Below are 112,665 nucleotides of genomic sequence, written 5' to 3'. Positions count from 1 at the left end.
TAGCCCTTCTTGAAGAGCCAGTCTGGATTGAAGGGGTAGAGAACTCTTATTACCGTCTCAACCCTCTCGCTTCTCTCGAAGCGAACGTGCTTTTTCTTGAGGTAGTTCTCAACCACTTCAACGTTTGCTTTGAGCTGATTAACCCTTATGCTCGTCGGGAGAGTTTCATTTAATGCCCTAAGGAGTTCTTCCGCCTCCTCATGTAGCAAGGCCCTCATCCTCGCAATGAACCACTCTGGGAAGAGGTATTCCCACTTCAGTCTTTTTTCTTCGCTGTCAAGCTTTGGTATGTAGTTGATGAGCTTTGGAAAAAGTTCGTAGTAATAATAGCCAACGTAAGGGTGAGTTCTTTTTGAGAGGAACTTAGCCAAGCCTTTGAGGTGCTGAATGGTTTTCTCGTTTGGGTTTCTAAAAACTGCAACCTCAATGGCTACCCTTAAAGTGGCCCTCAGCCAGGGATCAAGAATGAGAGGAGAAACTCCGACAAGCTCTTCAGCTATTTCGTCTATCAACCCTAAGCGCCTCTGGATAGAGTAGAAAATCCCGGTAAGTTTTGAATTTTCCCACCCTTCTATTTTGTACTTTGTGAAGGCCTTTCTTTTTGCCTGCTGGCTGGGCTTTACCTCTTCTCCGAGCTTAAGAGCGTCTATCAGGGCATAAAGTTGTCTATCGCTTAGCTTTAGCTTTTTCATCTCAATCCCTCTCAAAGCGGTAGATGTCCACTAAAATCCTTTCAAGTCTTTTTCGATGGAAGAAAAACTGAGCTGGGATCTCAAAGGTGAAGGTTAAGCGGTGGGTGATTTTGAAGCCGTTATCTTTGACAAAAGCTTCAATAAATCTCCTAACTTCTTCTTTAGCAAGATGGATGGAGTAGACTACATCACTTATGTCAAAGGCTTTGAGGAGAAAAGGCCTGTCCGCTTTTGGGTTTTGACTACCGAAAGGAGGGTTCATTATCACGGTATCAACTTTAACGTTGAAATCCTCTACAGATGCCTCTACGAACTCGATGTTGTTGATATTTAGTACTCTCGCATTCTCCATCGCTATCTTCAAGGCTTTTTTATCCTTTTCAACTGCATAAACCTTTTTAGCTCCCATCAGGCTTGCCCCAATGCTTAAAACCCCAGTGCCTGCTCCAAGATCGGCTATTGTTTTTCCCCCAATGTCCCCCATCGAATAGGCTAACCAGATCAGCTCAGCGGCAACATTTCCTGGGGTTCTGTATTGCTCAAGCTCTGGTTTGGGTTCTTCGAAACCTCTCAAATTTGATAGGATAATTGCAAGGTGCTTTTTCTTCATTCTACCACCTATGAGCTTGCAATATAGTGGAAAAGTTCTTCCCAGGTCATGTTGAACTCAAGTCCCTCTATACCGAACATTGTCCCTGCCGTGGTTAATATAAACATTACCACAATAACTCCCAAGAGGAATCCGAACTCTGCTGTAAGGGCAACAACGAGAGCTTCCCTCAAATTCAGCTTCAGCAACTTTAAAACTGCAAAAAGCACCAATGCTCCCAAGGAGAGGTCTACTCCTAAGGAAACCCCAACGCCCACAATGGATAATGTCAAGATCGAATAGCTTTTCAGCTCTTTGTATGTAAAAACCTCTAAGGCCGTTTTCAGGAAGAGGTAGTAAAGAACTACAAGGAGGATGTAAATGGTCATATCTACAAGTTGCATGAGAGAAAATTAGAGATAGGGCTTATAAAGACTTTGGAAGCTTGAGGCCTATTCCCATGGGTTCGTCCCAATCTCTTTTGCCCCCTATGATCTCATCGAACTCATAATCTTCTCTCAGTCCGAGCAGAATCTCAAGTTCTCTCGGAGTAAGCACTGGCTTTCTCCAGCTATCGACATCGTCTATAGGCACTCTAGGACAGGCAACCACCACGTATGCATCAAAGTCAAAACCTTCCAAAGCTTGATAGCTTATATGATTCATAACTATCAGCTGGGCCTCTTTTCCATGCTCTCTTAGTAGTTCTACTATTTTTCTGGCCTCTCCAAGTCTTAGTTGACCTTTCTTGGTGCTTGTTATTACTCCAAACTTCTTTGCATCGTAGGCTTTAGCTATCTGTGCCCACCGTTTTCTTATCCACCTCTCCGCCTCTTTATTTACCCACATCGCATCGCCGCTGTAGGGGTTTATTGCTAAAGTTGGCTTTTTTGTGGCCAAAGCGACGCCAATGGGGTGGAAGTAGCCAGCTCCAATAAAAAGAATACCATCAGCTTCCACTTTTGCCGCGGAGAAGTTGCATCCTAAAACCTGACCGGGGAAGGAGACCCTGCCATCCCCCCTACCCACTTTCACCTCGAGTCCCTCATTCTCAAGGAACTCTTTTGCTTTGTTCAAGTCCTTTATGTGCTGAACTGTCGTAACCAAGGCTATTCTTTTTCCAAGCTTTTTTATCTCAGGCATGTTTTTTGATAACGCTTTGATTACATCTACTTTTGCAAAGGCGGGAATGAAGATTGTTGGAACTTCGAGATTGAGCATCATATATGAATGTCCGAGATGAATTAGGGCGTCACATCCAAGCATCTTTGCCTCTCTATCGGCCGGATCACAGGCACCGTAATTAATGTCTCCACTTATTAAGCTCTCTATTCCGTTTTCTTCAAGAAACTCTGCTAAAAACTGTGCCTCTCTCTTGAGACCTTCTGGAGTTTGGATCAAAACCCTCTTTGCATCTAGCTCCCTCAACTTTTCCAAAACCTCTCTCTCGTGAAGTTCGTACATGGGTTCACCATTCCCTTCAAAAACGAAATTCTTTTAAATGTTTAGTCCCAACAATACCTCGAACTTCGAGGTATGGTGATGAAGATGAGAAAGATAATAGTGCTCTTGGTATTCCTAATTATTGGCACTTCTCTTGTCTCAGCTGAGAAACCTTATGATAAAGCCGCAGAGGCAACTTTTGAAGCATTAAAAAGTGGTGATTACTCTATTTTGCAGCCTTACCTCGATGATGCAATGAAAGTCGCATTTAATGAGGAGAAGTTCAGAGCATTTAGAGATGACCTGATCTCAAAATATGGGGAACTTAAGAGATATGCCTTTGTTAAAGAAGGCAAATCTTCTGGCTTCATCCTTGGCTATTATACCTTCGAATTTGAGAAGGCAAATGTCACCCTGAGGCTGGTCTTTAGGGAGGTGAATGGTGAATACTTACTTTCCGGCATCTGGATTGATGAGGTAAACTCAAAGGAAACTGGCATTCCAGTAGGGGTTGCGATATTCTTTCCAATCCTAGGAGGATTTTTAGCTTTATTTACATTCTACATACTGGGCTTTAGGAAGATAGGCGTTGCAGAGATAATTTTAGGTATAATACTAGTTGCAATAACCCTTGGCATTCAGCCCCTAATACAGAATGCTCCCTTTTTGGCAGTGGGCATAAGGTCGAACTCAGAGATAATTGCTAAAGGGACAATTTTCGTGGTTTTTGCCTCAATATGGCTTGGTTTTGTTGCTGGATTTTTCCAGGAGAGTTTGAAATATGGGCTTTCGAAAGGTAAGTATCTTAATGAGGCCCTTTTCATTGGCATTGGTTTCGGGCTTGGGGAGGCAATATTAGTTCCCGCTTTACAAGCTATTCAGCTCGCTACAGTGGGAGGAGTTACACCGAAGCTTACAACCGCTCTTGTTTCCATGCTTGAACGCTACTTGGCTACTCTTTTCCATGCCGGAACAACTGTGGTTTTAGCTTATTCATACAAGAATGGTTTCGGGAAGAAAGCCCTGCTGGAGTTGAGTGCTATTCATGGCATAATAGATACCTTTGCAGCCTATTATCAATTCCGCCCCTCTCCAGTAGTTTTGGTCATAACATACGCGCTTCTCTTAACAGTTTCACTTCTCCTACTCCGTTATGGGTTGCCAAAAGTGAAGGAGGAGAGGGAGGAAGATAGGATTGTTTGGTGATCCAAAGAAAAAGGCTTTGGAAAAATTCAGGAAGGAGATCAGGACGGGGATATATGCTTATCTGGTGCTCTCCCTATTAGAAAAAGAGAAAACCCACGGTTATTCGTTGAGAAAAACCCTTGAAGACCTCAGCAATGGAAAATTTGTGCCAAGCGAAAGTACTCTCTACGGGATTCTTAAAACCCTTGAGAAGTATAAGCTTATACGGGGGGAGTGGATGGAAGTCGGAGGGAGGGCAAGAAAATATTACGAAATAACCCAAACAGGGAAAGAAGTTCTTGAAGAGCTGAAAGAAGAGATTGAGCTACTGAGGGAGGTGCTCGAAAATAATCTTTGAATTTTGCTTCATAAAATCCCTTTTAAATATTTTCTGGCTATTTTTGTTGGTGGGTCGAAATGCTGAGAAAACTCATTAATCAATGGAAAGCAAAATGTCCCTTTGTTAGGGCAATAGAAAAATGGCGCCTTGAGAGAAAGAAAAACAAATTTGAAGTAAGGAAAAGGGTCAGCTAGTCGATCCTTTCATCACCCTTCAGCGACGGGTTTGTTCATCACAGCATCTTTTTCACTTCTTCTACGGTATTCTCTAGGGGAACCGTTCTCTGCTCTCCACTTTCCATGTTCCTTATTGTAACTTTTCCTTCAGCTAGGTCTCTCTTTCCGAGGATTATCACAACCTTTGCCCCTATGCTGTTGGCGTAGTCAAGAGCTTTGCTCAGCTTCCTTCCTTGAATATCATACTCTGCCCGTATCTTTGCTTTCCTCAGCATCTGCGTTACCTCTATGGCTTTTTTCTTTATCTCAAGTTCCTTTCCTATGTAGGCAACAAAGACATTGCTTCCGACTTTAAACTCTGGCAGAAGTCCTTTGCTCTCTAAGATTGGGATTAGCCTCTCTATCCCAATTGCAAAACCTGTTGCTGGGGTTGGCTTCCCTCCAAAAACCTCAATCAAGTTATCATACCTTCCCCCACCGCCTATCGACCCTATACCGAGGTCATTCTCTGCTATTGCCTCAAAGACTATGCTAGTGTAGTAGTCAAACCCTCGGGCTATCCCAAAGTCTATCAACGCATAGTTCTCAACACCATAGGCTTTTAACAGTTCAAAAAGCTCTTCAATCTTTTTCAACTCTTCCTTTGCAACTTCGCTTGTAAAGAGCTCATAAGACCTCGATAGAACATCATCGGGCTTGCCCTTCAGTTCTATTAGGGCAAAAATCTTTTCTATATCCTTTTCACGAAGTCCGAATTCTTTGAGACTCTTTATAAATTCCTCTCGCGTCATTTTGTCCTTTTTATCAATCAGCCTCATAAGTCCAATATCGTCTTTCACTCCAAGCATCTTTGCAAATTCATCTAAAAGGACTCTATCTCCTATGTTAACCGTGAATTCCCTTAAGCCAGTGTTTAGATAGCTCTCTATGAGAAGGGCAATAACCTCGGCATCAGCTTCTATGTTTGGAGACCCAATGAGCTCGACTCCCGCCTGCCAGAACTCTCTCAACCTTCCGCTTTGTGGCTCCTCATAACGGAACATGTTTGCTATATAGTACCATCTTATTGGTTTTGGTGCAGTTTGGAAAGAGTTCACGAAAAGTCTTGCAACGCTCGAAGTTAAATCTGGCCTGAGAGAAATATTCCGCCCTCCTTTGTCTTCAAAGGCATATAACTGTTCGACAACTTCTTCTCCACTCCTCAATTCAAAAAGCCTTGTGTACTCAAAGGTTGGTGTGAGTATCTCCTTAAATCCATAAGCTTCAAAAACTTCCCTTATTTTCTCAAATACGTACCTTCTTTTTGCCATATCCTCTGGAAGTAAGTCTCTCGTTCCTTTAACACGCTGAATTCTGTTCATCTCTCCCACCTACCAATTGAAATAAAAGGAAAGTTAAAAAGTTGTTGATGCCATGAGCTTTAGAAATATTCCTCCAACACCTTCCACCATCATTTGGGCCCCAATAGCCATGGTAAAGAGACCAATTATTCTGATAAACACACCGAGCGTTGTTTTGCTTATATTTTCGACTGCGTAGAGGGTAACCAGCATTATGAGGGCTGTGGTTAATATGGCTATTATAATAGCCAAAGCAGAAACTTCTATGCCGTACTCTGCTGTTAGTGTTATTGCGGTAGTTATAGCGGCGGGACCTGCTATTAGAGGTGTAGCAACCGGAACTGCAGCTAGGGCTAGGATATTCTTCTCTTTCTTGAGTGTCACCATTCCACCGCCTTCAAGGGCTTCAAGACCTATCTTGAAGAGCACAAAGCCTCCTGCAACTCTCAGAGCATTTAGATCAATATGAAATATATCTTGGAGTATTATCTTTCCGGCCAAGGCAAATAGAATTAGGAGAAGGAATCCTATTAGGTTGGCTCTCACTATGAGCTGTTTTATGTCCTCTATGTGAAAGTCTTCCCTAAGTAGGCTAACCAGAAGTATTTTATCGCTTGGGTCAATCATGATTATCATAAGCAATGCGGAACTGAGAACTTCAGTCATCATATGCCTCGAAAGGTTTTCAAGAGATGTTGTTTATAAAGTTATGCAATGATGAAACCGGCACTGGATGAATGATGATTAACGCTCGGTTGTCTGAGCATCACAGAAAGATTTATAAACCACTTCAAGATGAGTAGTGATTGAGGGCTGGGCTGTTGGGTCCCGCGGTAGCCTAGCCTGGGAGTGGCGGCGGACTGTAGATCCGCAGGTCCCCGGTTCAAATCCGGGCCGCGGGACCACCAAAGTTCTACAATCTTTGATTTGCTTGATATTCTGAAGTTCAATTCTCAAAAGCTCTACATCCTGCAGTATCTCTTTTAGGCTCTGTTCAATATAGTTAATGCGTTCCTCAAGGGTATCTAAACCTTCTAGTCTTGCCTCAATAAACTCTATTCTCTTCTGTAGCTCTACTATTTTATCTTTCAGTTCTTCCATTCTTCTCCCCCTAAGTATTTTTTCCTTCTCTTATTCAATTTTTCTCTAAGCGGAAGATGTATAAGGAGAATATGCAATCTATAATCATGGGAACAAAGATAATCGCGATAGTCCTAGTTCTTCTTTCCATGATTAGCGGGTGTGTCTCCTACCCTAAGATATCACATACCCCCACCGAAACCTGCCGGAAGGCCGATTATTACTTCCTAGACTCTGCCATAGAATGCTTAATAACCCCGGAAGAAGTAGGAGCACTTCTACCGATTGCAAATGATCTGAAAGAGGGAGAAATAAGAGAAGATATATGGAAAATTCTTGAGTGGGAGGAAAGTAAGATAAAATACGATTTTGAGAAAGCGAACCTTCCGCCTGCAAAGGTAACCACGTATCCGACTGGGAAAGTGGAAATAAGTGGAGGTTCAAAGATCCAAAGCCCTTCAGAAACTGTGAATCTTGGAAAAGGAATATGCACGGATTACACAATTCTAACACTTGCCATGTTGTTTGCAATGAACTACACTGAAGCTTATGCCCTTGAAATAAATTTTGAAAACAGTGAGACGGGCCATGCAGCAGCTTTAGTAAAGATCAACGAAAGGTTCTTTGTTCTAGATCAGAAACCTCCTGTCATGGACTTGGGGAGTTACTACGTTCACTGGAAGAAGGTTGAGGGAAAGACGATCTCAAATGCTACTCTCTATCGGGTTCTTTGGAACAACGGAGCAAATGTAGAGAAAATTGGGGTTCTCTATCCATCAGACTTCCTAAGAGATGATTATGCTTTCACGAGTTTTGATGCCAACCGGCTGGCATTTGGGATCATGGAGAGAATAGAAAGCGAATTTCCAGCTTTAAAGGGAGATGAAAGCCTTAAATCTGATGAGAAAAGGCTTGTTGGATATTCGTCTGGAAAGAGATGGGTGATGACTTTTCCAAATTTTGCCGTGTATTACAATCCAGAGTTCCACGAGCAGTTTGTGGACTACATCTATTCTAGCTTAAAAGATGTTGCCGAAGTTCAGGCAGATCTGGGGGATTATAGCTATTTCTGGGTCAATGTGGAAGCCAAAGGTGATGACCTTAGGATAGAGCTTGTTTTGGCGAGGAGATAATCAAAAATCTTTTAACCTCTGAAATCAAGTTAAACTATGGTGTTTAAAATGAAGACTTTCCTTACAGAACAGCAGATCCGAATACTGCGTTTGAGGGCGAAGGGATTAAAACAGAGCGAAATAGCTGAAATTTTGGGCACGAGTAGAGCAAACATAAGTATTCTCGAAAAGCGTGCATTGGAGAAAATCGAAAAAGCCAAAAATACTCTCCTGCTTTGGGAACAGATAAACTCTAAAGTTGCCATTGAAGTTAAAAAAGGAGAGGACATATTTAGGGTTCCAGACAAGCTTTTCGAAAAAGCTGATGAAGTTGGGATAAAAGTCCCATACACAACCGCGGAAATCATAGCCTTCCTTGTTGACAACGCCCCAATAGAAGATAGAATAGCAAAAAAGGACTTTGTTCTATTTTTAGACACCCAGGATAGGCTTAAGGTGAGTGAGCATCTACTGGAGGAGCTTGAGGAGATAGGGAAGGATTAAGGAAGTGAAGACACCGTTTAGTGCCATTGCAAGCCCGCTGACTGCCCCTGAAAGTTCATCATCAAGGATTATTCTTGCAGTTCCCAATCCATGAGAAGTAACTCCCATCGCGAGCCCCCTGGCTACTCTATCCTTTATTTTGAAAGCATTCAGCATCTCGATTCCAATGGCGTTCCCAAATATTCCCGTTAGTATGACTAGAACCGCTGTTAAAGCTGGTATCCCCCCAATTTTCTCACTAACCCCAATGGCTATCGCCGTTGTAATGCTCTTGGGAGCGATGCTTAGAAGAATTCTCTCATCCCCTCCTAAAAGCTTCGCACCATAAAATGCGCTTAAAATTGCCAATGTTCCACCGAAGATTATCCCTGCGAATATCTGCTTTGAGTACTCTTTTATTATCTCCCTTTGCTTATATAGGGGAATTGCCAAGCTCACTACTGCCGGGCCTAGAAAGAAGCTTAAAATCTTCGCACTCTCCATGTAGGTCTCGTACCTAATCCCGGTCAGATGTAAGGTCAATGCTATTGTAATTATGGAGAGCATGACGGGATTTAAGTAGAATGCTTTTTTCTTTTCATAAAGCTTTGAAAAGAGGTAAAAAACTGCAATGGTTAAAAAAATTCCAAGAGAGTTCATCTTTCATCACCTCTTAAAAGTTCAACGAACTTGGCCGTTAAAATTAACGTCAGGGCAAAGCTTATGATCAAAGCTCCAAAAATTGGAACTGCTTGGCTTTTTATAAGCCCCCAGTAGGAGATAACTCCAACTCCTGGAGGGATAAACATCACACTCATATTTCTTATGAAGAACTCTGCCTCTTTTTCAACGTCTTCTAGCTTTATAACGTTAAATAAGAGTGCGGAAGTTAGAAGAATCATCCCAATAACGTTACCTGGGATTGGAAGGTCAAATAATTCGCTCAGGATTTCTCCAATAAATAAAAAACCGAATATTATGGTGAGCCCCTTGTACATAGGCATCAAAAAAACTAGGGATTGAAAAGATAAAAAACTAACTAATCACTCAAAGATCGCTATTGCTTCTATTTCTACCTTGACTCCCTTTGGAAGTTTTGCTACCTCCACTACTGCCCTAGCTGGCTTTGAGTGTCCGAAGTATTCTTCATACACTTTGTTGAACTCTTCAAAGTCTTTTATGTCCTCTAAGTAAACGTTGACTTTTACCACATCATCTACCGTTGCCCCTGCCGCTTCTAGGATTGCTATTAGGTTCTCTATCGCCTGTCTTGCCTGCTCCTTTATGTCTCCTTTAACAAGTTCTCCTGTTTCTGGATTTATGGGAATTTGTCCTGAAATGAAGAGTATCTTGTCTGGGTTTTCGACTAGGATTGCCTGGCTGTATGGTCCTATTGGTTTTGGGGCATTCTCAGTATAGATTACACTCCTCTTCACCATCTTCAACACCTCCAAATTTTATTATAGAATTGTTATTAAAAACTTTTCGGAAAAAGAAGAGAGAATCAGCGAAGCGAAGAGTCCTCATCGTTCCCCTCGGGTGTCCTCGGCTTCATCATCTCCTAACGTCCTCAAACCTTCTCGAGGTACTTTTCAAGAGACTTTGATGGGATGTCAATTGAAAGCCCCATCTTCTGCAGGGCGGTTCTTAAGGCATAGACTCTTGCATGTTCTGCGAATTCTTTTGGTGCGTAATGTTCTATCGGGATGTGGAGGAGTTTATCTACGACCGTTTTTATCTCGCTCTCACTTTTAGCCTTTTTGATGTCTCCAAACCATTGTTCTATCCCCTTCAGATTTATCTCCGCATATACTGGAATCTTTGAGACAGTTGTCTCATTTATGCTTGCTAAGATCCTTGCAACATCTGCCATTGGGGTTTTATCGTCTATTATAAGCCTTTTCACGACTATCCAGCTTCCATGTTTAGCCGTGAAGTTTACATGCTCATCATGGTATATGAGTGTGGTTCTCAGGTCTGTTATAGGATCTTCTGGGTAACTAACGGAAAACTTCTTTGAGAGTGCTTCCCTTGTTAGCAGTGCTTTTGCAACATCCAGAAGGAGTTTTTTGAGCTTTTTGTCCTCTTCGAATATCATTGGGTTTAGTTTTCTTGATGTTCCGGGAGACTTTAAGGTTTTTAAGACCTCCCATACTTCTTTCTTTCCTATTTCCTCGGCTAGGCTCATTATTCCAGCAACGTTCATAACTTCTGTTAGATATTCGGGGATCTTCAGAGTGACAGTATTTGAAACACTTGCGAGGAAGTGTGCTATCTCATGATTTTCCATTGCTAACAACTTGTCCCCAACTTTCCAGTTTTTGTGGTTTGCCGTGAAAGCTATGTGATCTTCAATTCTCATTTTCATCACCCCGTATCTTTTTGGATTCTTATTATTTTAGCTTTTCTAAACTTGTCGATCCTCTTTAAAAAAAGTTTATAAGCTCACTCAAGCAACCGTAGTTTGAGAGAGGTGAGGTATTTTGAGCGAGGAGATTAATAGCATTGAAAAAGAGCGCTCCTATGGTGAAAAACTTGAATTGGGGATTGATTTTCAAACTACTGAGGAAATTAAAGTTCCTGAAAAGTTAATAGATCAAGTCATCGGTCAAGATCATGCTGTTGAAGTGATAAAAACTGCAGCGAAGCAAAAAAGGCACGTATTGTTGATAGGTGAGCCGGGTACAGGTAAATCCATGCTAGGTCAGGCCATGGCAGAACTCCTTCCAACTGAAAATCTCGAGGATATCCTAGTCTTTCCAAACCCGGAAGACGAGAATATGCCCAAGATAAAGACAGTACCGGCATGCCAAGGAAGACAGATAGTAGAGCGCTATAGACAAAAGGCAAAGGAGCAAGAAAACATAAAGTCATACCTGTTACTTTTTGTGCTTTTTGTGGTTATGCTTGCAGTGCTTATGGATCGCTCAGCTCAGACCTTGCTCTTCGGAGTCTTCGTGCTTATTGTGTCATTAATGGCCATATCTAACATGAGGCTTAGGAATCAGGCTTTGGTGCCAAAACTTCTCGTTGACAATTGTGGAAGAAGAAAAGCCCCCTTTGTGGATGCAACCGGAGCTCATGCTGGAGCTCTGCTTGGAGATGTTAGACACGACCCGTTTCAGTGCTTTAGTGGAAAGGAGAGCGTCATTATCAGAGAAAACGGCAAGGTAAAAGCCCTAAGGCTCGGGGACTTCGTTGAGGAGGCCCTAAAGAATCCTTCTGGTGAGGGAACGGATGGGGAAGTTAGGATCATCTACCACGACTTCAGGGACAAGAACGTCGAGGTGCTCACGAAAGACGGCTTTACGAAACTCCTCTACGCCAACAAGAGAATAGGGAAGCAAAGGCAGAGGCGCGTGGTGAACCTTGAAAAGGACTACTGGTTCGCACTCACACCTGAGCACAAAGTTTACACTAAAGACGGCCTCAAGGAGGCTGGTGAGATAGGGAAAGATGACGAGCCCATCCAAGTGCCGGTTGTAGTCCTTGATGAGTTCTCGATAGCGAGAACATATGGGGAGGAGGAAAAGCTCAGGGACTACATCCGCTGGAGGGAATACCGCAAGAGGACTGGCCACGGCTACGAGAGGGCCTCAAAGGAGCTTGACATAAAGGCGAGCACGCTTCGCTGGTGGGAGAGTGGAGCAAAGCCGAAGTCCCTGAAAATGGCCGAGGCCCTCAAAGGACTTAATCTGCTCCCGCTCACAAGCGAAGACAAGAGGCTTGAAAAGATCGCCCTACTCATGGGAGTACTTTTCAGCGACGGCAACATAGACAGGAACCTCAACACCTTGAGCTTCATCTCCAGCGAAAGGGAAGCCATTGAAAAGTTAGTCGTGACTCTCAAAGAGCTATTCGGTGAGTTCAGCTATGAGATCAAGGAGAACCGCGAGGCAAAGGGAAGGAGCATCCTCTTCAGGACCTGGGACAGGAGGGTTATCAGGTTCTTCGTCGCCCTCGGTGCCCCGGTCGGGAACAAGACGGAAATAAAACTGGAACTCCCTTGGTGGGTCAGGCTCAAGCCTTCCCTCTTCTTGGCGTTCTTCGACGGCCTCTACAGCGGGGACGGTAGCGTTCCGAGGTTTGCTTTGTACAAGGAGGGTATAAAGTTCAACGGGAGCCTCGAAATTGCACAGCTAACTGACAAGCCCGAAAAGAAGATACCCTTCTTTGAGGAGATTGCCTGGTACCTTGGTCTCTTCGGCATCGAGGCTAAGGTAAGGGTTGACGAAGCTAGGGGTAAGTACAAGGTTAGGCTGATCTTATCCCAGTCAATAGACAACGTCCTGACGTTCCTCGAATTCGTGCCGATAAGTCTCTCGCCTGCAAAGAGGGCTAAGTTCCTGGAGGAGGTTAAGAAGTACCTTGAGAGAGCAGGGGAGTCAAGACACGCTAACAGGCTCGATGAGTTAAATGAGCGGTTAGAGAAGATACTGAAGATGGAGAGAAGAACCTTCATTGAGACTTGGGCGGAAGTAGATGTAACCTACAACCTTACCACTGAGAGGAGCAACCTGCTCGCCAACGGCCTCTTTGTCAAGAACTCCGGTGGCCTTGGCACTCCAGCTCACGAAAGAGTAGAGCCGGGAATGATTCACAGGGCACATAAAGGCGTGCTCTTCATAGATGAGATAGCCACCCTTAGCTTGAAGATGCAGCAAAGTCTGCTCACCGCTATGCAGGAGAAGAAGATGCCCATAACGGGACAAAGCGAGCTATCGAGTGGTGCCATGGTGAGAACAGAGCCGGTGCCGTGTGATTTCATTTTGGTTGCTGCAGGAAACCTAGATACGGTTGATAAGATGCACCCTGCTTTGCGTTCCAGAATAAGAGGGTATGGTTATGAGGTCTATATGAGAACCACAATGCCCGATACCCTTGAAAACAGAAGAAAGCTCGTACGTTTTGTTGCTCAAGAGGTTGTGAAGGATGGTAAGATACCTCATTTCACCAAGGATGCCGTTGAGGAAATAATTAGAGAAGCCCAAAAAAGAGCGGGCAGAAAGGGTCACCTAACTTTGAGACTTAGAGACCTTGGAGGTATAATAAGGGCTGCAGGAGATATAGCGATTAGAGAAGGGGCTAAATACGTTACAAGAGAACACGTACTAAAGGCATTACAGCTCGCCAAGCCCCTTGAAAAGCAGTTAGCGGATTGGTACATAGAGAGAAAGAAGGAGTACCAAGTTATCAAGAGCGAGGGTGGAGAAATAGGAAGGGTGAATGGCCTTGCAGTTATAGGAGAGCAGAGCGGTATTGTGTTGCCCATTGAGGCTGTAGTCGCTCCAGCGGCAAGCAAGGAGGAAGGTAAGATAATCGTAACGGGTAAGCTTGGAGAGATAGCAAAGGAAGCCGTTCAAAACGTTTCGGCCATAATAAAGCGTTACAAGGGAGAAGACATAAGCAGATATGACATTCACGTTCAGTTCCTTCAAACATATGAGGGCGTTGAAGGTGATAGCGCAAGCATAAGCGTTGCAACGGCAGTTATTTCAGCCCTTGAAGAAGTTCCCGTAAAGCAGAGCGTTGCCATGACTGGTTCACTGAGTGTTAGAGGAGAAGTTTTGCCCGTTGGTGGAGTTACACCAAAAATAGAGGCGGCAATTGAAGCGGGAATAAAACAAGTTATAATTCCAAAAGCAAATGAGAAAGATGTCTTCTTAAGCCCAGACAAAGCCGAGAAGATCGAGATAATCCCGGTTGAGACAATTGATGAAGTGCTCCAGATAGCACTTGAGGACTCAGAAAAGAAAGATGACCTAATAAGAAGGATTAGGGGAGCATTGCCCCTCTCTTAATCTTCAAGAAGCTCTGAAAGCCCTGCACATTCTATTATCTTTTTTGCTATTTCCTTGCCCATCTCGATGTCGGTGAGTTCTTTTACTATTACTTTTCCGCTGGGATATATGCTCGTTTCGTAGCCGTCTATTACTGCTATCGCCATCATTTTGGGAATAACGCTTTTCACTTGATAACCTTTCCCTTTTAGGCACTCTGCAGTCTTTTTTAAATCAACGGTTACCTCTTTATCCCATGAATAGGGCTGAACTATTACTCCCTTCATGGTTGTGCACGGTTTTGAGATGATCATATTACCACCGGTTTCTATTTTTGGGAGGATGCTTTTATGGCTTTCTACCCAACCTTGGCCATTGAAAAAGTTAAAAGCCAAATGTAGAATTTAGATCATGCTGCTTGAGATACTCCTGGCTATAGTCCTTATCTGGGATGGATATTTTTTCATTAATTACCTCCTTAGTCTTTTGAAGCCATATAAAACTCGGAGATGGGCTCCTTTTGTAAGCATATTGGTCCCTGCCTATAATGAAGGTAGGACCATTGCTGATTCTATAAAATCAGCTCTCTCTCAAGACTACCCGGATTTTGAGGTTATTGTGATTGACGACGGTAGCGAAGATGACACATTTGAGAAGGCTATCTCTCTGAAAGACGCAAAGGTGAAGGTTTTTAGGAAAGCTCATGAGGGAAAGGCAAAGGCCCTTAACTTTGGGCTCTCGAAGGCGAAGGGGGAGATAATAGTTACCATCGATGCAGACTCTGTTTTATCCTCAAACGCATTGAAATCTCTAGTGGAGAGGTTTTACTCTCCAGAGGTTGTGGGGGTAGGGGGACAGGTAAGGGTTTTGGGAAAGTCTTTTTTGGAGAGGGCTCAAGACGTTGAGCATCTCAGGATTGCCATGTTTAGACGAGCTAAGGAGCTTGAAGATCTAAGTGTTGCTCCTGGCCCTCTCTCGGCGTTTAGAAGGAGAGCTTTAGAGCAAATTGGGGGTTTTATTGAGAGTGAGGTTGAGGACTATGCAACAACAAAAGAGCTCAAGAAACTTGGAAAAATTCTCTATGCCCCAAAGGCAAAGGCCTACACGAGAATGCCAAAAACACTTCCAGAACTCTGGAGGCAGAGGAAAAGGTGGTTTTTGGGTGATTTAAAGCATCTTGGAGGAGGGTTAGAAAAGGAGCTCTTTTTCCTTCTCTTGGGAGACTTTATTGCCCTTCTTGATATAGTAGTTCCACTTATGCTGTTCTTAACTGGAAACTTTGATCTGCTCTTGCTGTTCTTGAGCTATGAGGTACTGACAATCCTTATACCTACGGTTGTTGAGGGTGGATCCCTTTTGAATGCCCTTCTATTTCCGATGTTTCTATGGTTCTGGGCGGTCTTTTATCTGTCTCTTCATATATATGGGTATTCCCACAGATTGTTGGACACTTTAAAATGAGCCAGAAAAATTAGTGGAGATCTCCTTAGGTTTTTAAAGTCAAATCCTGAATTTCCTGTGGTGAGGAAAAATGGACTTCAAATTTGAGATAAAAGCGCGAGATGCTGCGGGAAGAATAGGAAAAATTGAAGTTAATGGAAAAAAGCTCGAGACTCCAGCGATAATGCCGGTTGTAAATCCCAAACAGCTTATAGTGACTCCTAAAGAGCTCAAAGAGATGGGCTTTGACATTATAATTACAAACTCCTATATAATCTACAAAGATGAAGAACTCAGAGAGACGGCCCTTGAAAAAGGCATTCACGGGCTTTTGGAGTATGACGGTATAGTGGAAGTTGATTCTGGAAGTTTCCAGCTTATGAGGTATGGGGGAATAGATATTACCAATAGAGAAATCATAGAGTTCCAGCATAAGATAGGCGTTGATATAGGAACCTTTCTTGACATCCCGACAGTTCCAGATGCCCCAAGGGAGAAAGCAGAGGAAGACCTCAAGATAACACTTGAGAGGGCAAAGGAGGCTGAGGCCATAAAAAGCATACCCATGAATGCCACCGTTCAAGGATCAACGTATCTTGACTTGAGAACCTATGCGGCCAAGAGACTAAGTGAGATGAACTTTGAGATACACCCGATTGGTGCCGTTGTTCCGTTAATGGAGAGCTACCGCTATAGGGAGCTGGTCGATGTTGTAATAGCCTCAAAGCTCGGACTTAGACCAGATAGACCGGTTCATCTTTTTGGCGCTGGACATCCTATGGTATTTGCTCTGGCAGTTGCAATGGGAATAGATCTCTTTGATTCAGCGAGCTATGCTCTCTATGCAAAAGATGACCGCTATATGACGCCTGAAGGGACTAAAAGACTTGAGGAGCTTGGGTATTTTCCCTGTTCGTGTCCTGTTTGCTCTAGGTATACCCCTCAAGAGCTTCGAGAAATGCCAAAGGAAGAAAGGACAAGGTTACTTGCTCTTCACAACCTATGGGTCATTAGGGAGGAGCTCAACAGGGTGAAGCAGGCAATAAGAGAGGGGGCACTCTGGGAGCTTGTGGACGAGCGCTCACGGTCTCATCCAAAAATGTTTGCCGCATATAAAAGGTTACTTGAGTATAAGGATTATCTCGAGGAGAACGAGCCAATAACAAAAGCCTCGGCCTTCTTTAAGGTTAGTGAGGAGATCATGAAAACTCCCGTGGTACTGAGGGCTAAGAGCAGGGCTGAGAGAATTAGGCAGAAGTTTCCCGAAACAGTTAGACATCCCCTTTTCGGTGAAATTCCCAAGTATCTAGGCCTAACGTTCCCATTTGCCCAGAGCGAGGGAGAGGAGGACTTTACCATAGAGAAGCCTTCAAAGGAAGAAGCGAAGCTTTACGTTCAGGCTGTTGCTGAATATCAGTTTGGTGAAAGAGCTGGTGAAGCATTTAAGGATGTTTTTGTGGAGCTCTCAAGAAAGACAGGCATGCCAAGGCAGATAAAATTCAAAGGTAAACACATAGCTACTTTCAGGGCTGAAGATGGCCTTTTAACCCTTGGAATTGAAGGTGCCAGAAGGCTCCACGAGGTTCTCCCATATCCGAGGATGAGAGTTGTTGTTAATGAAGACGCAGAGCCCTTTGCAAGAAAGGGGAAGAACATTTTTGCGAAGTTTGTGATTGATGCTGATGAGAACATAAGGCCCTATGATGAGGTTCTTGTAGTCAACAAAAACGACGAGCTTTTGGCAACCGGCCAAACTCTCTTAAACGGCAGGGAGCTTAAGGTATTTCAACAAGGGCTTGCGGTAAAAGTTAGAAGGGGAGTTGGGTGATCATTCGAGAGGTGATCTTCCGTATTTTATGAAAACTCTCAGTTCTTTATCTTTCTTTTTCAGGTAGTTCATGAGGGCTTCGAGTTCTACTTTGAAGGCTTTCTGTTCAATCTTAACCCCTTCATGAGCTCTCTGGAGTGGTCTTATATAGCCGTTGCTTTCATGCCACAGCAATTTTGCTATCAGCTCATCGTTAATTGGAGTATTAGACTGAAGTAGATATATGATGCCCCCCTTCATTGTCCTTATATATGCAGAGGGAACTCCACTTTCTATAAACCTCTGGACGGTGGGGAAGTATTTTCTTAAAGCCCTTGGCAAACGATGGGCTATTTTCTTCTTTTCTCCAGTAGCTTCTGGATCGTATATTACACAGTAGCCAGGAAGCTCTTCTCCTTGTGTTTTGGCGAGGTATGCATCAATAAATGGAACATCAAGGAGATCTATGCCGAACTTTGACGTGATTTTTCTGTTGTAGAAGCTTTTTGCTAGGTATACTAACTCTCTTTGAAGAAGCTTTTCGAGGGAATAGAGATACTCCAAGTAGCCCAAGACAACATGGATTGTATTTCTTGCCTCTTCAAGGGTTAACGTCTTTGGCTCACTGTATTCCTCTAGTTCTTCGGCGATTTTTATTATCTCGCTTTTGGGAACCTCGGCTTTTAGGGCATCCCTCAGCTTCTTCAGGGCACCGTCGTAGCTTACAATCTCTTTGCCTTCCATTGCTTTGTAGAACTCCGAATACTCCTCTATAACCTCATCTGTAAGTATAACCTCCTCGTAAATCTCTCTCTTCTCGGTGAGACGCTTATTTAAGTCGAGGTAGTGTTCATCGAGTCTTTCCACAAAGTCCCTGATGAGCTCTTCAAGCGTGTTTTTTCCAAGGGTATCAACAAGGGTCGTGATTCCCCTAACGCTCTCAGGATAAACGGGAGGTCTTGTTAATGAGCCGGTGAGCGTTCCGTCCATCAAAATCATGTGCTCTTCATTCCCTACTAGAGCTCCGAGCTTGTTTTCTAGTGTTTCCATCTGAAGTCTTATGATCTGATCAGATATTCCATGATTGTAGATCATCGAATTTGTGTAAACCAAGCGAGCACTCTTACCGTTTCCAAAGGCAAAAGAAGCTACCGTATAGATTATTGTTCCGCTCAATCTGGCCTTTCCTTGGCTTCCATCAATTGCGTAAACCTTGCTCTCTCTTTTTTCAGGAAGAGGTCTCCAATCTACCTTACCCTTTAAAGCTCCTTCAGCTTCTTTGAGCTCGTTTTTAAGCATTTGGAGGATTTTGTCTGCTTGATCCTTGGAAATAAGACGGTACATTCACCCCACCTCAACCTCCTCCACTCTCGAAACACCGTTTTCAAGTCTGACTCTCACCACTCTATCTGCAGCATCTTTCAGCTCCTCGTCGTGGGAAACTATTATCACCTGCGGAATTCTTCTTAAATAGCGTTCCATGATATCTACGAGCCTCCTTCTCCTTTCTTCATCGAGATAGGGGGTCGGCTCATCCATTATGAGAAGGGGGATCTCTCCTGCAAGGTAAAGGGACAAAGCTAATCTAAATGCCAGACCAAGGGCTATTCTCTCACCACCGCTCAGGAAGGATAATTCTCTCTCCTTCCCGTCGTATATAACCCCAAGAACAACCTTGTTCTCTTTTGCCTTCACACTTATTCCTGAGTATTTCTCCTCCGTGAGCTCTTCAAATATCTCACTCGCGTATTCACCAACTTTTGCAAGTGCATCTTCCTTAAGGATGTTCTTAAATCTCCTGACCTTTTCCCTAAGCTCCTGAACTCTTTCTCTGGCTTTCCTTAGTTCTTCGAGTTCTTTTTTCTTATTCTTGACATTGTCTCTCTCTTTCTGAAGGCTCTCTAAGTTTTTGCTCAGTTCCTCTTTTCTCTCTTCTAAGCTTTTGAGCTCGGTTTCTGCCCTTGTTAGGGCTTCTCTCTTCTCAATGTGCTCTTTTTTAAGCTTGTCATGTTCTTCTTTGTTATACTCTCTCTCGAGCTTTGCAATTCTTTCCATTACCGATGACAACTCTTTCTCAAGCTGTTTCCTTTGATCTTCTAGAGCTCTCAATTCTTTTTCTTCTTCGTGGAGACGTTTTTTCTCTTTCTCAAGCCCATCTTTGGCGTCTAGGAGTCCCAAGTATTCTTCATAGATAGGCCTCAGCTTTTCAAGCTCTGCCTTAAGATCCTCTTCATTTTCAAAGCCGAGCTCTTTAAGTTTCTTCTTGCATTCTTGAAGTTCTTTTTTAGCATTTTCTATTTTTTCCTCTATGTTTTTCTTCGTTTTTTCTAACACTGGCTTCTTTTTGAGCTCTTCTAAGATGCCGTTAAGTTTGCCCTCAAGCTGGTTCTTCTCTTTCGAGAGCTTTTCGTATTCTTTGGCCTCTTTTTCGAGCTCCCTTATGTTGAACTGAGCTAGCTTTTCCTCATTTTCTTTTATTTGTTTTAATATCTCTTCGTTTGCTATTATGGCGCTTTCATTTTTCAAAGTTTTTTCAATTCTTGTGAGCTCTGCCCTGAGTTCTTTCTCCTCTTTTTCTAACTCTTTCAGCCTTGCCATGTATGTTTTGATCTCCATTCTGTAGCTTTTGATAAGCTCTTCTCTGTGTTCGTCTGTAAGTTCGGAGCCGCAGACAGGACATTTCCCTTTGGCTTTCATGAGCTCCGATATTGCCTTGTCTTTCTCCCCGGAAAGACTCCTGAGCTTTCCTTTTTCTTCTCCAATCTGCTCAAGCTTCTCCCGGATTTCTTCTTTTCTTTTCTTTGCCTTTTCTATTTTGTCTTTGAGGATTTTAATATCCTCCTCACTGAGGGACAATCTCTTCCTTAGCTCCTCCACTGTTTTTTTAATTCTCATGACTTCTTCATACTGTTCTGCATGTTGCTTTAAATTCTCGAGCCTTTCTGTTATTTCCTCTATCTTTTCTTTGATATCTTTCAGCTCTTCTTCCTTCTGCATGAGCTCCTTGAGTCTCTCTTCTATTTGAGAGAGCCTTCCTTCATAGCCTCTAAGCTCTTTTTCGATCCTTGATTTTATTTCGCTGTATTCTTTCTGAAACTTTTCAAGCTCTATGTACCTCTCTGCTTGGGGCTTGACTTTTTCAAGCTTCTCAACTTTCTTTTTCAGTTCTTCTATCTTCTCCTTCCTCTCGTTTGTTGACTTAATTAAGGAGCTTATCCTTGTCTTTACCCTTTCGAGGTTCTTTTCAATTTCACTTTTTTCCTCTTTCACTTTGTTGAGTTGTTCCAACAGCTCGTCAAGTTCAGAAAGTCTCTTTTCTACTCTCTCGGTTTCCTCTCTCAGCTTTGGAATCTTTGGTGTAAGATCGTTTATTTGTTTTATAGCCTCACTTAGGCTTCTTCTGGTTTCCTCTATCATCTCATCTATGTTCCTCATTGCTGTAAGGTATTCTTCAATTGCGCTGATTTTTGAATCTATGGCCTTTCTAACTTCAAGAAGGTTGTTGTAGGCATTCTCATATCTGTCCAAACCCAAAACTTTTCTTACGACCTTTTCTCTGCTTTCATCACTTTCTAAAATCGCGTCAATTTCCCCCTGTCTTATGTATATGGCATTCACAAAGATGTCGTATGGGATTAGTTTTTCCATCCATCTTCTCACGGACTGCTGACTCGCTTCGGTTGCATAATGCCATCCATTGCCCTCTTGATACTTAACGAAAGCTATGCCCCTAGTTATGTTTCTGTGGAGCTGGTACTTCACGTTGTCCTTCTCAAAAAATATTGTTATCTCAGTGCTTTTTCCATTTACCCTAAGGATATCTTCCTTCTTGAGATCCTTGGGCTTCATAGGCCAATAAAGGCCCACAAGTATCGCGTCAAGAAGGGAACTTTTTCCAGAACCGTTTTGCCCTATTATAAGATTTATTCCCGGTGTAAACGTTACCTTTGTGAACTCATGTGAGCGAAAATCTCTCACGATTATCTTTTCAATCATCATTTTCTCTCACCCTTTCAGCCAGGATAATAAATCTGATTTCTTCTTGGGTGGCTCTTTTTGTTTTCTGCTTTTTCCTTCGGCTTCGGGCTTGGGCTTTTCTTTTCTTGCTTTTTCCTCAGCCTTTTTCTCCTCTTTTACGGGTATAGGCTCTTTTTCTGGAGCAAAACCTTTTAAAAGAAGCTCTATGACCTCTTCAGATGCTTCAAATTCCTTTTCACCAACAAGCTCTAGTACCTTGAGTTCCAGAGGAGTGAAGAACCCTTTTACGTTCGCCGTATTCCCAGCCCTTATGGAAGGCCTCTTGAACTTCGTTCTTATGTGGAGGTATTTAACGTTGAAGATCTCATATAGAAAAGATACATCAAAGGGTTTTTCCCATTCGATATCTACTCTTAAAAAGGCCTCTTTTGGAATTTTTGCACTTAGCTTTTTGAGCTCCTTTTTTACAATTGTCTCCTCAGCTTTAATCTTAACGTCATAAAAGGGCCTAACATCAAGCTTCACAAACTTCGGCTTAAAGTCCTCCACTATTAGAAAGCCCTTGTCTTCTCCAGCCTGGGGAACGAAAGCATCTCCCCTCCATCGGTATCTCATTTCGTAGTCTCCAAAATCCCATCTTTCTAAGGAGCCTGGATAAGCCACCACACCTAGACCCTTATTGCTCTGCCACCTTTTGTGTATATGCCCCATTGCGTAGTAAAGAAACCCCTCTGGCAGGTCTTCGAGGGTTATTTCAAAGTAATCTCTCTGCGTTTCAAGTCTTAGGCTATCCATCATTTCTTTTATTCCCTGATGAAGCATAAGTATTGCATCCCCACTTGGCTTAAAATAATCACTCAACTTGTTCCTTTCGAACCATGCAGCACTCATAAACTTCATTCCATAAATCTCCAGGCTTTTGTTGCCTTTTTCAAAGACCCCTTTGACAATTAGCTTACCATCAACTTTCTCTGTGGTTTGATACTTGTTTTCTTTTTTCTCCTCGCTGAAGCCAAGGACGTACATCAATCCTAGGGACTCTAAGAGAGTGTAAGCGGAAATTCTTTTTTGGGTTCTGTCATGGTTTCCCTCAATCGCAAAAACCGGAATATTCTCTTTTTTTGGAATTGAGAGGATATCTATGACTTCTTTTATTGTTTGCGGGCTTGGATTGCTCCGGTGAAAGAGGTCTCCCGCAATCAGTATAAAATCCACTTTTTCTTTAATTGCCTCTTTTATTGCGGTCTCGAAAGCTCTTCTAAACTCCTCGGCTCTATAAGGCAGTCTGTACTGCTCAAACCCAAGATGCACATCGGCAATATGGGCGAACTTAAAGGTCATATTCTATCCCCTCATTTTCATAAGTTTGCCGAATCTCTTCCTCTTTCTCTTCCTCTTCTGCTCTTTTACGCCACCTTGATACAATCCCTATGTCCTCTCCTCCATAATCGCCGCCCCTTTCTTTGAAGTTGTATATCTTTACCAGAGCTGGAAGAGCTATTGCCTGACCAACTATTACAGCCTCTCCTTTTCCGAGAGATGCTATATCGGCTAGTAAATCACTGCTCAGCTGCTCGCTTGCCTTTAGAACGTAGTCTTGGTCTTTTGGATTTACAATCTTTAGAATTATCTTGGTGTTTGTCTGGCTTAAGACGTCCTCATTAAGCTTGTTTGGTCTTTGAGACACTATTCCAAGTCCAACCCCGAATTTTCTTCCTTCTCTAGCAATTCTGCTCAAAATCCTTACAGCATCGTTGTGTTCTCCTTGTGGGGCAAAGATGTGTGCCTCCTCCACTACCATGAGTATCGGCTCGGCAAGTGCCCTGCTTTTATCTTCAATGCTCTTCATAATATCTCTAAGCTCTTTAATTTCCTCCTGGAGTTTGGACGTTTTTGCCGTTTTGCTTTCTCTTAGTTCATCTTCTATGCGTTCAAGTTTCTTTCTAGCTTTTTCATAGTCTACCCTCGCCTCGAATATTCCTTGGAGCAGTTTTCCAACAACAACCTTCATTTGACCTTCGTCTAAAGGCCCGAGATCAATAACATTTGCTTTTCCTGGCTCAATTTGGGATATGAGATCTTCACTAGTTAATAAGCTTCCATAATTCCTTAGGAATCTCCTAAGCCTCAAAACAACTCCTCTTAACGTCTCTACTCTATCTGATTTGAGTTCTTCCGTGAAATAGCCCTTCTTCCCTTCGTCCCAATACCTTGCTTCTTTATTTCTGATCCAGTCGTTTATTGTCTCCATGAGCTTTTCAATAAGCTCCCTCCCACCCAGGTTTGGATTTTCATATTTGATTGTTTCCCAGGCTTTAGCTAGGAACTCCCTCTGTATAGTGGCGTTTTTTGCGACCTCTATCAGATCTGCCAGCTCCTCACTATCCATTTCTTCAGGCCTTATTTTGGCCTCTATTATCTTGACATACTTTTCCCCTGTGTTGGGGAGCTTTAGCTTTACGTAATCCCCGTGGGGGTCTAGAACAACCACCGTCCCCCTGAGCTTTTCGACAATCTGGCTTATCATTACTGCAACGGTGTTCGACTTACCTGCTCCTGTAACAGCTAAAACGGCAAAATGCCTTGATACAAGCTCATCAGCGTTCAAATAAATTGGCACGCTCTCCCTCAGAAGAAGCGTTCCAACCTCTATGTATCCCTCTCCAGGGTTATATATTGCCTTGAGAACCTCGTCGCTTAGCCTATAAACGGTTCTTCCATTGGGAATTGGAACCCTATTTGGTAAAACTTCAACCTTCTTGCCATTGAAGTTGAGCTTGCCTAGTACCCTTACAGTTGCGATGACTTCCTCATTGTCCTCAATACTTTCTCCATACTGCTCTAAATCGAGCTGAAGCGACTGGTATGTGCTTTTTCCGCTTATGAGAAGCCAATTTATGTTTTGAAGTTTTCTGATTGTGCCAATAACCCATTCCCCGTTTCTGTTCTGAGCAACAACGAACTCTCCAAACTGTAAATTTACACCTGGATGAGCGGAAAAATCATAACCGATGACACTTGCCTCACCTTTAACTATACCCACGGCATCCTCCGCTATCCTCATTGTACCACCTTCATTTAATCAATTAACTCCGAGCTGGTTATAAACTTAATCTTAATCTTCGGCAGTATGGTAAGAAAAGACACAGATGGGAGATCAGACAGGAATCCGGTCATCATCTTGCCCTCAGGATCGGAAGCGCTCATCACTTCTTTTTAACCTACTCCCTAACTCTTTTAAAACTTTCCAAAAACTATTTTAGCCCCCAAGTATAATCACTCTCGGTGATACAAATGCAGGCTAGCGAGTTAAGAAAGCTCGTTATGTATGAAATCTTCCCAAGAAACCACACAGAAGAGGGGACTCTAAGGGCATTGGCTGAAGATCTGGAGAGAATAAAGTCCCTTGGTGTGGACTTTGTTTGGTTAATGCCTATATACCCTATAGGAGAAGAAAGTAAAAAGGGCTTTCTCGGCTCTCCGTACGCTATAAGAGATTACCGAGCAATAAACCCCGAACTGGGTACATTTGAAGACTTTAAAAGACTCGTGGAAAGGGCTCATGGGCTTGGGCTTAGGGTTATGATAGACATCGTATACAATCACACCTCACGAGACTCTAGACTTTTGGAGGAACATCCTGAATGGTTTTATACCGTTGAAGGAAAGCCTTCAAGAAAGGTTCCAGATTGGAGCGATGTCTACGACCTTGATTACTCTAATAGAGAGCTCTGGGAGTACCAGATAGAAACCTTGAAGTTTTGGGCTAAGTACGTAGATGGGTTTAGGTGTGATGTTGCCCCTCTCGTGCCCTTAGAATTCTGGGAGAAAGCTAAAAAAGAAGTTGCCAAGGTTAATCCTAATCTCATCTGGCTAGCTGAGACGGTACACCCTTCTTTTGTCAAGTGGTTACGGGAGAGAGGATTTAGGGCTCACTCGGATGTTGAGATGCATCGAGTGTTTGAGATTACTTATGATTACGATGGAAGGGAGATGCTGGAAAGATATCTGCGAAGAGAAAGAAGTCTGTCAAGCTATATTGATTATCTCTATGTTCAGGATACTTTGTATCCCGCAGATTATGTTAAGCTTAGATTTCTGGAGAATCATGATTTACCAAGGGCAGCTGAGATATTTAGGGATGAACTTCGTCTAAAGAACTGGACGGCCTTTATGTTCATGCTAAAGGGGGCCGTATTGATATACGCGGGACAGGAGTATGCTATTGAAAAGCAACCAAGTCTATTTGAAAAGGATCCTATCCCCTGGGAAAAGGGAGATAGGAGCTTTTCAGCTTTCATCAGGAGACTGATTGAAATCAAAAAATCAATCGATTGCAACACTCAAAGGGTGTACCTGGCAAAGGATGGAGTTGCGGTTGTGGAATGCAAAAATGTAGTTGGTATTTTTAATCTGGAGGGCAAAATTGGAGAGATAGAGGTTGAAGTTGAGGGAAGAGATCTTTTGAGCGGGAAGAAAGTTGAAAGTAAAGCCGGGAAGCTGGATGTTTCCTTTGAACCCATGATAATTTGTCTTTGATCTTTCCCCTTTAAAGATCAATAAGATTAAAAACCATCGAGCGAATATCCTAATATGAGCCTGTCTTCAAGAGATGTCCCTTTCCCAAGAAAGATTCCCCTTAGCCTTGTCAATATTAGGCCTGCTACCCTCTTTGACCTGAGTGAGGTTATGCGCATTGAAAGACAGTCTTTTAGGGAGCAATACCCGAGAGGCCTGTTTCTGATGTTCCTTGAAGCAAATCCAGAGACCTTTCTCGTTGCAGAATATAACGGGAGGATAGTGGGCTATGTAATGGGTTATCTGAGACCTGATATGGAGGGCCATATAATGAGTATAGCCGTTGATCCCCTTTATAGGGGGAATGGAATAGGCAAAGCCCTAATGGAGGTTGTTATAGACAGGTTAATAAAACGAGGTGCTAGGTATATAGGACTTGAGGTTAGAGTCAGCAACGAGAGAGCGATAAAGCTCTACGAAAAGCTGGGCTTTAAGAAGATGAAAATCATAAAAGGATACTACTCTGATGGTGAGGATGCCTACTACATGGTTCTCACACCAGATGCTTGGGGTGGCAGGAGTTGAGCGGGTTTAAATTTTACCTAAGTGGGGATAGGGTTTTTAGCACAATGGAGAGTGCCATAAACAAGCTCTACAATAAGAGGCATTATGGGGAAGTTGTAAACGGTAAGCTCTTTCTCTCCCTCATTGAAGCCGTATACCTTTTGGACAAAGGGTGGATTGAAGTTTTTGATGGTGAGAAAGAGCTTAGCCTTGAGGAGCTTTTTGAAATTGGAAAGAAAAAAGATGAGCAGTTTGATTTAAAGTTCTTGGTTTACAAGGATCTCAGGGATAGGGGCTATACTGTAAAGACTGCCCTCAAGTATGGCTCCCACTTTAGGGTGTACCGGAAAGGAATGGAAGAGCATTCGGACTGGCTGATCTGGGTTGTAAGTGAGAGTCAGAAAATGCATCCAAACGACTTAACCGCTAGGGTCAGGGTTGCTCATGGAGTTAGAAAAAAGATGGTTCTTGCTGTTGTGGACGAGGACAATGATGTGGTTTATTACCAAGTAGGCAGAATAAAATTTTAATCCGCTTTTATCTCCCCGAATTCCCTTTTTAGGAGGTTTACATGCCTTTTTTCAACAGCACTTTCATCTAAGGGAACCAAGATTATTGTGTTGTTGAGCAACGCATAATCGTTCAATGCTGCTAGGAACTTAAAAACCGGTTCAAACCCGTTCTCTATCATAAGATATTCGATTCCATCTAGTAGAATTACCTTTGGAGTGTTCCCTGACTTCATGAAGTCCACCAATGTCTGTAGGAGAAACTCAAGCCTCAGTGGGTGTATATTGTCCTTCCCATCTATTTTTGTGAGCCATAACATTGGGGTTTGCTCAAGCTTTAACTTTTCCTTGAGGACGTGCCTTGGTGTTCTAGAAACAACAAGTCCTGCCCTTCCTTTCAACAGATCCATGAACAGTAAGTTGCAATCTCTTGTTTTGCATAAATGCACCCCAGGGGCAAATTTTTCTTCTTTACCTTCTATCTCTATCACTGGAGAGAGTTTGTATTTTGATATGAGATTCTTTAACAGGGTTATCCATCCGAGAAGAATGAAGAGAAGTGCGAATACTATTAGGCCATTCCCCGCCGTGTTTAAGAGCATTCTCTCTGAAGGGTTCAGAAAGAGAATTCCACTGTCATATAGGTCGATAAACATGAAGACAAATTTTGATAATGCCGCCATCACAAACCCCGTTATCGTAAAGTCATAGAATCTTCTAAGTGTGGGATACCTAGCTATGAACCTCCTCCTGTATTTTATCCCACTGATTGCTAAGCTTACCAGCAATAGCAAGACGGTCAGTGAGAGGGTTGCAGTTATAGCGCTCATCCCCTCTCACCTCCAGAAATTAATGAGCATATGGATTTAAATACCTTTCGTTAGAAAAAGTTCAAAAAAGAAAGTGAAAAAGTCACTTCAAAAATCCTGTCTTCTTTCCGAGATCCTCAAAGGCGTCAATTACATACTGCAGATCCTCTTTTGTATGGGCTGCAGAAGGCTCTAATCTTATTCTAGCCGTACCGAGTGGGACAGTTGGATAGACAATTGCCTGTGCAAAGATGTTGTATTCATCGTAGAGTCTTCTTGAGAACTCTTGGGCTAGCTTTTCGTCATAAAGCATTACTGGTGTAATTGGGTGTTTTGTGTTCCCTAAGTCATAACCTAGGTCTCTAAGCCCCTTTTGGAGGAAGTGAGTGTTATCCCAGAGCTTCTTAACGAGCTCATCGCTCTTTTGAAGAATCTCAACTGCTGCTATTGCGGCAGCAACATCGGGTGGATTGAGTGCTGAGGAGAACAGGAATGGTCTTCCTCTTTGCTTTAGATACTCAATTGCTTCCTCTGGTCCCGCAACATAACCTCCGATGACACCGAAGGCTTTACTCAGCGTTCCCATCTCGAAGTCCACTCTATCGTGGAGCTTGAAGTGATCCACTATACCCCTTCCGTGTTCCCCTAAAACACCTTCACCGTGGGCATCGTCAACGTATACCATTGCATCGTACTGCTCTGCCAGTTCAACGATCTCTGGGAGGGGGGCAAGGTCACCGTCCATGCTGAACACACCATCTGTGACGATAAGCTTCTTTTTCTTGTCCTTTACTTCCTCAAGCTTCTTCTTGAGGTCTTCCATGTCAAGGTGCTTGTAGATAACCTTTGGTGCACCGCTTAACCTCATGCCATCTATAATGCTTGCGTGGTTTAATTCTTCGCTAACAAAAACTCCATCCTCGCCCTTCTTTATGAGAGCACTTATTGCTCCAAGGTTTGCATTGTAGCCGCTCTGGAAGAGGATGGCGGCTTCTCTCTTTTTGAACTTTGCCAGCTTTTCTTCAAGCTCCACATGGAGTTCCATTGTTCCGGCAATAGTTCTTACGGCTCCAGCTCCAACACCATAGTCAAGAATAGCCCTTATGGCTGCTTCCTTAATTTTTGGATGTGCTGCCAAACCAAGATAGTTGTTGGAGCACATGTTCAAAACTTTCTTTCCGTCAACAACCACCCAAGGACCTTGGGCGCTCTGAAGAACTCTAATTCTTACATAGAGGCCTTTCTCTTTGAGTTCATTAAGTTCCTCGGTAATCCAGTCAAGCTTTCCCATACGTATCACCAAGTAGAATATTGGTATTTCTCACCTATAAAATTTTTTCATGCACCTCAACAGACAATAGGCTGGACAACAATCTCCTTTTGATGAAGTTTTGGGAATCCTTTGAAGGGCTCCAAAGAATTTAAATATTCTCGTGATTATAAAGTGTTTAGGTCACGATAATAGGTGGTTGCAATGGTTGAAGAAGTAAAAGAGGTTAAGGAAGTTAAGATTCTTGAAAAACCGTGGGTTGAGAAGTATAGGCCTGAGAGGCTTGACGACATTGTAGGGCAAGATCACATAGTAAAGAGGCTCAAGCACTATGTTAGGACAGGTTCAATGCCGCATCTTTTATTTGCAGGGCCGCCTGGTACGGGGAAAACGACCAGTGCGCTGGCTTTAGCGCGAGAACTCTTTGGAGAGAACTGGAGGCATAATTTCCTCGAGCTAAATGCCTCCGTCTCCAAAGACACGCCGATACTGGTGAGAATCAACGGAAGAATCCTCAGGACCACTTTTGCCGAGCTGGACAGGCTTTACTTCGACGAAAGCGACGGCGATGTCTCCTACAAAGATGCCTCGAACCTCGAAGTACTCACCGTTGACGAGAGCTACCGTGTCAGATGGGCGAAGGTTAGGAAAATAATCCGCCACCGCGTTCCGGTCATACTTCGCGTCCACCTTGAGGGCGGTGGAAAGCTTGAACTGACCGGCAACCACTCGGTTATGGTGCTCACGGAGAACGGGCTTGAAACGGTGAAGGCAAGCGAGCTGAGCGAGGGGTCTATCGTTCTAAGCTTCACGGCGAACTTGGAGGGCTTCCTCGACGTCCTAGACATGAGAGAATATGGAATCAAGGAGAGCGCGAGAACGAGAACCTTTGAGGCGCTTCCGGTTGGTGAGGAGCTATCCTACATGCTCGGCCTATACGCGGCCGAGGGGGCAGTTGGCTTTAAGGGGAACACTTCAGGTCAGATCATCTACACCCTCGGGAGCCACGAGAGGGAGCTGATAAACCGCGTCAGGGAGTTCGCCGAGGGGCTGGGCGTCAGCCTCTACGAGAACTACACCTCCTCAGGCTTTGACCGCTCAAAGAAGAGCGCATACCAGATCAGGTTCCTGAGCACCCAGCTGGCCAAGTTCTTTGACGAGAACTTCTACGATGGCAACGGAAGGAGGGCAGAGAACAAGAGGATTCCCGGCTTTGTGTTTGAGTTCCCGGTTCACGAGAGGATAGCCTTCCTCAGGGGACTCGCCGACGGCGACGGAACCGGGGAGTGGGGCGGAGTTGTAAGGATCTCCTCGGTTTCAAGGGATTTGCTCATAGACACGGTCTGGCTGGCGAGGATTTCCGGAATTGAGGCGAGCGTCTTTGACAGAGAGGCGAGGCTTATCTGGAAGGGTGGCATGAAGTGGAGCAAGGCAGAGCTCCTCCCAGCTGAGCCGGTAGTTAAGATGCTAAAGTCCATAGAGCACGCCATAGACGGAAACTGGCGCTATGAACTGAGGCACCAGCTCTACGAGGGCAAGAAGCGCGTGAGAAAGGAGACCCTGAAGAAAATCCTCCCAATGGTGGATGAGACAAGGCTTGACACCAGAGGCAAGAAAGTCCTTGAAACGCTGAAGAAGTTAGCGGGCACTGACCTCCACGCATTGGTGGTTAAAAAGGTCGAGCTTGTTGAGTACAACGACTTCGTATATGATGTAAGTGTTCCGGGCAACGAGATGTTCTTCGCTGGTGAGATACCGGTTCTCCTCCACAACTCGGACGAGCGCGGCATAAACGTCATTCGTGAGAAAGTAAAGGAGTTTGCAAGAACGAAGCCGATAGGCGGCGCGAGCTTCAAGATAATCTTTCTTGACGAGGCGGACGCTCTGACCCAGGACGCCCAGCAAGCATTAAGAAGAACAATGGAGATGTTTTCGAGCAACGTAAGATTTATCTTATCCTGTAACTATTCGTCAAAGATCATCGAGCCGATCCAGTCAAGATGCGCCATATTCCGCTTTAGGCCGTTAAAAGACGAGGACATTGCAAAGAGGTTAAAATACATAGCTGAAAACGAAGGGCTTGAGCTAACCGAGGAAGGCCTTCAAGCCATACTATATGTTGCAGAAGGGGACTTGAGAAGAGCCATAAACGTTCTTCAAGCCGCAGCTGCATTAGATACAAGAATAACTGATGAGAATGTCTTTCTTGTTGCCAGCAGAGCTAGGCCAGAAGACGTTAGGGAAATGATGCTCCTAGCTTTAGAAGGCAATTTCCTCAAAGCTAGAGACAAGCTTAGGGAGATACTCCTAAAGCAAGGATTAAGCGGAGAAGATGTTTTGATCCAGATGCACAAAGAGGTGTTCAATCTTCCAATAAGTGAACCGAAGAAGGTTGCCTTGGCGGATAAAATTGGAGAATACAACTTCAGGCTTGTTGAGGGAGCCAATGAAATGATTCAGCTTGAAGCTCTCTTGGCTCAGTTTACACTGCTTGGCAAGGATTAGGTGAGTTCAGATGCTACCATGGGTTGAAAAGTACAGACCAAAAAGGCTTGTGGAGATAGTAAATCAGGAAAAGGCATTGGAAAAAGTTAGAGCATGGATTGAAAGCTGGTTTCATGGAACTCCCAAGAAAAAAGCCCTCCTCCTTGCAGGTCCTCCGGGTAGCGGAAAGACCACGACCGTTTATGCTCTAGCTAATGAGTATAAGTTTGAGGTAATTGAGCTCAACGCAAGTGATGAGAGAACCTATGGGAAGATAGAGCGCTACCTCAATGCGGCCTATACAATGGACGTATTTGGAAGGAGGAGGAAGTTGATCTTTCTTGATGAAGCCGATAACATAGAGCCTTCGGGAGCAAAGGAGATAGCAAAGCTCATAGACAAGGCCAGGAATCCTATAATAATGTCTGCCAACAGATACTGGGAAGTACCATTGGAGATAAGGAACAAAGCGGAAATAGTGGAGTACAAGCGTTTGAGCCAGAGGGATATTTTAAAAGCTCTCTTTAGGATTGTAAAAGCGGAGGGTATTTTTGTTCCTAAGGAGGTCCTGCAGGAAATTGCAAAAAGGGCTAGGGGAGACTTAAGAGCAGCGATAAATGACCTCCAAAATCTCGTAAGTGGCGGTGTTGAGGATGCCGAGCTTGTTCTGGCATACAGGGATGTTGAGAAGTCGATTTTTGAAGCTCTGGGTATGATATTTGCCACAGATAATGCAAAAAGGGCAAAAATGGCTCTCATGAACCTTGACAACACCCCAGACGAAGTTCTCCTCTGGATTGAAGAAAACATCCCCTATGTATACTACAAACCGGAGGATATTGCGAGAGCGTATGAGGCTATAAGCAGAGCTGATATATACCTCGGAAGAGCAACAAGAACAGGGAACTACGGTTTATGGAAGTATGCAATAGACATGATGACTGCTGGAGTTGCTGTTTCGGGGGTAAAGAAAAAGGGATTTATGCGCTTTTATCCTCCAAAAACTCTTAAAATGCTCAGGGATACTAAGGAAGAACGCTCTATCAGGGATTCCATAGTGAAGAAGATAATGAAGGAGATGCACATGAGCAAACTTGAGGCTATTGAAACAATGCAGATATTCAAAGCCATATTTGCTAACAACCCGGATGTTGCAGCTCATATAGCAGTTTTTCTCGACTTAGGGGATAAGGAGATTGAGCTCCTTACTGAGGATAAAGAAAAGGCGGCAAAGATCAAAGGGAAGATGCTGGCCATTCATAGAAAGTTGAAGGAAACGAAAACGGAGCTTGAAATAAGAATTGAAACAATTGAAGCTGAGACTATTGACGAGGAGGAAATCACTGAAGAAGAGTCAGAGGAAGAGGAAATTGAAGAGGCTGAAGAAATTGGAGAAGAAATAGAGGAAAGAAAAGAAGTTGAAGAAAAGCCTAAGGAAAAGAAAGAGAAGAAAGGCAAACAGGCTACTCTCTTTGACTTCCTGAAGAAGTGATTAGAGAAGCTCAACATCTGCACAGACCTTAAAGACATGGGGTTTGTAGTCGGAAACTTTCTTTATCTCTACCTTGCATTCTTTTCCGAGCTCTTTACACTCACTGATGATTCTCTCTTTAAAGTCCTCTATTTTGCTTTCGTGAACAAAATCATAGTAATGAACCCAGTTTTTAGCTTTTTCAAGTGCCAGTCTGAGGGCATCAACACCTTTTGGGGTTGGACTTATAACCCTATCAAAAGTCCCAAGCTTTGGAACAACATCAAATACATCTCCCTTGATGATCTCTATGCTACCCTTGAGTTTATCCCTGTTTAACTGAATGTTTTCAATGCCGAGCTTTATGGCATCTTCGTTTAACTCTACGGCTGTTATTTTAGCGTTTTTGTATCTTGCAATCACGAGGGCATATGGTAGAATTCCAGCAAACATCAAGAGAACTCTCTCCCCATCTTTTACAAGTTGAGCCAACCTGTACCTCTCTCCTTTCATTCTGGGGTTGAAGAAGGCTTTGCTTAGGTCAACTTTAATTTTTACACCATTCTCTTTGTGCACTGTTGTGAGCCTCTTTTCTCCCCATATTATTGAGTAGTCCCTTATCCTGAAGACACCTCTGTGGAATCCTTTCTTCGCTATCACCTTTAGAAATGGATGCACCTTAAGCAATGCCTCAACTATCTCCTTTTCTCTGTGCTCTATTTCCGGCGGGATTTGAATTACCGCTATGTCCCCTACGACATCGTAACGCCTGAGAAAGTTTAGCTCCTCTTTAGTAAACTTGTCCTTTAAGATGCTCTCAAGGTTTTTGTAAATTTGTCTTTCCGGTCTGAGAGGGAGCTCAATATCCACAACCTCAAATCCAAGATTTTTGGCTTTCTCTGGGTCTGTTATAGGAAAAAGAATGTTTTCTTCTTCTCTTCTTGGTCTTCTCTTTCCATCATAAATCCCCACTCGCTTAAGAATCCTCTTTGCCTCTTCTGCTTCACTCTTCTTTACCCTCACCGCTGGCATGATCCTCTCCCTCTAGCAGTGCCGCAAACAATTTTTGGGAAATCTCCTTAATGAGCTCCTCTTCCCTCTTTTCCTGAAACTCTTTCAAGAGTGTTGTCTCTTGAGTTTTGTCTAGGACGTTTGGAGGCAAATATAAGATTAGCATTGACTCGTTGGAGATTACGTAATCCTTTAACGAGAACAAAAACTTTGCAACGGAAGAAAAGTCGTTGTAGAGGATTAGATACTCAATTCCCTCGAAATACACAACTGCCTTTCCACCTTTTTCTCTCAAGAACCTTAAAATAGCATCTTGAATAACGTGGAGCTTTGTAGGATCTCCTGCGCCTTCTTTCTCTAATCTGCTCAGCCATATAAACTTATCTGGCTCCAGCTGGTATTTTTTTATCCATAACTCCTTTTGAGCCCTACTCACAACAAGGAGTCCGTTTGAATGTCTCGACAAAAATGTCAGAGCATGGGGGCTTGCCGGCTTTTTAAACACATATGCCCCAGTTATTGGTGAAAGCGATATTTTTTCTGGGTATTTTCTTGGTTTTACTTCCTGGGGACTTAGAGCATTGAGATAGTAGAGAACGGACGAAACCAAAATTATGTAAGAGAGGGTGTAGAAAATTGCCATTACAAACCATAACTGCATTTCAGTTAGAGAATCGATCACAACCCCAAGTGAGCCCGCGGTGAAAAGGGAAGCGGAAATTAAAAAGTTCCTAGCTAAGTTTTTCCCAGGTTCCTCGATGTTTTTGTAGTAATGAAACGCTCTTATGCTGAGGGCTATTCCTATTGCTGTAAGACCTGAACCTGTTAGGACTCCAAAGAGATTCATGTACATTGCTTCTCCCTCTAGGTTAGAGTACTCTAAGGCATTATTTAAATACTTTTCATTTCCAATAGGGTTCTCGCATTAGAATAGCCCTTTTAAAAATTTCGATAAGCTCCTCATCGGAGGCGTTGTTCCTTATTGGAGTTAGGATATCTACGAGGTCATCCCTTCTCAGGAGGCAGGTCTTTAGATGGCCCGTTGAAGTGAGCCTTATCCTAGTGCAGTTTGCACAGAATATTGTGTTGTGCATTGACCTAACGACTTCAACCTCGGCGATGCCGTAGTCTGTGGGAATAAAGTATTTCTTTCTCCTGTGCATTCGTCTTTCCTTTACATCCACCGCGATCTCCTCAAATTTCTCTTCCAGAGGTTTTAGCGGATAAAAATACTTTTTGAAAAACCATGAGTCCTCCATCTCCCTTGGGACTTCGATTTCAATTAGCTGAAGAATGGTGTTTTTTCGGGCAGCGTAGTTTATCATATCCCATATTTCCCCATCGTTGAGACCTTTCATGACAACCATGTTAAGCTTAACTGGATAGAAGAGCTTGACGGCTTTCTCGATTCCTTCAAGAACCTGAGGAAGCACGTCAAATCCAGTAATTGCTTTATATTTTTTCCTGTCAAGAGTATCGAGACTTATGTTTACCCTATCGAGTCCAGCTTCTTTTAATGGCTCTGCCAGTAGCTTCATTGTTGTTCCGTTGGTGGTCATAGATAGATCTTCAACGTAAGGCCGTATTCTCCTCACTATCTCAACGATATCTTTTCTAATAGTCGGTTCCCCTCCGGTTAACTTGACCTTTTTTATGCCAAGCTGGGACGCTATTCTGACTATCCTTTCTATTTCTTCTGGTTTCATCCCTTGGAAGCTGAGGGTTTGCCCCTCTCTGTGGCAGTAGAAGCAGTTTAAGTTGCACTCATTTGTGAGAGAAATTCTCAGATTTGTCACCGGTCTTCCAAAGCGATCCACTAAAACCATGCGCTCCCCTCTATTACTTAAAACATCATTGCTTTAAAAAAAGATTTTGGGTAAACAATTATGTTAACCACAAAAGCTGCGAAAAGTAAAAGAACAATGAGGGAGTATATAATGTAGGGGATGAAGGTGGACACAAATAAAATTCGTGAACTTGTTAAAGAGGCTGAGGTTCTCCACAAAGAGTTCCAAAAGGGCTTTCTTCGTGTATACTCCCTTTCATCATCATGGGAGTTTGAAGAGTTAAAAGACCTGCTGTCCGAGCTTTATGGCATCATTGAGAAAAAATTTGATGTAGCGTCTCAAATAGGAAAGGCGTCTTCTCTTCTTGGGGGAGACTTTGAGCAGCTCGCAAAAGAGCTTCAAAAAAACGAGCATCAAATGAAATTTCGATTAGAGGAACTCCTTCTTTTAGTTGAGAATCCGAAAATGAGCTTCACTGAAAAAGCCAAAATAAATGCATCCCTCCAGAGGTTGTTGCAGTATTATAGGGTATATGATTACTCAATCACCCAAACAATTCAAAAGCTAACTGGAGAACTTGAGGGGCTTATATTTATAAGTGAGGAGAGGAAACTACCACCGGCCAACATTGTTGACAAAATAAAAAAGATAGAAAATTTGGATGAGAAACTTGAGCTCTTAATCTCATTCATCTACTACCTCTACACCAACCCCTCATGGGTTCATAAAGTTGAAGAAGCCTTAAGGGACTGGCATTCAAAGGGACTGCTGTGGGTTGAGGTGAGAAACGTAGAAAAGAACAGCGGTGTTGAGAGAGAACATGCCGCTAAAATCCTCGAAGGCTTAACGCTCATTGGTGTTGTGGAAAAACGGGAAAGAGGTGGTGAATATGTCTACAAACTCAGAGGTTTCGGTGAGGATTAGAGGAATATACAGCACGGCTTTGACAAAGTTGCTCCTCGATGAAGGCTTTAAGATAAGCCAGCCGAGTCAGAAGATCGCTGAAAGACTGGGCATTGAAAAGGTCTACGATGAGTTCGATGTGGATATTCAAGACAAAAAAGACTCCCATGGTGTGGTGTTGGTTGGAGAAAAAGTTGAAGAAGTTAAGAAGGTTTTTGAGGAGAAGTTTTTAGACGTTTTCTTTAGAAAAATGCCCTACCAGCTTTATGGAATATATAAAGGAATCGTTATCAAAAAGGACGAAAGATATGTGTATGTGGACATAGGGAATGCAATTGGAACTTTGCTAATAGAAGAGTTTCCAGATGCTGTTGAAGGGGACGAGGTGCTTGTTCAGGTCAAGAAAAACAACCTCCTTCCTCATTTGAGTGTCTTACTCACTATACCAGGGGACTATGCAGTGCTTATTCCAAAACCCGTTGGAACCCAGAGACATGTGAAAATATCAAGGAAGATTAGGGATCAATCAGAGAGAGAAAGGCTTAGAATACTTGGATTGAGTGTCGATCTTGGAGAATGGGGGGTTTTGTGGAGAACGGCAGCTGCGTATAAAGATTGGAATCTCCTACGGGATGAGCTAATAAAGCTTTCAAAGATCGCTGAAAAGCTGAAAGAGGCTGAAAAATACTCTGCTCCTGCCCAAATAGTTGAGGGTAGAGACATCTATGAGGTTGAATTTGGCGGTGCGGCAAAGGCAAAGCTTGACGACATAAGAAATACGGTAGTCCCTACGATAGAAGGACATCACAAGTTTAAGGCATACGATCCCGAGTTTGGCTTTGCCGTTGAAATTGGGGAGGGAATTCTAAGCAAGATCCCCTCTCAGAGAAAAAAGGTTAGTGAAGGCTTTTTGGAGGCATTAATCAACAATAAGGGGCCAAAGCAGGGATGGCTTTTTAGGTTTGAGCACGTTAAGCCAGACGGTCAAGTAATCAAAATAGGCCCAGGAGAAGTGGTTGAGGTTTCTCTAAATCCCCTAAAGCTGAAGGTAAGAAGGAATCTAAAACCCGGTAGATTCTATGATGGCTTGGACTTACCAATAGAAGCTGGGGATTATGCAATAACTGAGATTGAAGAAGGAAAATGGTGGTTTAAGCACAGCTATTATGATAGAGATGGCAACCTAAAGGGAGAATACTACAACATCTGCACCCCAGTTGAAATATATCCAGATAGGGCAAGATACGTTGATTTAGAGGTCGATATCGTGAAGTGGCCCGATGGAAAGAAGGAGATTGTAGACAAGGATGAGCTCAGGAGGCACTATGAGGATGGAGTTATAAGTGAGAAGCTGTACAAGGCTATAGTAAGGCTGACTCAGGAGCTTTTTGAGAAGATTTAGCTTTTTCCACATCTTCTATTCCTTTATCCGTTATTCTAAAGTAAACAATGCCTCCCTCTGGCTTAAATCTGTGCCTCTCTAAAACTGCAATTCTAAAGCCATCCCTTAGCTTTTCTAATCTGAGGATGTCTTTACACTTATATCCCAGGGTATGCTCGGCTATCGGCTTTAGGAGGTTGTGCTTTGAGTCGAAATAGACTTGGTTTACAACAATAACTCCCAGATTGTATTTTCTTGCAAGCCAAAGCAAAATCTGGAGTTGCTTTCCGAGATCAGCAGTAACTGCACTTTTGTTTTCCTCTATTCTGTAATGATTGGTTATTGAGTCCACAACAATCAGGGAGAATTTTTCATTTACGATCTTTTTAAGACCTGATATAGTTTTTTTCTGCTCTTTGAAGTCAAACGGTTCGAACACGAGAAATTTCTGGAGGATTTTTTCTTTGTCGAGTCCTCTTGTCTCGGCCATAGTTGCTAATCTCTCGGGGGAAAATCCTCCTTCAGTATCTATATAAGCCACTTTTCCGTTATTTAAAAGGCCCACCTGCATTGCTAGGGTAGTCTTCCCGGTAGCAAATGCACCATATATCTGAGTCAATACTCCCTTGCCTATTCCTCCACCTAGCAATTCGTCTAAGCTCTTACTGCCGGTGGTTAGCATTATCCACACCGCTATACTTCAAGGGGCTTTCCAACTTCCGGGACTTTTACTAGAACCCATATTCTCCTCTCTCTGAGCTCTTTAATGAGCTCTTCCACACTCCCCTCACTGTAAACGCCGTAGTGCATTGGTATTACTACTTTCGGCCTAATTACTTCAACTATGTTTGCTGCCTCTCTCACGTTTGCAGTTGACCTTCCGCTTATTGGAACGAAAAGGATATCTATCTTGCCCCGGAAATTCTTGAAAATCGGGCTGTAATATGTATCTCCCGGATGAAAAATTGTCTTTTGCTCATTGGATATAATGTATCCTACTGGGTACTGGCTTGATGGATGTTCTACAAATATTGCCTTTACCCTAACCCCGTTCCCGAGCTCTATCTCTTGTCCCCCTTCTATTTCCATGACTTTGGTTATTCCATCACTTATTGCCATTAGATAAACAGGTTTTGGCCCTATTACGGTAGCCTCTCTAAGTCTCGCCAGAAGAGGTGTTTTGCCGTAGTGGTCTATGTGTTCATGGGTAACCAGTATGTAATCGATGCCATCTATGGCATCGTCGTTGACATATTCATAGGGGTCTATCAGAATTTTCACGCCATTTATTTCAATCCAAAAACACGCATGACCATACCAGATAATCTTCATAGGCGTAGCCTCCGAGAATAATAGATTGAAACTCCACTTAAATCTTTCCCATCAAACGTTGGTTTTATAAAGGGATTATCATTATTTCGATTTGGAGGAATATGAAAGGGCTAATAGTCAAAGAACCATTTGCTTCTTGGATCGTGGAAGGAAAGAAGATATGGGAGATTAGAAAGAGCTCTACCAAGATTAGGGGAGAAGTTTACATTATAAACAGGGGTTTTGCAATAGGAAAAGCTGAACTTGTAGATGTGCTCGGCCCCTTTACACCTGAGGAATTAAAAGCTCATAAAGAAAAGCATAGGGTGGGGTATGAGTTCTTAAAGGAATATTCAAACGGTAAGAGACTTTACGCGTGGGTTTTCAAAAACCCGGTGAAGTTTGAAAAGCCATTGGAAGTTATAATGCCAAAAGGTGCTCAAATATGGGTTAATATCAGGGGGTTCAAGGAGTGAGGAGGTACTTTTTTCTACCTCTGACTTTGCCTTTCTTAATTCTCCTGATTTTCCTAGTACCTGTCCTCTTCATACTCTTTGCGGGTACAATAACGCTGGCATTTCAAAAGTTGGGACTTCCTCTTCCGGTTGCTTTTACGCTGTTCTGGGCATCTTTAATAGGAAGCTTCATTAACATTCCGGTTAAAGAAATTAGAACCTACGGGCCAATTGTTAGAGTCGCTAAAGTGTCGTTTTTTGGCATTACCTATCCAGTTCCGTACGTTGACTGGGGTGAGCAAAAAACAATAGTTAGTGTTAACGTTGGCGGTGCCCTTGTTCCTCTTAGTGTGGTTCTCTACGAGATATTGAGGCTTATGATCCTTGAACAAAATGATCTTTTGATTAGAGTGGCGATCGCTGTTTTTGTCTCAACGATCATTAGCAAGGCCTTTTCAAGACCGGTGAAAGGATTAGGCATAGCAATTCCAACTTTTGTGCCTCCATTAGTCGCTGCTCTCCTTGCTCTTACTATAGGGGCTCCAAATAGACCCTTGGTGGCATATACAAGCGGTACGATGGGCGTCCTCATAGGGGCTGATTTGCTAAACTGGAACAAGCTCAAAGATCTCGGGGCTCCGATGGTTAGCATAGGTGGTGCTGGGACCTTTGATGGTATTTTTCTTGCTGGAATCATTGCAGTTTTGTTAGTATGAAAAAGATATTAAAAGCTAAACCTATTTTCTCTGAGGTGGTTGTGATGAAAGTAGTGTTGGGGAGTGGAGCTTACCACATGGCTGAAGAAATCAAGATGAAAGTGAATAAGCACAACAAAGAAGTTTTGGATGTTGAGATAAAGAAGTTCCCCGATGGAGAAAAGTATGTGAGAGTTCTTGGGGAGGGGAAAGAAGCTATTGTTGTTCAGTCCACGTTTAACCCTCAAGATGAACATCTTATTGAGCTCCTTCTCTTGGGAGATGCACTTAGGGAGAAAGGATTTGAGCATCTTAAGGCGGTGGTACCATATCTGGCTTATTCAAGACAGGATAGGGTTACTAAAGAAGGAGAACCGATAAGCGTTAGGGCAATTATGAAGGCGCTTGGTCTCTATTACGACGAACTCTATGTTTTTGATATTCATAATCCAAAAACTTTGAAATATTTCTCTGGGAAGGCAGTTAATTTAAGCCCTGCAAGAGCCATAGCCGAGTACTTTGGAGAAAAACTTGGTGAAGGATTGGTTCTGGCTCCGGATAAAGGGGCATTGGATAGAGCAAAAGCTGTTGCAGAGCTTCTCGATGTGGAGTTTAGCTACTTCGAAAAGAAACGTATCTCCCCAACTGAAGTCCAGATGACCCCAGTAGAAGTTGATGTAAAAGGGAGAAATGTGCTTATAGTCGATGACATTATAAGCACTGGGGGCACAATGGTGAAAGCAGCTGCTATACTTAGAGAAATGGGTGCTGGAAAAATATTCGTCGTCGCAACTCACGGAGTCTTTGCCGAAGGGGCGATTGAGAGGGTTAGCAAAGCAGTTGATGAACTTGCTGTGACCAATACTATCCCTACTCCAGTTTCAAAAATAAGCTTGGTAGAGGATATTTTAACACTTTAAAAGCCCTTTGATGTCCTATTTTCATTTGTTTTGAGGAGTTCTGTTTGCCTTCATTATTTTTGGTTTTGAGTGAAGTTCAAACACATGCTTAATGGGGAATGTTTTAACCATATAAGTGTTTAAAATTAGGACATAGCAAACTCTTTTTTAACAGCTTCTTTACTAAAAATACGGCTTCTCAAAGCTTTGCAAAAATTTTTCATTGTGGGGGTCTCGGGCTATAGGGTGGAGCGCCCGAATAAGGGTGCCCAAAGCCCAGGCATAAAACGGCGGCGTCGAGGGGAGTGGGTGCAAAGCACCCAACAATGAACCCCGCCCTCCAGCCTTGGGCACAACGAAGTGCGCTCCCGAGGAAACCCGAAAGGGGACCCCTCGGGGGTAAGGCAGGCCCAACACCCCGACCAAACCCCGGATGGGTTTTATGGTACTCCCCTTTGAGGGGAGTCCCACCGGCCGTACTCCTAATAGCAATTCCGGTTGATCCTGCCGGAGGCCACTGCTATCGGGGTCCGACTAAGCCATGCGAGTCACGGGGGTGTCCCTCTGGGACACCACCGGCGGACGGCTCAGTAACACGTCGGTAACCTACCCTCGGGAGGGGGATAACCCCGGGAAACTGGGGCTAATCCCCCATAGGCCTGAGGTACTGGAAGGTCCTCAGGCCGAAAGGGGCTTTTGCCCGCCCGAGGATGGGCCGGCGGCCGATTAGGTAGTTGGTGGGGTAACGGCCCACCAAGCCGAAGATCGGTACGGGCTGTGAGAGCAGGAGCCCGGAGATGGACACTGAGACACGGGTCCAGGCCCTACGGGGCGCAGCAGGCGCGAAACCTCCGCAATGCGGGAAACCGCGACGGGGGGACCCCGAGTGCCGTGGCATCGCCACGGCTTTTCCGGAGTGTAAAAAGCTCCGGGAATAAGGGCTGGGCAAGGCCGGTGGCAGCCGCCGCGGTAATACCGGCGGCCCGAGTGGTGGCCGCTATTATTGGGCCTAAAGCGTCCGTAGCCGGGCCCGTAAGTCCCTGGCGAAATCCCACGGCTCAACCGTGGGGCTTGCTGGGGATACTGCGGGCCTTGGGACCGGGAGAGGCGGGGGGTACCCCTGGGGTAGGGGTGAAATCCTATAATCCCAGGGGGACCGCCAGTGGCGAAGGCGCCCCGCTGGAACGGGTCCGACGGTGAGGGACGAAGGCCAGGGGAGCAAACCGGATTAGATACCCGGGTAGTCCTGGCTGTAAAGGATGCGGGCTAGGTGTCGGGCGAGCTTCGAGCTCGCCCGGTGCCGTAGGGAAGCCGTTAAGCCCGCCGCCTGGGGAGTACGGCCGCAAGGCTGAAACTTAAAGGAATTGGCGGGGGAGCACTACAAGGGGTGGAGCGTGCGGTTTAATTGGATTCAACGCCGGGAACCTCACCGGGGGCGACGGCAGGATGAAGGCCAGGCTGAAGGTCTTGCCGGACACGCCGAGAGGAGGTGCATGGCCGCCGTCAGCTCGTACCGTGAGGCGTCCACTTAAGTGTGGTAACGAGCGAGACCCGCGCCCCCAGTTGCCAGCCCTTCCCGCTGGGAAGGGGGCACTCTGGGGGGACTGCCGGCGATAAGCCGGAGGAAGGAGCGGGCGACGGTAGGTCAGTATGCCCCGAAACCCCCGGGCTACACGCGCGCTACAATGGGCGGGACAATGGGATCCGACCCCGAAAGGGGAAGGGAATCCCCTAAACCCGCCCCCAGTTCGGATCGCGGGCTGCAACTCGCCCGCGTGAAGCTGGAATCCCTAGTACCCGCGTGTCATCATCGCGCGGCGAATACGTCCCTGCTCCTTGCACACACCGCCCGTCACTCCACCCGAGCGGGGTCTGGATGAGGCTCCGTCCTCTGGGCGGGGTCGAGTCCGGGCTCCGTGAGGGGGGAGAAGTCGTAACAAGGTAGCCGTAGGGGAACCTACGGCTCGATCACCTCCTATCGCCGGAAACCCATCCGGGGGGCTTAAGGGGTGTTGGGCCTGCCTTTTTCGTGGGCCGGTAGCTCAGCCTGGGAGAGCGCCGGCTTTGCAAGCCGGAGGCCCCGGGTTCAAATCCCGGCCGGTCCACCACGAAGAGGTGCACATCCCGAGCAACGCTCGGGGTGGAAGGGTCCTAGGCCCCGAACTAGGGGGGTCACGATGAGGACCGTGCATAGGTGGATTTGGCCCAAAAAATGTCCAGCCTCCAAGTAGGGGGTAAGAAACCTAAGCCGCCTGGTGGATGGCTCGGCTCGGGGCGCCGACGAAGGGCGTGGCAAGCTGCGATAAGCCCCGGTGAGGCGCAGGCAGCCGTCGAGCCGGGGATTCCCGAATGGGACTTCCTGCGGCTTTGCCGCACTCCCACCAGGGAGGGGGAACGCGGGGAATTGAAACATCTTAGTACCCGCAGGAAAAGAAAGCAAAAGCGATGCCGTGAGTAGGGGCGACCGAAAGCGGCACAGGGCAAACTGAACCCTGAGTGGAAACACTCAGGGGATGTGGTGTAGTAGGGCCCTGCGCTGGAGCCTCTCGGGTGAAGCCGAAGTCCGCTGGAACGCGGCGCCGAAGAGGGTGATAGCCCCGTAGGCGTAAGCCCGAAGGCTCCTGCAGGGTTCCTGAGTACCGTCGGTCGGATATCCGGCGGGAAGCTGGGAGGCATCGGCTCCCAACCCTAAATACGTCCCGAGACCGATAGCGAACTAGTACCGTGAGGGAAAGCTGAAAAGCACCCCGGGAGGGGGGTGAAAAGAGCCTGAAACCAGGCGGCGATAGGTGGGTGCGGCCCGAAAGGAATGAGTCTTCCCGAAGGAAATCCCGGCGACGGGAGAGTACGAGGGAAGAGGACCGGGGTTGCACCGTCCGTCTTGAAACACGGGGCAGGGAGTTCACGGCCGTGGCGAGGTTAAGGGGAGAAATCCCCGGAGCCGTAGGGAAACCGACAGGTCCGCAGGCGCTTCGCCGAGGGACGGGGTGTGAAAGCGCCCGGAGTCACGGCCGTGAGACCCGAAACCGGTCGATCTAGCCCGGGGCAGGGTGAAGTCCCTCAACAGAGGGATGGAGGCCCGATAGGGGTGCTGACGTGCAATTCGCTCCCGTGACCCCGGGCTAGGGGTGAAAGGCCAATCGAGGCCGGAGATAGCTGGTTCCCGCCGAATTATCCCGCAGGATAGCCTCCCCGGAGGCAGGTAGTGGGGTAGAGCACTGATTGGGTGTGCAGGGGGCGAAAGCCTCCGGCACCCTGTCAAACTCCGAACCCACTACCGCCGTAGATGGGGGGAGTAGGGTGGCGGTGTAAGCCGTCCACCGAGAGGGGAACAACCCAGACCGGGGTTAAGGCCCCAAAGTGCCGGCTAAGTATTACTCCAAAGGGTGTCCCTGGCCTTAGACAGCGGGGAGGTAGGCTTAGAAGCAGCCATCCTTTAAAGAGTGCGTAACAGCTCACCCGTCGAGGTCAGGGGCCCCGAAAATGGACGGGGTTCAAGCCGGCCGCCGAGACCCCGGCGCACGGACCGATTGGTCCGTGATCGGGTAGGCGGGCGTCCCGGTGGGGTAGAAGCCGGGCCGTAAGGTCCGGTGGACCCGTCGGGATTGCGGATCCTGCCGGGAGTAGCAGCATAGCCGGGTGAGAATCCCGGCCGCCGTAGGGGCCAGGGTTCCACGGCAATGTTCGTCAGCCGTGGGTTAGTCGGTCCTAAGCCAGCCCGTAACTCGGTGCTGGCGAAAGGGAAACGGGTTTATATTCCCGTACCGCGGTGGTAGGTGCGGCAACGCAAGCCCGAGGGGTGACGCCTCGGGGTAGGCGGACCGGTCCACAAGGCCGGCTAAGCGTATAAGCCCGGGGAGTGCCGTAATGGCGAGAACCGGGTGAAAGCGCGAATGGCCTCCCGTAAGGGGGGTTCCGCCGATCCCTGGGGCCCGTGAAAAGCCCCTCGGGAACGATCCACCGCGTCCGTACCGAGAACCGACACTGGTGCCCCTGGGTGAGAAGCCTAAGGCGTGTCGGGGGAAACCCAGCCGAGGGAACTCGGCAAATTGGCCCCGTAACTTCGGGAGAAGGGGTGCCTGCGGTTGTGTAAACCGCAGGTCGCAGTGACTAGGGGGGCCCGACTGTTTAATAAAAACACAGGTCCCAGCTAGCCCGAAAGGGTTTGTACTGGGGCCGACGCCTGCCCAGTGCCGGTACGTGAAGCCCGGGTCCAACCGGGTGAAGCGCCGGTAAACGGCGGGGGTAACTATAACCCTCTTAAGGTAGCGAAATTCCTTGTCGGTTAAATGCCGACCTGCATGAATGGCGTAACGAGGTCCCCACTGTCCCCGGCTGGGGCCCGGCGAAACCACTGCCTGGCGCATATGCCAGGGACCCCCGGTGGGAAGCGAAGACCCCATGGAGCTTTACTGCAGCCTGCCGTTGCCATACGGCGGGGGGTGCGCAGCGTAGGCGGGAGGCGTCGAAGCCCGGTCTCCGGGCCGGGTGGAGCCGCCCATGAGACACCGCCCACCCTCTGCCGTATGGCTAACCCGCGAAAGCGGGGACAGCGGTAGGTGGGCAGTTTGGCTGGGGCGGCACGCCTCCGAAAAGGTATCGGGGGCGCCCTAAGGTCGGCTCAGGCGGGTCAGGAATCCGCCGTAGAGTGCAAGGGCAAAAGCCGGCCTGACTGGACCCGTAACAGAGGCGGGTCCAGCCGCGAAAGCGTGGCCTAGCGAACCCCAGTGCCTCCCCGGTGGGGGCCTGGGATGACAGAAAAGCTACCCTGGGGATAACAGAGTCGTCTCGGGCGAGAGCCCATATCGACCCCGAGGCTTGCTACCTCGCTGTCGGCTCTTCCCATCCTGGCCCTGCAGCAGGGGCCAAGGGTGGGGGTGTTCACCCATTAAAGGGGAACGTGAGCTGGGTTTAGACCGTCGTGAGACAGGTCGGATGCTATCTACCGGGGGTGCTGGCCGCCTGAGGGGAAGGCGCCCTTAGTACGAGAGGAACAGGGTGCCGCGGCCTCTGGTCTACCGGTTGTCCTACAGGGCATAGCCGGGCAGCTACGCCGCGTCCGATAAGGCCTGAAGGCATCTAAGGCCGAAGCGGTCCCCGAAAATAGGCGGCCACTCCCTGGCGCAGGGGGTCGGGTGACCGGCCCGTTGCCAGGGACGAGGGCACCCGCAGAAGACGGGTTTGATGGAGCGGGGATGTAAGCGGGAAGGGAAACCGACCCGTTTAGTCTGCCGCTCCCAATAGCCCGAGGTTCTTACCCCCGAAAGGAGGCTGGGCATTTGATAGGCCAAATCCACCTATGCACGGTCCTTGAAATAACATATCCCTGCTTTTCTGAACATCGATAAATTCAAAAATTGTATTTCTCGAGTTTTTCTGGTGATTGTAATGAAATTGATAGTACTTGATTTAGATGGTACATTGTGGGACCATTACGATGCTTCTAGACTTGTCCCTCCCTTTACGAGGAGGGGAAATGAGATAATAGACGCATACGGAAATAAGTTGAGGCTGTTTGACGGTGTCTTGGAGTTTTTGGAATGGGCAAGAGACAGGTTTCTTCTAAGCATTGCAAGTTGGAACATTGAGGAGCTTGTTAGGCCAATTCTGGAGGGGTTTGGCATTTGGGAGTATTTTGTCTTTCCAAAAATAGAATACCACCCAGACAAAGCAGATATGATACTTCGAACATTAGAGCAGATTGAGATGAGAGGATACAAAATATCGGAAGTTATTTATGTTGATGATAGAACAATTCACCTTGAGGATGTAAAAAAGATGATTCCAAACCTTAGGTTTATACACATGTGGGTTGATGTAAAGAGCTTTGAGGAGCTTAGAGAACTCCTAGAAAGTTTATAATGGTGGTATAAATGGAGCTTTTGGTTGTAACTGACAGAAAAATAAACTATGATGGTTCAGCAATAAAAAGCCACTGGGCTTACAGGAACTTTGGAGTTTTGGGGAATTCTATAGTGGTTTTTAGGGGCAAATGTGATGTAAAAGTTGAAGAAATGATTGATATCGAAGATCTCCGGCAGAAAAAGGAAATCAAAAGCGATGATATGGTTCACTACATAATAGAGGTTTTTGAGTATCCCAATGTTCTTCTGGCATCTGCTCTCCAAAAGCTCTTTATAGCAAAGCTTTGCGAGCTATTAGGGGAGTACGGCATAAAAACTTTCAGGAAAGGTGACGACATCTACGTAAACGGCAGGAAGCTCAGTATTTCAATAGCAACGGTTTCACCGGTTAGCATAAAGATACACATTGGGATAAACGTTGAGGCAAAAGGAATTCCGAAGGGAGTCAATGCAATTGGGCTTAAAGAGCTTGGAATTCTTGATGTTTCAGATTTCATGGAAAAGAGCGGAAAAGCCTTGGCTGAAGAGTTTACCAAAGTGAAGAAAGACAGCCTTAAAGTTAGGTGGGCTGAATAGTTAGACTACCGGGTAAAGAAAAGCGGCCACCAATGGAACAGCTAAGTTGTCATCCAGGAATCTCTGATATTCTGCCAAAGTTAATATCAAGCTCCATATTAGCTTTATTGTAAAGGATTTTTCCGGAAGAACTGCAAACGCTATTAAAAACGCTGTTACGAAGTACCCGAGGCTACCGCTCCAATGTTTTTTGAGTTTTACATTGTATCCATTTTTTCTGAAGTAATAGAACCTCAAAATGCCTGTAATACCATCACTTATCGCCATAACCAACAATACTGCAGTGGCGTATTCTCTTGGGAGAAAAACAACCACAAAAGAAGCAGAAAATGCAAAAAACACCTCACCATAATTTCTATTTATTTGATACCAGGAGAGCTCTTTTCTCTTTATGTGGGTTATTAACTGGGCCAGTGCGAAGGCAAAAGCTGCAATAGCGAAGATTTCTCTTGGAATTTTTCCAGTGTAATAAAACACTATCGCAGGTGTAATGCTGAAGTGGATTATCTTTCTATTGACCCAAGCATATTCTTCTCCGACCTTCTTTGTAACTCCTATTGAGAGTATAATAATGCTAGCTGCAATGCCGGCATAAAGTAACCATGCAGGGAACATTGATTTCACCAACAGGAAATTAAATGTTGAGGAAACTAATATATCTTTTGTCCAGTTTCGGTGATTTTTTGAACGTTGAAGACTTTTGGCATCCCCTGGCCAAAGCTTAAAAAGTGTCATCCCATACTTACCTGCAGGTGAGGAGAATGGTTCATTGGGCTGACTACATGGCTGAAAAGATCATCAAAGAGAGAGGAGACAAAGAGGAGTACGTGGTAGAAAGCGGAATAACGCCGAGTGGTTACGTTCATATAGGAAACTTTAGGGAGCTTTTCACAGCTTATATTGTGGGACATGCACTGAGGGACAAAGGAAAAAAAGTTAGGCACATTCACATGTGGGATGATTACGATCGCTTTAGAAAGGTGCCAAAAAACGTCCCCAGAGAGTGGACTGAATACTTAACGATGCCTGTCAGTGAGGTTCCAGATCCATGGGGGTGTCACGACAGCTATGCGGATCATTTTATGGATCTCTTTGAAGAAGAAGTGGAAAAGCTTGGGATTGAGGTCGATTTTCTAAGAGCGAGCAGACTCTACAAAAGCGGAGAATATGCAAACGAAATCCGGTTGGCCCTCGAGAAGAGAGAAATGATAATGGAAATTTTAAACAAATTTAGAGATATGGCAAAACAGCCTCATTTGCCCGATGACTGGCAGCCAGTACAGATTTACTGTCCAAAATGTAGGAAGGAAGCTGACTTTGTTGAATGGGACGGAGAGTGGAAGGTTTTCTATAAGTGTCCACACTGCGGGGCTGAGGGCGAAAGCGATATCCGCGAGGGCAACGTCAAACTAAGGTGGCGTGTTGATTGGCCTATGCGCTGGGCCCACTTCAAGGTTGACTTTGAACCAGCTGGGAAGGACCATCTCGCCGCTGGGGGCTCCTACGACACCGGACGGGAGATAGTGGAGAAGGTCTTCGGTTGGAAGGCTCCGATAGACCTCATGTACGAATTCGTCGGAATCAAAGGACAGAAGGGCAAGATGAGCGGGAGTAAAGGGAACGTTATCCTCCTGAGCGACCTCTATGAAGTTCTTGAGCCCGGTGTTATAAGGTTCATCTATGCAAGGCATAGACCGAATAAGGAAATCAAGATTGATTTGGGTTTAGGTCTGTTGAATCTTTACGACGAATTTGACAGGGTTGAGAGATTGTACTTTGGATTAGAGGAATTTAAAAACCCTGAAGAAGCTGAAGAGCTTAAAAGAACGTATGAACTTTCAATGCCTTCTCTGCCGAGCCGTTTGATTGCTCAGGCTCCGTTTAGATTTCTCGTAATCCTTGTTCAAATGCCCCACCTAAACGAGGAAAAGATAGTGGAGATACTTAAAGAGCAGGGCCATGTTCCGGCAGAACTGAACAAGGAGGATTTAGATAGGATTCGGCTCAGAATACGCCTCGCTAAGAACTGGGTCGAAAAGTATGCTCCCGATGAGGTTAAATTTGAGATTCAGGAAAAAGTTCCACAAGTTGAAGTAAGTGAAGAAATAAGAGAGGCCCTCATGGAAGTTGCAGAGTGGCTTGAGAGAAGAGAGAAATTCACGGTTGATGAGTTGAGCTCAGTTATATTCAACGCCGCCAAAAAGAGAAACATCCCAAGCAAGAAGTACTTCAAAGTTCTTTATAACCTCTTCATAGGAAAAGACAGAGGACCGAGACTTGCACCATTCTTGGCATCGCTTGATAGGGAATTCGTCATAAAGAGGCTTAAGCTTGAGGGCTGATTTTTATTTTTTATATACCTCTAGGTATGATACGTCGTCAAGTTTAACGCTTTCTACAGGAGTGAAATAGAGTTTTGCAAGCAACTCTACGGCAGTTTTCCCCCATATTGCAAATCTCACCCTAAAAGAATCTTTCTCGCTCTTGTACTCTATCACGGCAGTTTTTTCCTCTTCGTCAATTATTACCTTGCTTATCCAGTACTCCTCCCCGACTATGGTTCCCATTTGGATTCTTGGAAGAAGCTCCCTCATGTCCACAAAATTTATCAGAAACAGCCCATCTTTTTTAAGGACTCTTTTAACCTCTTTAAAGACTTCATTAAGTTCTTTAGGTGAGAAGTGGACAGTTGTATTTCCGAGAAATAGAACGTAATCGAAGGTTTCACCTTCAAAGGGCAGCCTTCTTGCGTCCCCAACTATAAATTCCACCTTGGAGTTTTTTTCTTTTGCATAATCTCTGGCTTTTTTAATCATTCCTTCATCGATATCAACGCCAACAACTTCAAAGCCGTACTCTTCAAGAAGAAAGGAGAATCCTCCGACACCACATGCTAAGTCCAAAACTTTTCCTTTTCGCTTCATAAATCTGAGCAGATAAGGTTCGAGCTCTTCTATCCTCCGTTGGTATTCCCTCGAGTCTATCTGAGTGTAGGCCTTAAATGCTCGGTAATACTCTTTAAAGCTCATGTTAGGGAATGAGGTGAGTTACCAAATAAACCTTCCGCCAGATTTTTAACCCCTCCACCTTAATTTTCTTGGTGGTGAAGTGTGGAGTTCAATCTGATAATAGCGGGAGTCGGAGGACAGGGAGGGTTAACACTCTCAAGAATCATCGGAAATGCCGCAATGAAGGAGGGATACAATGTTAGAATAGGAGAAACCCTTGGGATGAGCCAGCGCTACGGTAGTGTGCTTAGTTATCTCCGATTTGGGGAGGAAGTTTATTCCCCTCTTATTGAGGAAGGGGAAGCGGATTTAATGCTTGCTCTTGAACCGGCTGAAGCTCTTAGGAACGCAAGATTCCTAAGCGGTAAAAGTCATGCTATAGTAAATGCTTATCCCATCCATACAGCCACAACTTTGGTCGGAAAAGAAAGATATCCAAGTCTTGAGGAAATAAGCAGTGCTCTTTCAAGGATATGCAATGTTGAAATGAAGAACTTCCAGAAAGAGGCGGATAGAATAAATCCCCGCACTCTAGGAGTGCTTATGCTTGGATTTGCCTATGGTAAAGGTTTGGTTCCATTGAAGAAGAAGAGCATTCTGGATGGAATTCAGGAAACATTAAAGCCAACGCTTTGGGAAGTTAACATTAAGGCTCTTGAAAGGGGAATAGAACTCGCTAAATGATCTCTCTTTATTATTCTTAGTGCAACCAAAAAGCACTTAAATTATTTAGGCTAAACTAATTCAGGTGAGGTTTGTGGAAATAACAAAGAGAGAAGAAGAGTACCTTGAGACTATGTACATACTCCAGAAGAACAAAGGAATAATCAGAGTAAAGGATATCTCAAAAAAACTGGGCGTTAGACCTCCAAGCGTAGTAGATGCGTTGAAAAAGTTAAATGAAAAAGGTTTGATAGATTATGAAAAGTACGATAGGATTCTTTTAACTGAAAAGGGGCTTAAAATAGCTAAGGAAACTTACCAAAAACATGTCCTCCTGATGAGATTTTTTACCGAGATACTTGGAATTCCCCCGGAAATAGCGGAGGAAGACGCGTGCCAGTTTGAGCATTACGTTCATGAGATTACAGCTGAAAGAATGAGGGAGTTTGCCCAGTATATCCAAGAACACTGCCCCTACGTCCTCAAGCAGTTTCTTAAAGAACACATGGAAAAAGAAGAGGCGAAGACTCAAAAGAGTCCTCCCAAATAGGCAAAGTAGCCTATGAAGATTAATGCCAATACGTACATCAGTGGGTGTATCTCTTTTCCTCTTCCGCTGAACAGCTTTATTATGGTGTAGCTTATAAAGCCCATTCCTATTCCGTCTGCTATTGAATATGTGTAGGGAATTGTGATGAGCACTAGAAATGCAGGAATAGCTTCGCTTGCGTCATCGAAGTCAACTCCCCTTATTGCACTTAACATGTAGTAACCAACTATAACCAAAGCCGGTGCGGTAGCAAAAGCCGGAATTGCTTGCGCAATGGGTGCTATGAACAATCCTATGGCAAGGAAGAGTAGACCTGTCACTAGGGCTGTCATCCCTGTTCTTCCACCCTCTTCAATTCCAGCGGCGCTCTCTATATACGTTGTTACGGTTGAAGTTCCAAGGAGTGCTCCAAGTGTTGTGCCTATTGCATCCGTCAAGAGGACTTTCTCTGCATCCGGCACTTTGCCTTCTTTTGTCAGGAAACCTGCCTTGGCACTTAACCCCGTTACTGTTCCAAGGGTGTCAAAGAAGTCGACCATGAAGAAGGCAAACACTACACCAATTGCCCCTACGTTGAGGAGGCCTTGAAGGTCAAGCTTTAGGAAGGTGTAGCTTATGTCTGGAGTTGAGAAGAGATGTTCTGGCCAGGGTGCAGCTCCGCTTATCCATCCCAAAATGCTTGTGGTAAGGATTGAAATTAATAGAGCACCCTTCACTCGGAGACTTATGAGGATTGCAGCTAAGAACAGCCCGAATAGGAACAAAAGACCTGCTTTTGTTCCGAGTACTGAGGCATTAAACCCGGTGAACTTGAGCACTCCGTTGTTGTCAACAAAAGCAGTTAGAAGACCAACGTCATTGAGTCCTATCAGTGTTAAGAAAAGCCCTATTCCGGCTCCAACGGCATATTTCTGACTTAGTGGAATTGCATGAATTATTGCGCTTCTAACTTTAGTAATGCTTAGTATTATGAAGAGTATTCCCTCAATGAAAACTGCTGCGAGCGCTACTCTCCAATCATAGCCCATTCCAAGCACAACGCTGTAAGCAAAGTAAGCATTCAGTCCCATTCCAGGAGCTAGGGCAAAGGGCTTTTTAGCATAAATTCCCATTATGATGGTGGAAATTCCTGCTGCAAGTGCCGTTACTGCTACGAGTGAGTTAAAAGCCTCCTTTCCCATTGCGTCGCTGAGAATTGCAGGGTTTACAAAGAGGATATATGCCATTGTCATGAAAGTAGTTATCCCCGCGAGTACCTCGGTTTTCATATCCGTTCTGTACCTCTCAAACTCGAAATATTTCTCGAGAACCTCCATCTCTCTCACCCCTAATTGATACGAAAGTGATAAAACAACTAGGATATTTAAACATTTTGAACATAAAAATGTTAAACAAAAACATGGAAAGAGTTTAATTGGAAGAGTCCTCAGAAGATAGGGGATGAGCTTATGCGGATTAATGAAGAACAAAGGAAGAGGCTTGGAAAGGATGCCCTTGATTATCATCGAAATAATTTTCCCGGAAATGGAAAAATAGAGGTTATTCCCAAAGTTAAGGTCGAGGATTTCTATGATCTAAGCTTGGCTTATACTCCTGGCGTTGCTGAACCGTGTAAGGCCATAGCGAATGGAGAAAGCTATGAAGAGTACACCTCTATACCCAACACCGTGGCTGTAGTTACGGACGGTTCTGCGGTGCTTGGGCTGGGAAACATTGGGGTTCTAGCTGGAATGCCCGTGATGGAGGGTAAATGTGTTCTCTTCAAAGCCTTGGCCGGTGTAGACGCGTTCCCTATACTGATAGACAGCGATGATGTGGATGACATCGTAAGAACGATTAAGCTGATTTCAAAGGGCTTTGGGGGTATAAACTTGGAGGACATCTCCGCCCCAAGATGCTTTGAAATTGAGGAAAAGCTTAAGAATGAAGTCGATATTCCGGTTTTTCATGACGATCAGCACGGTACAGCTGTTGTAACCCTTGCTGGTTTAATGAATGCACTCAAGCTTGTTGGGAAGAGCTTTAGCGATATAAAAATCGCTATCAGTGGTGCCGGTGCTGCAGGAATTGCTATAGCAAAGCTTCTGCATTATGTAGGAGTTAGAGAAATAGTGATGGTTGACAGAAAGGGGATAATCCACGAGGGAAGAGGGGATTTAAACCCTTACAAAAGGGAAGTTGCCAAATTCAACATCCATAATGTGGAGGGAGATCTTTCAAAAGCCCTTGAAGGTGCTGATGTTTTCATAGGCGTAAGTGTTGGCAATATCCTTAGTGAAAAGATGGTTAAGAAGATGTCAGATGATGCAATAGTCTTTGCTTTAGCAAACCCAATCCCCGAGATTATGCCCGAAAAGGCCAAAAAAGCTGGGGCAAAAATAGTCGCAACAGGGAGGAGCGATTACCCAAATCAAATCAACAATGTTTTGGGCTTTCCTGGAATTTTTAGAGGGGCTTTAGATGTTAGAGCTAGGGAAATCACCTTGAATATGAACATAGCTGCCGCTGAAGCGATAGCGAACTGTGTGAGTGATGAAGAGCTGTCCGAAGAGTACATAATCCCCACTCCATTGCATCACGAGGTGTATCCAAAAGAAGCAAGGGCGGTTGCAGAACAGGCTATAAAAGATGGAGTTGCAAGGAGAAAAGTTAGTGGGGAATGGGTGGAGGAGCATACTAGGAAGCTGAGGGAGTTCTACCAGCGTTACATTGCTCCAATAAACAGAGAGAGAAAAAAGCTAAACTTCCTTTAATATCTGCTCAGGAGCGTCGGCAAAAGCTACCAAATATTCTGCCTCAACTATGTGTAGCCTTCCGGGCACTATCAGAACATGAGGTTGCTTTCCGAAGTCCTTCTTTATCATCTCTCCTACATAACCAGCTTTGAGCGTTGGGTTTAGGGAGCCTGCTCTTGCGAGAACCACCACGAGGGTATTCTCGGTAAATACCCCCTCTCTTTTTTTGTCCTCTACTTGAAGGAGAATTTCCATAGCTTCATTGGCAGTCATGTACTTTCCTTTGTCTGCTTTGATGTCTAGGAAGAGAAGTGTATGAAGACCGCGTTCTTTGTTTTCTTTGACTGTATCATAGTGGCTAGTTGGAAACCAATTCCTTTCTGGATATGCCACTGTTGCACTCTTTCCAAATTTGTATATTTGAAGTCCGGTTATGGCAACAGCGGAATATATTGAGGGAGCATGAACAACGTAGCTTTCTATCCCCATTTGTTTTGCCCTTATCCTTAAATCTGCGTGGGTTGTTGCCACCATTGGGTCTCCTGCCGTGAGAAAAGCAACATCTTTGGCTTTTGCCTCTCTGAGAACTATCCTCTCAAAGTTCAGTTCAACATCTTCTCTGTTTAATAGTTTTATCGGTTTTCCTATCTGCTTTTCTATTCTCTCTATGTCAGTACCGGCTAGAAGGGAAGTATAAAACTCTGCAAACACTAGATCACATTTCCTTGCTATTTCCAGGCCCTTAAGGGTAATATCCTTTTCATCGTAAAGTCCCAGTCCTATGAAGTAGATCGCCATTTTCCTCACCTCTTTTTCTAAGGATGATAAGGCTAAAAATCTATTCCAAAAACTTTAAAATAGCTTTTCATGAACTTTTTCCGACGGTTTTGATGAAAGTTAGTGGAGGGAGCGAAGATGAAAGCGGTTGTTGAGAGAGTTAGAGAGAAAACTCCAATACCCGTTTACGAGAGGACAATTGAGAACGTGTTGAGTGCCATTCTTGCGAGCAGCGATCCGTGGAGAATAGTAGACCTTAGTGAAGAACCCCTTCCCCTAGTAGTTGCTGTGGTTGAAACACTTCACGAGCTGGGTTACGTGGAGTTCAAAGAGGGGATAATCCTTACTCAGAAGGGAAAGGAGCTTGTGGAGAAGTATGGAATCGGAAGGAGAGAGGACTATACCTGCAGGCACTGCCAAGGAAAAACAGTTGAACTTGATGCTTTTAGCGACCTCCTTGAGGAGTTTAAAGAAATAGTGAAAAACAGGCCGGAGCCAAAGCATGAATTTGACCAGGCATATGTGACTCCGGAAACAACAGTTGCAAGGGTAGCTTTGATGCATACGAGAGGAGACCTTGAAAATAAGGAAGTTTTTGTCTTAGGGGATGACGATTTAACGAGCATTGCTTTAATGCTCTCAGGCCTTCCAAAGAGAATTGCGGTTCTCGATATTGATGAGAGACTCACAAAGTTTATTGAGAAAACTGCAGAGGAAATCGGCTACAACAATGTGGAGATATTTACCTTCGACCTTAGGAAACCTTTACCTGACTATGCCTTGAGGAAGTTCGATACCTTTATCACTGACCCCCCCGAGACAGTCGATGCGGTTAGAGCTTTTGTTGGAAGGGGGATTGCAACACTAAAAGGGCCGGGGTGCGCGGGTTACTTCGGAATTACAAGAAGGGAAAGTTCAATTGACAAGTGGCACCAGATAGAGAAGCTCCTCATAACTGAATTCAACGTAGTCATAACGGATATAATAAGGAACTTCAACGAGTACGTCAACTGGGGATACGTGGAAGAAACAAGAGCATGGAAACTCTTACCAATAAAGACAATGCCCACATACAACTGGTACAAGAGCTATATGTTTAGAATTCAAACCATCGAGGGATCCAGAGGTTATGAAAAGGAAATCACAGTTGGTCAGGGACTTTATGACGACGAGGAAAGCTCAACAACTTGATTCTTTTTCCACATTTTTGTTCCATAAGGTTTAAATTTGTTGTTTAGAAACTTTTTTCAGGTGAGGAAAATGAGTGAAAACACTAAGATTACAAAGGAAATGATTCTTGAAAAGCTTAAAGAGGTTATTGACCCTGAAATTGGCATAGATGTTGTTAATCTGGGCCTCATATATGAGCTCAAGATAAATCCTGACAATACGGTCTACGTTAAGATGACCATGACAACTCCTGGATGTCCCCTTACCATGTGGCTTCTTCAAGCTGTAGAGCAGAAAATTCTAGAAATTCCTGGAGTTAAGGATGCAGAAATAGAGCTCACATTTGACCCTCCCTGGACTCCGGATAGAATAAGCGAGGAGGTCAAGAAAAGGTTGGGAATGATTTAAGTAGCCTCCTAATTTTTTTAAACTAATCTAATAGTTCGAAACCTTTATATTATAACCTTTGTTATATTGATATGGTGATTCAGATGGCCCAGTGGAAGGTTAGAGTTGATCAAGATGTTTGTATAGGGGATGCTATTTGTGCAAGCCTCTGCCCAGACGTTTTTGAGATGAACGATGAGGGAAAGAGCCAACCTAAAGTTGAAATTATTGGAGAAGATCTCATTGATTGCGCCAGAGAGGCTGCCGAGGCCTGTCCTGTAAGCTGTATATACATTGAAGAAATTTGACGTTTTTATCAATTCTCTTTTGTCTTGCTCTCTGTTTTCTTCTTTGACCTCAAGCATTGACCTGTCTCTTTAGGATGTGTAGTGTAACCTTTAGTTTAAAAAAGGTTTTTAAACTTAGTTTTCCCTTTATTCTTGAAGCTCTTTGGAGGTGTCGGCAATGAAGGTTAGTGTTGATAAGGACACATGCATTGGGTGTGGAGTTTGCGCAAGCATCTGCCCAGACGTTTTTGAGATGGACGAGGATGGAAAGGCTAAGGCAATTGTGCCTGAAACTGACCTCGAGTGTGCAAAAGAGGCAGCAGAGAGCTGCCCAACTGGATCAATCACAGTCGAGTGAACTTCTTTCCTTTTTTCTTAACTCTTTAGGATTTGGGTTTTTGAGAACTTTAGCGGTCAGAGCCCCCACCAAGCATCACAGCTAAGCTCAGGGATTAAGCGGGCTCTTCATCATCCCGAAAGGGGGAGATAATAAGAAAGAATTACTTTTTTCTTTTGAAAGCCTCGCCCTTTAGGGAGGTCAGTCCAGTGTTAAGCCAAACTTCTTCGCCTGCTCTAGTACGTATTCTCTAATTTCTCTTGCTTTTGGCAGTTCTGCCACTATTTCTCCGTTCTCAATTAGCGGCTTTAACAGGGGTTCAACTTTCGCCCCACAAACTGGACACTTTTCAAGCTTTTTCTCTGCTGGAACTCTATGATAGTGCCCTTTCTCACATCTATAGATCTGCTTTCTTCCGCTCAGCTTTCCTCTCTTCGTTAGGGGCTTCCCCTCAACCTCAACAATATCAAGGGAGAAGTCTATGGGCTTTGCGCTCGCTATGCTTCCTCCGACGCCAAAGGCATCTGCGATATCTACAAGCTCTTTAATGCTCTCTTCATCCAGTCCTCCACTTAAAAATATCTTAACGTGCTCATAACCTCTTAAATCTAGTTCCCATCTCACCTCTTCCACTATCCGTTTAAAGTTACCCCTTCTTGAACTTGGTGTATCGAGTCTCACTGCGGCTAGCTTCTCTCCCAAAGCTTCAGCTGCCATTAAAGCCTCCAGCTTTTCATCACAAAGGGTATCAACGAGGGCCACCCTCGGAACCTCTTCTGGCATGATCTCATCAAAATATTTCCATGCCTTTACTTGGTCTCCAACCGTTAGGACTAGTGCATGGGGCATTGTTCCCACGGGGTTTTCTCCGATCATCTCTGCTCCCAAAACGCCGCTGACTCCATCACAACCGCCTATGAAGGCACTTCTATCGATCATCGGTGCTATTGCAGGATGCATGTGTCTTATACCAAAGGAATAGACTGGCTTGAATTTTGCCGCTATTTTGACTCTAAGAGCTGCAGTGGCTATTCCGCTCGCTTGGCTTAGCATTCCAAGCAATGCGGTTTCAAAGATGCCGAATTCTTTGTAATAGCCTTCAATCTGCATTACGGGTTCATATGGGTGGAATATTGTCCCTTCGGGCATAGAGTAAACGTTCACTGGATGTCCTTCCAAGAGCTTCGCCACTTCCTCAACTCCCGCTAAGACCCCCCATTTCCAGCCTTTTGGAAGGGAGGTTGTCGAGATATCAGCAAAAACTTTTTTGTGAATGCCCTTTTCTTCTAGTATTTTCTTGGTTCTGATAAAGTAAACATCAGTGGTTTTTCCTGCTTTTATTTCATCTTCATGTGCTATGTAGAAATCTTTCATTTTCTTCACCCCTAATACCTTTGTTCTCATAAATTTTAGCTTTTTGGTGGACTTTTAAAACTCAAACTCAACTCCGTTTTCATCTCCTTCCCACAAGACAATTTTATGTAGCTTAATATCTCGGGGCAGGCTTTTTCTAACTCTTTCAGCAATCCAGAGGGCGATGTTCTCGGTTGTGGGGTTTTCGAAAAGCTCGTTTAGATTTTTATGCCTTAACGGTGCAACGGCATTGTCCAAAATCTTTCTAAGCTCAAGAAAGTCCATTATGTAGCCCTCTCTTATCTCTCCTTCAATGGAAATTTCGCCTCTGAATGTGTGCCCATGAATCTCTTCAAGTTCCCCATTTATCTTTACCGCATGGGCGGCATCGAAAGTGAACTTTTCTCTAATCCTCGCTCTCATTTTCTCACCGAAAGAGTTTTGGGTTTTGATAGTTAAAACACTTTGGTGATAGTATGGGTTGCGGGATTGAAGTTCCAGCGCAGAGGGTTGTGGCTGGAGGGCTGATGGTTTATGTTAATAAGGAAAGCTTTCTCAAGCTCTTGGAGCTTAAAGAGAATCCTCTTGTAGTAGTTGGAGAACTCTCCTCATCCGGTTTTGGCTTAAGAAGGATTAAAGTTGCAATCATGCCTTTTGAAGGAGCTTTGATCATTTACAGAGGGGAAGTGGAGTTGCCCGAAAAATGTGTAGTGATTAAAGCCTCGGAGATCAGCATGGGCAAGTGATTATGCAATAACAGATATATTTTTATATGCAGAAAATAACTCACCGTAATATTTAAAATTGGCGAGAACTTATAAAGGGCAGCAAGTTAGTTCTTGGGGGTGGTAGAGATGAGATTCACCGTAACCTCTGCATTGCCTTACGCTAATGGACCCATACATGCAGGGCATCTAGCTGGAGCATATCTTCCGGCAGACATATTCGTGCGTTATTTGAGGCTAAAGGGAGAAGATGTTATTTTCATATGTGGAACGGACGAACACGGCACTCCAATAACTTTCAGAGCCTTAAAGGAAGGCAAGAGTCCAAGGGAGATTGTAGATTATTACCACGAGCACATCAAAACAACATTTGAAAGGGCAAAAATAAGCTTTGATTATTTTGGAAGAACGGAGCTTCCTGTCCACTACAGAATAAGTCAGGAGTTCTTCTTGAAGGCCCTTGAGAATGGACACCTTGTTAAAAAAGTTGAAAAGCAGGCTTATTGTGAGCATGATAAGATGTTCCTACCGGATAGATACGTTATCGGTACCTGCCCCTACTGTGGTGCAGAGGATCAGAGAGGGGATCAATGTGAAGTCTGTGGCCATCCCCTTACTCCGGAGAAGCTTATAAATCCAAGGTGTAACATATGTGGAAATCCAATCACCTTCAAAGACTCGGCTCATTACTACATAAAAATGCAGAACTTTCAAGAAAAGCTTAAAGAGTGGGTTTTAAGCCAGAAACACTGGAAGCCAAACGTCAGAAATACAGTCTTGGGATGGATCAATGAAGGGCTAGAGGAGAGGGCAATAACGAGAGACCTTAACTGGGGAATTCCCGTACCTCTTGAAGACGAAGACATCAAAGGAAAAGTTCTTTACGTTTGGTTTGAGGCACCAATAGGCTACATCTCAATAACTGTTGAATACTTTAAGAGGCTTGGAAAAGAGGAAGAATGGAAGAAATACTGGCTTAGTGGATACGATGGCGAGACAAGAATAGTTCACTTCATAGGAAAGGACAACGTTCCCTTCCATGCCATATTCTGGCCAGCATTCCTGATGGCTTATGGCAAGTATAAAGATGAAAAGGGTGAGTTTGACTGGCTTCTGCCTTACGACATTCCCGCGAACGAGTATCTAAACTTAGAGGGCAGAAAGTTTTCAACTAGCAGAAATTGGGCTATATGGGTGCATGAGTTCCTTGATGCATTTCCCGCGGACTACCTGAGATACTACCTAACCGCCATAATGCCGGAAACAAGGGATAGTGATTTCAGCTTTAGTGACTTCAAGAAGAAAATTAACGAAGAGCTCGTGAACAATCTCGGAAACTTTGTGCACAGGGCGCTGACTTTTGTTAACAGGTATTTTGATGGGAAGGTTCCAGAAATCGGAGAACTTGACGAGCTTGATAAGAGAGCGTTTGATGAGATAGAGAAAGCTTTTGCAGAGGTTGGCGAGTTGATATCAAAGTATCAGTTCAAAGAAGCCCTTAAAAGAGTAATGGCGCTTGCAATATTTGGCAACCAGTACTTTGATTATCAGAAGCCTTGGAAGACGGCTAAAACCGACAGAGTTAGGACTGGAACAACCGTAAACGTATCTCTCCAAATCGTTAAGGCATTGGGTGTTCTCCTTGAACCTTTCCTTCCAGACGCAAGTGAAAAGATATGGCATCTCCTAAACCTTGAAGAAGTTAAGAAATGGAAGTTTGAGCCCCTTAAAGCAGGACACAGGGTCAGAAGGGCTGAGGTCCTCTTTAGAAAAGTTACAGATGAGGACATTATAGCTTACATAGTGAAGTACATAGGCAGGGGCAATCCAGAAAGCGCTAGAATTTTGCTTGACAAGTATTATAAGGTGGAAGATGTTGTTAAAGTTGCAAAAGAAAGACTTGGAGATGAGGCGGAGGTAATTCTGAGAAGAATTTATGGAGAGAAAACAATGAAGTCAAAAGAAAAGCAGAAGGAGGAGATAAAGATGAGCTATGTAAAGTTTGATGAATTTGCTAGGCTTGATATAAGAATTGGAAAAATAACCAGCGTTGAGGATCATCCGAATGCTGACAAGCTTTATGTTGTCAAGGTCGATCTTGGAAATGAAGTTAGGCAGCTTGTGGCAGGTTTAAAAGCATACTACAAAAAAGAGGAGCTCCTTAACAAGTACGTGGCAGTTATTACGAACTTAGAGCCAAAGAAGCTTAGAGGAATTGAGAGCCAGGGAATGCTTTTGGCAGCGGATGACGGAGAAACTGTTGCCCTGTTAACCCCGGAAAAAGAGGTAAAATTGGGAGCAAAGGTTCGTTAAGGTTTTAATTCTACCCAGTTTTCTTTTCTTCCTTTGATTATCTTGACAAGCCCCTGCCTTTCGAGACGCTTGAACATTCTCCATGCTGTGGTTTTAGGTATCCCCAAGGCAGTTCTTACCTCTGCTTGGCTTGCCCTGCCTCCCTTCTCCAGTATGTAGAGTAAAGCCCTCTTTTCATCTTCATTTAAGTTAAGACTCTCAAGTTTTTTCAAAAATTCCTCTCTGTTTACGTGGACCTCTTCCTTTGGAGCCTCTCTTTTTCTCTTTCTTATTGTCAAAAAGCCAGAAACAGCTACTATCGAGACTACCAAAAATGTTAGAACTGGAAGATAAAGGTCTTTTTTGTCCTCTTCAGCTGCAAATTCAAGAATATAGGAGATACTTTGGTTTCCGGGGGGCATTGTAATTACATTGGAGGCTATTTTGAGGGGAAGCCCGGATAAATCAACTACAACGGCATTTTCAGGAAGGATAACGTCAAAGGGGTATTCCATTGAAACGTTGATCGTCCACACTAGGCCCTCTTTGTACGTCAGATCGGGAGTATAGTAGGACACATCGACTAGCTGAGCATTTTCTACGTAAATGATAAGCGATTCATTGTAAACTTCGAAATTAAGGGGATTACCGTTTTCATCAACAACTTCCACACCTTCGTAGTTTTTCCCCAGAAGTGGTAGGCTAATTTGAGAGGTGTATTCATCTGGAATCAGCTGGTAATGGACCTTAACATACCCATCGGTGTAGATTGTCAGCTCCACCTCTGAAACTGTAAATTGAGCACTAACGATGGGAAGGAGAATAAGAAGGCTTATTAAAGCAAGGGCACGTTTCACTTCTGCACCCCCTAAGAGTTGGCCTTTATGAACTCTTCTACCTCTGCGAGAAGCCTTTCGGCTCTCTGGATATGAATGATAGCGTTGCCAATATCGTTCTTTTTTAATGAAACAATCGCTGCAGAAAGCTCATTGATGGCTCCTTTGAGCTGTACCTCGGCTCTCGTTGTATTTACTCCCTTCCTCTTTAGAATTGCAATTGCAGTTGCATCCTTTTTTGTCCTTTCTCTAAGCTCTTCCAAAGTTTCTTTTATGTTTGTATTCCCTCTTCTAACTCTTTCTATTGTCCTAAGGAACTTCTGTATTTGGTATGAATTCTCTCTGATTACTCCAAGTGCTTCAATCCATTTTCCTTCTTTTGCTAAGCTCTCGACTTTCAGGTAGATACTTTTTATCCTTTCTATGCTCTGCTCGGCCCCCTCCACTTCCATGCCTCTTGCTTTTGCGTTTTCTATCATTATCTCAGCAACTGCAATGCTCTGGTTGGTCTTTGTCAAAAAAGAATTGACAATTTTTTCAGCATTCCTCAAAGCGAGTTCTCTGAACACTTTTTCTAATTCTTTATTGAGCTCAGCTCTTTTCGTTCTAGCGGTTTCCATGTTTCTTTTTGCATCGTCAAATCTCTTTGCTTTTAAGTCTTCGATGACCCTTCTATAAGCATCTTTGGTCTCCTTGTAGGCTTTTATCAGTCTCTCTGTGTTTACTCCTTTACTTTCGGCTACTTTTATGACTTTCTCTATATAGGAGAGGTACACAATAGTCCTTTCAGCTTCCACATTCATTTGCTCTTTTAACATTTCTGTGCTTTCCGTTTCGTTTAACCCTCTGAGAACCTCTTTATAGTATTTCATAGCCAATAGGGCATCTTGAAGTGCCTTTTCATATTCTCCATTCTGGTATTCTAGGGAAGCTTTTTCTTTGAGCTCTTCGGCTTTTTTGTAATTCTCTAAAGCATTCTGGGGCAGCTCGTTCTTTATGGGGTTTATCCTTGATTCTACAAATTCACTGAGTTTGGTCAGCTGAGTTATTAGCTCTCCAGCTATACTCTCGCTGCTCTGCTCTTCCAAATATTGGCCGTTGCTCTGGTTTTGGGCAATGCTAATGGGGATTAGCCCACCTATTAAAACAAGGATGATCCCAAGAGCACTGAACTTCATCATTCTCACCATCGTTAATATGATTTTTGACCTACTTTAGGAACCCGGTGAAACGAAGGTTTCAAACTGTTTCAAGGCTCTTTTCTAATTTGGGCTAGGAGTTAATAAATTTAAGGGCTAGATTAACATTTTAACTCCGATCGAAATGAGTATAAGAGCGAACCACCGTTTTAGTCTCTCTGGGTGCAAAGTGTGGGCACTTCTTGCTCCCAAATATGCTCCTATTATTAACCCCGGAGCCAAGAGAAGTGCAGTTTCTATGCTTACATTCCCTGCCTTGAAATGTCCATAGGTTCCAGCTAAAGCTGTGAAAAAGAGTGCCACACTAGATGTCCCGATGGAGTATCTGACAGGCATATCGACGAGAACATGGAAAAGAGGGACATTTAGAATTCCTCCGCTTATTCCGAGCAGACCGGATACAAAGCCTGAAAGTACACCTACTATAGGAACATTCTTGTAGTTTATTTTGAGGCTTCTCTCATGGTGAGATTTCGCAGGGGTTGTTGTCATCTTATATGCTAGGTAAAACAACAGTATTGAGAATATTCCTCTTAGATGGGATTCGTGTAAAAATGCTGTCATATGGGCTCCAATTAATGCGGCTGGCATTGAAAATGCCTCTTTAATTGCTACCACCTTAAAAAGAACCGTTTTCTTTCTAATGTGGGTATAAGCGGAGGCAAAAGAGCTAATTGCTATGCAGGCAAGACTTGTTCCGATTGCAGTATGAATGGGAAGTCCAATAAAGGTAAGCGTTGGAACTATAAGAAACCCACCACCAACTCCGAAAAGTCCCGCTATTGTTCCTATTGCAACCCCAAGGATGAAATCGAGGAGATAGTCAATCATGAAAAAAAGTTCGCAAAATCACTTTAAATCTCTTTTTCCATAAAAAGTTAATAACAAAACTCAAGGAACAGGGTACCCGAGTCCTTTGAGGATCATTCTGAGGGCTAAGAATGCCATCACAACAGCGAAAGCTTTTGTTAGATTGCTGGCTTTAGTTCTTTTTGCTATCTTTGCCCCTAACTGGGCGCCAACTATTAGTCCCGGTACCAGTAGTATTAGCCATTCGACTTCAACATTTCCCAACATATAATGTTTCAAAGCCCCACTTGTGGCCGTAAACACTATGGCAAAGCTTGAAGTTGCTACGGCATAGTGTATTGGCAGTCCCATATAGGTTAGAAAGGGGACGTTTATTGCTCCACCGCCTATTCCAAGCAATCCGCTAGCTATCCCAGCTATGAATCCTCCTAACGGCACTATTTTATAATCCAGCTGTATCTGGTTTAAATCCACCTCATGTGGCTCTTTGCTCTTTTTACGGTAAAGCCTTATTGCCACGAGAAAAAGAACCACACCAAAGATAACTTTTAGCTGGCTCGCACTTATATAGCTCGTCATCCATGCTCCTATGTATGCCCCTATTACTGCAGTGCTTGCCAAAAGAAGGCCTGCTTTGTAGTGTATCCTTCTCTGCCTGTGGTAGGCTATGGCAGAACTTAGGGAGGTAAAAACAACCGCAGCGCTTGAGGTTCCAACTGCGTGATGAATTTCAACTCCTAAGAGGTTTAGAGTAGGCACAATCAAAAAACCTCCCCCTAAGCCGAAGAGAGCGGCCAATATACCTATGAAGATTCCAACACCAAAATATCCAATATATTTAAGCAAAAAACCACCTCCATTATTCAAGCTCAAACACGAGGGCCTCTACTAGTTTTATTAGAGCTTTGAGGTCATCTAAGTGGAGCATCTCCGTTTCGCTGTGAAGGTACTTTATGGGTACACTTAAAGCCAGAGTCTGGCTCTTTACTTCAAAAACTGATGCATCAGTTCCTCCCCCTGTAACTCCGATCTGTATTGGAATGTGGTTCTTTTTTGCTATTTCGAGGGCCTTTCTTGCTAGAGAAGGTGTATAGATTGCTGAATTATCAACGGCTCTTATCACCGCACCTTTCCCGAGTCTTACATCTCCCGTAAGGAAAGAGCAGCATGCAAACGAATCGACAGCTATGGCATACTTTGGTGAATAGCTGTTTGCCAGAAACTTGGCCCCCTTGAGTCCTATTTCTTCTTGAACTGTAAAGGCAAAGATATACTTTCCATCTAACTCATGATCAACGAGGTCTTTTATAGCCTCCACAAGAGCAACAACACCAAATCTGTCATCTAAGGAACGTGTTGCGATGTATCTGTTGTTTAAGATGCCGAAGTGCTTTTTGAATACCGCAAAGTCTAGAACCTTTACTCCCATCTCCTCGGCTTCTTCCTTTGATTCTGCTCCAATGTCTATTTCAAGGCTGTGCCAAGGGATGGTATCAAACTTTCTTTCAAGGTTGAGATGAACTGGAGTAACACCTATAACTCCATCCAGCTCTCCTTTTTCTGTTATCACCCTTACATGTCTCCCCAAAAGAAGTCTGTCGTCTATTCCTCCGATTTTTCTGAACTTTAGTTTTCCGTCCCTCGTTATTCCGGTTATTAGGAGTCCAATTTCATCCATATGTGCCATGAAAACAGCCTTTTCTTCACCTTCCCCAAGCTCCACGATGAGGTTTCCAATTGTATCAACCTTGTAGTCAGCATAATCCTTTATCCATTCGATAATCTTGTTCCTTATCCTATCTTCATATCCCGAAATACCGGGAAGTTGGGTTATCTCTTTAAGTTCTTCCACAATCATTTCCTCCACCGAAAAAATAGATGGAAGTAAACTACTTAAAGTTTTTTGATAGCGTTAAGATTTGTGTTTTAACGGCTTCCTCACTAAACTTTAAAAACCCCGAGGGGATTATTTATAAAGGGTTTTTAAACCCAGTGGAGGTGTAGGCCTTGGTTGATATGAGCAATGTTGAACTTAGGATAGAGAACATAGTAGCCTCTGTGGATCTTTTTGCTTCTCTTGATCTCGAAAAAGTGATAGAAATCTGTCCGCACTCGAAGTATAACCCGGAGGAGTTTCCAGGGATAATATGCCGCTTCGATGAACCTAAGGTGGCTCTTCTTGTATTTAGCTCCGGTAAGCTCGTGGTAACAGGGGCAAAGAGCGTTGAAGACATTCAGGCAGCGGTTTCAAAGCTTGTCGAAATGCTATCAAAGATCGGAACTAAATTCAGCAGAGCGCCAGAAATAGATATCCAAAACATGGTGTTTAGCGGCGATCTTAAGATGGAGTTTAATCTCGATGCTGTTGCTCTTGTGCTGCCCAATTGTGAGTATGAGCCTGAACAGTTCCCTGGTGTTATCTATCGTGTTAAGGATCCAAAGGCTGTTATTCTCCTCTTTAGCTCCGGAAAAATCGTGTGCAGTGGGGCAAAGAGTGAACATGATGCCTGGGAAGCTGTTAAAAAGCTCCTTCATGAGCTTGAAAAATACGGCCTCATTGAGGAGGAAGCTTAATTTTCCTTTAACTTTTCTCAAGTGATTGTTATGAAGATTCTCTACTCCGAGGTTTTTAAGGCCCACAGAGCTGAAGCGTATCATCCTGAAAATCCAAAAAGGCTTGAACTTGCAGTGGAAGCTCTGAAGACACGTGGGCTCTGGGAAAATCCTGAGGAGCCTCCCGAGGCAGAGGTGAAAGAGATATTGAAGGTTCATTCTCCAGAATACGTTGAAGAGATAAGGCAGCTTTCGGAGAGGGGAGTAACTTACATTGACCCGGACACTTATGTTTCCAAGGGTACTTGGAAAGCCGCTCTTAAGGCTTTTGGAGCTGCTCTCCAAGCAGCAAAGCTCGCAATAAAAGAAAAGGATTTCTATCTCGCATTGGTCAGGCCTCCGGGGCACCATGCAGGGAGGAGTGGGAAAGCATTCAGTGCACCAACTCTTGGCTTCTGCATATTCAATAATGCCGCCAGAGCAGCATCGCTTTTAAAGGAAAAGCTTGGTAGAGCAATCATTATAGATTTTGATGTTCACCACGGCAATGGGACCCAAGAGATATTCTGGAAGGATGGAAGTGTCATTCATATAGACATCCATGAGGATGGAATTTACCCGGGGAGTGGTAGAGTTTACGATGTTGGAGGTGAAGGAGCGGAAGGGAGCAAGATAAACATCCCGATGCCTCATTATTCCAAAGATGATGACTACATCTTTGCTTGGAGAGAAGTAGTGATCCCTATTCTGGAAAACATCGAACCAAAAGTGGTCGTAGTTTCGGCTGGTTTTGATGCCTTTAAAGACGATGGCCTTGCAACAATGGAGCTGACCGAGAAGTTTTATTACTTTGCCGGGGCTTCTCTTTCAAAGTTTAGTTTGGTTGTTGTTTTAGAGGGAGGGTATGGTGTGGGCTTAAAGAGGGGTCTTCCAGCTTTTACAAGCGGATATCTTGCTGGAAAAGCTGATATTGAGAAAATCTTCCCAAGTGAGAGAGTGATAGAAAAGATAAAGGAAGTCAAAGAGGTTCAAAGCAGCTGGTGGGAGCTTTAAAGCCTCAATATCTCTTTTGCAGCCTTTATTCCGAGGTCAAAGGCCTTCATGTTCATCTCTACAGCTTTTGGAGGAACGCTTATCTTTATAACCTCTCTAACGTGCTCTGCATCGAGTGGAAACTCTGGAATTTGTGTTAAAGCTCCAATTAGGACTGTGTTGGTCGTAACAACGTGTCCTGCTTTTTCCGCGAGCTCTTCTGCATTAAACCCAATCCATTTCGCCTTGAAGTCCTCCTCGAAAACTTTTCTGATCTCATTCAAGCTTGGATAACTCGCAAGCCCCATTGAGACCTGCACTGGAACGATTGGCTTTGTGTTAACTACTACCATTCCACCCTCTTTGAGATAATTAACGTACCTTAGAGCCTCGACAGGTTCAAAGGAAAGCATAACATCGGCTTTTCCTTCTGGAACCATTGAACCGTAAACGTCTTCTCCAAACCGCACATAGCTTATGACTGATCCAAAACGTTGGCTCATTCCGTGAACTTCACCTAACCTTACCTTGTATCCCGCTCTTAAGGCAGCCCAGCCAAGAATGTTTGCTGCTGTTAAAACTCCCTGACCGCCAACTCCAGTGATGACAATATTATACTCTCTCATTGCTCTCCCTCCTCTTTTACGGGCTCAAAAGCCCCAAATGGACAGACCTGAGCACAACCTCCACATCCCCAGCACATTGTGGGCTCAACTCTCGCTTGTCTCTTCTCTTCATCCCAGTAAATTGCTGGACAGCCGTAAGCGTTTATACATACCCTACATCCTGTACACTTCTCTTCGTTTACCTGGTAGATCGGCCACCTTTCTCCTCTTCTTCTCATTTGTCCTACCTTGTAGAGGGCACACACTTGCCTTGATACCACAACGCTGACCCCTTCAACTTCTAGGGCTTTCTTTATAGTCTCATAAGTTGTTTTTATGTCGTATGGGTCGACCACAGCTACGAAGTCAGCCCCCATGGCTTTTGCAACATCCTCTATTGGAATTCTCTTACCCATGCCGTGGGGCGTCTGTCCAGTGCTTGGGTTCGGCTGATCACCAGTCATTGCAGTAACAAGGTTATCGAGAACAACTATGAGCACGTTTGAGCGGTTGTAGATTGCGTTTGCCAAAGCCGGTAGTCCCGTGTGGTAGAATGTTGAATCACCAATTGTGGCAACGATTACCTGCTTTTCAGGGTTTCTCTGCTCCTCACTTAGGCTTCCGTTCTGGGCTATGCTTAATCCATGAGCAATTCCAATTGAAGCACCCATTGCAACGGTTGTATCAACAGTTTGGAGCGGCGGGAGCAATCCTAGGGTATAACACCCTATGTCGCTTGGATAGATTGCTTTTGCCCTTGTGGCTTTCTTTATTGCGTAAAAGCTGTTTCTGTGGGGGCATGCTGGACACAGTGAGGGAGGTCTTGGGGGTAGGAGAGGCTTAACCTTTTCGTACTTTGCATCGAGCTCTTCGAAGTTTATCGGCGTGTTAACTCCAAGGAACTTCGCTATGGCTGTTACAGCTCTCCTCGTTGTCATCTCATAAACTCTAGGCACGAGATCTTTGCCGTGAATTGGGATTGTGAGTCCTTTATCGTAAGCCCAAGTTTTAACCTGCTCCTCAACTACTGGCTCAAGCTCCTCCACGATAAGAACCTTTTCAAGTCCCTCAAAGAACTTCTCCAACAGTCCATAGGGAACGGGGAACGGTGTTCCAAGTTTGAGAATCTTGACATCATCAATGCCAAGCCAAGCGAGAGCTTCTTTCACATAGGCGTAGCTTAATCCTGGGGCAATTATACCGATCTTGGCGTCTTCTTTGCCTTCTATCCAATTGAATGGGCAGTTGTTGAGTTCCTCTCTTATTTTCTCAATCTTCTCAAGGATTATTGGATGGAATTTCCTTGCGTTAGATGGTACATCGACAAATCTGCTTGGATCTTTTTTGAACTTTCCAAACTTTCTCTTTCCTTGCTTTATTTCCTCTGGAAGTTCCCCTAGGACTACATCTCCTCTCGCGTGTGAGGTTCTTGTGGTTGTTCTTAAAATTACAAAGTGTTTAAACTTCTCGCTGAGTTCAAAAGCATACTTTGTCATCTCCTTTGCCTCGTGCGGATCGCTCGGCTCAAGGACGGGAACGTTGGCGAACTTTGCATAAATCCTCGTATCCTGTTCATTTTGTGAAGACCACATGCTTGGATCATCTGCCACCATTATGACAAATCCACCCTCGACACCCATTCCAACAGCGCTTAAGAAGGTGTCAGCGGCAACGTTTAAACCCACGTGCTTCATTGCAGTCATTGCCCTAAGACCACTCCAAGCTGCGGCTAAAGCGGTCTCAAAGGCAACTTTTTCATTTGTGGAATACTCCATGTAAACCCCGGCTTTTTTGCTTACAACTGCCATTGTATCGGTGAGCTCCGAGCTTGGCGTTCCAGGATAAGCGGCATAAACCGCTATGTTTGCTTCCAAAGCTCCCCTAGCTATTGCTTGGTTTCCTAAAAGCAGAACCCTTTCCCCAGGTTTGTCCCATAATACAATATCACTAACTTTAGCCATTTACACCACCCTCATTCTTTAACAATACCCTTCGCCTTAGCAAATTCCACCAGCGCATAAGCCGCTACCCCAACGTCTTCAGGTCTTTCATAAGTTGGAATTCCCTCTTTTTCAAGAAGTTCCTTGGCTTTCTCGCTAACATATCCGGCCATAAAGAGTGCTAAAACGGGTTTTCCATTGTTAACCTCTTTTACCGCTCTTATAACTCCTTCTGCGTGCTCTGTTGGAGTCATCCCTGCAAAAGTTGGCACAACACAAATACTGATGAGCATATCAACGTTTTCATCCTCTAAAAGGAGCTTTGCGGTCTTGTAATACTCTTCTCCCCTGGCTGAGGCTATCATATCCACCGGGTTTTTAACGGCGGCCATTGGAGGCAAGAACTCCCTTAGCTTTGCCATTGTTTCTTCCTTTAGATTGGCTAGCTTTAATCCTCTTTTGTCTATCTCGTCAGCCGTTAAAACCCCTGGACCGCCTGCATTGGTCATTATTGCGATTCTCTTTCCTTTCGGCAGCGGCTGTGTGAATGCCCTTGCCATGCTCAACATTTCGTCTATAGTGTTTGCAACCAAAATCCCGCTCTGCTTAAATGCAGCTTCATAAATAGCGTAACTTCCAGCTAGAGAACCTGTATGGGATGAGGCAGCCCTTGCACCACTCTCGCTTTTTCCAGCTTTTAGAGCTATTATTGGCTTCTTCTTGCTGACCTTTTTTGCAACCTCCATGAATCTCCTTCCGTCTTTTATGCCTTCTATATAAAGGGCGATAGCTTTGCTGTTTTCATCTTCAGCCAAATACTCCATTAGGTCGGCAAAGTCAACATCGCTCATGTTCCCGACGCTTATGAACTTAGAAAAGCCGATGTCTTCTTTGATAGTCTTATAGACTATCCCTGCTCCCAAGGCTCCGCTTTGGGATATGAAAGCAACGCTGCCCTTCTTGGCATTCATTATAAACGTTGCATTGAGGTTGCTGTGAGTGTCCATTACACCTACACAGTTAGGCCCTATGATTCTCATTCCGTATTTGTGGGCTATTTCAACGAGCTCTCTCTCTTCTTTCTTGCCTTCTTCTCCCGTCTCCCCGAATCCGGCTGTGATAATTATGACGCCTTTCACGCCTTTTTCTCCGCAGTCAATCAGGGCTTGCTTGACAAATCTTTTGGGTACAACTATGACGGCTAGGTCTATCTCATCTGGAATGTCCTTGACGTTCTTGTACGCTTTAACTCCTTGAACGACTTCATCTTTTATATTTACTGGATATACATTTCCTTTGTACTCTTTAAGGTTTTTAAAGACTTCATAACCGAGTTTCAGAGGGTCATTGGATGCTCCCAACACTGCAACGTTTCTTGGAGTGAAGAAATAATCGAGCATTTTTACAATCACCGAGTTTCATATCGGTAAAAGTCTATATAAGCTTTCCGAGAAAGCGCAGTTAGGCAATCTTGGCCATAAAAAAGCACAAATTAGTCTTTGATGAGCATAAAACGGCATGAATGCATTATCACTTTGAGTAATATATTATGAAAGACCTCAGCTAACCCTCTTCTCATCATCATCAGAGTGGCTAACGCTCATCATCGGCTAACATTTTTTAAAGAATAGGAAGTTAAAAGGTTTGGGATGATGTGCGTTTACCGGTCTGATCAGTGATGAGATCGGCACTGTCTGATCTTTATTCTCTTTTTTCGAGGAGTTCATGTTCAACTAATGCCACAATATCATTATGGATATCCTCGACAGGGGCTAAGGCGTTTATAATTCTTATCTCCTCAAACTTCTCGGCAAGCTTTAGGTAGTTTTCTCTCACTTTTTTCTGGAGTTCCACGATCTTATCAAACTCTGATCTGATGCTTCTACCATTTATGCGTTTTATACTCTCCTTAACTGGCAGGTCAAGAAGGATTACGAGGTCTGCTCTTGGAGCAAAGGCATTTAAATTTATAAGCCACTCCAAGTCGAGACCCCTAGCCCATTGATAAGCTAGGGAAGAGTAGAAATACCTATCTGATATAACCACCTTTCCAGCTTTTAAGGAAGGCTCTATGAGTTTTTTAACGTGCTCGGCTCTATCTGCAGCAAAAAGTAGTGCCTCCGCTTCTTTGCTTATTCGTGCGCCATCGATTATTCCCTCTTTTCCTCCCGTCAGTACAAGTCTTCTTATTAGCTTTCCAAAAGCAGTATCTGTGGGTTCTTTGGTGAGAACAACTTCATATCCCTTATTTTCAAACCACTTCGCAAGCATTTTAGCTTGAGTTGATTTTCCTGCTCCGTCAATTCCTTCTAGGACAATGAACATACTCATAAATACACCTCCAAAGTTGCAACTTACCTGATCCTTTTCTTTTTAATGTTTTTCGCTTTTTGTATTTCTTCTTAGGGTTGAATTCAAAGAGTTTTCTTCATATAATCTAAGAGCTTCCACATGCTTCCAAATTCTTTTTCTTCTCCCTCTTTGTGAAATTCCACATACCCATTTGGCTTAAAGCGAAGTCCGAAGGCATAATCTCCTTTTTTGAGCTTTTGAAGGTAGACTTCCTTGGGTTTTGGAGGCAAATAGCTGGTCATCATGTCGTTTAGAAGCTCCACTTCAAACCCAAAGTGTTCATTTAATCTGGGGAAGAAGAGCACTGCTGGGGTATTCATGCAATCCACCAATGCAGTTCCTTCTATCTTAAAGTTATAGTGTCTGAAAATATCCTGCAGAAAGTCGTCCAGAGCGTTCGGATAATAAACAGTCGCTCCTATATCGTTAGGATGTGCCTCTATAAACTTCTTACTCTCCAGTATGGCCTTTATTTCATCGGGATCAAAGCCGCTAATTTCCACCCTCACTCCGTTGTGATAGTAAACATATACCAAGGGTAGGCCTCTCTTATGAGCGAAATCTTTGAGGGCTATTAGCGGAATAAGCCTGACATCCATAGTTGCTGCCCCAGTACTTACAATTCCCACTACAAGTGCCCTCTTTCCATACCTTGAGATTGCCCTTCCGTCCCGTCCTACAACTATGGTTCCCTGCCCTACGGTTCCTATTGCTCTACCAAGCAGAGCGAGCTCTTCTGGATTGAATTCTTCGGATTTGTAAATTTCCATCATAATCACCTCAATCAGGAAGTATTATACTTTCTTTTCCAATTCTTGACTCAGTCCAGATTTTTACATTTGCACCAATCTTTGTGAAGTCCTCAATTACGGAGTTATCTCCGATAACACTACCGCTTTCAATAATTACACCCTTTCCGATGTAAACATTCTCCCCAATTATCGCTTCGTAGATCTCTGCCCCTTCTTCGATAGTTACATTAGAGAATATTACCGACCGTTCTATTTTAACGTTTCTGCCTATTTTAACGTTATCGCCCAGTACGGCAAATCCTCTTATGCTCGGATTTCTGATTTGACACCTCCTCCCGCTGTAAAGGGAGCCCCCATATTCCAGGTTTCCTTTTAGGGATGCCGTTCTTAATTGGGGAAGCTTCAGCCTTCCTAAGAATACGTCCTCGGTTGCTTGAAGGTAGCTTGATGGTCTTCCCACGTCGTTCCAGTATTCCTTAAACGGAAAACCGTAGAGAGGCAGCTTCTCTTCGAGCATTTTGGGAAACAAATTGAGTGAAAAATCAAAGTTTTCTCCTTTGGGTACTAGATCGAATGTCTCTGGTTCGAAGACGTAGATACCTGCATTTACAAGGTTGCTAAATGCTTCCTCTGGCTTTGGTTTTTCCTTGAACCTTATTATCCTGTTCTCTGAGTCTACAATCGCTATCCCATACTGGGTGGGATCCTCAACCTGCGAGAGAGCTATTGTGGCTAGGGCTTTCTTTTTCTTGTGGTACTCATAGAGAGCTCTAATGTTTAAATTAGTGAGAACATCACTTGAAGCAACTATAAACGTGTCCTCTATTTTGTCCACAACCTTTTTTGTTGCCCCTGCGGTTCCGAGCTTTATGTTTTCTCCATTAGAATAGTGAATCTCAACCCCAAAATCACTTCCGTCTCCAAAATACTCCATAATTCTCTCTTTGAGATATCCTACGAGTACGAATATTTCCTCTACCCCTGCTTCTACTAAAGCCCTAACCATGTACTCCATCATGGGTTTGTTGAAAAATGGAATCATTGGTTTGGGGCGGTAGACGGTTAGAGGGAGCAATCTTGTGCCTTTTCCGCCCGCTAGAATCACTGCTTGCATATAACTGCCACCATAAAGTTTAGGGATTTCCCGGTTAATATAATTTATGGTGGTTTTTATTGGAAATCTTTTTAATTTGTCATTATGACAATTTTTACGGTGGTGTAAATGAACCCTTTGGAATATCTCAAAAACAGACTTGATCCGGAACAGTTTGAAAAAATTAAGGTAATTGACAATCCAGAACTTCATGAATTTTTGGCAAAATACATTGATCTTTTGAATCCTGCAAAAGTTTTTGTTTGCACAGATTCGAAAGAAGACGAGGACTACGTAAGAAGAAAAGCCATTGAGTACGGAGAAGAGAAGCCCCTCGCAATAGAGGGACATACTGTCCACTACGATGGCTATTACGATCAAGCTAGAGACAAAGCGAGGACTAAAATCCTGGTTCCTAAGGGGGTGGAGATTCCGTTCGTAAATACAATGGACAGGGAAGAGGGACTTAAGGAAATTCATGAAATCATGCGGGATATCGCAAAGGGCAAGGAGCTGTTTGTATGCTTCTTTGTTCTTGGACCCAAGAACTCGATATTCACGATTCCTGCTGTTCAGCTCACTGATTCTGCATATGTTGCTCATAGTGAGTTCATTCTTTACAGAAAAGGTTACGAGGAGTTTAAGCGCTTGGGTAGGGAAGCGAAGTTTTTGAAGTTTGTCCATTCTGCAGGAGAACTTGATGAAAGAAAGACCAGCAAGAACATAGATAAGAGAAGGATTTACATTGACCTTGAGGGGGAAACAGTTTATTCAGCGAACACACAGTACGGTGGAAACACAATAGGGCTCAAAAAACTCGCCTTTAGGCTTACAATTAGAAGAGCTGTTCAAGAGGGGTGGTTAAGTGAGCACATGTTTCTTATGCGCGTGAACGGCCCTAATGGGAGAAAAACTTATTTCACAGGGGCTTATCCTTCGATGTGTGGTAAAACCTCAACCGCTATGCTTTCATGGGAGAACATAGTGGGTGATGACCTCACGTTCATAGTTGACATGAAAGGAGAAGCTAGAGGAGCCAACGTCGAGAAGGGTGTTTTTGGGATAATCCAGGGAGTCAATCAAGAGGATGATCCTATAATATGGCAGGTTCTTCATTCACCGAATGAAATAATCTTCTCAAACGTGCTCGTTAAAGATGGAAAACCCTACTGGAATGACATGGGAATTCCGATTCCGGATGAGGGAGAGAATCACAGCGGAAAATGGTGGAGAGGAAAGAGAGATGCTGAGGGCAACGAAATCCCACCGAGTCACAAAAATGCTCGCTTTACAGTTAGCTTGGAAGCTTTTCCAAACATTGATTTAGAAGCCCTCGAGGCCCCATGTGGGGTTAGGATTGGCGGCATGATATTTGGTGGCAGAGATGCCGACACATGGCCTCCGGTAAGGGAAGCCTTTAACTGGGCACATGGAGTAATTACCATGGGAGCGGCATTGGAGAGCGAAACAACCGCAGCTACTCTTGGAAAGGAAGGAGTGAGGGCATTCAATCCAATGGCCATTTTGGATTTCCTGAGCGTTCACATTGGTGACTATCTTAGGAACTACCTTGAATTCGAGAAGAAGCTGAGAATTAAGCCGAAGATATTTGCCGTTAACTACTTCCTAAGAGATAAGGATGGCAAGTGGCTGAACCACAAGCTTGACAAGGCAGTGTGGCTCAAGTGGATGGAGCTCAGAGTTCACGGGGACGTTGATGCAATAAAAACTCCCGTTGGATACATTCCAAAATACGAAGACTTAAAGAGGCTTTTTAAGGAGGTTCTTAACAAAGATTACAGCAAGGAGGACTATGAGAAGCAGTTTACAATCAGGGTTCCTGAGTTTTTGGCGAAGATAGAGAGGATTGAAAAGATTTACAGGGATGTTGGCAACGTCCCAGAAGAGCTCTTTAAGATTTTGGAGGAAGAAAGACAAAGACTATTAGAAGCAAAAGAGAAATATGGGCCTTATATATCCCCATTACAGTTAGAAAAACATTAGTACGCAAGAAAAAACTTCTTTTCTCTCTTTTTTCTTCAGTTGGACTTACCAAAACCTTTTTATATAACTTTTTGGAGATTTACTTGACAAAAAGCAGAGATAATAGGGAGGGAGCAGAAATGAGGGGGGAGGAACATGAAAAACCTCCAAGTGGTGCTTGGAAGGGAGCTTTCAGAGAAATTCAGAGAGGCGTTAATAGCAGTTCCAGCGTTAATAGCTTGTCTCCTTATGGACTTCTTCGCTGGGGCATTCTTAGGTAGATTTTTTGAAAAAATTATGCTGAGCTATCCAGTTATATTTGTAATTCTCCCGGGTCTTATGGGGCTGAGAGGCAACATTTTCGGTGCAATGGCTTCTCGTTTTACTACAATGCTTCACCTCGGTGAGATGGAGCCAAAGCTGAGAGATAAAAATGTTGTGAAAAACATTTTCTTGAGTATTCTCTTATCCCTCCTCCCTGTTATCGTGCTGTGGATTGTGGGAGTTCTTAAAGTGGGAAACGCCATATCCGGAGTGATTGTGCTTTTAATAGTGCTAACTTCGACTATTTTCGTAAGCTTGATAATGGGTTATGCAACAGCACTTGCTACGGTGTTCCCCTTTAAGAAGGGTATTGACCCGGACACAGTGGCGGCACCTTTGGTAACTTCCGCTGGAGATCTCGTCACAATGCCTTTTTTGGTGTTCTTTATTCTCCTTTATGAAGAGATTCCCCATATTTTTGATAGCTTGGTAGTTTTAGCGCTTTTGCTTTTGCTAGTCATGTTTGTCAAAACAAAATTTGAAAGTGAAGAGAAGCGCATGATTAGAGAAATTTTGGGAATTATTGGAGCTTTAGCATTGCTCTCAAGCATCTCGGGAGGATTGCTCGAATCTTACAGCGAAATCATCTATGCGTCTGTTGTATTCAGCGTTATGTATCCCGCAATACTTGGCACTGCTGGAAACTATGGATCAATTATTGGAGCAAAAACCTCAACAAAGCTTCATCTTGGAGAAATAGATGGTTTTCTTAACAGGGATTCTATACTAGAGATTTTTGTGTACTTTGTAACCAGCTTTTTCATAGCAGTTCTAATGAACCTAGTGGCAATAGGTGTGGTAAAACTAAGCTTAGGAAAAAGTGTGGGGTTGGTTTTTCCGTTTATCTTTCTTTACCCCCTCCTAGTCCTGTTTAACATGTTCATTGGATATTTCCTCGCAATAATCTTTGATAGGCTTGGTCTGGATCCCGATAACGCCACCGTTCCTACGATAACAACTTTAGCGGATATCTTTTCAACACTCTTCACTGTGGGTGTTGCCCATCTGATTGTCTAGGTGAAGAAAACCTTAAAAGAAAATGGAGTATGAGATAAAAACGGGGAGGACAAAGGGATGGAAGAGTTTGAGGAGTTTGAGTATCAGCCTAAGAGCGTTAAAGAAATTTTCATAGAGATGAAAAACATTGTTGAGCTCATGGTCGATCTCGCTTATACAGCAATCCTCTTCGGAGATAAGGAGATAGCCGAGGAAGTGCTCGATCTCGAGGAGAGAATGGATCTTCTTAATTATCATTTAATGACCCACGCTGTTTTGGCAGCAAGAAACCCAAAGGAAGCGGAGCAGATAACCTCCGTTCTGCAAATGGCCAACTCAATAGAGGATATCTCAAACGCCGCTGGAGACCTTGCAAAGATGGTTCTTGAGGGAGTTGAGCTTCACCCAGTTATTACAGAGGCAATTATGGAAAGCGAGGAAGTAATAGCAAAGGTCCCAGTCTCTGCAGATTCTGTTATTGTTGGAAAAACACTTGGGGAGCTTGATTTGGCCACAAACACTGGAGTTTGGATAATAGCGGTGAAAAGGGGTAAGAGATGGATCTTTGCCCCGGATAAGGACTTCAAGATAAAGCCGGGAGACATTTTGATAGGGAGGGGAACTCACACATCTGTTGAGCACCTTAAAGAGATTGCGAGAGGAATTATCAGGGTGGTTGGTGATGAAAGAGCTTGAAGAGATAAAAGATTGCCTCATAGAAATGAAAAATCTTTCTTCTCTTATGGTTGACCTTGCCTTTTCCTCTGTCATGTACGACAGCGAAGACATAGCCGATGAGGTTTATATTCTGGAAGAAAAAATGGACGAGCTTACATTAAAAGTTAAAAAACTTGCTTTGAGGGCTGCCAAACATGAAGAAAATCCCGAGAAGTTGCTAAGTATAATTGAAATGGCTACAATAAATGAACAGATAAGCGATTCCGCTTATGAGATAGCCGACCTTGTTCTCAGGGATGTTGAGCCTCATCCTATAATAAGGAAGATAATGCACGATGTTGATGAAGAAATAGGACGCATAAAGGTGAACAAGGGATCAATACTGATAGGGCAACCCCTAAAGCAGCTTAAGCTTCCAACTAAAGTGGGTGTAAGGCTGATAGCAATAAAGAGGGGAGGGAGATATATTTACAACCCCTCCAAGGATGAGAAAATTGAAGAGGGGGACATATTAATAGCTGTAGGCTCGGGAATTGACCGCCTGAGAGAGCTCTCCAATGAAAAAGGGGAGGAAGGGGAATTCATAGAAGAGGAGGAATGATTATAAACTCTTCAGGTTATTTGTTTTGAAAAGAAAATGGAGGACTTGAGATGAAAGTGGAAGGATTTGTTGCAAGTTTAAAAAACGCTGAAACAATTGAAGAGCTTTTTGATATCCTTGAAAAGAAAGGCGCACCGGTTATAGAGTTTGATGGGCAGAAAATTCTTGTAGTTGTTGAAGGGGACTTTGAGGGAAGGCCATTTTGGACAGAGATAAACGGTAAAAAAGCTAACTTTGCCCTTGGAGATGCAATGCTGAACTCTGCAAGCTTTCCTTTCAAGTGTAAAAAGCCCTATACAGGTGGAAACGCTATCTTTGTGAACTTCGAAAATATAGAAAGCGAGGAATTTCTAGTTGCATACAGGTCGGAGGACACTTTGAAGGCATTCTATGTGAAAGGTGCCGAGGTTGAGAAAATAGACGAGAAGAAATACGAAGAACTTATTGCTAAGATGCCCGAGTTCAAAGTCAAAGGCTTCTCTGAAGAGCAGATGGACATGATGGGTGCTTTCTTTGGCTAAGCCCACGGCACTTTTGTTTTTATTTTCCATATTCCAAGGAGTTTTCTTGATCCCCAGGTAGCTTGTATTTCAAACGCCGCTATCATGTCTTCGTAAACATCTATTAAGTTGAAAGAGTTTCCAAATGGGTTTCTATGAAGTTCCCAGCTTATTGATCCTGCGTTTATTATTGGTGTTTCTTCAACTTTTATTCCCAATGTGTTGCCGCCATGGCCGGTTAAAACCAAATTTGCTTTTTCATCGGTTAATATTTTCAAAACGTTGCCTCCATCTTCTAAAAATCCTATTTCCCTGCTCTTGGGTATTGGAATTATGTTGTGGTGCATTATCACAACTCTGAACTTTTCTTCATGTTCCTGAAGATGTTTCTTTAAAATCTTCTGCCCTATCCTTCCAACCACCCCTATGGGGGTTTCATATTGGGCTGAGATTATTGGGATGAAGGCAAAATTTTCCATTTCCAGGATTTTTGGCTCCCCAAAATACTCTTTGAAAAGGTCATAGCCGAGATAGGTAATATCATTGTGGCCGGGCACTATAATCTTCTCTGGCTTAATCTTTTCCCAGAATTCATAAGCTTTCGCATAATACCTCTCGGTTCCGACGTCTACCATATCTCCGCAGTGTATAACTAAGTCCGGCCTGTACTTTTCATTGATAGCTTTAATCGCGTTTTTCAAAACCCTTTCCCTGAAATATACCCTATCCGATACGTTGCTCTCGCTCAGCTGGACGATTCTCAACAATCTTCTTTTCTTTGGAACAAAAATTCTCTGCTTTTTGATTTTGAACTCTCTTCTGGTAATTTCTCCAGTTACTCGCTTTATACTTACTGAGATTTTTCCATCCTCTTTGATTTTAATTATGTTGTAACTGTTTACATCTCCTTTTCTGGTTTTTCTGCACGAAGTACATCCAGCATTTGCCACGACAAGCCCTTCAACTTTATATATGTTTGGCACATGCTTGTGCCCGCAGATATAAAGGTTAACATCGTGCTTTAAGAGTAAGTCTAAAACATCTCCAGCATTGAATAAAACGTTCCTTTCTCTTCCCGTATCCGGTAAGGGAACTAGATGGTGGTGAGAAGCAACGATCTTGAATTTTTTGTGAGAGTACTCCTCAAGCTTTTCTTTGAGCCAGTGAAATTTGTAGCCCCCTATTCTTCCATCACTTAAGTCAGGGATCGTTGAATCTACCCATATGATGACGAGGTCACCTTTTTCATAAACCCCATTTAATGGACCTATGTACTTTTCAAAGAGCTCGTAACCGACGTTTCTTGCATCATGATTTCCGGGAACGACTATTAAAGGCTTCTGGATCTTTTTTAATTCATAACTTGCCCTCTCGTATTCTTCCCTCAACCCCTCGTTTGTTACATCCCCTGTGTGAATAACTATGTCATAATCGAGTGTGTTAACTTCGTTGGCTATTAGATCGTAGGCATACCCCTTGTAGGCTTCTCCGCTGGTTATGTGGGTATCACTTATGTGAGCTATTTTCATCTCTCTCACTCCGCTGCTATTGAAGTTTCGAGCTTTCTCCTGCTTGCCTCAAGCAAATCACTTAGTGTAAAAATTCCGACGACCTTTCCTTCTTCTCTCACCAATATGTGCTTTATCCTTTTTGCCGCCATAATCTTCAGAACTTCCTTTAGGGGAGTGTTCGTGTCCACGGTGATAAGGTCTTTTGTCATTATCTCCTTTACAGGGGTTGTATAGGGTAAGCCTGGGACAATTACTCTCCTAATAATATCGCTTTTTGTAAAGAAACCAACGACGTTGTCTTTTTCATCAATAACTACCAGAGAACCAATGTCAAAATCTACCATCACCTTGCACGCCTCTTGGACGGTATCCTCTGGCCTTACCCCTATAAGCTTCTTTGTCATATAAACTTTAATGGGAGCATTTTCATCCATTGGGATCACCATAAAAGCTCTCAAAAGTCAATTGGTTTCAAAAAGATAAAAGAGTTTTGTCCTTAAATAGAGAGTTCAATCCCTCTCTCCCTAAGCCGTTTTGGTATTTCTTCCATAAGATTGTTCATTATAGAATTTATGGACTGCTCAAGTTCGATGTTCTCTATAATCGGAATTCCGTACTCTTTTGCTCTCTCAATTAGATACTCTTGGATGTGCATTATGTTATCGATATTCTTCACGTAGTATTCGGCAGGTCTGAGGCTATAGCGAGCCCTTTCGTAAAATCTTGCTTCAAGTGCTTCACTGTTTTTTACAGTTATCAAATACATAAAACTCCTGTCGTTTAGGCTCACATAGCCCGGAACTAGATGAATTCCTTCTATTATCGTGTTGAAACCTTCCTTGTATGAACGCTCCACAACGGCGTTAATTCCTACGGTCACATATCGGACTTGACTCTCAAATCCATATATGAGAGGATCCACATCTTTTGGCAAGTTTCTGAGCTCCCTCCATGCCAAAAATGATGAAGTATGAATTGCTGGTAGGAGCTCTTTGCTTATTATCTTCCTCATTACCTCTCTGACGGTGTCGGTTCCTATTACGGTCCTTATCCCAAGTCTAAAGGCTAACTCCGTTGCTAGTGTGGACTTTCCAACTCCCGTTGCCCCTCCAAGGAGGATTATCATTGGGTACTTCAGCCTTCTAAGCTCATGCCAGAAAAGGTATTTTCTGGCGGCATCTTTCAGTCCATGGTCCAAGAGCTTTTTATAGGCCATCTTTCGGATTTCATCCTTAGTAATGACCTTTACCTTTTTTCTCTCAAGCTCCTTTACTATCTCTGCCGCTATTGAATAGGCTATCCCGACGTCAACGCCGGTAGAAGTTATTGATCTCGTTAGGATCCCTCGTGAAAAGGGTATCTTGGTTTTCTTCTCGGGGTCAACGACGATTATCATTTGCCCTCACCTTTGAGTTCTCTCCCGATTCTCAAAACCGCTTCCTCTAAGTTCTTGCTGTCTATGTTAACTGGTTCATTGTCTAAGTATATGATTTCCTTTCCGTACTTGAGGGCTTCCTTTGTAACCACATCTACGGCAGCTGCTTTTAGTTCTACTATGACAGTATCGTAGTTATCAGAGCGCTTTAGGTCTTCCCTGAGTTTTACTCTGTTTGCCAAGTTTGCACTTTTTCCAACTATTTCAACCCCATAGTAATCTTCCAAGTGCTTCGCAGCTTTTTCAAGCCCTTCTGGAGGTGCAGTCATAACAAGGAGAGCTTTTTTGCCTCTTACGTCTCCCAAAGGTCTTGGCCTAAAGGCCGTTAAGTGAACTTCAGCTTTTGGATTTATGTCCCTCAAAACTCTTTGGAGTTCTTCAAGCTTCTCTTTGGGGACCATGTCTGCTAGTGTAACTACAATTAAGTCTGCCAATCCCACTCTAAATGGGCCAAAATAACTCCTTATGAATTCGATTCTCTGAGTTGCACCAACGACGGTTATGTATTTATCAGCCTTAACTGCGGGAAAAGTTGCTCCGCTTCCTTCAAGTATCACTACATCTCCTTCAAGCTTTTCCGCTAGCTTTATTCCCTTGTCAACGATGTCAAAAAAGCTGAAGCCTGCCATTCCACCCCCACATCTTCTGCACCCGATAGTCAGAACTCTAGCCGTTAAAGCGTCTTCAAAATGATCGGATGCAGCATGCTTCCCTGATTCCGCAATTTTTACCAAAAACTCGGGGGTTATATTTATCTTGTCTCCCTCAATTACCTCCGGCTCTTCTGGCCCTCCTCTGCCCATTGTTACTATTATGGGCCTTACAATTTGTTTTAGAGTCCTTGCAACAAAACCACTTATTGCAGTTTTCCCAACTCTCTTTCCAGTCCCTAATATTGTAATACTCGGCTTGTTGATTTGGATCATCTTTTTCGGTGAAAATTCAAAATCAGCACCCTTGTATTTTACACCGTGCTTTAGGAGCACTGCTGCTATTCTAAATCTGTCTTCATAGTTCAGCACGGGTTCGTCGCTTAGATCAATAACTTCCTTAATTTTGTTCTCCTTAATAGCCTTCTCAATTTCAAGGAGATAGTTCTCACCGTAGTACAGTTTAACCCCTATCCTTTCCTCTAGGGATTTCATATCACCTATTTTTTCCATGCCTCCTAAAAACACTGCACAGCATACATCTCCAAGTTGTTTTATGGCCCACGCAGTTACATCTGGATAGTGCTCCCCATCAATAAGCACCATTCTCATTCTCCCACCTTTAGAAGTTTAAGTTAGTTTAGGTATAAAATCCTTCTGGAGTTAAGCAAATTAGCTTAACTTCAACATATTTATTTACTCAAAATGTTTAAATACTCAAAGTTGAGTACTCTCTTTGGTGGTGTTATGAAACGGGGCTCGTTGATTCTAATAGGAATTTTCCTCTTTGCAGTAATCGCTAGCGGCTGCATTGGGGGGAGTGAAGTTAAGGACACTGGAACGAAGGAAAGCACTGCTCCTTTATCAGAACAAACAGAACTCAAAAAATCAACTTTGAAAATCTTCCATGCTGGCTCTCTGAGCGAGCCTTTAAAAGACGTCAGCGAGGCTTTTAAGGAATATGCTAAGAGCCTTGGTTATGATGTGGAAATTCAAGCCGAGGTTAGCGGAAGTGTTATGGCCGTTAGAAAAGTCACTGATCTAGGGAAAAGAGCTGATATTGTCGCTGTTGCAGATTACACCCTAATTCCCCAATTGCTGGTGCCCAACTATACGGAATTTTACGTTCTCTTTGCAACCAATGAGATAGTCATAGCATTTACCGATAAGAGCAAGTACGCTGATGAAATTAACTCCAATAACTGGTACGAGATTTTGGCAAGAAAAGACGTCTCCTTTGGATTCAGCGACCCAAATCAAGATCCCTGTGGTTATAGGAGTGTTATGGTAATGAAACTTGCCGATATCTATTATGGAAAACCGATTTTTGAAACGTTGGTGGAGAAGAACACTAACATCTATGCCGAAGGAAACCACATAATTGCCCCAAAATATATTCAAATTAAGACCGACAAGGTTGTTATACGGCCGAAGGAAACGGATTTAACTGGCTTGGTAGAGAGCGGCAGTTTGGATTATTATTTCATTTACAAAAGCGTTGCAATGCAGCACGGCTTAAAGTTCATTGAGTTGCCTAAGGAGATCAACCTGAAGGACTTTACTCTGGCGGAGCATTATGGACAAGTGTCAATAACTCTTGGCTCAACAGGGAAAACGATTAAAGCAAAGCCAATTGTTTATGGAGTGACAGTTTTAAAAGATGCCCCCAACAGGGAGCTCGCTCTAGAGTACCTCAAGTTCTTGTTGAGCGAAAAGGGCAAGGAAATTTTTGAGAAGAACTACCAGGATTTCATATGGCCACCCGTTGGATTTGGAAACGTTCCAGAGGAGATCAAAGGTGAGGTGAAGATAGAAGGCTAAACTTTTTATTTTTCTTTTCCAGAGGTGAGTATATGAGAGATTACGTAACATGGTTCTTCGCTTTGCTCGGCACGTTCCTTATTTTGTATATCCTTCTCCCATTAGTTGTTATTGTAGGGAAGCAAATTTTGGACTGGGATATGGTAATAAATGCCCTTCATGATGAGTTAGTCTTAGAGGCTCTTAGAAATTCTCTCTTAACATCCACAGCCACAATGCTTATTTCTCTCTTTTTTGGGGTTCCTTTAGGATATATACTTGCGAGAAAAGATTTTATGGGCAAAAGCTTTGTTCAAGCTGTTGTTGATGTTCCCATCGTTATTCCGCATTCGGTTGTCGGCATAATGCTTCTTGTGACATTTTCAAATAAGATTTTAGACAGCTATGTGGGCATAATAATGGCAATGCTTTTTGTCTCTGCGCCTTTCACAATAAATGCTGCCAGAGACGGGTTTTTGTCGGTAGATGAGAAGCTCGAGCACGTAGCGAGAACTTTAGGGGCAAGTAAACTGAAAGCATTCTTTACTGTTTCTCTTCCCATTGCAATGCCTTCGATTCTAAGTGGGGCCATAATGACGTGGGCAAGGGCGATAAGCGAAGTAGGTGCAATTCTAATTGTTGCTTATTACCCAAAAACTGCACAAGTTCTGGTTATGGAGTATTTTAATAACTATGGATTGAGGGCTTCAAGGCCAATTTCTGTTATCTTGGTGCTGTTAAGCTTGAGTATTTTCGTTATTCTAAGATGGCTTGTTGGGAGGTCGAGAAATGCTTAGGGTTGAGAAAGTTAGCAAAGATTGGAAGGAGTTCAGGCTTAAGGGTATTAGTTTTGAAGTTAAAACGAATGAATACTTCATAATTTTAGGTCCTAGCGGCGCTGGAAAAACTCTTCTCCTTGAGCTTATCGCTGGCATCTTTACCCCAGATTCTGGAAAGGTCTTTATGGATGAAAAGGACATAACTTTCCTTCCGCCGGAGAAAAGGAACCTAGCTTATATTCCCCAAAACTATGCCCTCTTTCCCCACATGAAAGTCTACGACAACATAGCCTATGGATTGAGGCTTAAGAAAGCCCCAAAAAGTGAAATTGATAAGAAGGTTAGGGAGATTGCAGAGATCCTTGAGATTTCTCACCTTTTGCACAGAAAACCAAAAACGCTAAGCGGTGGGGAGGCTCAAAGAGTCGCCATTGCAAGAGCGTTAGTATTGGAGCCGAGCCTTATACTCCTTGACGAGCCCTTTGCGAATCTGGATGTTCAAACTAGGGCTAGGCTTATCCAAGAAATGAAACGCTGGAGAAAGGAGCTCAGCTTCACGGCTTTACACGTAACACATTCGTTTGAAGAGGCTGTCAGCTTAGGGGATAGAGTTGGTGTAATGCTGAATGGAAGGTTAATTCAAACTGGAGAGGTTAGAGAGGTTTTTTCCAAGCCCAAAAATGAAGAAGTGGCCAGGTTTCTCGGATTTGAGAACATAATTGAAGGGATTGCAGAAGGAAGAGTTTTAAGAGCAAACGGGATTTCAATAGAGCTGCCGGGGGAATTTAGAGGTAAGCTCAGGGTTGGAATAAGACCTGAGGACATCGTTATATCCAATGAACCCATAAAGACCTCTGCGAGAAATGAATTCAAAGCTAAGGTCTTGGCAGTTGAAGATCTGGGTTCACTAGTAAGGATAACCCTTGATATTGGTGGAATTGAGCTCAGAGCTTTTATTACCCGGTCTTCTCTTGTAGAGATGGAAATTGAAGAGGGAAAAGAGGTTTACCTAAGCTTTAAAGCAACGGCTATCCATGTCTTTTAATGTGTACAAGAATCCTTTGATGCATTTATTTGTCTTTTGGGGATCTTTTCTTTACATATAGCAAGCCTTTTATATTTATGAAATTTCTTTCATAATCGGTGAGAACATGAAGAGGCTGACATTGGCTGAGGCAAGTGCGATACTTATAGGAACTCAAATCGGTGCGGGTGTTTTGGGATTACCTTATGCATTGAGGGAAGCAGGAATTCTTGGGATTTTGATTGTAGTTATCTCGGGATTGATGACACTCTTGACTGCACTGTTTGTCCTTGAAGTTTCTTCCAAAAATCCTGGAAAGAGCCTTTCAAAACTTACCGAAGAGCATTTGGGAAAGATGGGTGGTGCTTTAATGTTTCTCAGCATCTCTGCTTTGGCTTATGGGGCCCTTATAGCGTACATTGCCGGAAGTGCTGAAATTTTATCCTTTTTAACTGGTATTAAAGCGGAGGTGGCTGCTTTAGCCTTCTGGAGTTTAATGAGCTTGATAGTCTTTATGGGGCTTAAAGTTTCTGGGGAAGCGGAGTTGGCTCTCACAGCACTTCTCCTTTTAGTTCTTGCAGCCTCGATAGGTCTTGTTTTGGGAAAAATTGATGGGAGAAATCTATTCACTTTCAACGTTTCTCCAGCATTTAATGGATTGGGAGTGGTAATTTTTGCCTATGTCAGCCACATGGTAGTTCCCGAACTCCTTAAGGGGCTGGAAGATGTGAAGATCACAACAAGGGCCGTCTTTATAGGGTACCTTGTCCCAATGGTTTTTTATGCATTCTTTGTTCTTTCATTTGTAGGAGCTTTTGGCGCAAATACGCCTGAATTCGCAACAAGTGCACTTGAAAGGTTGTACGGAAATCTGGGCAGGATTCTAGGCCTTGTTTTGCCTCTTGCGGCAATATGTACAAGTTACATAGGTATAGCCCTTTCGGAAATGGATAACATGAAAGACGTTTTGGGGATAGGCAGGTTTTATGCTTGGCTGCTAACGGTGTTTCCTCCTTTGCTGGTATACTTTGCTGGCCTTAAGAGCTTTGTAAATGCTCTATGGCTGGCTGGGAGCTTTGGCGGAATACTCTATGCAGGGATACTACCAACGGCAATGTATTTAAGGGCAAGGAGAAAGCAAGAGAGATTTCACCTTGATGTGCCGCATTCAATTGCTTACTTCTCTGGGCTGATATTCTTTGTGCTTTTCCTCTATTCAATTGTCTCCTTGGCGTGAATTTTGTATTTTACTACGTACCTTCCTTTTTCAAAGTCCTCCTCCTTCTCAACAACCTCAACCGGCTCCACTTTTAATCCGAATTCCATAGCCTCCCATGTGATGTCCTCAAAATAGTCAAATAATCCGCAGGTCTTGCAAAAGGAGCCTTTAAATTCGATTATTGCTTCATTGTCTTTTACTTCTATTATCTCAGCCTGAGCCTCGCTTCCGTGAAGTCTGTTAAACTCTTCAACAGCCTTTTTAAGCTCCTCCATGGTTTTCCCTACCGAAATTTAGTTTTGTATCTTTAAATGATTTTGTTCGAAAATCGTATCAAAATTTTTAAAGTCCGACTATGTAGGATGATTGGAGGGCTATGATAAGGTTTGCCACCAGGGAATACAGCGATGAGGAAATCTATGCCATACTAGACGATCCTATTGGAGAGTGGTTTAGGCGCAAATTTGGAACTTTTACTCCTCCCCAGAGATATGCAGTTGTTGAAATTCACAAGGGTGAGAATGTTCTCATATCCTCCCCAACCGGTAGCGGAAAAACCTTATCAGCTTTTCTTGCCGCTATAAACGAGCTTGTTCTTCTTGGAAAAGAAGGCAAGCTTAAAGATCAGATTTACGTTCTCTACGTTTCTCCGCTGAGGGCTTTAAATAACGATATAAGAAGGAACCTTGAGGAGCCATTGAGTGAGATAAGGGAGGTTTATAGAGAGCTCGGGTATGAACTGCCGGAGATAAGAGTAGCCGTTAGGACTAGCGATACTTCAAGCTATGAAAAGCAAAAGATGGTAAAAAAGCCGCCTCATATTTTAATAACCACCCCTGAGAGCCTCGCAATAGCCTTGAATGCGCCAAAGTTCAGTGAAAGGCTGAAGACTGTTAAGTACGTGATCGTTGATGAAGTTCACGCTTTGGCTGAGAACAAAAGGGGCACTCATTTGGCCTTAAGCTTGGAGAGGCTCCAAAATTTTGCTGGGGACTTCGTAAGAATTGGCCTAAGTGCGACAATACACCCCCTAGAAGAGGTTGCCAAGTTTGTCTTTGGATTCAACGATGACGGAAGTCCAAGGCCGGGCCTTATAGTGGATGTTAGCTTTGCAAAGCAGACTGAAATTAAGGTTGAGAGCGTGGTGGAGGATCTTATCTATGCATCAGCGAGTGAACTCAGCGAAGCCTTGTATAAACGGTTGGATGAGCTTATAGAGCAACATAGAACAACGTTGATATTTACAAACACAAGAAGCGGTGCTGAAAGGGTTGCCTACCACCTCAAGAAGAAGTTCCCAAAATATGCAGAATTAATTGAAGCTCATCATTCGAGCCTTTCCAGAGACGTCAGGCTCGAAGTAGAGGAGAAGTTGAAGAGAGGGGAACTTAAGGCAGTAGTATGTGTCTCAGGAGACTCAAAGGTTATAACGGACAAAGGTCCGATTGAAATCAAAGATTTGAAAAACTCAAGGATAACGGGTATTGATTCACTTAAAGCAAGGCTTGTTAGCTTTAAAGCACCTCATAAGATACACTATGGTCGTGAGGGTCTTAGAATAAGAACGAGACTCGGCTTTGAGGTTGTGGCAACGAAAGAACATAAGTTCTTAACCGTGAGGAACGGAGAGCTCAGGTGGGTGGAGGCCAAGGAATTAAGGGAGAAGGACTGCGTTGCCGTTGTGAGGAAACTTCCAAGTCCCGAGAAGGAAGTTTCAATTTTTGAACTCCTTCCGGATTCGGCTTACCTTCACCTCAAGTTGGAGTTTCTCAGGGAGCTCAAACTCTCAATACAGGCGAAATTTGGGTCAATTAAGGCCTATGCTGTCCATAAAGGGTGGAGTGTTTCATACCTTACCAAACAGCTTAACAGTGTTTATCCCTTCAGGTGGGAGAAGTTAAAGGCAGTTTTGGGAGATACTGGTCTCGAAATAAGTGCAAATGATGTCATCAGGATAACCTCCGATAAGGATCGCTATACCTTGCCACTAACTTTCACTCCAAGAATGGCCAGACTGCTCGGCTTTTGGATGGCCGACGGCTCGTGGAAGGGTGGAACACTCACCCTCTTCTCGACCGACAGAAAAATGCTGGAGAAGTACGGAGAGCTTTGCAAGAAGGAATTTGGCGTTGAGGGAACAATAAGAAAACAGAACGAGAGCACTTGGTCGCTTGAAGTCCCCTTCGTTCTCCTTCCCAAGATGTTCAAAGCCCTGACCGGGAGCACTGGAAGGAAATCGAAGAAAGGCGTCTTCCCTAATATTATCCACGTCCTTCCAGAAGAGCACAAGAGGGAGTTCTTGGCTGGCTACTTCGATGGAGATGGTTACCTTGAAGTCAAAGAGGGGAGGGCTTACTCGGTTGGATTTTCAACTTTTAACAGAAACTTTGCCGAGGGAATAAGGGACATCCTCCTCCAGCTTGGGATAGTCTCATCAATTAGTATCAGAGAGTATAACGAGGCACAACAGTTCAGAGGCAGAGAAATATTAAAGAGAGGAACTTCCTACACGGTTGCTGTTATAGGTGGTGAGTATTTGGAGAAGGTCTTCAAAGCAGTTAAACCATGGAGGAGTGATTTCTCCAACTGGAAGAGCCTTTATCCCGGTGGTTACACAAACATGGACGTTATTCCCGGAATAGGTAGAAGGCTGAGAAAAATCCGCGAAAGTCTTGGTATAAGCTCTTACAGGCTACAAAAGTCCGGTCTCTACAATCCTATGAAAGTTGAACTAGGGATGAGAGAAATCAGCAGGAGGAACTTAATAAAGCTCCTCAACCTCTATGAGAAGGAAGCAAAGGAAAAAAGGCTTGAGAAAGTTCTTGCAGATATTAGAGAACTAAAAAGACTCGCTGAGGGTGATGTGTTCTTCGATAGGATATCCTCAATAGAGCCTGTTCCGATTGAGGAAGCATATGGCATAGTAAACTCTGAGACTGGGAACTATGTTGTGAACGGCTTCGTCTCAAAGAACAGTTCGACAAGCCTTGAGCTCGGCATAGACATCGGTACAATAGACTTGGTTGTTCTCATAGGTTCGCCAAAGAGCGTGAACCGCGCTTTGCAACGTATTGGAAGAGCCGGACACAGGCTTCACGAGGTTAGTAAGGGAGTGATCCTTGCCCTCGACAGAGACGACTTGGTTGAGGTTACTGTATTAGCTCACAACGCCCGCAAAAGACGCTTAGACCGGGTTAAAATCCCAAAGAACCCACTTGATGTTCTTGTGCAACACCTCCTTGGCATGGCTCTTGAAAGAGTTTGGAGCATTGAAGAAGCATACAAGCTCGTGAGAAGGGCTTATCCGTACCGCAACCTAAGCTTTGAGGACTTTATGAGTGTTCTGCGCTATCTTGCGGGGGAATATGCGGGTTTAGAGGAGAAAAAGGTTTATGCAAAAATATGGCTAGATGAGGAGGAAGGCAAGTTTGGTAAGAGGGGGAAAATGACGAGGGCAATCTATTATATGAACACCGGCACTATCCCTGATGAGGCAAAAATTGAGGTTTACACTCTCGATAAGCGGTTCATAGGGACGGTGGAGGAGGAATTCGCCGAAAGATTAATGCCTGGTGATATATTTGTTTTAGCTGGCAGGACGTATGAGTTCAAGAAGTCGAGGGGCAACAGAATATATGTTGTGCCGAAGGAAGGGGCAAAGCCTACAATCCCAGCATGGTTCTCTGAGATGCTGCCGCTGAGCTTTGATTTAGCCCTCGACATTCAGAGGTTTAGAAGAGAAGTCAAGGGGCTCTTAAACAACAGAAGAGCCAAAAGTTTCCTCATGAAGAAGTATCAAATTGATGAAAAAGCCGCAAAGGCAATTTTAGGGTATTTCAGGGAGCAGGAAAAGTATTCAACAATCCCAGATGATGAAATTCTTTTAGTCGAGGAGGTCTTTGACGAGAGAAGGGCTAAATATTTCTTCCATACTCTGATAGGGAGAAGGGCGAATGAAGCTCTGAGCAGGGCTTTTGCGTACCTTATCAGCAAAAAGAAGAGGTGCAATGTTGGAATAGCAATAAGCGACAACGGATTCATGCTCATCCTCCCCAAGGAGAAGACTTTAAATGAAGAGGAAATTAAGGAGCTGTTTCAGGTTGAGAACTTAAGGGAGACTTTAAAGAGAGCATTGGACAATACGGAGCTTTTAAAGAGGCGTTTTAGGCATGTGGCGAACAGAGGGTTGCTCATCCTTAGGAGGTACATGGGAAGGAAAAAGAGCCTAAACAGGCAACAGCTGAATGCTCAAACCTTGTTGAGGCTCCTCAAGAAGAACTATCCTGATTTTCCGCTTTTGAAAGAGGTCTACAGAGAAATAATGGAAGATAAAATGGACATAGAGAATGCGGAGCTCTTTTTGAGCTGGGTGAAAGGGGGGAAGATAAAGGTTGTTTTTGAGCACAACGAGCTTCCGAGTCCGTTTGCGTTCAACCTTGAGGTAATTGGAGCAAGTGACGTTGTGCTTATGGAAGATAGAAGAGAGCTGATTAAACAGTTGCACAGTAAGATCATGAAGCTGATAAAGGAAAAGGCTTAAATACTATCTTGAAGAGTAACAATTGAGGGGTATGGACAAAAAAGTTCAGGTTTTGCTGAACATTCTGTTTGTTTTTCTGATATTTTGGACGTTGGTTTATTTGGAAGAAGTTTCAAATCAAGACCCTCTTTTGAACATCATACACCGGATCGAGTTTAGTATTGAGCAAGAGGTAATGGGAATAGGGTTTCAAAACGACACGCTTGTTGTTAAGACAGCCTACTATGGGATCTCAAAGAATCCAAAAAACGGGAGTCTGCTTTTCATAAGAGATGGAAAAATAGTCAAAAACATAACTCTACTGCCTTTTGATGATTATGGGGCATTTGATGTATCAGAAAGCGTTGTAGTTCTCGGAACTTACGGCATTAAGTGGCTTAGTGAGTCTATCTTTACCTTTTCTCCTTCGTATCTCGTAGCTTACTCCCCTGAAGGTTCTGAGCTGTGGAGGAAAGAATTTAACACAACATCGGTAAGCGCGGCTGGTAATCTGATCGTGGCTAGAGGCTACATGAAAAATGGTAGCGTCGTTAAGGTTTTTAATATAAGCGGAAACGAACTCTGGTGCTTGTATTTCGGTGAGAAAGTGGCAACAAATGGAAAGGTCGTTGCAGTTGCAGAGAAAGGCAGAATTTACCTTTTCTCTAGGGATGGGAGCCTTATGCGGATCATTGAACCGTGGAAAGGGACTGTCGACTCTATGAAGCTTATGGAAGACGGAAAACTTGTCGTGGCTTTTTACTCAAGGGATAGTTCACACCTGGGAGTTTATGATGAAAATGGGAATCTTATATGGGTAAAGAATTTCCAATATATACGTGATTTTGCGGTATCTCGAAACTATATTCTAGTTTATGATGGTGCATTGCATATTCTCGACTTTTCTGGAACAACACTCTGGAACAACACCGCTTATTACCCTATGTATCCGGATATGGGAATGGCATTAGGCAGAATAGCAATTTCTGCGGATGAAAGGTTTGTAGCCTTTGGGACTTCTGGAGTAAATCTGGTCTTAAATCCTCTTTTTGACCGTGATAAAGACGGAGTTATAGACAAAAGAGACCCTATTCCTCTGAACAACGATCTCTTCTACAGAATTCTGGTAACTATAATCTCTGGAGCTTTTGCCACATGGGTCAACTGGAGAGAAAGGAAAAAGGAACGCAAAAAAGCAAAAGAAGAGTATCTTGAGCTTAAAGAAAGATTTGAAAGAGTAAGGTAAGGATATTTCCCTCAAGAGGTTATTGGTCATCAAGTCCAAAGTTCTTTAGGTCCCAGGCGAGGTAGCCTTCTTCCCTGAGCTTTTCCCTGTTTTTGATGTGTTTCGCAACTATCCCAAACCTCCCCTCCCAGTCCTCTAGGACAACAAGCTTACTCTTCCTCTTCAAGTCCTTGAGAATTCTCTTAGCTTCCCTCTTGCTCAGCTCCTTCCACTTTACTTCAACGAAGAGGGCCTTCTTCTCCTGCTCGTTGAGGGCGAGGCTTTCAAAGAAAAATGTAAAAAGTTTCACTCGCTTTGACATCAGACCACGAGGTTATTTTGGGGTTTGATCTTTCAGATTCTTGAGAAACTTCAATCCTTTTTTCTCAACAAACTTACCCTTGAGTATCATACTCGTAAGTAGGTTTTGGAAGCATAGTTTCAGCTTCCGGAAGAAGTTGGTTTTCCACTATCTTGGTCGGGAATTTGAAAAACAGCAATTAAAAATAAAACTCTAAAGGAAAAGCACCTTAACCACAAATGCCAGCATATCTGTAAGCTCTCTAATCCTTGTCTCTGGTGAAGCCCCCATGTGGCCGCTCTTGGTCTCAACGCGCAGATAGACGGGAGCACCAATATCTTTCAGCTTCTTTGCAAACTTTAAAGCATGCCCTGGGTGAACTCTGTCGTCGTATAAACCGGTGTAGATTAGGGTGGGAGGATATCTCTGGGGTTTGAGATTGTGATAGGGGGAATATTTGAGCAGGAACTCCCTGTCCTTGGGGTCATCTGGATTGCCATATTCTGGAATCCACACGCTTCCAATGTAGAGCTTGTGGAAACGGAGCATGTCTATAACCGGATAACCTATCAAAGCGGCATCCATGAGGTCTGGCCTCTGCACTAAAACCGCTGAAACCAAAAGTCCACCGTTGCTCCTTCCCCATGCTGCAACCTTGTATCCTTCCCCCTTAAGCTTCTCAAGAACTGCTATGAAATCATCGAACACATTCTGTTTGTTTTCCCTCATCCCAGCTCTGTGCCACTCCTCGCCGTATTCACTTCCTCCCCTGAGGTTCGCCATAACAAAAGTTCCGCCGCGCTTTATGAATGGAATAACCTGTGGAATGAACCTTGGCTTTAATGCGATGTTAAAACCTCCGTAGCCGAAGACCCATGCTTTCTTTTCATCTTTTTCTCCTTTTACAGTGAAGTAATGTACCTTAGTTCCGTCCTTTGACGTTGCAAAGTCTTCGCCAACCTTAAAGCTACCATCAACTTTCACCTCGTCTATCAGCTCGAGTTTTTCCTTGAAAAGGTAGAGGCGGTAAGGAATGGTAAAGCTCTCATACCTCAATATTGCCTTTTTTCCGTCGTTATCGAGTGGGTAAACCTGTCCGGGCATGTCAAATCTAATCTCTTCAATGAGTTCCCCTTTGAGGGTGAAGACTCTCAGCAATGAAGAGGCATGAACCATATAGCCGGTGAGTATCTTTCCGTTCACAATGATTGCCCATTCTAGTGGGAACTCCCCTTCGGGGATAACCTCTTTTGCTCCTTCACCGTCCAGTGAGATGACCTTTCCGAATCCCCTGCCCTCTCTTGTATAGATGTAGAGCTTTCCATCGATGTAGTCTATTGGGTAGGCTGGAACTTCACTGGAGTACACCTTCTTCCACTTTTCAGGTTCTTCGAGCGGCCCGAAATAAATGTCTGCCTTGTTCCACCCAAAGCTCACGGTGAGCATTGCCCACTTTCCATCTGTGCTCTTCTGGAGGTTCATGAAGTAGCCTGAAACAAGCCCCTCACCGAATATCATCTCCTCCTTATCATCCCTCTTGAGAAACACTCTCTCTGCCGGAGGATTAACACCATCGGGCGTTTTTTCCTTCCTGTAGAAGCGGGCAAAGTAGTAGCCATCTTCAAGAAAAACGATATTCCACACTGAAGGTTTGATCTCTTCTATAATTTCCCCATTTTTGAGGTCAACTATTCTCGTTATCCCCTCGTCTGCTCCCCCAATTGAAAAGCTGTAGGCAAGTCTTTCGCCTTTTTTGTCTGCAGTAAACCCTTGAAGAAGAACTTCATCGTTGAGCTCCTTTTCAAGTTCCTTTGAATTGACTATTGTCTCTCCACTCTCGAGAATCTTGATAATCTGCTTTCCGCCCTCATTTACCTGCACAATTGTTCCTCTCTCAGTAACCTGGGCCCTCGTGATATTGGGGAGATGGTAGTATCTTCTAACTTCTTCGATGAGCTTATCGGGTAAATCACTGATGAATTCTCTAAAACGCGCGTTTTCCTCCTCAATAAACTTCAATACTCTCTCATCGCTTAGATTTTCCATCCATATGTAAGGGTCTTCCATGCTGATCACCGTTCAGATATATACCTTAGCGTTATTAAATGTATTGCTCCGCTCAACACTTAAATATACCTTTGCCTAAATCTCTTGGGTGGTTTGGATGATAATTCGGGGGAAGGTAGTTGGCAGTGAAATTCCCCGATTCAAGCATAGATGGTTTGGAGTTCTTGAGGTTGAAAGTGAGAAGGAGAGGTACAAGCTCTATATGAGCGGAATTGCCCAATGGTTTGTGACCGGGGATGAAGTGGAAGTTCACATTAAGCACAAGCCAAAAGCTGGCAACGTTCTGGATTTTGATGACTATGAGCTCTACAAGTTCTACAGTGGAGAGAAAATCAAGGTTTGGCCTCTTTGGGAGAAGCAATACGAAGCAAAACGGTATTCCCCATTGACGGGAGAGCTTCTTTATACCTACAAAATTAGAGCAAGGGAGGCAACTTATGAGAGTGACTTCGAGGCAATAGCCGAGCTTGAGCAATACCATTATGCGTCGCAAAAAGAAAAAGTTGCCCTCTGGAGGTGTGAGAACAACCACATCTTTGAAGCAAACACAAAGCAACCATGTCCCGTATGTGGAAGTGAAGATGTTCACATTCTTGAGATCAAAGGCTCTACTCCCGCTTCGAGGTTTTTGCTCCTTGAACTTGAGAACAGAGAGGAATATGAGCCGAGAATTCTGGCTTATGTGAGAGTTGACCCACCTATTCCGTTAATGCACCGTCGTTTGCCCAACGGAGAGATAGAGAAAAATATAAGAGAGAAAGTTTTCCCGGAGGAATGGTTTAAGCCCTCTTTCTGGCCGGAGAGGATCATGAAAGAGCTCTATGAGGAGCTGAAGAAGAAGCATACAAAAAAGATCGCGCGCCATCTGCTGTGGGAAAAGGCTAAGTGGCAGGCTTTGAGAGAAAGCAACACAGCTGGAGCTAGAATAGCGAGGGTAGTTGTCCATCCAGATTATAGAAGCGATGGACTCGGACAGCTCAGCGTTAGGGCAGCTCTCGAGTGGATAAGTGAGAGGAGAATCCCAGAGATGAGGAAGAGAAAACATATAGTGGAAACCATCGCCCAGATGGCGCGCTTCAACCCCTTCTTTGAGAAAGTTGGATTCAAGTTTCTCTGGGAAACTGCAAGCGGAAGACCTGTGCTCTTCTATCCTCTAACCGAGGAAGCAAAAGAATACATCGAAAGATTCCTCAAAGAGGATCCATATGCTCCTAAAGATGGAAGACTTTGGAAACCGAGCTATGGAAAAGTTGAGCCTTTAGAAGGACCAATAGTTTTTAAAAATGTCAGTAAGGTGTTTGAGAGCGAGTTGGATATAAAAGGTCTTCCTGAGGAGATAAAGTTTCTCTTGGAGGCTTTTGGAGTTAGGCATAGGGTAATACAGAGACCGGTTTTGAGAAATTTAAACTTTGAAATTAAGCCTGGTGAGGTAGTTGCGGTGGTTGGAGCCAGTGGGGCTGGAAAAACGACTCTCATTAGGCTCCTTCTTGGAACGGCACTTGGATATTGGGAAGAGAAATACAGACCCAGCAGTGGAGAGATCAAGGTGCCGGGGAATGTTAAGGTTTCAGCCCTGCTTCCCGGGGAGCAGGAACCCACATTTGGGAGTGAAAGCATTTTGGAGCATGTCTACAGGAAGATAGGCGATTTAAATGCGGCTGTTGAAATTCTAAACCGCTCGGGGTTAAGTGATGCGGTGCTTTATAGGGCAAAGTTCAGCGAGCTCTCTACTGGTCAAAAGGAGAGGGCGAAGATAGCATCTTTACTTGCAGAAAAACCAAACCTTCTACTTATGGACGAATTTGCGGCACATCTAGACACTCTTACCGCCATGAGGGTTGCCAAGAAAGTGAGTGAAATTTTAAGGGAAGCGGGCATAACGGCTTTGATAATAACCCACAGACCGGAAGTAGTCAAAGCTCTGGATCCAGATAAAGTCCTTTTTGTGGGTTATGGAACTGCAAAGCTAACTGATCAGTTTTGACCACATTTTTCTTTTCCTTTGACCATACTATATTTAATTGAGGTGAAGATTAATGATAGAAGTAGTTGAGAGAGAGTACAAAGTTACCGGCAATTTAAAATTGAAGCTTGGCAATGTGAAAGGCAGTATAAAAATTGAGGGTTACGAAGGAGACACAATAAAGCTCAAGGCTGAGAAAAAGTGGGGTATTCTCGGAGCGGAGCCCAAGATAAAAGTGAAGAAAACGAGAGAGGTCCTAAAAATTGAAGTAAAGCAGAAAAAAAGCTTTGGAATAGGCATAGGGGGAAGTTCTGTTAATTTTGACATTGTTGTACCAAAAGGAGTGGAAGTTGAAAAAGTGGGAAACGTCAATGGAGCGATATTCATAAAGAATGTTGAGAAAGCTGGCAAAGTGGTTACGGTAAATGGCAGCATATCTCTGGAAAACGTCTCTGCCGAGAAAGTTTCAGCTGTAAATGGGTCGATAACTGCTATCCTAGCAGGTATAAACAGGAACGTTAAAATCTCCACAGTTAACGGAAAAATTGAAGTTTACATACCAAAAGAAGCCAGTGTTGCTATCAAAGCAAGCACCGTTAATGGCAGAATAGATTCGGAAATTCCCGGAGAGTTCTCAAAAACTCCAGTTCATGGTCCAAAGTCCTTCACGGCTGTTCTTGGGAGCGGCAGATATGAAGTGGTAATTTCCACAGTAAATGGAAGCATCTCTATCAAGGCGTTATAATGCAGAGAACGTCGAAAGTCATGGCTCCAATCCAGTGAAGGAAAAAGCTCGGTAGAAAGCTTTCACTCTTTAGATCAATTTTTGCAAAGATTATTCCCGCTATGAAGGAGTAGGGAACTTCCAATGGTGGCTTGCCTATGTGAACGAGAGTGTAGGGAATGTTCTGGACAACTATACCAGCCAATTCGTTTTTTCTTGCAAGGGGAAAGAGGAGAATCCCTCTGTAAAATGCCTCGTGGGAAAACATGATGACACCAATTAGGAGCTCCTTAAGGAGAAAATCTCCCCAAGAGGTATAGGTGAATATTGGGTAATATGCCCTGAAGCTTTCCAGCCGAGCGGCGTAAATACTTATGGGAAGGGAGAGTAGGAAGAGGATAAGAGCTGATATATAGCCTTCTTTTTTTCCTATTTTAAAGCCGAGTTCGTGAGGCTTGAAGTCAAGGAGATAAGAGGCTGTGAGGGGTATTAGTACATAGAAAAAGGTATCATAGAAAGCCCACTCGTAGAGAGTTTTTCCTAATCGATAGTTAATCGCAATGAGAAAGATCGCAAGAACGTAAAGGACAATTATCCTTCTCAAATCCTTCACCAAATAAAAAAGATAAAGAGATTACTCTTCCTTCTCTTCACTTTCTTCTTCTGGTTTTTCTTTCTTCTCTTCCTCTTTTTCTACTTCTTCCGTTGTCTTCTCTTCCTTTTCCTCAGCTTTTTCTTCTGTTTCTGCTTTTGCTTCTTCTTCGGCTTTCTCCTCCTCAATCTCTTCCTCTATCTTAGCCTCTGGTGGCTTCAAAAGCTCCTCAACACTTGGCTTGAACTCGATCTTTTCATATCCGAGGAACTTGAGATCGCTCTCGAGAAGGATTTCGCCCAAAACGAGAGTCCTTGGGTCTATTGTCTGTTCTCCGAAATCTATTTTAACATCGTTTTCGCCCACTTCGATCTGCACTTTTTCAAAGTCTATCCTTGGAATTCTGAGCTCGATTAGGGCTTTCACCTTTTCTATCGGATCGTCTATCTTTTCAAGTATTTCAACCTCATAAACAACTGTTTTTCCTGCGTATGGGTGATTGAAGTCAACCCTAACCCTACCGCTGGAGACGCTCATTACTCTGCCCTTGAGCTTCTTTCCGCTCTCCGTCTCGATTTCCACATCAAGCCCCGGGAAGGGATAGATACCCTGTCTTCTAAACTGACCTATTGTGAATGTTTTTATGAGCTTTGGGTCTCTCTTTCCAAATGCTTTCTCCGGTGGGAGCTCAATAGTATACTTCTTTCCAATTTCGAGCCCTTCAAGGGCTTCGTCAAGACCCTTTATGACGTGTCCAGCACCAACTGCTATCGGAACTGGTCCGTAAATTCCCTTCTCACTGTAGATTCCGGCTTCCTTTGCAACATCCTCGTAAGTAGTGTCAAATACCTCCCCTGTTTCTTTTATCCTTCCAGTATAGTGGAGCCTTATTACATCTTTCTTTGCTACTTTCATAATCATGACCTCCCTTTCCTTTTTTCAAAAACTGGTTTAGATTATGGAGGGGGGTTTTTAAGCTTTGCACTTGCCGGAAGCGATAATCTAATAAAAACTTCGGAGAACTCTCTTTAGGTGATTGGGATGAAGGTTTATAACACGATGTCCAAGCAAAAGGAAGAGTTTAAGCCTTTGAGGGATGGCGAGGTCAGAATGTACGTGTGTGGGCCAACTGTTTACGATTATACTCATCTCGGCCATGCAAGGACTTATATAGCCTTCGACGTCATTAGGAGATACCTGGAGCATAAGGGATACACGGTTTTGATGGTGATGAACTTCACCGATATAGACGACAAGATCATTAAAAGAGCGAACGAAACTGGAGAAGACCCAAAAGAGTTAGCTGAAAAGTTCTTAAAATACTTCCTTGAGGACATGAAGGCTTTGAAGGTAAAGCCCGCCGACATTTATCCAAGAGTGACGGAACACATCCAAGACATAATCGAATTTGTGAAGAAGCTTGAGGAAAAGGGCTACGCATATGAAGGAAGCGACGGTGTTTATTTTGAAGTTAGAAAGTACCGAGAGTATGGAAAACTGAGCAAGATAAACCTTGAGGAGCTTAGAAAAGGAGCGAGAGTGGAGCCAGGAGAAGGAAAGAAAAATCCAGAAGACTTCGCCCTGTGGAAGAAAGCCAAGCCTGGGGAGCCTAAGTGGTCTTCACCGTGGGGTGAGGGAAGGCCCGGCTGGCACATAGAGTGCTCCACAATGAGCACCAAGTACCTCGGTGAGAGCTTCGACATCCACGGAGGAGGAAACGACCTCATCTTCCCTCATCATGAAAACGAGATAGCCCAGACCGAGGCATGCACCGGCAAAGAATGGGTGCGCTACTGGCTTCACACAGGTTTTGTGATGGTCAAAGGGGAGAAAATGAGTAAAAGCCTTGGAAACTTCGTTACCATTAGGGAGCTCCTTCAAAGGTACTCAGCGGAGGTTATTCGGTTCTTTGTCCTTCAAAAGCACTACCGCTCCCCGCTGGATTACACGGAGGAGGGGATTCAGCACGCAAAGAACAACCTTGAGAGGCTTTACCACACCCTCGAAAATATAAGGATAGCCCTTGATAAGGCAGAAACACCGTTCAAGTGGGGTAGAGAAGAATTTGAGCTCTATGAAGTAGTAAGAGATGCAAAGAGGAAGTTCTATGAAGCGATGGACGATGATTTCAACACGGCTGAGGCTATGAAGCCGATTTTTGAGGTTGCGAATGCCGTAAACAGATACTTGGAAAGAGCTGAAAAGCCAAAGGAAAGCGTTCTTAGAAAAGCCCTTGAGTTTTTCAGAATGGTGAGTGAGGTCTTTGGTATTTTCGAAGACTACTTCAAAGAGGCGAAAGAGACAAAAGAAGAAGAGCTGATAGAGCTCCTGATTGAGGTGAGGAGTGCGCTTAGAAAGCAGAAAAACTTTGAGCTTGCGGATAAAATAAGGAGCCAGCTCAGAGAACTCGGAATTCAGCTCGAGGACACGCCCCAAGGAACAATATGGAAAAGGATAAACGTTTGATTATTCTTTTTTCTTCTTAAACTCCGCTAGGAGCTCTTTCGCCGCTTTTACCATGTCTTCTAGGCTTGCTCTGTCGTGGGTTATGCCTATGGTTATCTTTGCGTTTGTTGTTGCGTATGAGAAATACAGGGTGTTGCCCTTGCTCTCGGCAAAAAACTGTTCCACTGTTGTTTCCTCTTCCACTCCCTCATCTCCTTCCTCAGCTGCTATGACCTCATTGGGTAAGTCTTCAAAAAGCATTGGCTTTGGTTTCATTTTCACCACCGGCTATAGTTGGAGTGAAAATTCTTAAATATCATTTCGATGAAGATCTTAATGGTGTCGCCTATGGACGTTGTTGAACTTCTTTCTGAATTGGTAAAGTTTGACACAACGAACGATCCAGCAAGGAGGATAAAGCCTTCAAAGGACTGTCCAAAGTTTATACTGGAGACACTCTCTTCATGGGGCATTGAAGCAGAACTGATAGAAAAGGATGGTTATTATGCGGTTTATGGTGAAATTGGAGAAGGAAAGCCGAGGCTTCTCTTTATGGCTCACTTCGATGTAGTTCCTGTAAACAGAGAGGAGTGGGAAACCGAACCATTTGAACTGACAATCAAGGGCAATAAAGCGTACGGAAGAGGGAGTGCCGATGATAAGGGAAATGTGGCTTCAATAATGTTCGCATTGAAAGAGCTCTCAAAAATGAAGCTTGGGGGAAAGGTTCTGTTTGCATTTACCGGCGATGAAGAAATCGGTGGAAATATGGCAATGCATATTGCAGAGAAGCTGAAGAGTGAAAATAATCTCCCTGAATACATGGTAAATGCCGACGGAATTGGCATGAAGCCCATAATCAGAAGAAGAAAAGGCTTTGGCGTTACGATAGCGGTTCCGTCCGAAAAAATTAAGATGAATGGAGCTTTAAGGGAAAGAACTTTTAAAATAAACACCCCAATCGTTAAAACGAGGCACGCAGCTTATTTTCTCCCCGGAGTTGATACCCATCCGATGACAGCACTCTCGCACTTTTTAAGGAATTCAAATGCCTTAGCTGTCTCCCTTGAGGGAAAATTCATTAAGGGGAATGTTGTGCCTAGTGAGGTAACACTCAAGTACCTAGAACCGGGGAATGGGGATGAAATTGAGGTTGATATGGGCTTAACGAGGCTTTTAAAGGCTATAGTTCCTCTAGTAAGGGCCCCCATAAAGTCCGAAAAGTACAGCGACTATGGAGTTTCGATAACGCCGAACCTCTATTCGTTCAAAGAAGGCAAACATATTCTGAGACTTGATGTAAGGGCGATGAGCTATTCCCATGAGGATATCGAGAGCACCATAAAAGAGGTTGTCGCTTTTAACATACCAGATGCGGAAGTTATAGTCAGGGGTAATGAAAAAGCTGGTTACCTATTTACCCATCCAGAGGATGAGATAGTAAGAGCAATGCTCGAAACACTCGAAAAATTTGGAGAGAAGGCTGAGCCTATGGAAGGACCCGGAGCGGCTGATTCCAGGTTCTTTACGCCTTATGGAGTTAAGGCAATAGACTTTGGACCCAGAGGAGGTAACATTCATGGTCCAAATGAATATGTTGAGCTGGATTCCCTTAAGCTTCTCCCCGAGGTGTATAAAGGGGTTGCACTTAGGTTGATTGGGTGATAGTTTTCGGCTCTTTTTCTGTTTTTTCTGGTGGGAAAAGCTTAAATATTCCTTGTTTATTAACGTCAGTAAGGGAAATCATGAAGAAGTTTCCAGCATACTTGGCTTCTTGGGACGACATAGAGAAGTGGGCTAAGGAAGGAGCTATTAAAGTTCTTGAGGACGGATGGATGCCGGATGTTGTCGTGGGTCTTGCGAGAGGTGGCTGGGTTGCGGCAAGGCTTTACTGCGACTATTTGGGAGTCAAAGATCTCGTGAGCGTTAAAGTGGAGCATTGGGGAGTTACGGCAACTCCAGATGGAAAAGCCAGACTTAAGTACGGCACGCAATATAATTTTGAGGGCAAGAAAGTCCTAATAGTTGATGACATAGCGGACACGGGAGAAAGCTTAACCCTGGCAAAGAACTACGTCGAGAGCAAAAGCCCAGCTGAAATAAGAGTTGCGACTCTTTTGACGATAAAAACCTCAAAGTTTAGGCCGGATTACTTTGGGGAGGAGATCGATTGGGCATGGATAGTCTTTCCGTGGAATTTCGTTGAGGACATGATAAATCTTGTAAACAACCTGTTTGAGGAGAATGAGGCCCTTACTTCGGATGAAATAATCGAGCTGTTTAAAGAGCTCCATGGTATGGAGGTTCCGAAGAAAAAGCTTGAAGAGGCTTTAAAATTTGCCCAGATGAGGGGCGTGTTTATAGTAACCTTTATTAGGGTTTTTGCTGAATTCTTTCGGGTGGTTGTCGTGATCCCCAGATGGGATCACAGACTCAAAGACCCTGAAAGCGTGGCATTCGCAATTCTTGACGTTTTAGCAGACTTCGAATCAGAAGGAAAGCTGAAGAACCTGCCAAAATCCAAAAAATTTCCAGTAAAAACAATACTGGCAATACTCCTCTTTAAACAATACTACAACCTACCTCTCAGAGACGCCCAGCACTACGGCAGAAAATTCTTCGGAGCAAACATTCACTACTCAACCCTCCACAACTGGGAGAAAAAGCTGAACCTCGAAGAACTGACAAACCACCTCCTGAAAAAACTCCAGAAATTACCCTACGCCAGCACTCAAGCAGACTCAACCATTATTACAAATAAAAAAAGGGCAGGATAGAAGTTCAGGCAATAACGAGAATCCTGCCGGGTTTACTGTATCCGGTTGCTGTGAAGATCACAACTTCTGAGAACGAGCTGATTGAACTCCTGCCGGGGGGTTCTGGGAATTTTTATGCTGATGGGGCTTATGATTCAAAGAAAGTTCTGAACACTGTGGTGGAAAAGGGTTATCGGCCGATTGTTAAGAAAACTAAGAACGCTCCAGGTGGTTTTGGTAGTAAGAAGAGAGACAGAGTGTTTTCTGAAGAAGAGTACAGGCATAGGAATCCTCATGAGGGGTTCTGGGGTGCGTTTACAACGTGGTTTGGCAGTAGGATCCCCTGTTTTCTGAAAAAGACTACTGTAACCCGAATCCTGCTTGGGGTAATGTGTTATGGTCTGAAAATCCTCCTCAGAGTCAAATACTGTTTAAATAACAGGGGGTGAAACTAAACACGCCCCCCAGATGAGAAAAATATTTAAATGGGATGGGCAATCTTGGCGCAAAGCTTAAGGTTGTGATATCTTGGATAAGGAGGATGTGATAAAATCAATAAGGGAGCACAGCAACTACTCTAGAGAAATCTACAACATGCACGAAGACGTTATAAACGATGCTCTAGAACACTATGATGAGCTGAAAGAAGAATATTTGAACGACCATTCGCGTGCTAGAATCGTCAGGATAGTGATAAATGAGGATAATAATTTGCCGCTGGCTATAGAGTTCCATCGCAAGGATGACTCCTTTAAAGGCTTCAGCATAGCAATAGGCAAGCCCTACATAAAAAATGAGAAGAGCAACGGGCATCAGGAGTAAAATCCATCTTCAATGACTCTGCCGTCGTATATTTGGTAGCTTACTAGATAGTATGTTGGATTTTTGTATTTTCTTGTTCCATATCTATCTGCTCCAGCAATCCATATTATGTAATTGTCTTCTTGATATGGATTTCGTATTGCCATTACTACGGATGTAGAAGGTGAGCTGTAAGTTTTGTTTGCGAATTCAATCTCTTTTATGTATTGATCCGTTATTAGGAATGTTCTGACGTCTTCGAATTTGGCATTCTTCTCCAAAATCCATGTTCCGTTTGAGAACACAAATCTTAAAGGAAAGCCCTCATCCAGTTGATCGACGACTTTGTTACTCAAAGGACCTCCGATGAGGATTATATCCTTCTTTAAATCCTCATCAGTTACTTCCACATCGCTCTTTATTTCAACTTTTACCTCTCCCATCCACTGAGAGTAGAACCTCTGGAGATAATCCTTAACGATTTCAGCTGTCTCTCTATCGTAATCCACACCATCTTTGTCGGGATTCTGTGTGCCGTAGACTATGATTACCTCCCCTTCCTTCACTCCATCGTCTAGTGCTCTCAATGGAGTCACCGGTACTTTTTCATCATAAAGGGCTTTTGCTTTGCTTTCGGGTACTCTATGAGCTAGCTCTGTTAACATATTAAAGATATACTCCTCCAGGGGCTTGTTATTTTCAGCGGCAATCTTCGAGTATTTTTTGTACAGCTCTACAACCTCCTCGATCCAGAATTCTCCCCATGCTTTCTGCATCTGCAGGGAAAGTTCGGCATAATCCTTGTTTACTCCGCTTAGGGCAAAGTATGCCCAAGCATCTGCAAAACTTTCGTATATCATGGTTGTATCGCCCCAAAAGTGTATATCGTAGGTTGCCAAGTAAGGCATATCTTCCTCTATGGTGTCTTCAAGGTATTTGAGGGGCTTTACTTTGTACCCGTAATACTCATCAAGCTTGGCTGTAGTTAGGTCGTGTCCAAGTTCGTGGTATATAAACTCTAAAATCCACAATTTGTCAAACTCTGAATTATTTACATAAACGCTGTTCAGTGGAAGCCCGAATATGGTATCCTTTGCCCTAAGAAATCCCCAGTATGTTTTGGGAGGGTTTCTTCTGACCAATGGAAGCATTCCTCCAGAGCCGTAGATCACTGTCCCATTTACTTTTTCCCTAAAGCTGTGTCCGTGAATGCAAACCAAATAGGGAAAATGAAACTCGAAGCGAACTTTGGTCAAGTTCATATATGGTTTCATGAATTCATCTGGGGGAAGTAGGGTTATGGCAGAAGCGTAAACTTTCATATCTTCATTGTAGTGATTTTCATGCCTCCTAAAGAATTCCATGAAGTTTGTGTCTTGGGAAAACTCCTTCAGGGCATTCACTATTTTGTCAAGCTCTTGATCCTGCCATCCCGTGTAGATCTTCTTCATCTTCGGTGGCTCTGAGAACTGCAGAAGATACGCGTCAATGAGGAATAACCTATAATCCCTCTCTGGAATGGTTTTTGCATCCTTGAAATATTCCTTAAGTACCTCTACCGCCCTGTGGTTTTTGTATTTCCAGAACCAGTGTTCTACATCATTAATGTACTGCTCTCTGTTAATTACGAACTCATCGTGACCAAATGCGAGGTAGTAGACAATAGATAAGAGCTCTTCATTTGGGTTTATCTCTATTAGAACACTATTTCGCTGGAACTGGTATGCACTAACGTTTGGAGCTAGCAGAAAAATGAGCAGGAGTGCCAAGAGCCTGCGTTTCATAGGCATCATACTACTTTTTTATTCGGCATATTTAAATTCTCTGCAAAACTTTGCAAAACTTTAAAATATCATGCTCCAATTCTGTTAGGGTGACCTAAAATGAAAAGGATAACAGTGGTACTGTTTATACTTATTCTTCTCTCTCCCATGACTATTGCTCAGGAGAGGCCTTTAGTAGTTACGAGCATAGCCCCAATAGCGGAGATACTTAAGGAGGCCTTTGGAGACACCGTTCAGGTGGAATACCTCGTTCCTCTTGGCGTTGATCCTCATCAATACCAGCTTACACCGGAACAGATTGAAGAGATTCAAAGGGCAGATGCTGTAGTTACAATTGGTCACTTGCCTGCGGAAGAGAAAATAGAGGAGCTCGAGCAGGAAGGGCTCTTAAAAGGGAGGGTTCTTGGGATAAGGGATTATCAAAGATATGGCTTTCGCTATCTCCCTGAGAGGTGGTACAACAATAAGTACAACCCACACGGCATCTGGCTTGATCCTTATAATGCCCTTGCCATAGCAAAAGCTGTAAAGGATGCCTTAGTCGAGATTTATCCTGCTTACGCTTCCCTAGATTCCCGGTTTTCAGAGTTTGAGGCAAAGGTTGAGGGGATTGCCTTGGCATATCAAAAGTTGGACTTGAAAGGGAAAAGGGCATTGATAGAGCTCCCCTCTCAACAGTACGCTTTGGAGTGGATGGGAGTTGTGGCAGTTGACTCTATAAAACCTGAAGAAGAAGTTCCAGCCAAGAGTGTAGATGAGCTCTTAGATGTTGCGAAAACCGTTGATATAATAGTATATTCCGAAGAGTCTCCAGAGCAGTTGAAAAGTGCTGCCCTTGAGCTTTCAAAAAGAACGGGGGTTCCAGCGGTCAAAGTTTTGGTTATGTGGAGTGGGAGAAGCTATACGGAAGTTTTAACTCAAAATTCAGCCAATGTAGCCTTGGCATTTAGAAGTTGCGCTCCAAAGCAGATATCCCGGCAAACAAACCTCAACACAACATATATCTTTCTCGCCCTTATAGTCGGAATTACCCTCGGAACGGCTCTTGGTGTAATAATAAAAAAGTAATAAAGAAATCACTCTCTCTTGTATGGTTTTCCATCGGCTTTTGGAGGTCTTACTTTTCCTATTATTCCCGCTACAATGATCAGTGTCACTAGGTATGGAAGCGTAGCAACAAACTGCCATGGGATGATTCTTTGAACCTCTGGATTCGTTCTCACCCACACTGAGAGGTTATCGAAGAATCCGAAGATGAATCCTCCAAGGAGAGCTCTTAGCGGGTTCCATCCGCTGAAGACCATATTTGCTAAGGCGATAAATCCTCTACCTGCTGAAAGCTGCTTTGTGACCGTTCCAAGCCAGTCGACACTCATGAATGCTCCACCAAGGCCTGCAAGTGTTGCTCCATAGACTGTGGCTAGAAACCTGTAACGCTCAACGTTTATACCTAGCGCATCCGCTGCTTCTGGATTTTCACCCACTGCTCTTATTCTAAGTCCTAACGGAGTTCTGAAGAGGACCCAGTGGGTTAAGATTGCTATGACGATTGTTACAAGAACCATTGGACTTAGACTTCCGTAGGGAGTGTTTATTATCGGTGTAACCCTGAAGTTCGTTGGAACTTGATGCTGACCTGCGGTTCCCCAGTATGCTGGAATTCCAAAGGCTACAACACCCAGTGCAAGAAGATTAACTCCTATACCCGGAATTACGTGGTCTCCCTTTAGATATACGGTAATAAATCCGTGAAGCATCCCGAGAAGCATCCCTATAAAAGCCCCACCGAGAAGACCGATCCATGGACTCCCGGTGATTTCTGCGAATATTGCTCCGAAGAAGGCACTCATGAGGAGTATTCCTTCATAGCCTATGTTAACCACACCGGCTCTCTCACTCACCACAGCTCCCACACTCGTAAGCACCAGTGGAACCATTGCCGTTAGCGCTCCTATAAGTGTTGAAATAACGGCCTCAATCATCTTCTCACCACCCTCTTTAGAAGGTCCAAAAGTCCTGGAATTGCAACGGCAACAACTATAACACCCTGAACCATTCTTACCATCTCTAATGGCACTCCCGCTTCAATCTGCATAGCTGTTGCTCCGGCTTTAAGCATTCCAAAGAAGATACCACTGAATATTATTCCAAGAGGATGATTTCTTCCAACCAGTGAAACACCTATCCCATCGAATCCGTAGCCATATATGTTCGCCATTCCTTGGCTTATTGCATAGCTTGGAGGTCTTCCCATAACTTCCGTTGCTCCAGCAAGGCCGCTCATGATGCCTCCCAGGAGGAACGACCATATAACTGCTTTTTTTGGATTTATTCCACCATAGCGAGCTGCTCTCTCGTTGTACCCGCTCACTCTAAGCTCGTACCCTAACTCGGTGTGCCAGAGAATGTAGTATGTAATGAGCGCTGCTATTACTGAAATTGCAAAGGCCCATGAAAGCTCACTTCCCTTCATTATTATTGGAAACCTTGCACTAACTGGGACTGCTATTGTCTTATTTGGATCCTCTGGGTTGGGTATTTTCTGCAGGACTATGTAGAGGGCTATGAAGTAGGCCATCCAGTTAAGCATGATTGTGGATACAACCTCGTTTACCCCTCTTAGAACCTTTAGGAAGGCTGGAATTGCCATCCACACTATTCCAGCTATTATCCCACCAAGGAGGCCCATTAGAATGTTTCCCCATAGATTTGTTAGCAGGATTGCCGCTATCGCTCCAAAATATACTGTGCCTTCTCCACCAATGTTAAAGAGTCCTGTTCTCGCTCCTACTCCAAAGGTCAAAGCGGTTAATATTATAGGGGTTGCGGCGCTTAGTGTCATAGCCCACCCGTACTTTGAACCTATGGCTCCGTCAAAAAGTGCCACATAGGCCTTAACTGGGCTGTAGCCTGAGAATGCTAATATAATCCCGCCTACCACGATTCCAATCACTATTGCTATCAGGCTCTCTACAAGCGGCTTTGCGAATCCTTTGATATCAACTCTCATGCTTGATACCTCCCATCATTAGTCCTATTTGCTCTTCGGTAACTTCCTCAGGCTTAACTATGCCCACAAATCTGCCTTCATAGATTATCGCCATTCTATCACTGAGCTGCAATACTTCATCGAGATCGGCAGAAACCAAAAGAACTGCCTTGTTTTCGTTTCTAAGCCTTATCAAGTAGTTCCTTATATACTCAGTTGAAGCAACATCTACGCCTCTCGTTGGTTGAGATGCAATTATAAATTCAGGTTCTTTGCTGACTTCTCTTGCAACTATGAGCTTTTGCTGGTTCCCTCCGCTCAGGCTCTTCACGGGAGCATCTATACTTGGGACTACAACTTCAAAATTCTTTACAAGCTTTGCCGCGTGTTCCTTAACTTTATCCCATCTTATAAGTCCCAGCGGCCCTCTAAAGGTCTCTCTCCAGTGGAGACCAAGAATTGAATTTTCAGCTACACTCATTTCTGTGACGAGCCCCATATGGATTCTGTCCTCTGGAATATGTGCCACTCCGAGGTCATAAAGCTCTCTTGGTGGTCTACCGGTTATATCTTTGCCGTTAAGAATTACCTTGCCTTTTTCTATTCTCCTTAACCCGCTAATTGCTTCTATAAGCTCGGTTTGTCCGTTGCCCTCTACACCTGCTATTCCGAAAATTTCTCCAGCTTTCACCTCAAATGTCAGTCCTTTTACTGCATCTTCTCCTCTGTCTCCCTTTACCCATAGGTCTTTTACTTCAAGCACGGGTTTTCCAGCTTCTTTCGGTGGCTTCTCTATCCTGAGGACAACTTCTCTCCCAACCATCATTTTGGCGAGTTCTTTTGGTGATGTCTCACTTGTGTTGACGGTTCCTATTACTTCTCCCTTTCTCAGAACGGTTACCCTGTCGGTTATTTCCATGACCTCCCTTAGCTTATGGCTTATGAATATTATCGTTGTACCCTGTGATTTTAGCTTTCTAAGAACATCAAAGAGCTCCTTGACCTCTATTGGTGTTAACACTGCAGTTGGTTCATCCAAAATGAGGACATCAACATCTCTATATAGGGTTTTTAATATCTCAATTCTCTGCTGAACACCCACCGGAAGGTTTTCAACAGGTACATCAAGGGGGACTTGAAAGTTTAGCTCATCCATAAGCTTTTGTAACTTCTCTTTCGCTTTCTCAACATCTATCTTTGAGAAAAGGCCATGGCCTTCCATTCCGAGTATAATATTATGAAGTCCATCAAAAACATCAACGAGAGTAAAATGCTGGTGAACCATACCAATTCCATTTGAAAGGGCATCAGCAGGGCTTTTAAATCTCACTTCTTTACCATTAACAAAAATTTTACCCTCTGTTGGATGGAGCATTCCAGAGAGTATTTTCATTAAAGTTGTTTTTCCCGCTCCATTCTCACCCAATAAGCCGTGAATCTCGCCTTTTTTTACAGAAAAATCAACACCTTTTAGGGCCTTTGTTCCGTCTGGATATATCTTGACGATTCCTTTCATCTCAATAATTGGAACTTCTTCCATAAATGCACCCCCAAGAAGCTGTAAAAGTTAAAATAAAAAGGAGAAATCAAC

At 43.9% G+C, this 112,665-nt stretch carries 101 protein-coding genes, 2 tRNA genes, 2 rRNA genes and 3 pseudogenes (2 of these 108 running past the window's edge); 54 read left to right on the top strand and 54 right to left on the bottom strand.

From position 1 onward, the window contains the following. The 4 genes in view from ACZ5NL_RS05395 to dph2 are tightly spaced (at most 22 nt apart) and all read right to left on the bottom strand, a layout consistent with a single transcriptional unit that may run on beyond the window. A protein-coding gene (locus tag ACZ5NL_RS05395; protein WP_464841190.1) for an RsmB/NOP family class I SAM-dependent RNA methyltransferase crosses the window boundary here: on the bottom strand, positions 1-692 show its 5' portion. The gene continues 637 nt to the left of window position 1, outside the view; the window shows 692 of its 1,329 coding nt (coding positions 1-692); it begins with the start codon at positions 690-692; its stop codon lies beyond the left edge, outside the window. Between the two features lies 1 nt (position 693). Beyond that, positions 694-1,302, bottom strand: coding sequence for an METTL5 family protein (locus tag ACZ5NL_RS05390; RefSeq protein WP_464841189.1), 609 nt, complete (start codon positions 1,300-1,302; stop codon positions 694-696). A gap of 8 nt (positions 1,303-1,310) precedes the next feature. Then, positions 1,311-1,685 carry a hypothetical protein gene (locus tag ACZ5NL_RS05385; protein ID WP_464841188.1) on the bottom strand — a complete coding sequence of 125 codons (375 nt, stop codon included), beginning with the start codon at positions 1,683-1,685 and terminating at the stop codon, positions 1,311-1,313. 22 nt (positions 1,686-1,707) lie between these two features. Continuing rightward, positions 1,708-2,745, bottom strand: coding sequence for a diphthamide biosynthesis enzyme Dph2 (dph2, locus tag ACZ5NL_RS05380; RefSeq protein WP_464841187.1), 1,038 nt, complete (start codon positions 2,743-2,745; stop codon positions 1,708-1,710). A 78-nt stretch (positions 2,746-2,823) separates the two neighbouring features. On the opposite strand from dph2, the gene ACZ5NL_RS05375 reads away from it, so the two are divergent. Together ACZ5NL_RS05375 and ACZ5NL_RS05370 are read left to right on the top strand one after the other, a co-directional pair. Further along, on the top strand, positions 2,824-3,930 hold the full coding sequence (locus ACZ5NL_RS05375; protein WP_464841186.1) for a DUF3887 domain-containing protein: 1,107 nt from the start codon (positions 2,824-2,826) through the stop codon (positions 3,928-3,930). Continuing rightward, positions 3,920-4,267 (top strand): PadR family transcriptional regulator, encoded by a 348-nt coding sequence (locus ACZ5NL_RS05370; RefSeq protein ID WP_464841185.1) that lies wholly within the window; start codon positions 3,920-3,922, stop codon positions 4,265-4,267. The genes ACZ5NL_RS05375 and ACZ5NL_RS05370 overlap by 11 nt, the downstream gene beginning before the upstream one ends. 214 nt (positions 4,268-4,481) lie before the next feature. On the opposite strand, the gene hisS is transcribed toward ACZ5NL_RS05370, so the two are convergent. Continuing rightward, a complete protein-coding gene (hisS, locus tag ACZ5NL_RS05365; RefSeq protein ID WP_464843331.1) occupies positions 4,482-5,786 on the bottom strand; it encodes a histidine--tRNA ligase in 1,305 nt (434 codons plus the stop codon). Positions 5,787-5,819: 33 nt separating this feature from the next. Then, the gene (locus ACZ5NL_RS05360; RefSeq protein WP_464841184.1) at positions 5,820-6,434 is read right to left on the bottom strand and encodes a MarC family protein; all 615 of its coding nucleotides are present in this window, start codon (positions 6,432-6,434) and stop codon (positions 5,820-5,822) included. 158 nt (positions 6,435-6,592) lie between these two features. Between ACZ5NL_RS05360 and ACZ5NL_RS05355 the strand changes: the two genes are divergently transcribed. The 3 genes from ACZ5NL_RS05355 (at position 6,593) to enfR (ending at position 8,461) form a co-directional block, all read left to right on the top strand. Continuing rightward, a tRNA-Tyr gene (locus tag ACZ5NL_RS05355) sits at positions 6,593-6,670 on the top strand. Positions 6,671-6,952: 282 nt separating this feature from the next. Next, the gene (locus ACZ5NL_RS05350; RefSeq protein ID WP_464841182.1) at positions 6,953-7,978 is read left to right on the top strand and encodes a transglutaminase-like domain-containing protein; all 1,026 of its coding nucleotides are present in this window, start codon (positions 6,953-6,955) and stop codon (positions 7,976-7,978) included. Between the two features lie 48 nt (positions 7,979-8,026). Further along, complete coding sequence (gene enfR / locus ACZ5NL_RS05345; protein WP_087035946.1) at positions 8,027-8,461, top strand: transcriptional factor EnfR; 435 nt, start codon at positions 8,027-8,029, stop codon at positions 8,459-8,461. Here the strand turns inward: enfR and ACZ5NL_RS05340 are convergent. The 4 genes from ACZ5NL_RS05340 to ACZ5NL_RS05325 all read right to left on the bottom strand — a co-directional run bounded on the left by ACZ5NL_RS05340 (position 8,426) and on the right by ACZ5NL_RS05325 (position 10,802). Continuing rightward, positions 8,426-9,100: a CidB/LrgB family autolysis modulator gene (locus ACZ5NL_RS05340; RefSeq protein WP_464841180.1), complete on the bottom strand. Its 675-nt coding sequence runs from the start codon at positions 9,098-9,100 to the stop codon at positions 8,426-8,428. The two genes, enfR and ACZ5NL_RS05340, sit on opposite strands and share 36 nt — an antisense overlap. After that, positions 9,097-9,438: a CidA/LrgA family protein gene (locus tag ACZ5NL_RS05335; protein ID WP_464843330.1), complete on the bottom strand. Its 342-nt coding sequence runs from the start codon at positions 9,436-9,438 to the stop codon at positions 9,097-9,099. The genes ACZ5NL_RS05340 and ACZ5NL_RS05335 overlap by 4 nt, the downstream gene beginning before the upstream one ends. 45 nt (positions 9,439-9,483) lie before the next feature. Then, the gene (locus ACZ5NL_RS05330; RefSeq protein WP_464841178.1) at positions 9,484-9,879 is read right to left on the bottom strand and encodes a RidA family protein; all 396 of its coding nucleotides are present in this window, start codon (positions 9,877-9,879) and stop codon (positions 9,484-9,486) included. Positions 9,880-10,010: 131 nt separating this feature from the next. Further along, positions 10,011-10,802: a DUF2666 family protein gene (locus tag ACZ5NL_RS05325; protein WP_464841176.1), complete on the bottom strand. Its 792-nt coding sequence runs from the start codon at positions 10,800-10,802 to the stop codon at positions 10,011-10,013. Between the two features lie 121 nt (positions 10,803-10,923). Between ACZ5NL_RS05325 and lonB the strand changes: the two genes are divergently transcribed. After that, entirely contained in the window at positions 10,924-14,241 is a 3,318-nt protein-coding gene (gene lonB / locus ACZ5NL_RS05320; RefSeq protein ID WP_464841174.1) for an ATP-dependent protease LonB, read from the top strand. Here lonB and ACZ5NL_RS05315 read toward each other — a convergent pair. Beyond that, complete coding sequence (locus ACZ5NL_RS05315; protein ID WP_004067677.1) at positions 14,238-14,534, bottom strand: hypothetical protein; 297 nt, start codon at positions 14,532-14,534, stop codon at positions 14,238-14,240. The two genes, lonB and ACZ5NL_RS05315, sit on opposite strands and share 4 nt — an antisense overlap. Positions 14,535-14,631: 97 nt before the next feature. Here ACZ5NL_RS05315 and ACZ5NL_RS05310 point away from each other — a divergent pair, with 97 nt between their 5' ends. Next, positions 14,632-15,681 (top strand): glycosyltransferase family 2 protein, encoded by a 1,050-nt coding sequence (locus ACZ5NL_RS05310; RefSeq protein ID WP_464841172.1) that lies wholly within the window; start codon positions 14,632-14,634, stop codon positions 15,679-15,681. Positions 15,682-15,751: 70 nt separating this feature from the next. Continuing rightward, positions 15,752-17,488, top strand: a complete 1,737-nt coding sequence (tgtA, locus tag ACZ5NL_RS05305) for a tRNA guanosine(15) transglycosylase TgtA (protein WP_464841170.1) — start codon at positions 15,752-15,754, stop codon at positions 17,486-17,488. Here tgtA and nurA read toward each other — a convergent pair whose 3' ends face one another. From nurA to herA, 4 genes are read right to left on the bottom strand one after another with little or no spacing between them, the layout of a single operon-like run. After that, positions 17,489-18,811 carry a DNA double-strand break repair nuclease NurA gene (nurA, locus tag ACZ5NL_RS05300; protein ID WP_464841169.1) on the bottom strand — a complete coding sequence of 441 codons (1,323 nt, stop codon included), beginning with the start codon at positions 18,809-18,811 and terminating at the stop codon, positions 17,489-17,491. Next, positions 18,812-21,466 (bottom strand): DNA double-strand break repair ATPase Rad50, encoded by a 2,655-nt coding sequence (gene rad50, locus ACZ5NL_RS05295; RefSeq protein WP_464841168.1) that lies wholly within the window; start codon positions 21,464-21,466, stop codon positions 18,812-18,814. Between the two features lie 6 nt (positions 21,467-21,472). Continuing rightward, on the bottom strand, positions 21,473-22,786 hold the full coding sequence (mre11, locus tag ACZ5NL_RS05290; protein WP_464841167.1) for a DNA double-strand break repair protein Mre11: 1,314 nt from the start codon (positions 22,784-22,786) through the stop codon (positions 21,473-21,475). Further along, positions 22,776-24,509 carry a DNA double-strand break repair helicase HerA gene (gene herA / locus ACZ5NL_RS05285; protein ID WP_464841166.1) on the bottom strand — a complete coding sequence of 578 codons (1,734 nt, stop codon included), beginning with the start codon at positions 24,507-24,509 and terminating at the stop codon, positions 22,776-22,778. Before herA ends, mre11 begins: the two co-directional genes overlap by 11 nt. Before the next feature lie 230 nt (positions 24,510-24,739). Between herA and ACZ5NL_RS05280 the strand changes: the two genes are divergently transcribed. The 3 genes from ACZ5NL_RS05280 to endA are packed head-to-tail and all read left to right on the top strand — an operon-like array spanning position 24,740 to position 27,057. Continuing rightward, positions 24,740-25,984 (top strand): alpha-amylase family glycosyl hydrolase, encoded by a 1,245-nt coding sequence (locus tag ACZ5NL_RS05280; protein WP_464843329.1) that lies wholly within the window; start codon positions 24,740-24,742, stop codon positions 25,982-25,984. 54 nt (positions 25,985-26,038) lie between these two features. Next, on the top strand, positions 26,039-26,548 hold the full coding sequence (gene rimI, locus ACZ5NL_RS05275; RefSeq protein ID WP_464841165.1) for a ribosomal protein S18-alanine N-acetyltransferase: 510 nt from the start codon (positions 26,039-26,041) through the stop codon (positions 26,546-26,548). A gap of 44 nt (positions 26,549-26,592) precedes the next feature. Next, positions 26,593-27,057: a tRNA-intron lyase gene (gene endA, locus ACZ5NL_RS05270; protein ID WP_464843328.1), complete on the top strand. Its 465-nt coding sequence runs from the start codon at positions 26,593-26,595 to the stop codon at positions 27,055-27,057. Here the strand turns inward: endA and ACZ5NL_RS05265 are convergent. Both ACZ5NL_RS05265 and ACZ5NL_RS05260 read right to left on the bottom strand, forming a co-directional pair. Next, entirely contained in the window at positions 27,054-27,866 is an 813-nt protein-coding gene (locus ACZ5NL_RS05265) for a DUF835 domain-containing protein (RefSeq protein WP_464841163.1), read from the bottom strand. The genes endA and ACZ5NL_RS05265 overlap by 4 nt on opposite strands. Positions 27,867-27,948: 82 nt before the next feature. Next, a complete protein-coding gene (locus tag ACZ5NL_RS05260) occupies positions 27,949-29,136 on the bottom strand; it encodes a glycine C-acetyltransferase (protein ID WP_464843327.1) in 1,188 nt (395 codons plus the stop codon). A gap of 183 nt (positions 29,137-29,319) precedes the next feature. On the opposite strand from ACZ5NL_RS05260, the gene ACZ5NL_RS05255 reads away from it, so the two are divergent. Both ACZ5NL_RS05255 and ACZ5NL_RS05250 read left to right on the top strand, forming a co-directional pair. Further along, positions 29,320-31,620, top strand: coding sequence for a replication factor C small subunit (locus ACZ5NL_RS05255; protein WP_464841162.1), 2,301 nt, complete (start codon positions 29,320-29,322; stop codon positions 31,618-31,620). A gap of 10 nt (positions 31,621-31,630) precedes the next feature. Next, positions 31,631-33,091, top strand: a complete 1,461-nt coding sequence (locus ACZ5NL_RS05250; RefSeq protein ID WP_464841161.1) for a replication factor C large subunit — start codon at positions 31,631-31,633, stop codon at positions 33,089-33,091. Here ACZ5NL_RS05250 and taw22 read toward each other — a convergent pair whose 3' ends face one another. Genes taw22 through moaA form a run of 3 tightly spaced genes read right to left on the bottom strand, consistent with a single transcriptional unit; the run spans position 33,092 to position 35,907 of the window. Further along, complete coding sequence (gene taw22 / locus ACZ5NL_RS05245; protein ID WP_464841159.1) at positions 33,092-34,102, bottom strand: tRNA (guanine(37)-N1)/4-demethylwyosine(37)-methyltransferase Taw22; 1,011 nt, start codon at positions 34,100-34,102, stop codon at positions 33,092-33,094. It lies immediately after the preceding gene. Next, entirely contained in the window at positions 34,074-34,934 is an 861-nt protein-coding gene (locus ACZ5NL_RS05240) for a DUF835 domain-containing protein (protein WP_464841158.1), read from the bottom strand. Before ACZ5NL_RS05240 ends, taw22 begins: the two co-directional genes overlap by 29 nt. A 49-nt stretch (positions 34,935-34,983) precedes the next feature. Beyond that, on the bottom strand, positions 34,984-35,907 hold the full coding sequence (moaA, locus tag ACZ5NL_RS05235) for a GTP 3',8-cyclase MoaA (protein WP_464841157.1): 924 nt from the start codon (positions 35,905-35,907) through the stop codon (positions 34,984-34,986). A 126-nt stretch (positions 35,908-36,033) separates the two neighbouring features. Between moaA and ACZ5NL_RS05230 the strand changes: the two genes are divergently transcribed. Further along, on the top strand, positions 36,034-36,792 hold the full coding sequence (locus ACZ5NL_RS05230; RefSeq protein WP_464841156.1) for a hypothetical protein: 759 nt from the start codon (positions 36,034-36,036) through the stop codon (positions 36,790-36,792). Continuing rightward, the gene (locus ACZ5NL_RS05225) at positions 36,758-38,173 is read left to right on the top strand and encodes a ribonuclease FAU-1 family protein (protein ID WP_464841155.1); all 1,416 of its coding nucleotides are present in this window, start codon (positions 36,758-36,760) and stop codon (positions 38,171-38,173) included. The genes ACZ5NL_RS05230 and ACZ5NL_RS05225 overlap by 35 nt, the downstream gene beginning before the upstream one ends. Here ACZ5NL_RS05225 and radB read toward each other — a convergent pair. Together radB and ACZ5NL_RS05215 are read right to left on the bottom strand one after the other, a co-directional pair. Next, positions 38,133-38,834 carry a DNA repair and recombination protein RadB gene (gene radB / locus ACZ5NL_RS05220; RefSeq protein ID WP_464841154.1) on the bottom strand — a complete coding sequence of 234 codons (702 nt, stop codon included), beginning with the start codon at positions 38,832-38,834 and terminating at the stop codon, positions 38,133-38,135. The genes ACZ5NL_RS05225 and radB overlap by 41 nt on opposite strands. Before the next feature lie 11 nt (positions 38,835-38,845). Beyond that, a complete protein-coding gene (locus ACZ5NL_RS05215) occupies positions 38,846-39,484 on the bottom strand; it encodes an MBL fold metallo-hydrolase (RefSeq protein ID WP_464841153.1) in 639 nt (212 codons plus the stop codon). 101 nt (positions 39,485-39,585) lie between these two features. Between ACZ5NL_RS05215 and ACZ5NL_RS05210 the strand changes: the two genes are divergently transcribed. The 8 genes from ACZ5NL_RS05210 (at position 39,586) to ACZ5NL_RS05175 (ending at position 47,952) form a co-directional block, all read left to right on the top strand. Continuing rightward, positions 39,586-39,939, top strand: a complete 354-nt coding sequence (locus tag ACZ5NL_RS05210; RefSeq protein ID WP_464841152.1) for an ASCH domain-containing protein — start codon at positions 39,586-39,588, stop codon at positions 39,937-39,939. Beyond that, positions 39,936-40,634 (top strand): DUF1614 domain-containing protein, encoded by a 699-nt coding sequence (locus tag ACZ5NL_RS05205; RefSeq protein WP_464841151.1) that lies wholly within the window; start codon positions 39,936-39,938, stop codon positions 40,632-40,634. The genes ACZ5NL_RS05210 and ACZ5NL_RS05205 overlap by 4 nt, the downstream gene beginning before the upstream one ends. Positions 40,635-40,678: 44 nt before the next feature. After that, complete coding sequence (locus ACZ5NL_RS05200; RefSeq protein ID WP_464841150.1) at positions 40,679-41,533, top strand: ribose-phosphate diphosphokinase; 855 nt, start codon at positions 40,679-40,681, stop codon at positions 41,531-41,533. A gap of 470 nt (positions 41,534-42,003) precedes the next feature. After that, positions 42,004-43,489: ribosomal RNA gene (locus ACZ5NL_RS05195) — 16S ribosomal RNA — on the top strand. 54 nt (positions 43,490-43,543) lie between these two features. Further along, positions 43,544-43,620, top strand: a tRNA-Ala gene (locus tag ACZ5NL_RS05190). A gap of 123 nt (positions 43,621-43,743) precedes the next feature. Beyond that, a 23S ribosomal RNA gene (locus ACZ5NL_RS05185) occupies positions 43,744-46,773 on the top strand. Together the 16S and 23S rRNA genes with 1 tRNA gene alongside form the textbook arrangement of a ribosomal RNA operon. Before the next feature lie 127 nt (positions 46,774-46,900). Further along, positions 46,901-47,374 (top strand): magnesium-dependent phosphatase-1, encoded by a 474-nt coding sequence (locus ACZ5NL_RS05180; protein WP_464843326.1) that lies wholly within the window; start codon positions 46,901-46,903, stop codon positions 47,372-47,374. An 11-nt stretch (positions 47,375-47,385) separates the two neighbouring features. After that, positions 47,386-47,952: a DUF366 family protein gene (locus tag ACZ5NL_RS05175; RefSeq protein WP_464843287.1), complete on the top strand. Its 567-nt coding sequence runs from the start codon at positions 47,386-47,388 to the stop codon at positions 47,950-47,952. Here the strand turns inward: ACZ5NL_RS05175 and ACZ5NL_RS05170 are convergent, their stop codons facing one another. After that, complete coding sequence (locus ACZ5NL_RS05170) at positions 47,953-48,567, bottom strand: diacylglycerol/polyprenol kinase family protein (protein ID WP_464843286.1); 615 nt, start codon at positions 48,565-48,567, stop codon at positions 47,953-47,955. It abuts the gene before it with no gap. A gap of 146 nt (positions 48,568-48,713) precedes the next feature. On the opposite strand from ACZ5NL_RS05170, the gene lysS reads away from it, so the two are divergent. Further along, positions 48,714-50,294, top strand: a complete 1,581-nt coding sequence (gene lysS / locus ACZ5NL_RS05165; RefSeq protein WP_464843325.1) for a lysine--tRNA ligase — start codon at positions 48,714-48,716, stop codon at positions 50,292-50,294. A gap of 3 nt (positions 50,295-50,297) precedes the next feature. On the opposite strand, the gene ACZ5NL_RS05160 is transcribed toward lysS, so the two are convergent. Beyond that, on the bottom strand, positions 50,298-50,981 hold the full coding sequence (locus tag ACZ5NL_RS05160) for a class I SAM-dependent methyltransferase (protein ID WP_464843285.1): 684 nt from the start codon (positions 50,979-50,981) through the stop codon (positions 50,298-50,300). Between the two features lie 81 nt (positions 50,982-51,062). Here ACZ5NL_RS05160 and ACZ5NL_RS05155 point away from each other — a divergent pair, with 81 nt between their 5' ends. Both ACZ5NL_RS05155 and ACZ5NL_RS05150 read left to right on the top strand, forming a co-directional pair. Then, positions 51,063-51,644, top strand: a complete 582-nt coding sequence (locus tag ACZ5NL_RS05155) for an indolepyruvate oxidoreductase subunit beta (RefSeq protein ID WP_464843284.1) — start codon at positions 51,063-51,065, stop codon at positions 51,642-51,644. Positions 51,645-51,717: 73 nt separating this feature from the next. Further along, positions 51,718-52,173, top strand: coding sequence for a metal-dependent transcriptional regulator (locus ACZ5NL_RS05150; protein WP_464843324.1), 456 nt, complete (start codon positions 51,718-51,720; stop codon positions 52,171-52,173). On the opposite strand, the gene ACZ5NL_RS05145 is transcribed toward ACZ5NL_RS05150, so the two are convergent. Next, a complete protein-coding gene (locus ACZ5NL_RS05145; protein ID WP_464843282.1) occupies positions 52,152-53,489 on the bottom strand; it encodes an NCS2 family permease in 1,338 nt (445 codons plus the stop codon). The genes ACZ5NL_RS05150 and ACZ5NL_RS05145 overlap by 22 nt on opposite strands. A 132-nt stretch (positions 53,490-53,621) precedes the next feature. Between ACZ5NL_RS05145 and ACZ5NL_RS05140 the strand changes: the two genes are divergently transcribed. Next, complete coding sequence (locus tag ACZ5NL_RS05140) at positions 53,622-54,926, top strand: NAD(P)-dependent malic enzyme (RefSeq protein WP_464843280.1); 1,305 nt, start codon at positions 53,622-53,624, stop codon at positions 54,924-54,926. Here ACZ5NL_RS05140 and dph5 read toward each other — a convergent pair. Continuing rightward, entirely contained in the window at positions 54,912-55,706 is a 795-nt protein-coding gene (dph5, locus tag ACZ5NL_RS05135; protein WP_464843279.1) for a diphthine synthase, read from the bottom strand. The two genes, ACZ5NL_RS05140 and dph5, sit on opposite strands and share 15 nt — an antisense overlap. A 117-nt stretch (positions 55,707-55,823) precedes the next feature. Here dph5 and bpsA point away from each other — a divergent pair, with 117 nt between their 5' ends. The 4 genes and pseudogenes from bpsA (at position 55,824) to ACZ5NL_RS05115 (ending at position 57,887) form a co-directional block, all read left to right on the top strand. Further along, positions 55,824-56,876: a N(4)-bis(aminopropyl)spermidine synthase gene (gene bpsA, locus ACZ5NL_RS05130; RefSeq protein ID WP_464843278.1), complete on the top strand. Its 1,053-nt coding sequence runs from the start codon at positions 55,824-55,826 to the stop codon at positions 56,874-56,876. A 75-nt stretch (positions 56,877-56,951) separates the two neighbouring features. Continuing rightward, a pseudogene (locus ACZ5NL_RS05125) lies at positions 56,952-57,263 on the top strand (metal-sulfur cluster assembly factor); the annotation flags it as partial. 83 nt (positions 57,264-57,346) lie between these two features. Next, positions 57,347-57,550, top strand: coding sequence for a ferredoxin (locus ACZ5NL_RS05120; RefSeq protein ID WP_252743873.1), 204 nt, complete (start codon positions 57,347-57,349; stop codon positions 57,548-57,550). A gap of 157 nt (positions 57,551-57,707) precedes the next feature. After that, the gene (locus ACZ5NL_RS05115) at positions 57,708-57,887 is read left to right on the top strand and encodes a ferredoxin (protein ID WP_464843276.1); all 180 of its coding nucleotides are present in this window, start codon (positions 57,708-57,710) and stop codon (positions 57,885-57,887) included. A 180-nt stretch (positions 57,888-58,067) separates the two neighbouring features. Here the strand turns inward: ACZ5NL_RS05115 and ACZ5NL_RS05110 are convergent, their stop codons facing one another. Together ACZ5NL_RS05110 and ACZ5NL_RS05105 are read right to left on the bottom strand one after the other, a co-directional pair. Then, positions 58,068-59,240 (bottom strand): nicotinate phosphoribosyltransferase, encoded by a 1,173-nt coding sequence (locus ACZ5NL_RS05110; RefSeq protein ID WP_464843275.1) that lies wholly within the window; start codon positions 59,238-59,240, stop codon positions 58,068-58,070. A gap of 54 nt (positions 59,241-59,294) precedes the next feature. Further along, complete coding sequence (locus ACZ5NL_RS05105) at positions 59,295-59,642, bottom strand: 6-pyruvoyl trahydropterin synthase family protein (protein ID WP_464843273.1); 348 nt, start codon at positions 59,640-59,642, stop codon at positions 59,295-59,297. Between the two features lie 53 nt (positions 59,643-59,695). Here ACZ5NL_RS05105 and ACZ5NL_RS05100 point away from each other — a divergent pair, with 53 nt between their 5' ends. Together ACZ5NL_RS05100 and metG are read left to right on the top strand one after the other, a co-directional pair. Then, entirely contained in the window at positions 59,696-59,965 is a 270-nt protein-coding gene (locus ACZ5NL_RS05100) for a hypothetical protein (RefSeq protein WP_464843272.1), read from the top strand. Positions 59,966-60,073: 108 nt separating this feature from the next. Further along, positions 60,074-62,257: a methionine--tRNA ligase gene (gene metG / locus ACZ5NL_RS05095; RefSeq protein WP_464843271.1), complete on the top strand. Its 2,184-nt coding sequence runs from the start codon at positions 60,074-60,076 to the stop codon at positions 62,255-62,257. Here metG and ACZ5NL_RS05090 read toward each other — a convergent pair. The 5 genes from ACZ5NL_RS05090 to ACZ5NL_RS05070 all read right to left on the bottom strand — a co-directional run bounded on the left by ACZ5NL_RS05090 (position 62,254) and on the right by ACZ5NL_RS05070 (position 66,939). After that, the gene (locus ACZ5NL_RS05090) at positions 62,254-63,093 is read right to left on the bottom strand and encodes a helix-turn-helix transcriptional regulator (RefSeq protein WP_464843270.1); all 840 of its coding nucleotides are present in this window, start codon (positions 63,091-63,093) and stop codon (positions 62,254-62,256) included. The genes metG and ACZ5NL_RS05090 overlap by 4 nt on opposite strands. Positions 63,094-63,104: 11 nt before the next feature. Further along, the gene (locus ACZ5NL_RS05085) at positions 63,105-64,250 is read right to left on the bottom strand and encodes a hypothetical protein (RefSeq protein WP_464843269.1); all 1,146 of its coding nucleotides are present in this window, start codon (positions 64,248-64,250) and stop codon (positions 63,105-63,107) included. Positions 64,251-64,367: 117 nt separating this feature from the next. Continuing rightward, entirely contained in the window at positions 64,368-65,102 is a 735-nt protein-coding gene (locus tag ACZ5NL_RS05080; RefSeq protein ID WP_464843267.1) for a sulfite exporter TauE/SafE family protein, read from the bottom strand. A gap of 60 nt (positions 65,103-65,162) precedes the next feature. Further along, entirely contained in the window at positions 65,163-65,927 is a 765-nt protein-coding gene (locus ACZ5NL_RS05075) for a sulfite exporter TauE/SafE family protein (RefSeq protein ID WP_464843265.1), read from the bottom strand. Positions 65,928-65,940: 13 nt separating this feature from the next. Continuing rightward, positions 65,941-66,939: a M20/M25/M40 family metallo-hydrolase gene (locus ACZ5NL_RS05070; RefSeq protein ID WP_464843323.1), complete on the bottom strand. Its 999-nt coding sequence runs from the start codon at positions 66,937-66,939 to the stop codon at positions 65,941-65,943. Between the two features lie 149 nt (positions 66,940-67,088). Between ACZ5NL_RS05070 and ACZ5NL_RS05065 the strand changes: the two genes are divergently transcribed. Together ACZ5NL_RS05065 and ACZ5NL_RS05060 are read left to right on the top strand one after the other, a co-directional pair. Next, positions 67,089-67,655 carry a TATA-box-binding protein gene (locus ACZ5NL_RS05065; protein ID WP_464843264.1) on the top strand — a complete coding sequence of 189 codons (567 nt, stop codon included), beginning with the start codon at positions 67,089-67,091 and terminating at the stop codon, positions 67,653-67,655. A gap of 30 nt (positions 67,656-67,685) precedes the next feature. Beyond that, on the top strand, positions 67,686-68,687 hold the full coding sequence (locus ACZ5NL_RS05060; RefSeq protein ID WP_464843262.1) for a histone deacetylase family protein: 1,002 nt from the start codon (positions 67,686-67,688) through the stop codon (positions 68,685-68,687). On the opposite strand, the gene ACZ5NL_RS05055 is transcribed toward ACZ5NL_RS05060, so the two are convergent. From ACZ5NL_RS05055 to ACZ5NL_RS05030, 6 genes are all read right to left on the bottom strand, one after another. Next, complete coding sequence (locus ACZ5NL_RS05055) at positions 68,684-69,292, bottom strand: indolepyruvate oxidoreductase subunit beta (protein WP_464843260.1); 609 nt, start codon at positions 69,290-69,292, stop codon at positions 68,684-68,686. The two genes, ACZ5NL_RS05060 and ACZ5NL_RS05055, sit on opposite strands and share 4 nt — an antisense overlap. Further along, positions 69,289-71,232 carry an indolepyruvate ferredoxin oxidoreductase subunit alpha gene (gene iorA, locus ACZ5NL_RS05050; RefSeq protein WP_464843258.1) on the bottom strand — a complete coding sequence of 648 codons (1,944 nt, stop codon included), beginning with the start codon at positions 71,230-71,232 and terminating at the stop codon, positions 69,289-69,291. Before iorA ends, ACZ5NL_RS05055 begins: the two co-directional genes overlap by 4 nt. An 11-nt stretch (positions 71,233-71,243) precedes the next feature. After that, positions 71,244-72,611 carry an acetate--CoA ligase alpha subunit gene (gene acs, locus ACZ5NL_RS05045; protein ID WP_464843322.1) on the bottom strand — a complete coding sequence of 456 codons (1,368 nt, stop codon included), beginning with the start codon at positions 72,609-72,611 and terminating at the stop codon, positions 71,244-71,246. 301 nt (positions 72,612-72,912) lie between these two features. Next, the gene (gene tmk, locus ACZ5NL_RS05040; protein WP_464843256.1) at positions 72,913-73,542 is read right to left on the bottom strand and encodes a dTMP kinase; all 630 of its coding nucleotides are present in this window, start codon (positions 73,540-73,542) and stop codon (positions 72,913-72,915) included. An 83-nt stretch (positions 73,543-73,625) separates the two neighbouring features. Further along, a complete protein-coding gene (locus ACZ5NL_RS05035; protein ID WP_464843255.1) occupies positions 73,626-74,333 on the bottom strand; it encodes a phospho-sugar mutase in 708 nt (235 codons plus the stop codon). A gap of 10 nt (positions 74,334-74,343) precedes the next feature. Further along, the gene (locus tag ACZ5NL_RS05030; protein ID WP_464843253.1) at positions 74,344-75,429 is read right to left on the bottom strand and encodes a sugar phosphate nucleotidyltransferase; all 1,086 of its coding nucleotides are present in this window, start codon (positions 75,427-75,429) and stop codon (positions 74,344-74,346) included. A 108-nt stretch (positions 75,430-75,537) separates the two neighbouring features. Here ACZ5NL_RS05030 and ACZ5NL_RS05025 point away from each other — a divergent pair, with 108 nt between their 5' ends. From ACZ5NL_RS05025 to ACZ5NL_RS05005, 5 genes are all read left to right on the top strand, one after another. Then, positions 75,538-77,412 (top strand): phosphoenolpyruvate carboxykinase (GTP), encoded by a 1,875-nt coding sequence (locus tag ACZ5NL_RS05025; RefSeq protein WP_464843252.1) that lies wholly within the window; start codon positions 75,538-75,540, stop codon positions 77,410-77,412. Between the two features lie 135 nt (positions 77,413-77,547). Beyond that, on the top strand, positions 77,548-78,732 hold the full coding sequence (locus ACZ5NL_RS05020) for a magnesium transporter (protein ID WP_464843251.1): 1,185 nt from the start codon (positions 77,548-77,550) through the stop codon (positions 78,730-78,732). Between the two features lie 57 nt (positions 78,733-78,789). After that, positions 78,790-79,407 (top strand): potassium channel family protein, encoded by a 618-nt coding sequence (locus tag ACZ5NL_RS05015; RefSeq protein ID WP_004068213.1) that lies wholly within the window; start codon positions 78,790-78,792, stop codon positions 79,405-79,407. Next, complete coding sequence (locus ACZ5NL_RS05010; RefSeq protein WP_464843249.1) at positions 79,394-79,990, top strand: potassium channel family protein; 597 nt, start codon at positions 79,394-79,396, stop codon at positions 79,988-79,990. The genes ACZ5NL_RS05015 and ACZ5NL_RS05010 overlap by 14 nt, the downstream gene beginning before the upstream one ends. A 50-nt stretch (positions 79,991-80,040) precedes the next feature. Then, on the top strand, positions 80,041-80,511 hold the full coding sequence (locus ACZ5NL_RS05005) for a hypothetical protein (protein ID WP_464843248.1): 471 nt from the start codon (positions 80,041-80,043) through the stop codon (positions 80,509-80,511). Here the strand turns inward: ACZ5NL_RS05005 and ACZ5NL_RS05000 are convergent. The 4 genes from ACZ5NL_RS05000 to ACZ5NL_RS04985 all read right to left on the bottom strand — a co-directional run bounded on the left by ACZ5NL_RS05000 (position 80,508) and on the right by ACZ5NL_RS04985 (position 84,698). Beyond that, the gene (locus ACZ5NL_RS05000; protein ID WP_464843246.1) at positions 80,508-82,019 is read right to left on the bottom strand and encodes a metallophosphoesterase family protein; all 1,512 of its coding nucleotides are present in this window, start codon (positions 82,017-82,019) and stop codon (positions 80,508-80,510) included. The genes ACZ5NL_RS05005 and ACZ5NL_RS05000 overlap by 4 nt on opposite strands. Before the next feature lie 5 nt (positions 82,020-82,024). After that, entirely contained in the window at positions 82,025-82,435 is a 411-nt protein-coding gene (locus tag ACZ5NL_RS04995; RefSeq protein ID WP_004068209.1) for a CBS domain-containing protein, read from the bottom strand. Positions 82,436-82,497: 62 nt separating this feature from the next. Continuing rightward, positions 82,498-83,397, bottom strand: a complete 900-nt coding sequence (locus ACZ5NL_RS04990) for a 2-phosphoglycerate kinase (RefSeq protein ID WP_464843245.1) — start codon at positions 83,395-83,397, stop codon at positions 82,498-82,500. Then, entirely contained in the window at positions 83,394-84,698 is a 1,305-nt protein-coding gene (locus ACZ5NL_RS04985; protein ID WP_464843244.1) for a 2,3-diphosphoglycerate synthetase, read from the bottom strand. Before ACZ5NL_RS04985 ends, ACZ5NL_RS04990 begins: the two co-directional genes overlap by 4 nt. A 135-nt stretch (positions 84,699-84,833) precedes the next feature. Here ACZ5NL_RS04985 and wtpA point away from each other — a divergent pair, with 135 nt between their 5' ends. The 4 genes from wtpA (at position 84,834) to ACZ5NL_RS04965 (ending at position 88,926) form a co-directional block, all read left to right on the top strand. Then, positions 84,834-85,907 carry a tungstate ABC transporter substrate-binding protein WtpA gene (gene wtpA, locus ACZ5NL_RS04980; protein ID WP_464843243.1) on the top strand — a complete coding sequence of 358 codons (1,074 nt, stop codon included), beginning with the start codon at positions 84,834-84,836 and terminating at the stop codon, positions 85,905-85,907. A gap of 32 nt (positions 85,908-85,939) precedes the next feature. Then, positions 85,940-86,683, top strand: coding sequence for a tungstate ABC transporter permease WtpB (wtpB, locus tag ACZ5NL_RS04975; RefSeq protein WP_464843242.1), 744 nt, complete (start codon positions 85,940-85,942; stop codon positions 86,681-86,683). Next, on the top strand, positions 86,676-87,710 hold the full coding sequence (gene wtpC / locus ACZ5NL_RS04970) for a tungstate ABC transporter ATP-binding protein WtpC (RefSeq protein WP_464843241.1): 1,035 nt from the start codon (positions 86,676-86,678) through the stop codon (positions 87,708-87,710). Before wtpB ends, wtpC begins: the two co-directional genes overlap by 8 nt. A gap of 106 nt (positions 87,711-87,816) precedes the next feature. Next, positions 87,817-88,926 carry an aromatic amino acid transport family protein gene (locus tag ACZ5NL_RS04965; RefSeq protein ID WP_464843239.1) on the top strand — a complete coding sequence of 370 codons (1,110 nt, stop codon included), beginning with the start codon at positions 87,817-87,819 and terminating at the stop codon, positions 88,924-88,926. Here the strand turns inward: ACZ5NL_RS04965 and ACZ5NL_RS04960 are convergent. Continuing rightward, positions 88,902-89,183 (bottom strand): hypothetical protein, encoded by a 282-nt coding sequence (locus ACZ5NL_RS04960; RefSeq protein WP_464843237.1) that lies wholly within the window; start codon positions 89,181-89,183, stop codon positions 88,902-88,904. The two genes, ACZ5NL_RS04965 and ACZ5NL_RS04960, sit on opposite strands and share 25 nt — an antisense overlap. Positions 89,184-89,284: 101 nt before the next feature. Here ACZ5NL_RS04960 and ACZ5NL_RS04955 point away from each other — a divergent pair, with 101 nt between their 5' ends. Both ACZ5NL_RS04955 and ACZ5NL_RS04950 read left to right on the top strand, forming a co-directional pair. Next, complete coding sequence (locus ACZ5NL_RS04955; RefSeq protein WP_464843236.1) at positions 89,285-93,448, top strand: DEAD/DEAH box helicase; 4,164 nt, start codon at positions 89,285-89,287, stop codon at positions 93,446-93,448. Between the two features lie 31 nt (positions 93,449-93,479). Further along, positions 93,480-94,673, top strand: coding sequence for a PQQ-binding-like beta-propeller repeat protein (locus ACZ5NL_RS04950; protein WP_464843235.1), 1,194 nt, complete (start codon positions 93,480-93,482; stop codon positions 94,671-94,673). A 19-nt stretch (positions 94,674-94,692) separates the two neighbouring features. Here ACZ5NL_RS04950 and ACZ5NL_RS04945 read toward each other — a convergent pair. Both ACZ5NL_RS04945 and ACZ5NL_RS04940 read right to left on the bottom strand, forming a co-directional pair. Next, positions 94,693-94,932, bottom strand: a pseudogene (locus ACZ5NL_RS04945) (DUF234 domain-containing protein); the annotation flags it as partial. Between the two features lie 234 nt (positions 94,933-95,166). After that, positions 95,167-97,020 carry a prolyl oligopeptidase family serine peptidase gene (locus ACZ5NL_RS04940; RefSeq protein ID WP_464843321.1) on the bottom strand — a complete coding sequence of 618 codons (1,854 nt, stop codon included), beginning with the start codon at positions 97,018-97,020 and terminating at the stop codon, positions 95,167-95,169. Positions 97,021-97,117: 97 nt separating this feature from the next. Between ACZ5NL_RS04940 and ACZ5NL_RS04935 the strand changes: the two genes are divergently transcribed. Next, positions 97,118-99,004 (top strand): ATP-binding cassette domain-containing protein, encoded by a 1,887-nt coding sequence (locus ACZ5NL_RS04935; RefSeq protein WP_464843233.1) that lies wholly within the window; start codon positions 97,118-97,120, stop codon positions 99,002-99,004. A 52-nt stretch (positions 99,005-99,056) separates the two neighbouring features. Continuing rightward, the gene (locus ACZ5NL_RS04930; RefSeq protein ID WP_464843232.1) at positions 99,057-99,728 is read left to right on the top strand and encodes a DUF4097 family beta strand repeat-containing protein; all 672 of its coding nucleotides are present in this window, start codon (positions 99,057-99,059) and stop codon (positions 99,726-99,728) included. Here the strand turns inward: ACZ5NL_RS04930 and mrtA are convergent. After that, positions 99,715-100,311 (bottom strand): CPBP family archaeomyxosortase MrtA, encoded by a 597-nt coding sequence (gene mrtA / locus ACZ5NL_RS04925; RefSeq protein WP_464843230.1) that lies wholly within the window; start codon positions 100,309-100,311, stop codon positions 99,715-99,717. The genes ACZ5NL_RS04930 and mrtA overlap by 14 nt on opposite strands. A 30-nt stretch (positions 100,312-100,341) precedes the next feature. After that, positions 100,342-101,214: an FKBP-type peptidyl-prolyl cis-trans isomerase gene (locus ACZ5NL_RS04920; RefSeq protein ID WP_464843228.1), complete on the bottom strand. Its 873-nt coding sequence runs from the start codon at positions 101,212-101,214 to the stop codon at positions 100,342-100,344. Between the two features lie 126 nt (positions 101,215-101,340). On the opposite strand from ACZ5NL_RS04920, the gene cysS reads away from it, so the two are divergent. Next, positions 101,341-102,765 carry a cysteine--tRNA ligase gene (gene cysS / locus ACZ5NL_RS04915; RefSeq protein WP_464843227.1) on the top strand — a complete coding sequence of 475 codons (1,425 nt, stop codon included), beginning with the start codon at positions 101,341-101,343 and terminating at the stop codon, positions 102,763-102,765. On the opposite strand, the gene ACZ5NL_RS04910 is transcribed toward cysS, so the two are convergent. Continuing rightward, the gene (locus ACZ5NL_RS04910) at positions 102,766-103,020 is read right to left on the bottom strand and encodes a hypothetical protein (protein WP_464843226.1); all 255 of its coding nucleotides are present in this window, start codon (positions 103,018-103,020) and stop codon (positions 102,766-102,768) included. Positions 103,021-103,092: 72 nt separating this feature from the next. On the opposite strand from ACZ5NL_RS04910, the gene ACZ5NL_RS04905 reads away from it, so the two are divergent. The 4 genes and pseudogenes from ACZ5NL_RS04905 (at position 103,093) to ACZ5NL_RS04890 (ending at position 106,322) form a co-directional block, all read left to right on the top strand. Beyond that, complete coding sequence (locus ACZ5NL_RS04905) at positions 103,093-104,409, top strand: M20/M25/M40 family metallo-hydrolase (protein ID WP_464843320.1); 1,317 nt, start codon at positions 103,093-103,095, stop codon at positions 104,407-104,409. Positions 104,410-104,489: 80 nt separating this feature from the next. Continuing rightward, positions 104,490-105,104: pseudogene (locus tag ACZ5NL_RS04900) on the top strand (phosphoribosyltransferase); the annotation flags it as partial. Positions 105,105-105,571: 467 nt separating this feature from the next. Then, complete coding sequence (locus ACZ5NL_RS04895; RefSeq protein WP_042696758.1) at positions 105,572-105,949, top strand: hypothetical protein; 378 nt, start codon at positions 105,572-105,574, stop codon at positions 105,947-105,949. Positions 105,950-106,028: 79 nt separating this feature from the next. Continuing rightward, a complete protein-coding gene (locus ACZ5NL_RS04890) occupies positions 106,029-106,322 on the top strand; it encodes a hypothetical protein (RefSeq protein WP_464843224.1) in 294 nt (97 codons plus the stop codon). Here the strand turns inward: ACZ5NL_RS04890 and ACZ5NL_RS04885 are convergent. After that, the gene (locus tag ACZ5NL_RS04885) at positions 106,313-108,091 is read right to left on the bottom strand and encodes a DUF4932 domain-containing protein (protein ID WP_464843223.1); all 1,779 of its coding nucleotides are present in this window, start codon (positions 108,089-108,091) and stop codon (positions 106,313-106,315) included. The genes ACZ5NL_RS04890 and ACZ5NL_RS04885 overlap by 10 nt on opposite strands. A gap of 93 nt (positions 108,092-108,184) precedes the next feature. On the opposite strand from ACZ5NL_RS04885, the gene ACZ5NL_RS04880 reads away from it, so the two are divergent. Then, entirely contained in the window at positions 108,185-109,153 is a 969-nt protein-coding gene (locus ACZ5NL_RS04880; protein ID WP_464843222.1) for a metal ABC transporter solute-binding protein, Zn/Mn family, read from the top strand. A gap of 8 nt (positions 109,154-109,161) precedes the next feature. Here ACZ5NL_RS04880 and ACZ5NL_RS04875 read toward each other — a convergent pair whose 3' ends face one another. The 4 genes in view from ACZ5NL_RS04875 to ACZ5NL_RS04860 are tightly spaced (at most 46 nt apart) and all read right to left on the bottom strand, a layout consistent with a single transcriptional unit that may run on beyond the window. Next, the gene (locus tag ACZ5NL_RS04875) at positions 109,162-110,067 is read right to left on the bottom strand and encodes an ABC transporter permease (protein WP_464843221.1); all 906 of its coding nucleotides are present in this window, start codon (positions 110,065-110,067) and stop codon (positions 109,162-109,164) included. Then, positions 110,064-111,095 carry an ABC transporter permease gene (locus tag ACZ5NL_RS04870; RefSeq protein WP_464843220.1) on the bottom strand — a complete coding sequence of 344 codons (1,032 nt, stop codon included), beginning with the start codon at positions 111,093-111,095 and terminating at the stop codon, positions 110,064-110,066. Before ACZ5NL_RS04870 ends, ACZ5NL_RS04875 begins: the two co-directional genes overlap by 4 nt. Beyond that, entirely contained in the window at positions 111,085-112,614 is a 1,530-nt protein-coding gene (locus ACZ5NL_RS04865) for an ABC transporter ATP-binding protein (protein ID WP_464843219.1), read from the bottom strand. Before ACZ5NL_RS04865 ends, ACZ5NL_RS04870 begins: the two co-directional genes overlap by 11 nt. Positions 112,615-112,660: 46 nt before the next feature. Then, positions 112,661-112,665: the final stretch of a BMP family lipoprotein gene (locus ACZ5NL_RS04860; RefSeq protein WP_464843218.1), read on the bottom strand. It continues 1,264 nt past the right edge of the window; only the last 5 of its 1,269 coding nucleotides appear in the window; its start codon lies beyond the right edge, outside the window — the gene reads right to left on this strand; its stop codon occupies positions 112,661-112,663.

Source organism: Thermococcus aegaeus (genome assembly GCF_055393685.1).
This window is presented reverse-complemented; position numbering and strand designations above follow the sequence as displayed.

What these genes read in the sequence shown, in the direction of transcription:
- taw22 (WP_464841159.1), bottom strand. Translation starts at nt 34,102, where the DNA reads ATGCCAGCGGTGAGGGTAAAGAAGAGTGAAGCAGAAGAGGCAAAGAGG.
- dph5 (WP_464843279.1), bottom strand. Translation starts at nt 55,706, where the DNA reads ATGGCGATCTACTTCATAGGACTGGGACTTTACGATGAAAAGGATATT.
- ACZ5NL_RS05180 (WP_464843326.1), top strand. Translation starts at nt 46,901, where the DNA reads ATGAAATTGATAGTACTTGATTTAGATGGTACATTGTGGGACCATTAC.
- ACZ5NL_RS05250 (WP_464841161.1), top strand. Translation starts at nt 31,631, where the DNA reads ATGCTACCATGGGTTGAAAAGTACAGACCAAAAAGGCTTGTGGAGATA.
- ACZ5NL_RS05145 (WP_464843282.1), bottom strand. Translation starts at nt 53,489, where the DNA reads ATGGAGGTTCTCGAGAAATATTTCGAGTTTGAGAGGTACAGAACGGAT.
- ACZ5NL_RS05325 (WP_464841176.1), bottom strand. Translation starts at nt 10,802, where the DNA reads ATGAGAATTGAAGATCACATAGCTTTCACGGCAAACCACAAAAACTGG.
- ACZ5NL_RS04880 (WP_464843222.1), top strand. Translation starts at nt 108,185, where the DNA reads ATGAAAAGGATAACAGTGGTACTGTTTATACTTATTCTTCTCTCTCCC.
- ACZ5NL_RS04905 (WP_464843320.1), top strand. Translation starts at nt 103,093, where the DNA reads ATGGACGTTGTTGAACTTCTTTCTGAATTGGTAAAGTTTGACACAACG.
- ACZ5NL_RS05160 (WP_464843285.1), bottom strand. Translation starts at nt 50,981, where the DNA reads ATGAGCTTTAAAGAGTATTACCGAGCATTTAAGGCCTACACTCAGATA.
- ACZ5NL_RS05100 (WP_464843272.1), top strand. Translation starts at nt 59,696, where the DNA reads ATGGGTTGCGGGATTGAAGTTCCAGCGCAGAGGGTTGTGGCTGGAGGG.
- iorA (WP_464843258.1), bottom strand. Translation starts at nt 71,232, where the DNA reads ATGGCTAAAGTTAGTGATATTGTATTATGGGACAAACCTGGGGAAAGG.
- ACZ5NL_RS04935 (WP_464843233.1), top strand. Translation starts at nt 97,118, where the DNA reads ATGATAATTCGGGGGAAGGTAGTTGGCAGTGAAATTCCCCGATTCAAG.
- ACZ5NL_RS05070 (WP_464843323.1), bottom strand. Translation starts at nt 66,939, where the DNA reads ATGATTGTGGAAGAACTTAAAGAGATAACCCAACTTCCCGGTATTTCG.
- rimI (WP_464841165.1), top strand. Translation starts at nt 26,039, where the DNA reads ATGAGCCTGTCTTCAAGAGATGTCCCTTTCCCAAGAAAGATTCCCCTT.
- moaA (WP_464841157.1), bottom strand. Translation starts at nt 35,907, where the DNA reads ATGGTTTTAGTGGATCGCTTTGGAAGACCGGTGACAAATCTGAGAATT.
- ACZ5NL_RS05350 (WP_464841182.1), top strand. Translation starts at nt 6,953, where the DNA reads ATGGGAACAAAGATAATCGCGATAGTCCTAGTTCTTCTTTCCATGATT.
- bpsA (WP_464843278.1), top strand. Translation starts at nt 55,824, where the DNA reads ATGAAAGCGGTTGTTGAGAGAGTTAGAGAGAAAACTCCAATACCCGTT.
- ACZ5NL_RS05115 (WP_464843276.1), top strand. Translation starts at nt 57,708, where the DNA reads ATGAAGGTTAGTGTTGATAAGGACACATGCATTGGGTGTGGAGTTTGC.
- dph2 (WP_464841187.1), bottom strand. Translation starts at nt 2,745, where the DNA reads ATGTACGAACTTCACGAGAGAGAGGTTTTGGAAAAGTTGAGGGAGCTA.
- ACZ5NL_RS05240 (WP_464841158.1), bottom strand. Translation starts at nt 34,934, where the DNA reads ATGTACATGAATCTCTTTGGAGTCCTAACAGGTTCAGGTCTTACAGCA.
- ACZ5NL_RS05005 (WP_464843248.1), top strand. Translation starts at nt 80,041, where the DNA reads ATGAAAGTGGAAGGATTTGTTGCAAGTTTAAAAAACGCTGAAACAATT.
- ACZ5NL_RS04885 (WP_464843223.1), bottom strand. Translation starts at nt 108,091, where the DNA reads ATGCCTATGAAACGCAGGCTCTTGGCACTCCTGCTCATTTTTCTGCTA.
- ACZ5NL_RS04875 (WP_464843221.1), bottom strand. Translation starts at nt 110,067, where the DNA reads ATGATTGAGGCCGTTATTTCAACACTTATAGGAGCGCTAACGGCAATG.
- ACZ5NL_RS04985 (WP_464843244.1), bottom strand. Translation starts at nt 84,698, where the DNA reads ATGAGAATGGTGCTTATTGATGGGGAGCACTATCCAGATGTAACTGCG.
- metG (WP_464843271.1), top strand. Translation starts at nt 60,074, where the DNA reads ATGAGATTCACCGTAACCTCTGCATTGCCTTACGCTAATGGACCCATA.
- ACZ5NL_RS04995 (WP_004068209.1), bottom strand. Translation starts at nt 82,435, where the DNA reads ATGGATGAAAATGCTCCCATTAAAGTTTATATGACAAAGAAGCTTATA.
- ACZ5NL_RS05335 (WP_464843330.1), bottom strand. Translation starts at nt 9,438, where the DNA reads ATGTACAAGGGGCTCACCATAATATTCGGTTTTTTATTTATTGGAGAA.
- ACZ5NL_RS05265 (WP_464841163.1), bottom strand. Translation starts at nt 27,866, where the DNA reads ATGAGCGCTATAACTGCAACCCTCTCACTGACCGTCTTGCTATTGCTG.
- ACZ5NL_RS04950 (WP_464843235.1), top strand. Translation starts at nt 93,480, where the DNA reads ATGGACAAAAAAGTTCAGGTTTTGCTGAACATTCTGTTTGTTTTTCTG.
- ACZ5NL_RS04865 (WP_464843219.1), bottom strand. Translation starts at nt 112,614, where the DNA reads ATGGAAGAAGTTCCAATTATTGAGATGAAAGGAATCGTCAAGATATAT.
- ACZ5NL_RS05010 (WP_464843249.1), top strand. Translation starts at nt 79,394, where the DNA reads ATGAAAGAGCTTGAAGAGATAAAAGATTGCCTCATAGAAATGAAAAAT.
- ACZ5NL_RS04920 (WP_464843228.1), bottom strand. Translation starts at nt 101,214, where the DNA reads ATGAAAGTAGCAAAGAAAGATGTAATAAGGCTCCACTATACTGGAAGG.
- ACZ5NL_RS05390 (WP_464841189.1), bottom strand. Translation starts at nt 1,302, where the DNA reads ATGAAGAAAAAGCACCTTGCAATTATCCTATCAAATTTGAGAGGTTTC.
- nurA (WP_464841169.1), bottom strand. Translation starts at nt 18,811, where the DNA reads ATGTACCGTCTTATTTCCAAGGATCAAGCAGACAAAATCCTCCAAATG.
- herA (WP_464841166.1), bottom strand. Translation starts at nt 24,509, where the DNA reads ATGAGGATAGCGGAGGATGCCGTGGGTATAGTTAAAGGTGAGGCAAGT.
- lysS (WP_464843325.1), top strand. Translation starts at nt 48,714, where the DNA reads ATGGTTCATTGGGCTGACTACATGGCTGAAAAGATCATCAAAGAGAGA.
- ACZ5NL_RS05255 (WP_464841162.1), top strand. Translation starts at nt 29,320, where the DNA reads ATGGTTGAAGAAGTAAAAGAGGTTAAGGAAGTTAAGATTCTTGAAAAA.
- ACZ5NL_RS04955 (WP_464843236.1), top strand. Translation starts at nt 89,285, where the DNA reads ATGATAAGGTTTGCCACCAGGGAATACAGCGATGAGGAAATCTATGCC.
- ACZ5NL_RS05360 (WP_464841184.1), bottom strand. Translation starts at nt 6,434, where the DNA reads ATGATGACTGAAGTTCTCAGTTCCGCATTGCTTATGATAATCATGATT.
- ACZ5NL_RS05260 (WP_464843327.1), bottom strand. Translation starts at nt 29,136, where the DNA reads ATGGGAAAGCTTGACTGGATTACCGAGGAACTTAATGAACTCAAAGAG.
- ACZ5NL_RS05310 (WP_464841172.1), top strand. Translation starts at nt 14,632, where the DNA reads ATGCTGCTTGAGATACTCCTGGCTATAGTCCTTATCTGGGATGGATAT.
- tmk (WP_464843256.1), bottom strand. Translation starts at nt 73,542, where the DNA reads ATGAGTATGTTCATTGTCCTAGAAGGAATTGACGGAGCAGGAAAATCA.
- wtpB (WP_464843242.1), top strand. Translation starts at nt 85,940, where the DNA reads ATGAGAGATTACGTAACATGGTTCTTCGCTTTGCTCGGCACGTTCCTT.
- ACZ5NL_RS05140 (WP_464843280.1), top strand. Translation starts at nt 53,622, where the DNA reads ATGCGGATTAATGAAGAACAAAGGAAGAGGCTTGGAAAGGATGCCCTT.
- ACZ5NL_RS05340 (WP_464841180.1), bottom strand. Translation starts at nt 9,100, where the DNA reads ATGAACTCTCTTGGAATTTTTTTAACCATTGCAGTTTTTTACCTCTTT.
- radB (WP_464841154.1), bottom strand. Translation starts at nt 38,834, where the DNA reads ATGCTAACCACCGGCAGTAAGAGCTTAGACGAATTGCTAGGTGGAGGA.
- wtpA (WP_464843243.1), top strand. Translation starts at nt 84,834, where the DNA reads ATGAAACGGGGCTCGTTGATTCTAATAGGAATTTTCCTCTTTGCAGTA.
- hisS (WP_464843331.1), bottom strand. Translation starts at nt 5,786, where the DNA reads ATGAACAGAATTCAGCGTGTTAAAGGAACGAGAGACTTACTTCCAGAG.
- mre11 (WP_464841167.1), bottom strand. Translation starts at nt 22,786, where the DNA reads ATGACCTTTAAGTTCGCCCATATTGCCGATGTGCATCTTGGGTTTGAG.
- ACZ5NL_RS05225 (WP_464841155.1), top strand. Translation starts at nt 36,758, where the DNA reads ATGTCTACAAACTCAGAGGTTTCGGTGAGGATTAGAGGAATATACAGC.
- enfR (WP_087035946.1), top strand. Translation starts at nt 8,027, where the DNA reads ATGAAGACTTTCCTTACAGAACAGCAGATCCGAATACTGCGTTTGAGG.
- ACZ5NL_RS05175 (WP_464843287.1), top strand. Translation starts at nt 47,386, where the DNA reads ATGGAGCTTTTGGTTGTAACTGACAGAAAAATAAACTATGATGGTTCA.
- acs (WP_464843322.1), bottom strand. Translation starts at nt 72,611, where the DNA reads ATGCTCGATTATTTCTTCACTCCAAGAAACGTTGCAGTGTTGGGAGCA.
- ACZ5NL_RS05060 (WP_464843262.1), top strand. Translation starts at nt 67,686, where the DNA reads ATGAAGATTCTCTACTCCGAGGTTTTTAAGGCCCACAGAGCTGAAGCG.
- ACZ5NL_RS05085 (WP_464843269.1), bottom strand. Translation starts at nt 64,250, where the DNA reads ATGAAGTTCAGTGCTCTTGGGATCATCCTTGTTTTAATAGGTGGGCTA.
- tgtA (WP_464841170.1), top strand. Translation starts at nt 15,752, where the DNA reads ATGGACTTCAAATTTGAGATAAAAGCGCGAGATGCTGCGGGAAGAATA.
- ACZ5NL_RS05015 (WP_004068213.1), top strand. Translation starts at nt 78,790, where the DNA reads ATGGAAGAGTTTGAGGAGTTTGAGTATCAGCCTAAGAGCGTTAAAGAA.
- endA (WP_464843328.1), top strand. Translation starts at nt 26,593, where the DNA reads ATGGAGAGTGCCATAAACAAGCTCTACAATAAGAGGCATTATGGGGAA.
- ACZ5NL_RS04990 (WP_464843245.1), bottom strand. Translation starts at nt 83,397, where the DNA reads ATGATAATCGTCGTTGACCCCGAGAAGAAAACCAAGATACCCTTTTCA.
- ACZ5NL_RS05330 (WP_464841178.1), bottom strand. Translation starts at nt 9,879, where the DNA reads ATGGTGAAGAGGAGTGTAATCTATACTGAGAATGCCCCAAAACCAATA.
- ACZ5NL_RS05280 (WP_464843329.1), top strand. Translation starts at nt 24,740, where the DNA reads ATGCAGGCTAGCGAGTTAAGAAAGCTCGTTATGTATGAAATCTTCCCA.
- wtpC (WP_464843241.1), top strand. Translation starts at nt 86,676, where the DNA reads ATGCTTAGGGTTGAGAAAGTTAGCAAAGATTGGAAGGAGTTCAGGCTT.
- ACZ5NL_RS05110 (WP_464843275.1), bottom strand. Translation starts at nt 59,240, where the DNA reads ATGAAAGATTTCTACATAGCACATGAAGATGAAATAAAAGCAGGAAAA.
- ACZ5NL_RS05210 (WP_464841152.1), top strand. Translation starts at nt 39,586, where the DNA reads ATGAAAGGGCTAATAGTCAAAGAACCATTTGCTTCTTGGATCGTGGAA.
- ACZ5NL_RS05315 (WP_004067677.1), bottom strand. Translation starts at nt 14,534, where the DNA reads ATGATCATCTCAAAACCGTGCACAACCATGAAGGGAGTAATAGTTCAG.
- ACZ5NL_RS05025 (WP_464843252.1), top strand. Translation starts at nt 75,538, where the DNA reads ATGAACCCTTTGGAATATCTCAAAAACAGACTTGATCCGGAACAGTTT.
- ACZ5NL_RS05030 (WP_464843253.1), bottom strand. Translation starts at nt 75,429, where the DNA reads ATGCAAGCAGTGATTCTAGCGGGCGGAAAAGGCACAAGATTGCTCCCT.
- ACZ5NL_RS04960 (WP_464843237.1), bottom strand. Translation starts at nt 89,183, where the DNA reads ATGGAGGAGCTTAAAAAGGCTGTTGAAGAGTTTAACAGACTTCACGGA.
- ACZ5NL_RS05200 (WP_464841150.1), top strand. Translation starts at nt 40,679, where the DNA reads ATGAAAGTAGTGTTGGGGAGTGGAGCTTACCACATGGCTGAAGAAATC.
- ACZ5NL_RS05080 (WP_464843267.1), bottom strand. Translation starts at nt 65,102, where the DNA reads ATGATTGACTATCTCCTCGATTTCATCCTTGGGGTTGCAATAGGAACA.
- ACZ5NL_RS05170 (WP_464843286.1), bottom strand. Translation starts at nt 48,567, where the DNA reads ATGTTCCCTGCATGGTTACTTTATGCCGGCATTGCAGCTAGCATTATT.
- ACZ5NL_RS04940 (WP_464843321.1), bottom strand. Translation starts at nt 97,020, where the DNA reads ATGGAAGACCCTTACATATGGATGGAAAATCTAAGCGATGAGAGAGTA.
- ACZ5NL_RS04910 (WP_464843226.1), bottom strand. Translation starts at nt 103,020, where the DNA reads ATGAAACCAAAGCCAATGCTTTTTGAAGACTTACCCAATGAGGTCATA.
- ACZ5NL_RS05215 (WP_464841153.1), bottom strand. Translation starts at nt 39,484, where the DNA reads ATGAAGATTATCTGGTATGGTCATGCGTGTTTTTGGATTGAAATAAAT.
- ACZ5NL_RS05020 (WP_464843251.1), top strand. Translation starts at nt 77,548, where the DNA reads ATGAAAAACCTCCAAGTGGTGCTTGGAAGGGAGCTTTCAGAGAAATTC.
- cysS (WP_464843227.1), top strand. Translation starts at nt 101,341, where the DNA reads ATGAAGGTTTATAACACGATGTCCAAGCAAAAGGAAGAGTTTAAGCCT.
- ACZ5NL_RS05035 (WP_464843255.1), bottom strand. Translation starts at nt 74,333, where the DNA reads ATGGAAATTTACAAATCCGAAGAATTCAATCCAGAAGAGCTCGCTCTG.
- ACZ5NL_RS05055 (WP_464843260.1), bottom strand. Translation starts at nt 69,292, where the DNA reads ATGAGAGAGTATAATATTGTCATCACTGGAGTTGGCGGTCAGGGAGTT.
- ACZ5NL_RS05000 (WP_464843246.1), bottom strand. Translation starts at nt 82,019, where the DNA reads ATGAAAATAGCTCACATAAGTGATACCCACATAACCAGCGGAGAAGCC.
- ACZ5NL_RS04930 (WP_464843232.1), top strand. Translation starts at nt 99,057, where the DNA reads ATGATAGAAGTAGTTGAGAGAGAGTACAAAGTTACCGGCAATTTAAAA.
- ACZ5NL_RS04870 (WP_464843220.1), bottom strand. Translation starts at nt 111,095, where the DNA reads ATGAGAGTTGATATCAAAGGATTCGCAAAGCCGCTTGTAGAGAGCCTG.
- ACZ5NL_RS05375 (WP_464841186.1), top strand. Translation starts at nt 2,824, where the DNA reads ATGAAGATGAGAAAGATAATAGTGCTCTTGGTATTCCTAATTATTGGC.
- ACZ5NL_RS05105 (WP_464843273.1), bottom strand. Translation starts at nt 59,642, where the DNA reads ATGAGAGCGAGGATTAGAGAAAAGTTCACTTTCGATGCCGCCCATGCG.
- ACZ5NL_RS04965 (WP_464843239.1), top strand. Translation starts at nt 87,817, where the DNA reads ATGAAGAGGCTGACATTGGCTGAGGCAAGTGCGATACTTATAGGAACT.
- ACZ5NL_RS05385 (WP_464841188.1), bottom strand. Translation starts at nt 1,685, where the DNA reads ATGCAACTTGTAGATATGACCATTTACATCCTCCTTGTAGTTCTTTAC.
- ACZ5NL_RS05120 (WP_252743873.1), top strand. Translation starts at nt 57,347, where the DNA reads ATGGCCCAGTGGAAGGTTAGAGTTGATCAAGATGTTTGTATAGGGGAT.
- rad50 (WP_464841168.1), bottom strand. Translation starts at nt 21,466, where the DNA reads ATGATGATTGAAAAGATAATCGTGAGAGATTTTCGCTCACATGAGTTC.